The 97075-nt window shown below is 57.4% G+C and carries 90 protein-coding genes; 62 read left to right on the forward strand and 28 right to left on the reverse strand.

All coding sequences use genetic code 11. The annotated features are described in order from the left end of the window. Positions 1–461 precede the first annotated feature (461 nt). Positions 462–1697: a sodium/glutamate symporter gene (gene gltS / locus ACZOF8_RS07680; RefSeq protein ID WP_487426733.1), complete on the reverse strand. Its 1236-nt coding sequence runs from the start codon at positions 1695–1697 to the stop codon at positions 462–464. A gap of 294 nt (positions 1698–1991) precedes the next feature. On the opposite strand from gltS, the gene ACZOF8_RS07685 reads away from it, so the two are divergent. Next, positions 1992–3410 carry an aspartate-alanine antiporter-like transporter gene (locus ACZOF8_RS07685; RefSeq protein WP_288311557.1) on the forward strand — a complete coding sequence of 473 codons (1419 nt, stop codon included), beginning with the start codon at positions 1992–1994 and terminating at the stop codon, positions 3408–3410. A 284-nt stretch (positions 3411–3694) separates the two neighbouring features. Here ACZOF8_RS07685 and glsA read toward each other — a convergent pair whose 3' ends face one another. The 3 genes from glsA to ACZOF8_RS07700 form a co-directional block, all read right to left on the reverse strand. Then, entirely contained in the window at positions 3695–4615 is a 921-nt protein-coding gene (gene glsA, locus ACZOF8_RS07690; RefSeq protein WP_374047539.1) for a glutaminase A, read from the reverse strand. A 48-nt stretch (positions 4616–4663) separates the two neighbouring features. Next, a complete protein-coding gene (locus tag ACZOF8_RS07695) occupies positions 4664–6067 on the reverse strand; it encodes an alanine/glycine:cation symporter family protein (protein ID WP_022487247.1) in 1404 nt (467 codons plus the stop codon). Between the two features lie 103 nt (positions 6068–6170). After that, positions 6171–7121: a LysR family transcriptional regulator gene (locus ACZOF8_RS07700; protein WP_022487246.1), complete on the reverse strand. Its 951-nt coding sequence runs from the start codon at positions 7119–7121 to the stop codon at positions 6171–6173. Between the two features lie 149 nt (positions 7122–7270). On the opposite strand from ACZOF8_RS07700, the gene ACZOF8_RS07705 reads away from it, so the two are divergent. The 14 genes from ACZOF8_RS07705 (at position 7271) to ACZOF8_RS07770 (ending at position 21266) form a co-directional block, all read left to right on the forward strand. Continuing rightward, positions 7271–7900: a formate/nitrite transporter family protein gene (locus tag ACZOF8_RS07705; protein ID WP_022487245.1), complete on the forward strand. Its 630-nt coding sequence runs from the start codon at positions 7271–7273 to the stop codon at positions 7898–7900. Between the two features lie 74 nt (positions 7901–7974). Continuing rightward, positions 7975–9147: an iron-containing alcohol dehydrogenase gene (locus tag ACZOF8_RS07710; RefSeq protein ID WP_441373744.1), complete on the forward strand. Its 1173-nt coding sequence runs from the start codon at positions 7975–7977 to the stop codon at positions 9145–9147. Between the two features lie 101 nt (positions 9148–9248). Continuing rightward, the gene (locus ACZOF8_RS07715; RefSeq protein WP_487426735.1) at positions 9249–10115 is read left to right on the forward strand and encodes a DMT family transporter; all 867 of its coding nucleotides are present in this window, start codon (positions 9249–9251) and stop codon (positions 10113–10115) included. A gap of 333 nt (positions 10116–10448) precedes the next feature. Further along, the gene (locus ACZOF8_RS07720; RefSeq protein WP_154488719.1) at positions 10449–10715 is read left to right on the forward strand and encodes a DUF1653 domain-containing protein; all 267 of its coding nucleotides are present in this window, start codon (positions 10449–10451) and stop codon (positions 10713–10715) included. 139 nt (positions 10716–10854) lie between these two features. Continuing rightward, the gene (locus ACZOF8_RS07725) at positions 10855–11397 is read left to right on the forward strand and encodes a biotin transporter BioY (RefSeq protein ID WP_487426736.1); all 543 of its coding nucleotides are present in this window, start codon (positions 10855–10857) and stop codon (positions 11395–11397) included. A gap of 13 nt (positions 11398–11410) precedes the next feature. Beyond that, entirely contained in the window at positions 11411–12097 is a 687-nt protein-coding gene (gene bioD, locus ACZOF8_RS07730; RefSeq protein ID WP_441368837.1) for a dethiobiotin synthase, read from the forward strand. A 10-nt stretch (positions 12098–12107) separates the two neighbouring features. After that, positions 12108–13445, forward strand: coding sequence for an adenosylmethionine--8-amino-7-oxononanoate transaminase (gene bioA, locus ACZOF8_RS07735; protein WP_441373742.1), 1338 nt, complete (start codon positions 12108–12110; stop codon positions 13443–13445). 236 nt (positions 13446–13681) lie between these two features. Continuing rightward, the gene (locus ACZOF8_RS07740; protein WP_487426737.1) at positions 13682–14917 is read left to right on the forward strand and encodes a M24 family metallopeptidase; all 1236 of its coding nucleotides are present in this window, start codon (positions 13682–13684) and stop codon (positions 14915–14917) included. Positions 14918–15011: 94 nt separating this feature from the next. Continuing rightward, positions 15012–15320 (forward strand): hypothetical protein, encoded by a 309-nt coding sequence (locus ACZOF8_RS07745; RefSeq protein ID WP_279126641.1) that lies wholly within the window; start codon positions 15012–15014, stop codon positions 15318–15320. Continuing rightward, on the forward strand, positions 15317–15898 hold the full coding sequence (locus tag ACZOF8_RS07750) for a manganese efflux pump MntP (RefSeq protein ID WP_303225579.1): 582 nt from the start codon (positions 15317–15319) through the stop codon (positions 15896–15898). Before ACZOF8_RS07745 ends, ACZOF8_RS07750 begins: the two co-directional genes overlap by 4 nt. A gap of 374 nt (positions 15899–16272) precedes the next feature. Beyond that, positions 16273–17454 (forward strand): DNA polymerase IV, encoded by a 1182-nt coding sequence (gene dinB / locus ACZOF8_RS07755; RefSeq protein ID WP_022487235.1) that lies wholly within the window; start codon positions 16273–16275, stop codon positions 17452–17454. Positions 17455–17502: 48 nt separating this feature from the next. After that, on the forward strand, positions 17503–18381 hold the full coding sequence (locus ACZOF8_RS07760) for a DMT family transporter (RefSeq protein WP_022487234.1): 879 nt from the start codon (positions 17503–17505) through the stop codon (positions 18379–18381). Between the two features lie 111 nt (positions 18382–18492). Next, entirely contained in the window at positions 18493–19788 is a 1296-nt protein-coding gene (locus tag ACZOF8_RS07765; RefSeq protein WP_154488433.1) for an O-acetylhomoserine aminocarboxypropyltransferase/cysteine synthase family protein, read from the forward strand. A 137-nt stretch (positions 19789–19925) separates the two neighbouring features. Further along, a complete protein-coding gene (locus ACZOF8_RS07770) occupies positions 19926–21266 on the forward strand; it encodes an MATE family efflux transporter (RefSeq protein ID WP_022486676.1) in 1341 nt (446 codons plus the stop codon). Between the two features lie 46 nt (positions 21267–21312). Here the strand turns inward: ACZOF8_RS07770 and ACZOF8_RS07775 are convergent, their stop codons facing one another. Together ACZOF8_RS07775 and ACZOF8_RS07780 are read right to left on the reverse strand one after the other, a co-directional pair. Further along, the gene (locus ACZOF8_RS07775; protein WP_022486675.1) at positions 21313–22413 is read right to left on the reverse strand and encodes a M20/M25/M40 family metallo-hydrolase; all 1101 of its coding nucleotides are present in this window, start codon (positions 22411–22413) and stop codon (positions 21313–21315) included. Between the two features lie 18 nt (positions 22414–22431). Further along, on the reverse strand, positions 22432–23619 hold the full coding sequence (locus ACZOF8_RS07780) for a hypothetical protein (RefSeq protein ID WP_022486674.1): 1188 nt from the start codon (positions 23617–23619) through the stop codon (positions 22432–22434). A gap of 911 nt (positions 23620–24530) precedes the next feature. On the opposite strand from ACZOF8_RS07780, the gene ACZOF8_RS07785 reads away from it, so the two are divergent. The 3 genes from ACZOF8_RS07785 to ACZOF8_RS07795 all read left to right on the forward strand — a co-directional run bounded on the left by ACZOF8_RS07785 (position 24531) and on the right by ACZOF8_RS07795 (position 27675). Further along, positions 24531–25025, forward strand: a complete 495-nt coding sequence (locus ACZOF8_RS07785; RefSeq protein ID WP_022487862.1) for a nitroreductase family protein — start codon at positions 24531–24533, stop codon at positions 25023–25025. Between the two features lie 15 nt (positions 25026–25040). Next, on the forward strand, positions 25041–26009 hold the full coding sequence (locus tag ACZOF8_RS07790; RefSeq protein ID WP_022487863.1) for a hydroxyacid dehydrogenase: 969 nt from the start codon (positions 25041–25043) through the stop codon (positions 26007–26009). A 103-nt stretch (positions 26010–26112) separates the two neighbouring features. Then, complete coding sequence (locus ACZOF8_RS07795; protein ID WP_022487864.1) at positions 26113–27675, forward strand: hypothetical protein; 1563 nt, start codon at positions 26113–26115, stop codon at positions 27673–27675. A 104-nt stretch (positions 27676–27779) separates the two neighbouring features. Here the strand turns inward: ACZOF8_RS07795 and ACZOF8_RS07800 are convergent, their stop codons facing one another. Further along, entirely contained in the window at positions 27780–28718 is a 939-nt protein-coding gene (locus tag ACZOF8_RS07800; protein WP_487426738.1) for a LysR family transcriptional regulator, read from the reverse strand. Positions 28719–28933: 215 nt separating this feature from the next. Between ACZOF8_RS07800 and ACZOF8_RS07805 the strand changes: the two genes are divergently transcribed. The 13 genes from ACZOF8_RS07805 to ACZOF8_RS07865 all read left to right on the forward strand — a co-directional run bounded on the left by ACZOF8_RS07805 (position 28934) and on the right by ACZOF8_RS07865 (position 43952). Then, entirely contained in the window at positions 28934–30262 is a 1329-nt protein-coding gene (locus tag ACZOF8_RS07805) for an enolase C-terminal domain-like protein (RefSeq protein WP_022487866.1), read from the forward strand. 31 nt (positions 30263–30293) lie between these two features. Continuing rightward, positions 30294–31706, forward strand: a complete 1413-nt coding sequence (locus ACZOF8_RS07810; protein WP_022487867.1) for a GntP family permease — start codon at positions 30294–30296, stop codon at positions 31704–31706. 269 nt (positions 31707–31975) lie between these two features. After that, on the forward strand, positions 31976–32935 hold the full coding sequence (locus tag ACZOF8_RS07815; protein ID WP_022487868.1) for a hydroxyacid dehydrogenase: 960 nt from the start codon (positions 31976–31978) through the stop codon (positions 32933–32935). 45 nt (positions 32936–32980) lie between these two features. Further along, positions 32981–33178: a 4Fe-4S binding protein gene (locus ACZOF8_RS07820; RefSeq protein ID WP_022487869.1), complete on the forward strand. Its 198-nt coding sequence runs from the start codon at positions 32981–32983 to the stop codon at positions 33176–33178. Then, entirely contained in the window at positions 33178–34323 is a 1146-nt protein-coding gene (locus ACZOF8_RS07825) for a 2-oxoacid:acceptor oxidoreductase subunit alpha (RefSeq protein WP_154488441.1), read from the forward strand. Before ACZOF8_RS07820 ends, ACZOF8_RS07825 begins: the two co-directional genes overlap by 1 nt. Beyond that, complete coding sequence (locus ACZOF8_RS07830; protein ID WP_022487871.1) at positions 34323–35138, forward strand: thiamine pyrophosphate-dependent enzyme; 816 nt, start codon at positions 34323–34325, stop codon at positions 35136–35138. Before ACZOF8_RS07825 ends, ACZOF8_RS07830 begins: the two co-directional genes overlap by 1 nt. Positions 35139–35140: 2 nt before the next feature. Continuing rightward, entirely contained in the window at positions 35141–35671 is a 531-nt protein-coding gene (locus ACZOF8_RS07835) for a 2-oxoacid:ferredoxin oxidoreductase subunit gamma family protein (protein ID WP_022487872.1), read from the forward strand. Positions 35672–35704: 33 nt separating this feature from the next. Next, the gene (gene ilvD / locus ACZOF8_RS07840; RefSeq protein WP_308664348.1) at positions 35705–37390 is read left to right on the forward strand and encodes a dihydroxy-acid dehydratase; all 1686 of its coding nucleotides are present in this window, start codon (positions 35705–35707) and stop codon (positions 37388–37390) included. 58 nt (positions 37391–37448) lie between these two features. After that, a complete protein-coding gene (locus ACZOF8_RS07845; RefSeq protein WP_022487874.1) occupies positions 37449–37802 on the forward strand; it encodes a VOC family protein in 354 nt (117 codons plus the stop codon). Between the two features lie 171 nt (positions 37803–37973). Continuing rightward, entirely contained in the window at positions 37974–39293 is a 1320-nt protein-coding gene (locus ACZOF8_RS07850) for an acetyl-CoA hydrolase/transferase family protein (RefSeq protein ID WP_487426739.1), read from the forward strand. A gap of 421 nt (positions 39294–39714) precedes the next feature. Continuing rightward, a complete protein-coding gene (locus ACZOF8_RS07855) occupies positions 39715–41028 on the forward strand; it encodes a nickel pincer cofactor-dependent isomerase, group 22 (protein WP_022487876.1) in 1314 nt (437 codons plus the stop codon). A gap of 16 nt (positions 41029–41044) precedes the next feature. Beyond that, positions 41045–42565 carry a galactarate dehydratase gene (gene garD / locus ACZOF8_RS07860; protein WP_022487877.1) on the forward strand — a complete coding sequence of 507 codons (1521 nt, stop codon included), beginning with the start codon at positions 41045–41047 and terminating at the stop codon, positions 42563–42565. A gap of 130 nt (positions 42566–42695) precedes the next feature. Beyond that, positions 42696–43952, forward strand: a complete 1257-nt coding sequence (locus tag ACZOF8_RS07865) for a Na+/H+ antiporter NhaC family protein (protein ID WP_195839642.1) — start codon at positions 42696–42698, stop codon at positions 43950–43952. A 29-nt stretch (positions 43953–43981) separates the two neighbouring features. Here the strand turns inward: ACZOF8_RS07865 and ACZOF8_RS07870 are convergent, their stop codons facing one another. The 3 genes from ACZOF8_RS07870 to ACZOF8_RS07880 are packed head-to-tail and all read right to left on the reverse strand — an operon-like array spanning position 43982 to position 45900. Beyond that, complete coding sequence (locus ACZOF8_RS07870; protein ID WP_022487879.1) at positions 43982–44428, reverse strand: Fur family transcriptional regulator; 447 nt, start codon at positions 44426–44428, stop codon at positions 43982–43984. Continuing rightward, the gene (locus ACZOF8_RS07875; RefSeq protein WP_022487880.1) at positions 44421–45233 is read right to left on the reverse strand and encodes a metal ABC transporter permease; all 813 of its coding nucleotides are present in this window, start codon (positions 45231–45233) and stop codon (positions 44421–44423) included. Before ACZOF8_RS07875 ends, ACZOF8_RS07870 begins: the two co-directional genes overlap by 8 nt. After that, entirely contained in the window at positions 45226–45900 is a 675-nt protein-coding gene (locus ACZOF8_RS07880) for a metal ABC transporter ATP-binding protein (protein ID WP_022487881.1), read from the reverse strand. Before ACZOF8_RS07880 ends, ACZOF8_RS07875 begins: the two co-directional genes overlap by 8 nt. A 168-nt stretch (positions 45901–46068) precedes the next feature. Here ACZOF8_RS07880 and ACZOF8_RS07885 point away from each other — a divergent pair, with 168 nt between their 5' ends. The 5 genes from ACZOF8_RS07885 (at position 46069) to ACZOF8_RS07905 (ending at position 50039) form a co-directional block, all read left to right on the forward strand. Further along, positions 46069–46971 carry a metal ABC transporter solute-binding protein, Zn/Mn family gene (locus ACZOF8_RS07885; protein WP_022487882.1) on the forward strand — a complete coding sequence of 301 codons (903 nt, stop codon included), beginning with the start codon at positions 46069–46071 and terminating at the stop codon, positions 46969–46971. A 150-nt stretch (positions 46972–47121) separates the two neighbouring features. Then, the gene (locus ACZOF8_RS07890) at positions 47122–47391 is read left to right on the forward strand and encodes a hypothetical protein (protein ID WP_022487883.1); all 270 of its coding nucleotides are present in this window, start codon (positions 47122–47124) and stop codon (positions 47389–47391) included. A 63-nt stretch (positions 47392–47454) separates the two neighbouring features. Next, positions 47455–48171, forward strand: a complete 717-nt coding sequence (locus ACZOF8_RS07895; RefSeq protein ID WP_022487884.1) for a response regulator transcription factor — start codon at positions 47455–47457, stop codon at positions 48169–48171. 4 nt (positions 48172–48175) lie between these two features. Beyond that, positions 48176–49336 (forward strand): sensor histidine kinase, encoded by a 1161-nt coding sequence (locus tag ACZOF8_RS07900; RefSeq protein WP_487426742.1) that lies wholly within the window; start codon positions 48176–48178, stop codon positions 49334–49336. Positions 49337–49535: 199 nt separating this feature from the next. Then, positions 49536–50039, forward strand: a complete 504-nt coding sequence (locus ACZOF8_RS07905; RefSeq protein ID WP_487426743.1) for a DUF6803 family protein — start codon at positions 49536–49538, stop codon at positions 50037–50039. Between the two features lie 227 nt (positions 50040–50266). Here the strand turns inward: ACZOF8_RS07905 and ACZOF8_RS07910 are convergent, their stop codons facing one another. Then, the gene (locus ACZOF8_RS07910; protein ID WP_487426744.1) at positions 50267–51118 is read right to left on the reverse strand and encodes a type 1 glutamine amidotransferase domain-containing protein; all 852 of its coding nucleotides are present in this window, start codon (positions 51116–51118) and stop codon (positions 50267–50269) included. A gap of 102 nt (positions 51119–51220) precedes the next feature. Next, positions 51221–51544 carry a winged helix-turn-helix transcriptional regulator gene (locus ACZOF8_RS07915; RefSeq protein WP_022487888.1) on the reverse strand — a complete coding sequence of 108 codons (324 nt, stop codon included), beginning with the start codon at positions 51542–51544 and terminating at the stop codon, positions 51221–51223. A 127-nt stretch (positions 51545–51671) separates the two neighbouring features. Between ACZOF8_RS07915 and ACZOF8_RS07920 the strand changes: the two genes are divergently transcribed. Then, positions 51672–52232 carry a flavin reductase family protein gene (locus tag ACZOF8_RS07920; protein ID WP_022487889.1) on the forward strand — a complete coding sequence of 187 codons (561 nt, stop codon included), beginning with the start codon at positions 51672–51674 and terminating at the stop codon, positions 52230–52232. A gap of 250 nt (positions 52233–52482) precedes the next feature. Here ACZOF8_RS07920 and ACZOF8_RS07925 read toward each other — a convergent pair whose 3' ends face one another. Continuing rightward, a complete protein-coding gene (locus tag ACZOF8_RS07925; protein WP_022487890.1) occupies positions 52483–53340 on the reverse strand; it encodes a LysR family transcriptional regulator in 858 nt (285 codons plus the stop codon). A 403-nt stretch (positions 53341–53743) separates the two neighbouring features. Between ACZOF8_RS07925 and ACZOF8_RS07930 the strand changes: the two genes are divergently transcribed. From ACZOF8_RS07930 to ACZOF8_RS07955, 6 genes are all read left to right on the forward strand, one after another. Beyond that, complete coding sequence (locus tag ACZOF8_RS07930; protein ID WP_022487891.1) at positions 53744–56032, forward strand: hydratase; 2289 nt, start codon at positions 53744–53746, stop codon at positions 56030–56032. Positions 56033–56111: 79 nt separating this feature from the next. After that, positions 56112–57434, forward strand: coding sequence for a CitMHS family transporter (locus ACZOF8_RS07935; RefSeq protein ID WP_022487892.1), 1323 nt, complete (start codon positions 56112–56114; stop codon positions 57432–57434). An 826-nt stretch (positions 57435–58260) separates the two neighbouring features. Further along, complete coding sequence (locus tag ACZOF8_RS07940; protein WP_022487893.1) at positions 58261–58935, forward strand: response regulator transcription factor; 675 nt, start codon at positions 58261–58263, stop codon at positions 58933–58935. After that, positions 58919–60355: a sensor histidine kinase gene (locus ACZOF8_RS07945; RefSeq protein ID WP_154488446.1), complete on the forward strand. Its 1437-nt coding sequence runs from the start codon at positions 58919–58921 to the stop codon at positions 60353–60355. The genes ACZOF8_RS07940 and ACZOF8_RS07945 overlap by 17 nt, the downstream gene beginning before the upstream one ends. Before the next feature lie 43 nt (positions 60356–60398). Further along, entirely contained in the window at positions 60399–61187 is a 789-nt protein-coding gene (locus tag ACZOF8_RS07950) for a hypothetical protein (protein ID WP_487426745.1), read from the forward strand. 13 nt (positions 61188–61200) lie between these two features. Continuing rightward, positions 61201–61569 carry a hypothetical protein gene (locus ACZOF8_RS07955; protein ID WP_487426746.1) on the forward strand — a complete coding sequence of 123 codons (369 nt, stop codon included), beginning with the start codon at positions 61201–61203 and terminating at the stop codon, positions 61567–61569. A 286-nt stretch (positions 61570–61855) separates the two neighbouring features. Here ACZOF8_RS07955 and amrS read toward each other — a convergent pair whose 3' ends face one another. From amrS to rsxC, 12 genes are all read right to left on the reverse strand, one after another. Further along, a complete protein-coding gene (gene amrS / locus ACZOF8_RS07960) occupies positions 61856–62698 on the reverse strand; it encodes an AmmeMemoRadiSam system radical SAM enzyme (protein WP_487426747.1) in 843 nt (280 codons plus the stop codon). Further along, the gene (amrA, locus tag ACZOF8_RS07965; RefSeq protein WP_022487898.1) at positions 62695–64092 is read right to left on the reverse strand and encodes an AmmeMemoRadiSam system protein A; all 1398 of its coding nucleotides are present in this window, start codon (positions 64090–64092) and stop codon (positions 62695–62697) included. Before amrA ends, amrS begins: the two co-directional genes overlap by 4 nt. Before the next feature lie 62 nt (positions 64093–64154). Then, the gene (locus ACZOF8_RS07970; protein WP_302157392.1) at positions 64155–64802 is read right to left on the reverse strand and encodes a uracil-DNA glycosylase; all 648 of its coding nucleotides are present in this window, start codon (positions 64800–64802) and stop codon (positions 64155–64157) included. 58 nt (positions 64803–64860) lie between these two features. Further along, positions 64861–65388: a Gx transporter family protein gene (locus ACZOF8_RS07975; protein ID WP_022487900.1), complete on the reverse strand. Its 528-nt coding sequence runs from the start codon at positions 65386–65388 to the stop codon at positions 64861–64863. Continuing rightward, a complete protein-coding gene (locus ACZOF8_RS07980; protein ID WP_022487901.1) occupies positions 65369–65746 on the reverse strand; it encodes a NusG domain II-containing protein in 378 nt (125 codons plus the stop codon). Before ACZOF8_RS07980 ends, ACZOF8_RS07975 begins: the two co-directional genes overlap by 20 nt. A gap of 9 nt (positions 65747–65755) precedes the next feature. Continuing rightward, positions 65756–66757, reverse strand: coding sequence for an FAD:protein FMN transferase (locus tag ACZOF8_RS07985; RefSeq protein WP_022487902.1), 1002 nt, complete (start codon positions 66755–66757; stop codon positions 65756–65758). Positions 66758–66771: 14 nt separating this feature from the next. Beyond that, complete coding sequence (locus tag ACZOF8_RS07990; RefSeq protein WP_022487903.1) at positions 66772–67689, reverse strand: RnfABCDGE type electron transport complex subunit B; 918 nt, start codon at positions 67687–67689, stop codon at positions 66772–66774. A 17-nt stretch (positions 67690–67706) separates the two neighbouring features. Beyond that, complete coding sequence (locus ACZOF8_RS07995) at positions 67707–68282, reverse strand: electron transport complex protein RnfA (RefSeq protein WP_012937509.1); 576 nt, start codon at positions 68280–68282, stop codon at positions 67707–67709. Next, positions 68275–68871 carry an RnfABCDGE type electron transport complex subunit E gene (locus ACZOF8_RS08000; RefSeq protein WP_022487904.1) on the reverse strand — a complete coding sequence of 199 codons (597 nt, stop codon included), beginning with the start codon at positions 68869–68871 and terminating at the stop codon, positions 68275–68277. Before ACZOF8_RS08000 ends, ACZOF8_RS07995 begins: the two co-directional genes overlap by 8 nt. 5 nt (positions 68872–68876) lie before the next feature. Further along, positions 68877–69446, reverse strand: a complete 570-nt coding sequence (locus ACZOF8_RS08005; RefSeq protein ID WP_022487905.1) for an RnfABCDGE type electron transport complex subunit G — start codon at positions 69444–69446, stop codon at positions 68877–68879. Then, positions 69443–70477: an RnfABCDGE type electron transport complex subunit D gene (locus ACZOF8_RS08010; protein ID WP_487426748.1), complete on the reverse strand. Its 1035-nt coding sequence runs from the start codon at positions 70475–70477 to the stop codon at positions 69443–69445. The genes ACZOF8_RS08005 and ACZOF8_RS08010 overlap by 4 nt, the downstream gene beginning before the upstream one ends. A 26-nt stretch (positions 70478–70503) precedes the next feature. Next, positions 70504–71847 (reverse strand): electron transport complex subunit RsxC, encoded by a 1344-nt coding sequence (rsxC, locus tag ACZOF8_RS08015; protein ID WP_154488452.1) that lies wholly within the window; start codon positions 71845–71847, stop codon positions 70504–70506. A 323-nt stretch (positions 71848–72170) separates the two neighbouring features. Here rsxC and ACZOF8_RS08020 point away from each other — a divergent pair, with 323 nt between their 5' ends. The 7 genes from ACZOF8_RS08020 to ACZOF8_RS08050 all read left to right on the forward strand — a co-directional run bounded on the left by ACZOF8_RS08020 (position 72171) and on the right by ACZOF8_RS08050 (position 80613). Next, on the forward strand, positions 72171–73079 hold the full coding sequence (locus ACZOF8_RS08020) for a radical SAM protein (protein ID WP_022487908.1): 909 nt from the start codon (positions 72171–72173) through the stop codon (positions 73077–73079). Positions 73080–73140: 61 nt separating this feature from the next. Next, on the forward strand, positions 73141–73839 hold the full coding sequence (locus ACZOF8_RS08025) for a C40 family peptidase (RefSeq protein ID WP_022487909.1): 699 nt from the start codon (positions 73141–73143) through the stop codon (positions 73837–73839). A 21-nt stretch (positions 73840–73860) separates the two neighbouring features. Further along, the gene (locus tag ACZOF8_RS08030; RefSeq protein ID WP_022487910.1) at positions 73861–75768 is read left to right on the forward strand and encodes a sigma-54-dependent Fis family transcriptional regulator; all 1908 of its coding nucleotides are present in this window, start codon (positions 73861–73863) and stop codon (positions 75766–75768) included. 65 nt (positions 75769–75833) lie between these two features. Next, positions 75834–76475 (forward strand): tRNA (guanosine(46)-N7)-methyltransferase TrmB, encoded by a 642-nt coding sequence (gene trmB, locus ACZOF8_RS08035; protein WP_022487911.1) that lies wholly within the window; start codon positions 75834–75836, stop codon positions 76473–76475. 17 nt (positions 76476–76492) lie between these two features. After that, a complete protein-coding gene (locus ACZOF8_RS08040) occupies positions 76493–77689 on the forward strand; it encodes an FtsW/RodA/SpoVE family cell cycle protein (protein ID WP_288310840.1) in 1197 nt (398 codons plus the stop codon). After that, positions 77677–79779: a penicillin-binding transpeptidase domain-containing protein gene (locus tag ACZOF8_RS08045; RefSeq protein WP_487426749.1), complete on the forward strand. Its 2103-nt coding sequence runs from the start codon at positions 77677–77679 to the stop codon at positions 79777–79779. The genes ACZOF8_RS08040 and ACZOF8_RS08045 overlap by 13 nt, the downstream gene beginning before the upstream one ends. A gap of 15 nt (positions 79780–79794) precedes the next feature. Next, entirely contained in the window at positions 79795–80613 is an 819-nt protein-coding gene (locus ACZOF8_RS08050; protein WP_302573903.1) for a bifunctional 5,10-methylenetetrahydrofolate dehydrogenase/5,10-methenyltetrahydrofolate cyclohydrolase, read from the forward strand. Here the strand turns inward: ACZOF8_RS08050 and ACZOF8_RS08055 are convergent, their stop codons facing one another. Beyond that, positions 80614–81009 carry a thioesterase family protein gene (locus tag ACZOF8_RS08055; RefSeq protein WP_022487915.1) on the reverse strand — a complete coding sequence of 132 codons (396 nt, stop codon included), beginning with the start codon at positions 81007–81009 and terminating at the stop codon, positions 80614–80616. Positions 81010–81150: 141 nt separating this feature from the next. Here ACZOF8_RS08055 and ACZOF8_RS08060 point away from each other — a divergent pair, with 141 nt between their 5' ends. From ACZOF8_RS08060 to ACZOF8_RS08070, 3 genes are all read left to right on the forward strand, one after another. Beyond that, the gene (locus tag ACZOF8_RS08060) at positions 81151–81909 is read left to right on the forward strand and encodes a hypothetical protein (RefSeq protein ID WP_154488453.1); all 759 of its coding nucleotides are present in this window, start codon (positions 81151–81153) and stop codon (positions 81907–81909) included. Positions 81910–82035: 126 nt separating this feature from the next. Beyond that, positions 82036–82431, forward strand: coding sequence for a DUF190 domain-containing protein (locus ACZOF8_RS08065; RefSeq protein ID WP_022487917.1), 396 nt, complete (start codon positions 82036–82038; stop codon positions 82429–82431). Between the two features lie 217 nt (positions 82432–82648). Continuing rightward, on the forward strand, positions 82649–83134 hold the full coding sequence (locus ACZOF8_RS08070) for an S-ribosylhomocysteine lyase (RefSeq protein ID WP_487426750.1): 486 nt from the start codon (positions 82649–82651) through the stop codon (positions 83132–83134). A 49-nt stretch (positions 83135–83183) separates the two neighbouring features. Here ACZOF8_RS08070 and ACZOF8_RS08075 read toward each other — a convergent pair whose 3' ends face one another. Both ACZOF8_RS08075 and ACZOF8_RS08080 read right to left on the reverse strand, forming a co-directional pair. Beyond that, entirely contained in the window at positions 83184–84914 is a 1731-nt protein-coding gene (locus ACZOF8_RS08075) for a sensor histidine kinase (RefSeq protein ID WP_487426752.1), read from the reverse strand. A 15-nt stretch (positions 84915–84929) separates the two neighbouring features. Beyond that, positions 84930–85607, reverse strand: coding sequence for a response regulator transcription factor (locus ACZOF8_RS08080; RefSeq protein ID WP_022487925.1), 678 nt, complete (start codon positions 85605–85607; stop codon positions 84930–84932). A gap of 192 nt (positions 85608–85799) precedes the next feature. Here ACZOF8_RS08080 and ACZOF8_RS08085 point away from each other — a divergent pair, with 192 nt between their 5' ends. The 9 genes from ACZOF8_RS08085 to ACZOF8_RS08125 all read left to right on the forward strand — a co-directional run bounded on the left by ACZOF8_RS08085 (position 85800) and on the right by ACZOF8_RS08125 (position 96862). Further along, entirely contained in the window at positions 85800–86096 is a 297-nt protein-coding gene (locus ACZOF8_RS08085; RefSeq protein WP_154488456.1) for a LysM peptidoglycan-binding domain-containing protein, read from the forward strand. Between the two features lie 125 nt (positions 86097–86221). Continuing rightward, complete coding sequence (locus ACZOF8_RS08090) at positions 86222–86779, forward strand: hypothetical protein (protein ID WP_154488457.1); 558 nt, start codon at positions 86222–86224, stop codon at positions 86777–86779. Positions 86780–86897: 118 nt separating this feature from the next. Beyond that, entirely contained in the window at positions 86898–88145 is a 1248-nt protein-coding gene (locus ACZOF8_RS08095; RefSeq protein ID WP_154488458.1) for a hypothetical protein, read from the forward strand. 205 nt (positions 88146–88350) lie between these two features. Continuing rightward, on the forward strand, positions 88351–89790 hold the full coding sequence (locus tag ACZOF8_RS08100) for a carbon starvation CstA family protein (protein ID WP_288310829.1): 1440 nt from the start codon (positions 88351–88353) through the stop codon (positions 89788–89790). 359 nt (positions 89791–90149) lie between these two features. Then, a complete protein-coding gene (locus tag ACZOF8_RS08105) occupies positions 90150–91577 on the forward strand; it encodes an FAD-binding oxidoreductase (RefSeq protein WP_154488459.1) in 1428 nt (475 codons plus the stop codon). Positions 91578–91935: 358 nt separating this feature from the next. Next, the gene (locus ACZOF8_RS08110) at positions 91936–93201 is read left to right on the forward strand and encodes a hypothetical protein (protein ID WP_154488460.1); all 1266 of its coding nucleotides are present in this window, start codon (positions 91936–91938) and stop codon (positions 93199–93201) included. 14 nt (positions 93202–93215) lie between these two features. Beyond that, a complete protein-coding gene (locus ACZOF8_RS08115) occupies positions 93216–93989 on the forward strand; it encodes an NAD-dependent protein deacylase (protein ID WP_154488461.1) in 774 nt (257 codons plus the stop codon). 78 nt (positions 93990–94067) lie between these two features. Then, the gene (serS, locus tag ACZOF8_RS08120; RefSeq protein WP_154488462.1) at positions 94068–95348 is read left to right on the forward strand and encodes a serine--tRNA ligase; all 1281 of its coding nucleotides are present in this window, start codon (positions 94068–94070) and stop codon (positions 95346–95348) included. Positions 95349–95692: 344 nt separating this feature from the next. Next, positions 95693–96862, forward strand: a complete 1170-nt coding sequence (locus ACZOF8_RS08125) for a type III PLP-dependent enzyme (protein WP_022487934.1) — start codon at positions 95693–95695, stop codon at positions 96860–96862. Positions 96863–97075: the final 213 nt, after the last annotated feature.

Below are 97075 nucleotides of genomic sequence, written 5' to 3' on the forward strand. Positions count from 1 at the left end.
GCCCTTATACGCCGAAAGTACTCGACTGGAAACGGTCCGGGAGGATAGGGAGCTGCCGGTTAGGAAAATTCCGCATCTGATGGATGCGGAATTTTTTTTGTGTCAGCAGTCAGCTGTCAACGGTCAGCGGGCGATGGAGGAAACCCGCCAGGGACAGGTTTCTTTGAAGGGAAACGCAGCCTGTGGGCTGCTAACCCACCACCATTGCGCAGGCGCAACGGTCCCCCGCCCTTGAAAAGGGCGGATATACGCTGGGGCTTCAGGCACAAGGGCATTGCCCGCGTGCCTGCTATCCGCCCTTTTCAAGGGCGGGGGTATCCATGCGCAGCATGGGTGGTGGGTTAGCAGCACCGGCTGCGTCCGGAATCGAAGAAACCCGCCATTCGGCGGGTTTCTACCTTCGGCCGCTGTCCGCTGACAGCAAAGAGGGTGCTGCACGCTTTTTGCAGCACCCTCTTTGCTTACTTCGGCATTACGAAGAACTTGATGAAGGCTATGGTCTGGGGCTGGTAGATTACGTCCACCAGGAAGGCCCCTACAATGGGGACAATCATGAAGGCTTTCCGGCTCATGCCGTATTTGTCTTTGACGGCGGTCATGTTCACGATGGCGGAGGGGGTGGCTCCCAGCCCGTGGCCGCAGAGCCCGGCGCACATGACGGCTGCGTCATAATTGCCTCCCAGGACCTTGAAGATCACGAACCGGCAGGCCAGGACCATGAACACCACCTGGGCCGCCACAACCAGCACTACGCCGCCCAGGAGCCCGGACAGTTCCCACAGCCGCAGGGTCATGAGGGCGATGGCCAGGTACAGGTTCAGCATCACATCTCCGATGCCGTCCACCAGGGAGAAATTGAACTGATAGAAATAGTATTTTTCATTCAGGTTCCGGAGGATCACGGCGGTGAACATGGCCCCTACATAGGTGGGGAAGCTCATGTGGATCAGTTTCCCGATCCAGCCGGAGATCATGGAGCCGATGGCCATGCAGCACAGGATGGCGGTGACGTTCTTGATAATGTCCAGGGAGCTGAGTTTTTCCTGGGAAGCGGCGTTGACTTTTTCCACATCCGTGTCGAAGTTTTCCGTGGGATCCGGTTCCAGATGGTACTTTTCAATGAGCATCCGGGCTACCGGGCCCCCTACCAGCACCGCGGAGATGAGACCGAAGGTGGCGGCGGCCATGCCCACTTCCAGTCCGGCAGGATAGCCCATGGACACGAAGGTCTTTCCATAGGCGGCTGCGGCGCCGTGGCCCCCGATCATGGAAATGGCGCTGGCCAGCAGGGCATAGGGGGCTTCAATGCCGAAGATCTTGGAAAAGGCGATGCCGATGCCATTCTGACAGATGGAGACGATGCCGGACACCAGCCAGTAGATGATCAGCAGGGCTCCGCCTTTTTTCAGCAGGGTGATGCTGGCGCCCAGGCCTACGGTGGTGAAGAAGGCCAGCATGAAAGGATCCTGGAAATAGGTGTCGAATTTGAATCCGTAGGCTCCGGTCTGGTGGCCGATGAAGGTGATGAACATGAACAGGAATCCTCCCACCACAGGAGCCGGGATGCAGTATTTCCGGAGGGCGGAACTCTTCCCCTTCACCCAGTATCCCAAAAGCAGCATGACGGCTGCCAGGGCGGCGGTAAAAATGGCATCTGCCTTGAAAGTCAGGACATTTTTCAGCATAATGATGGACATGGAACATCGCTTCCTTTCTGAGTAAAAATGCAGAAATCATATATATTATATATTGTAACGAAATATGGATAGTTTTAAAAGAATTCAGAAAGATTTAGAAGAACGTGATCTGAAAATGTTACAAAAGCAACATTCGAGTTAAAAATACTGGACACAGACCATAAAATATCTTAATATACAAAAAATAAAAATAACTTTTCAGAACTATTGTCTATTTCACCAATCTCCTGTACAATATACGCATATTTATTTTTATTCTTTTTCTTATTCTTTTTTAGAGGGGGACAACTTCATATGCAATTCAATCTGATTGCCTTTATCTTCAATCCCTTGGTTCTGCTGTTTGCCACCATGGCACTGGGGAACCTGTTTGGGGAACTGAAATTCCGGAAGTTTAAATTCGGGATTACCGGGACCCTGTTCATCGGCCTGGGCATCGGGTATTTCCTGACCCAGTATGCCGCCACTTTCGAAAAGGGCAGCAAGTACTACGCTGCCGCTCTGAAGGTGATGCAGGGGAAAGTCATCGACGGCTCCCTGATGAACCTGTCTCTGCTGATCTTCATTGTAGGGACCGGGCTGCTGGCCGCCAAAGACATGAAATATGCCATCAACAAATTCGGAAAACAGTTTGTGGCCCTGGCCATTTTCATTCCTTTTGTAGGGGCTGTAGCTTCCTATGGATTTTCTCAGACCCTCGACAACCTGAGTCCGTACCAGATCACCGGTACCTACACCGGTGCCCTCACCAGTTCGGCCGGTCTGGCTGCCGCTACGGAATCTTCCGACAGCGAATCCAGACGGCTGGCCCAGGATTTTGTCAACCAGCCTGAAAAGGCCCAGAAGAAGATCCTGGCCATTGTGAACGGGGCCAAAACCCGGGATGCCAAACTCCGGGGCACTCCTGTTCCGGAAACCATGACTCTGGAAAACACCCAATCCCTGAGCCCGGAAGATGTGGAAGTCTTCGTGACGGAAGCCAAGGCCGGCGTAGGGGTGGGCCACTCCATCGGGTATCCCTTCGGGGTGCTGTTCCTGATCCTGGGGATCAACGTAATTCCCAAAATCTTCGGGTTTGATGTTGAGGAAGAAAAAAAGAAATATTTCGCCCAAAAGGCCATTGATATCAAGAACAACGAAAAGCTGGCGGCTTCCACCATGCCGGAAGTGCCCATGGATTTCGTCGGGTTCTCCCTGGCGGCGTTCCTGGGGTATGTGCTGGGTTCCATCAAGATTTACATGGGGCCCCTGGGGATGTTCTCTCTGGGTTCCACCGGCGGTGCCATCCTGGTTTCCCTGGGGCTGGGCTCCATTGGGAAAGTGGGTCCTGTGAACTTCCGGATGAACTCCACGGTGCTGGGGAAGATGCGGACCTATTTCCTGTCCGTGTTCCTGGCAGGTACCGGCCTGAACTACGGGTTCCGGGTCGTTGATGCCATTACCGGGGCCGGATACATGATCGTAATCATTTCCTCCCTGGTGGCCATCCTGTCCGTGCTGTTCGGGTTCCTGCTGGGGCGCTATGCCTTCCACATCAACTGGACCCTGCTCAGCGGGGCCATTACCGGGGGCATGACTTCCGCTCCCGGCCTGGGGGCTGCCGTGGATGCCCTGGAATGCGATGAACCGGCGGTGTCCTACGGGGCTACCCAGCCTCTGGCCACCCTGTTCATGGTAATCTTTTCCATTATTATCCATAAATTGCCGATCTGAGTGAAAGGGGGTGTTGCACGCTGCGTGCAACACCCCCTTAGCTGTAGAGCCGCATAGCGGCTCAAGTCTGGAGTCTGAAGTCTGGAGCCGAAGGTGAAATTTGCAAGCAAATTTTTGAACATGCAGAACCTTTGGCCGAAATGATCTCTTAGACTGATTTCGATTCTTGTTCTACAGAATCAAAAGGATCCGCCTAGCCAGGCGGATCCTATCCTGAGGCTTCCGACTCCCGACTCCTGACTTCCGACTAAGGGGCTGTTGCGCAAGCAACAGCCCCTTTTTTTTTAGAATTCCTTCGTATCAAACACATGCAGCCCCAGGGAGTCGGAGAGGACCCGGAGGATCCGTTCGCCGCCCACGCTGTTGCCTTTTTTGTTCAGCATGGGACCGAAGGTGCCGATGCCGATGCCGTGCCGGGCGATGGCGCAGATGCCGCCGCCCACGCCGCTTTTGCTGGGCATGCCGACCTTCACGGCGTATTCTCCGGATTCATCGTACATGCCGCAGAGCATCATCAGGGTGGTGACGATCCGGACGATGGTGGAATCCACCAGCTGTTCCCCGGTGGTGGGATCCACCCCGTGGTTGGACAGGATCATGCCGTAATGGGCCAGGTCCCGGGCGGTGACCATCACCGAGCACATGCGGAAGTATACATCCAGTACTTCTTCCGGTTCCCCGTCCAGCACATTGTCGCTTTTCAGCAGGAAGGCAATGGAACGGTTCCGGGTGCCGGTTTTCTTTTCCGACTGATAGACGGACTGATTCAGGCTGATTTTGGGGTTGCCGCACAGTTTCCGGACCAGGTCCAGGAAGCTCTGGAAGGGATCCGGAGCCTCGATGCAGCTGGCGGTGACGATAGCCCCAGCGTTGATCATGGGGTTGAAGGGACGCCAGTCTTTCAGCTCCAGCTGGAGGATGCTGTCGAACCGGTCGCCTGTGGGCTCCATGCCGATTTTGCTGAAGACCTTGTCATAGCCGGCGGTCTGGAGGGCCAGGATCAGGGAGAAGGTTTTGGAAATGCTCTGCATGGTGAAGGGGATGTCATAATCCCCGGCACAGTATTCCGACCCGTCCTTCCGCATCAGGCAGACTCCCAGGTTCCCGGAGTTGGCTTTGGCCAGTTCCGGGATGTAGCTGGCCACCTTGCCCTCGTACAGCACATTCCGTCCTTCTTCCAGGGCTTTTTCCAGGATCCGCTGGATCTCTTCTTTGTCCATGACCATAATGGCACTCTTCCTTTCTTGTTTTGTTTATTTCCAGAAGTCCAGTTCTTCCGGTTTCAGCCCCAGGGCCGTTCCCTTGAAGTGAGGATCCAGTCCGGCGGCTTTCTGCATTCTGTAATCTTCATAGGCCTTGACCACCACACTCCCCAGGAGCACGCAGGCAGTCAGGTTGATCAGGGTCATGCCCCCCATCATAATGTCCGCCAGATCCCAGGCAGCGGCCATGGGGATGATGGCGCCCACAAAGACGATGAGCACGGCATACAGTTTAAAGGCTTTCATGAACCCGGAACCGGGCATTTTTTTGTGGTTCAGATAGGCCAGGCCGTTTTCACAGTAGTAGATGTTCCCGATCAGGGTGGTGAAGGAGAACAGCAGCATGGCTACGGTAATGAACCAGGGACCGAAGTTCCCCAAGACTTTGTGGAGGGATGTCTGGACCCAGACGGCTCCGGCGTTTTCCGCGTTTCCAGGCACTTCGGACACCAGGCACATAAGGGCGGTGGCGTTGCACAGAATCACCGTATCGATGTAGACGGACAGCATCTGGACCAGGCCCTGTTTCACCGGATGGGTGGTGGAGGCTGCAGCTGCCGCGTTGGGGGCGGATCCTACACCGGCTTCATTGGAATACAGGCCCCGTTTGATGCCCATGACCAGGCAGGAACCGCCGATGCCGCTGAAAATAGCCTTGAAGTTGAAGGCGTCAGCCATGATGGTTTCCAGCACCCGGGGCAGTTCCCCGAAGTTCATCACCAGTACCACAATGGAAACGATTACATAGGCAACCCCCATGAAGGGCACCAGGATGCCAGCAGCCTTTTCGATGCTTTTGGCACCGCCCATGACACAGGCTCCCACCAGAGCCGCCAGGATGGCCCCGATGATGGCCGGAGTCACCGCAGGATCATAGAAGCTGTACACGGAGAAGGTGGACTGGGTGTTGTAGGAGCACAGCAGGTTGAAGCCGCAGGAGTAGGTGAGCAGCAGGAATACGGCAAAGGCCGTGGCCAGGGCCTTGTTGTGGAGGGCATCTTCGATGTAGTAGGCAGGGCCTCCGTAGGCGGAACCGTCCGGACGTTTCCGTTTGAACACCTGGGCCAGGGTGCATTCCGTAAAAGAGGAAGCGGCTCCGATAATGGCCATGACGGTCATCCAGAAAATGGCTCCCGGGCCACCCAGGCAGATGGCGGTGGAAACCCCGATGATATTCCCGGTGCCCACACAGGAAGCGGTGGAGACCATCAGGGCCTGGAAGGGGGACGTGCCTCCGTCCTTGGGCTTTACCATCAGGAGCCGGATGGCTTCCGGCAGCATGCGGACCTGGACGAAGCCCATACGGAAACTGAAGTAGAGACCGGCGGCCCCCATGACCACCAGTAGGATCGGATAGTACAGGATACTGTCTACGGCATCGAGAAATTCCATCATCTTGTTGTTCCTCCCGTTCTGAATTTATAAGCTTTTCTATAAATTCATTATAAGAGAAGAATTAAGTATCGGGGAAATAGATGATGTACATGGGGGCCATTTATCATGCCGATGAAGGATGTTCTCCCTGGAGCCGGGTATACCGTTCCCGGAGCAGCTGGATGAAATCGTTTTCCATCCGGGACAGCATGGCGCCTTCCCGGAGAATCGCTCCGAACCGGAGGTGTTCGCTGCAGTCCAAGAGAGGAACGGAGACCACCTTGTACAGGGAATCCTGTCCCTGGAATTCCATGATCCCCACCGTGAAGAAATTGGTCCGGGAGAGAAGGGCCATCTGTTCCTGCCGGTCGTTGACGTAGATCACTTTCCGGGTATCGTTCAGATCGATGGGGCCTTTTTCCGTGCTGAGGTGGTAGATGAAATCCTCATATTGGCCGATGTACCGGACGAAGCCGTAATCCCGGAGATCCTGAAGGTGGATGCCCTTCCGGCCGAACCGTCGGACCAGCTCATGGTCAGAGGACAGGCACACATAGGGACGGAACGCGGCCAGGGGGATGTAGTGGAGCCCCTGCTGGGAAAAATAGGCCTCCAGATCATCCCGGCGGGTGGCCATGTGGATCACTCCCACGTTGGAATAGCCGTTCTTCACCTGGGAGATCACATCCAAGGTGGCGGCTTCGCAAAGATGGTTGGAAAAGCTTTCCGCATCCTGGTAGCGCCGGCATATTTCGTTGAAACATTCGGCGGTGTGGGAAAAACGGGTCATGCTTACGTTCAGGCAGCCGCAGTCCTGCTTCCGGGCGGAGGAAAGGTGCTGGAGCTGGTCCATTTCCCGGAGGATCACCTTGGAATGGGCCAGGATCCGCTGGCCGTCCAGGGTCAGCCGGGTGCCCTGGCTGGTGCGCCGGAACAGGGTCAGGCCCATTTCCTTTTCCAGCTGTTTGATGATGTGGCTGAGCTGGGGCTGGGATATGTACATGGCTTTGGCCGCCCGGGTAATGGACCCGTACTGGGCCACGGCGGCAAAATAGCGAAGATTGTTGGTGTCCATGGGAACCTCCTGGTGTGATGTCAGCTGTATTATAACATAATTTTAAATTTTCACTGTCTTTTTTTGACGATTTCCCGATAGGGGGTGTGGTATATTTCGGGTACAACCCATCAATGGAATGGAATTCCAATAATTCAAGGAGGAATCTTATGAAGCTGACGAAAATACTGCCTTCTTCCCTTGCGGCAGGGTTCTGTATCGGACTGGGGGGAGCGGTGTTCCTGCTCCAGACGGAGAAGCTGGTGGGAGCGGTGCTGTTCTGCATCGGTCTTTGCACCATCTGCGAAATGCAGTTCCACCTGTTCACCGGCCGGGTGTGCTATGCCCTGGAACAGCCTTTGTGGCGCTGGCTCCAGTTCCCGGTGATCTGGATCGGCAACTGGCTGGGGGCCGGGCTGGCGGCCAACCTGTTGTTTCTGACCCGGATGGGGCCGGCGGCCCGGAAGGCGGCCCAGGCCCTGGTGATGGCCAAAAACGGGGATACCTTCCTGAGCCTGTTCGTGCTGGGGTTCTTCTGCAATCTCTTCGTGTTCATTGCGGTGGAAGGGTACAAAACCTTTCCCCATGTGCTGGGGAAATACCTGGCTATTTTCGTGGGGATCACCGTGTTCATCATGAGTGGCTATGAACACAGTGTGGCGGACATGTTCTATTATTTCATGGCGGGCCAGATGGACCAGGAAACCCTGGTGCGGCTCCTGGTGATCACCGCCGGCAATGTGTGCGGAGGGATCACCGCCTGGGGGGCCCGGCAGGCAGGGCGCCGGGCGGCCCGGTAAAAGGGGGAACGGGACTGGCATCCGGAGGGCTTTTTTGCTATACTCGAAGTATATTCTGCTGAGGGGGCGTTAGGATGAATCCATTTCAAATTGACATACCCACGAAAGTGCTGTTTGGAGCCGGGCAGCTGAACCAGCTCCATGGCCAGGAATTGCCGGGGAAAAAGGCCCTGATCGTGATTTCCTGCGGGAAATCCACCCGGGCCAACGGCTATCTGGACCGGACGGAAAAGGAACTGGCGGCGGCCGGAGTGGCTGCGGCGGTGTTCGACAGGATCCAGGCCAATCCCACCCTGGAAAGTGTGGGACAGGGAGCCCGGGCTGCCCGGGAACTGGGAGCGGACCTGATCGTGGCCCTGGGTGGAGGCTCGGTGATGGATGCCGCCAAGGCCATTGCCCTTATGGCGGTGAACGAGGGGAATTTATGGGACTATGTGGGATCCGGCACCGGCAAAGGACAGAAACATGCCCGCCGGGCCCTGCCGGTGATCGCCATTACCACCACTGCAGGCACCGGTTCGGAAGTGGATGCCACCAGCGTAATCACCAACCAGGAAACCCATGAAAAGATTGGGCTGAAATTCCCGGATCTGTATCCCTTCCTGGCCATTGTGGATCCGGAACTGATGGTGACGGTGCCGCCCCGGCTTACGGCGTTCCAGGGGTTCGATGCCCTGTTCCACAGCCTGGAAACCTATGTGAACCGGAAGGCCAATCTCATGAGCGACATGGTGGCTTCCACTGCCATCCGGAACATCGGGACATTCCTGCCCCAGGCAGTGGCCCAGGGCAGCAGCCTGGAAGCCCGGACCCACATGGCCTTTGCCAACACCCTGTCCGGCTATGCCATGGTCCTGGGAGGCTGCACCAGCGAACATTCCCTGGAACATGCCATGAGTGCCTACCATGAAGCCCTGCCCCATGGTGCCGGGCTGATCATGGTTTCCCTGGCCTATTTCGGCTGGCTGGCAGAGCACCATGTGTGTGATGACCGGCTGACGGATCTGGCCCGGTTCCTGGGCCGGAAGGAGGCCCGGGGGCCGGAGGACTTCCTGGCGGCCCTGGCCGATCTCCAGAAAGCCTGCGGCGTGGACGGATTGAAAATGAGCGATTACGGGATTGCTCCGGATGAATTCCCCAAAATGGCGGAAAATGCCATGACCGCCATGAAAGGCCTGTTTGCCAACGACCGGATGGCCCTGACCCGGGAAGACTGTGTGGCCATTTACCAGAAAGCCTATCGGTAAAACAGGTTGTACAAAGGTGGTACAACTTAGGTTGTCGGGGCTGTTGCTTCGGCAACAGCCCCCTTTTTTCCCAAACTGAAGCAAAGGACGGAAACCATTCCATGAATTTTTCATTTCTCTCTCCCCGGGGGCAGATGCTCCTGTCTTTGGCCATTTTCGGCACCATCGGTCTGGTGCGCCGGTTCATCCCTCTGGGCTCTGTGCCTCTGGCCTTTCTCCGGGCCACCCTGGGGTGTCTGACTCTGCTGGTGCTGATGCAGGGGGGCCATATCCCCTTCCACCGGGACCGGCTGAAGGCCCGTGCCCCGAAGCTGCTGCTCAGCGGCCTTCTCCTGGGGCTGGACCGGGTGTTCTTTTTTGAAGCCTTCAACCATACCACCGTGGCCATTGCCACCCTGTGCTACTACATGGCTCCGGTGTTCATGCTGGCGGCAGCCCCTCTGGTGTTCCATGAGACCATCAGCCGCCGGAAGCTGGTGTGCGCGGCCATTACCATCGGGGGCATGCTGCTGGTATCCGGGGTGCTGGGCTCCAACGGGGACATGGGTGATATTGCCGGAGTCCTGTATGCTCTGGCCGGTGCCCTTTTCTATGCCGGGATCATTGTGCTGAGCAAGACCATCCAGGGCCTGGATTCCTATGAACAGACGGCGGTGCAGCTGGGGACGGCGGCCTTTTTCCTGCTGGCCTACTGCCTGGTCACCGGACAGCTGGATTTCCACACCATGACGGCCGCCGGCTGGGGGCTGACCCTGCTCTTGGGGATCGTCCATACCGGGCTGGCCTACGGGATCTATTTCGGCAGCCTGACCCAGGTGCCGGCCCAGACCACCGCCATCCTCAGCTATGTGGATCCGGTAGTGGCTGTGTGTATTTCCGTATTCGTGCTCCAGGAGCCCATTACGGAGCTCCAGCTGGCCGGGATCTGCCTGGTGCTGGGGGGCATGATCAGCGGAGAGAGGAAGTAGGGCTGCAGGCCGGTCAACGGTCAGCTGTCAACGGTCGAAGGAAGGCCGGCATCCGCCGGCCTTTGAAGGGAAACGCAGCTGGCGCTGCTAACCCACCACCATTGCGCAAGCGCAACGGTCCCCCGCCCTTGCAAAGGGGCGGATATACGCTCGGGCCTCTGGCCCTTGCTTGCGGCACAAGGGCGTAAGCCCGATGTGCCATTTATCCGCCCTTTTCAAGGGCGGGGGACCAGCCGTGAGGCTGGTGGTGGGTTAGCATCCAACGGATGCGTTTATCATTAAAGAAACCCGCCTGCTGCGGGTTCCTTTATTTTAATTACAAGGAGAATGAAAATGGAAAACCGTATTTTTCATCCAGGTGACATTGTCCGGCATTTTAAACGGGAACGGCTGACGGAGGAGGAGAAACGGACCAACCGGTACCTGTACCAGATCATCGGCCCGGCGGTCCATTCGGAAACCCGGGAGCCTTTGATGGTGTACCAGGCCCTCTACGGAGATTTCGGACTCTACGTCCGCCCCTCTGCCATGTTCTACAGCGAAGTGGATCATAAGAAGTATCCGGAAGTGAAGCAGAAGTACCGGTTTGAGAAGGTGTAAGGGCTGTCGGTTGACAGCTGACAAAAAGGTGAGCTGCATTGCAGCTCACCTTTTACGTTAACTATACCAAAATACTAGGTTGACGAAATAGACCATTTCCTGTATGGTGAGGAAGTCTGAAAATTCTGGAGGTGAGGCTGTGCGTTTGCGTGAAATGGTGTTGTGCGGGCTGTTCATTGCCCTGGTGGCAGTGGGGGCTCTGATCCGGATCCCGGTGGGGAGCGATGTGTACACCCTGCAGTTCATGTTCACCCTGCTGGCGGGACTGCTGCTGGGAGCCCGGCTGGGAGCCCTGGCCGTAGGGACCTATGTGGTCATGGGCCTTGTGGGGATCCCGGTGTTTGCTTCGGGAGGAGGGCCTTCTTATGTGCTCCAGCCCACCTTTGGGTATCTGGTGGGGTTTACCATCCAGGCCTGGGTCTGCGGGAAGCTGGCCCGGCAGGGAACTGCTGAGGTGACCCTGTCCCGGCTCCTGGGGATCAACCTGGTGGGGATGGTCATCGTCTATGTGCTGGGGATCAGCTATTTCTGGCTGTCCTCCAACTATCTGGTCCAGGCCCCCATCGGCTTCTGGGCGGCCCTGTGGTACTGCGGGGTACTCCAGGTGGTGTCGGATTTCCTCCTGTGCCTGGGAGCGGCCTTTGTAGGGCTCCGGTGCCGGAAAGCGGGAATCTGGGTGTAAGGAGAGGAATGCAATGGGCAAAGCGATATTCATTACGGGAACGGGTACGGATGTGGGGAAGACCTATGTGACCGGGCTTCTGGTGAAGAAGATCCGGGAAGCGGGGCTGGACGGCAGCTACTACAAGGCCGCCCTCAGCGGGGCGGAACCGGACGGAAACGGGAAACTGGTGCCCGGGGATGCGGCCTGGGTGAAGGAAACCGCCGGGATCCCGGACCCTCTGGAAGATCTGGTGACCTATGTGTACCGGGAAGCGGTGTCCCCTCATCTGGCGGCCCGGATCAACAACCATCCGGTGGACCTGGACAAGATCCGGCAGGCCTTCCGGAAGGCCAAAGACCGGCACCAGTATCTTACCATGGAAGGCAGCGGGGGCATCCTGTGTCCTCTGGGCTGGGAAAAGGCTCACCACCTGCTGCTGGAGGAAATGATCCAGGCTCTGGACCTGGGCTGCCTTCTGGTGGCGGATGGGGGACTGGGGACCATCAACAGTACGGTGCTGACGGTGGAATATCTCCGGCACCGGGCCATTCCTGTCCGGGGAATCCTGTTCAACCGGTGGAAACCGGGAGACCGGATGCAGGAAGACAACCGGATCATGGTGGAGGAACTTACCGGCCTGCCGGTGCTGGCCTGTGTAAAGGAAGGGGACCGGGAACTGGAAGGCCCTCTGGACAGACTGCTGGAAACCTATACCTAAGGAGGCGAAAATGGAACACAAAACGATGGAACAGCGGGACCTGGACCTGATCTGGCATCCCTGTTCACAAATGAAAGATTACGAAACCCTGCCTCCCATGGTCATCGATCATGCCCAGGGAGTCTGGCTCTACGACATCCACGGCAAAGCCTATCTGGACATTGTCAGCTCCTGGTGGGCCAATCTGCTGGGCCACCGGAATCCGGTGCTCAATGGACGGATCAAAGACCAGCTGGACAAACTGGAACATGTGATCTTTGCCAATTTCACCCATGCCCCGGCCATTACCCTGGCGGAACGGCTGAAGGCCCTGGTGCCGGAAGGGCTGTGCCGGTTCCAGTTCCACGACAACGGATCGGCGGCAGTGGAAGCGGCTCTGAAGCTGTGTTTCCAGTACTGGGCCCAGACCGGCCATCCGGAAAAACAGCGGTTCATGTGCCTGACGGAAGGGTATCACGGAGAAACCATCGGGGCTCTGTCCGTGGGGAGCATGGATCTGTTCGCCAAACTGTACAAGCCCATGATGATGGACAACATCCATGTGGAAGCCCCGGACTGTTTCCGCTGCCCCTATGGAAAGGACCGGCACCACTGCCGGTGTGAATGCTTCGCCAAAGCGGAAGAAGCCTTTGCCCTCCACGGCCGGGAAACTGCCGCCATGATCGTGGAGCCCCTGCTCCAGGGCAGCGCCGGCATGCGTGTGTACCCGGTTCTCTATCTCCAAAAGCTCCGGGCGCTGTGCGATGCCTATGAGGTGAAGCTGATCGCCGACGAAATCGCTACGGGCTTCGGCCGGACCGGTACCCTGTTCGCCTGCGGCCAGGCCGGGATCACCCCGGATGTGCTGTGCCTGTCCAAAGGACTGACCGGAGGGTACCTGCCCATGTCCCTGACGGTGACCACCCGGGAGATCTATGAGGCCTTCTACGATGATTACGGCAAGCATAAGGCCTTTCTCCACAGCCACACCTATGCCGGGAATCCCCTGGGGTGTGCGGCGGCCCACGGGGTGCTGGATGTGTTGGAACAGGAACAGATCCTGCCCCGGGCCCGGGAAACCGCCCGGTGGCTCACTGGAGAAATGGAAGCCCGGTTCGGGAACCATCCCCTGGTGGGAGAAATCCGCCACATCGGCCTGATCCACGCCCTGGAACTGGTTGCGGACAAAAAGACCAAACGGCCCTTCCCGGCGGAAAAACGGCTGGGGTATCACTTCTATCAAAAGGCCCTGGAACAGGGACTGGTACTCCGGCCTTTGGGAGATGTGCTGTATTTCAACCCGCCTCTCACCATTACCCGGGCGGAGCTGACCCAGGCCATGGATATCCTGGAACAGGTGCTGGCCTGAGAGCCGGCTACCTGGGAAAAGGTAAACCAAAAATAAAATGAAGTTGACATAAAACAGAACCTGTCCTATAATAAGGACAACGAATTCAACGAGCCTGATTTCGTCCTGGTCCGTCCCTCCGGATCAGCATCATGAGGAACTCCCAGAAGGAGCTGCTGTACCTTTTTCGTGCAGCAGCTCCTTTTTCGTGGTAAGATGGGGACATTCCCAGTAAAACAACAGGAGGAAAACATCCTATGACCATTTTGGAACATGATATCCTGATCAGCGAAGATCTGCGCCGGGTACCCCGGGAGGAACTGGAAAACCGGCTGGCCCGGCTTCGGGAGGCCCTGTCCCGGCAGGATCCGGCCTGGCAGTTGGCGGTGATCACCGACAAGCTGGACATGTATTATTTTACCGGTACCATGCAGGAGGGTGCCTTCCTGGTCCGTCCCCAGGACGCCATTTTGTGGGTGCGCCGGAGCCTGGCCCGGGCTCTCAACGAAAGTCTCCTGCCGGAAGGGTGGATCCGGCGGATGCACAGCTACCGGCAACCGGCGGAGTACTACGGGGACGCCCTGCCCCGGGAAGTGTACCTGGATGAAAAGCACACCTCCCTGGAATGGCTCCGGTTCTTCCGGAAATATTTCCCTTTTGAAGTCCGGAAAAACCTGGATCCGGTGCTCAGCGGCCTCCGGAGCGTGAAAAGCGGCTATGAACTGGCTCTTTTGAGCCGCAGCGGCCGGATACATGCGGACGTGCTGATGCACGAGGCTCCGGTTTTCCTGAAGGTGGGGATCAGCGAAGCGGAACTGGCCATCCAGCTGTACCTGCGGATGGTGCTGAAAGGCAGCCAGGGGGTGGCACGGACCAACCGGCCTACCGGGGAAGATGCCATCGGCCTGGCTTCCTTCGGGAAAAGCGCCCTGGTGCGGACCGCTTTTGACGGCCCCGGGGGCACCAGCGGCACCTGTGTGGCGGTCCAGAGCATCGGGTCGGCCTTCCGGCTGTTGAAGCCGGGCCGGCTGGTGTACCTGGACATTCCCTGCGGAGTGGACGGGTACAATACGGACAAGACGGTGGTGTACTATTTCGGGGACCTGGACCGGGATCCGGCCAAAGAGGAAATCCTCCGGGCCTACAATTACTGTCTGAATCTGGAACAGCAGACCCTGGCTCTTTTGAAACCGGGAGCGGTGCTGGGGGACATTTACGACCAGGTGATGGGGGACTTCGATCCTTATTATGAAAAGATGTTCATGAACGGAGGCCGGTTCCTGGGCCACAGCATCGGCATGTGCATGGATGAGACCCCGGTGATCGCCGGGGGGGTGAAGGACCGGGTAGAGGAAAACATGGTCTTTGCAGTGGAACCCAAGATCGCCCTGCCGGGACTGGGCATGGTGGGCACGGAAAACACCTACCGGATCGGTCCTGACGGGCCGGTGTGCCTGACGGGAGATTCCCAGCCTCTGCGGGTTGTCCGTTGATTTCAGACCGGGGAAAATGATAAAATAACAAGATACAATCAATGGGGCCCTGCCTGCGGAAAGGGCCCGGAAACAAGGGGAGTTAAAAAGAAATATGACAGCAGAAGAAACGGGACTCCTGGACAAACAGGACTTCCTGGAACAGAAAGAAGTCATCAAAAAGCAGATCCTGGGGAACGGGAAGCTGACCGGGGCGGAAAAACGCCAGACCCTTCAGGTGCTGGAAGGATTCGGGAAATCCGTCCTCCAGGGAGGGGTACGCCAGCACGGGATCACCAAGGCCATGCTGAAGACGGCTCTGCCGGTGTTTGGAAAGATGAGCGAAGACAAGCGGCACAATGAAAAGGAACTGCGGGTATTGAAGTTCCTGACCTATTTCGTCCTCCAGGGGATCCGGAAATGAGTGCCCTGACTCTCTTCCTGCTGGCGGTGTCCCTGTCCATGGATGCCTTTGCGGTTTCCGTCTGCGGGGGACTGAAAATGGAAGGTAGGGAACGGTTCAGGGGAGGCCTGATTTTCGGAGCCTGGTTCGGAGTGTTCCAGGCCCTGATGCCGTTTGTCGGCTACGAACTGGGAAGCCATTTCGCCAGGGTGGCGGAAGCCTATTCCCACTGGATTATCTTTGTGATCCTGGCCTACATCGGCTGGAACATGATCAAAGAGGCCGGGGAGGACCAGGAAAAAGAAAAGATCACCGGATTCCGGACCATGCTGGGTCTGGCGGTGGCCACCAGCCTGGATGCCCTGGGGGTGGGCGTGGGATTCGCCTTCCTGGATATCCGGATCCTGCCGGCGGTGCTGGAAATCGGCACCATCACCTTCTGCCTGTCCTTCCTGGGCTGCGCCTGCGGTTCGGTAATCGGCATGTGGGGCAAGGAACGGGCAGAAAAAGCAGGGGGCTTCGTCCTGCTGCTGATCGGCCTGAAGGCTGTCATCGAGCACTACGGGATCCTGGACAACTGGACGCCGTTTTTGTTCTAAGCCAGCGGAGCTGGCATCCTTCGGCCATTGACGGGGGTACTGCATGCTGCGTGTAACACTCCGGTCTCAAGAGCCGCATAGCGGATTGGTCTCGAGTCTCGAGTCCCGAGCCGAATGAGAAATTTGCAGGCAAATTTTTGAACGTGTAAATCGGTACCGTAGGGGCTGCACGCCGGGCAGCCCGCCAAATCATCGATTATCTGTGCATTTTGCGGGGCGCCGGGCCTGCGCCCCCTACGGTTATACACAATAAGAAGAACCTGGCTGAAGGACAGGTTCTATCCAGGGTCTCGAGACTCACGACTCGAGACCCGAGACCTTAAAAAAGGGCTGTTGCACAAGCAACAGCCCTTTTCCAAAAGGAGGACATCAAAATGGTCCGTCAGCGGTACATCATGCATGTGGATATGGATGCGTTCTTTGCTTCGGTGGAGCAGCTGGATCATCCGGAATACCGGGGAAAACCGGTGATTGTGGGAGGGCTTTCCGGCCGGGGAGTGGTGTCCACCTGCTCCTATGAAGCCCGGAAATTCGGGGTCCATTCCGCCATGCCCATGACCACGGCCCGGCGGCTCTGTCCTCAGGCCATCTATGTCCAGGGCCGGTATGACCGGTATACGGAAATCTCCCGGGAGATCCGGGGGATCTTCCGGGAATTTTCTCCGGTGGTGGAGCCCTTGTCCATCGATGAAGCCTTCCTGGACCTTACGGGTATGGAGGCCCTGGCCGGGGATGTGTATGCCCTGGGACCCAGGATCAAACAGGTGATCCGGGAAAAAACCGGCCTTACCGCTTCCGTGGGGCTGGCCCCCAACAAATTCCTGGCCAAACTGGCCAGCGATCTCCGGAAGCCGGACGGGCTGGTGATCATCCGGCCGGAAGAGGCGGCGGCCTTCATCGGGCCCCTGCCGGTGGGACGGATCTTTGGATTGGGGCAGAAATCCGTGGGGGCCCTGAAAAAAATGGGCATCCGGACCATTGGCCAGCTGGCGGGCTGCGATCCCCGGATCCTGCGGCCTCTTTTGGGGAAAAACGCGGAGGAAATCCGGGACCGGGCCCGGGGCCTGGACAGCCGTCCGGTGGTGCCGGACGAACAGCGGAAATCCCTGGGGAAGGAGAACACATTCCCGGTGGATCTGGTGGGGCCGGAAACCTGTCTGGGAGCCCTGTGGGACCTGTGCCAGCAGGTAGGGTGGCGGCTCCGGTGCGCCGGCCTGTCCGGCTGCACGGTAACTCTGAAGGTGAAGACCGCCGGCTTCCAGCTGCTGACCCGGAGCCGGACGGTGGAGGAACCGGTTTGCCAGGATGAGGCCCTGATGGAACAGATCCGTCTCCTGGCCCGGCAGCTGCCCTGGACCCAGCCGGTTCGGCTTTTGGGAGTCAGCGTCAGCCACCTGGTGCCTGGAGGATCCCAGAGCCTGGCTGTGGAAGATGCACGGCAGGAAAAGCGGAACCGGGCCCTGGACGCCCTGAAGCAGCGGTTCGGGGAGGATATTATCCGGAAGGGCTGGAATCAGGGGGAAACCCGTCTGGTCAGAGAACGGGAAAAAAGGTAGAATAGAACTGTCTGAAGGGGGGGCCGGAGGACGGAAAGGAGACGGCTGATGGAACGGAAGAAGAAAATCGGTGTGGGGATGGTCCTACTGGGGGCCACTCTGTGGGGCAGCAGCAGCAACAGTGTGGAATACCTGATGGTGGATCAGCATTTCACCTGGTCCACCATCCTGTTCTGGCGGATGATCTGTACCGGGATCTCCTTCCTGGGAATCTGCCTGTTCCAGAAGCAGGATCTTCTGGCCCCCTTGAAAAACGACTGGAAATGGATGATGAAGTTCATTGTCCTGGGGCTGTATCTCATGCAGGTGACCTTTTTCAAGGCCATCTACTACAGCAATGCGGCCACAGCCACGGTGCTCCAGTACACCATGCCCGCCATCCTGCTGCTCATGTACCTGGTGAAGGACCGGCGGCTGCCCACTCGGCGGGAAGTGCTGGCGGTGGTGCTGGCTCTTCTGGGGACGGCCCTCATTGCCACCAAGGGCCAGGGGGCGTCCCTGGCGGTCTCCCGGGAGGCGCTGGTGTACGGGATCCTGGGGGCCTTCGGTATGGCTTTCTATACGGCCTATGCGGCGGTACTGCTGAAAAAGTACAGCTGCTTCCTGATCCTGGGCTGGAGCAGCCTGGGGAATGCCTTGCTCCTGAAACTGTTCCACCATCCCACTCTGGAGGGGGCCGTCCTGGACATCCACACGGCGGCGGCTTTTGGGATCCTGTTCGTGCTGGGGACCCTGGTGGCCTATTATGTGTACCTGGAGAGCACCAAATACATCCCTCCGGCGGAAACCGGGGCCCTGGCGGCTTTTGAACCTCTCTCCGCCTACTTTTTCTCCGTGGCGGTCATGGGGAACCGGGTGGGGCTGGTGGAACTGCTGGGGGCTCTGTGCATCATCGTCATGGTCTGTGTATTGGCCCGGAATGACTGATGGAAAAAAAGATTGCAAATTCTATTGACAGCCAGGGTTTGAGTCCCTATAATGTAAATCATACTAAAGCGGTAGTAATTAAAGCGGAGATTATTTTGGGAGGCCAAGACAATGAGCGAAGAAAAGAAATACCATTTTGAAACTCTGCAGCTCCATGTGGGGCAGGAACAGGCGGATCCCGCCACTGATTCCCGGGCAGTGCCCATTTACCAGACCACGTCCTATGTGTTCCGGAACAGCCAGCATGCTGCTGACCGGTTCGCCCTGAAGGATGCCGGGAATGTGTACGGCCGTCTCACCAACCCTACGGAAGACGTTTTTGAAAAACGGATCGCCGCCCTGGAAGGCGGGGTGGCAGCTCTGGCTACGGCCAGCGGCGCCGCTGCCGTGACCTACGCCATGCAGGCCCTGGTCCATGCCGGTCAGCACATTGTCTGCGCCACCACCGTATACGGCGGCACCTACAACCTGTTCGAACACACCTTCCCTGATTTCGGCATTGAAACCACTTTCGTGGATCCCACCAAAGGGGTCCAGGTCTTCGAAGAGGCCGTACGGGAAAACACCCAGGCCATTTACATTGAATCCGTGGGCAACCCCAATGCCAACCTGATCGACATCGAGGCCGTGGCCGCCATTGCCCACAAACACAAGATCCCTCTGGTTGTGGACAGCACTTTTGCCACTCCTTACCTGCTGCGGCCCTTTGAACACGGGGCTGATGTGGTAGTCCATTCCGCTACCAAATTCATCGGCGGCCATGGCACCACCCTGGGGGGCATCATCGTGGACAGCGGCAAGTTCGACTGGGTGGCTTCCGGCCGGTTCCCCTGGCTGGTTGACCCCAACCCCAGCTACCATGGGATTAGCTTTGCCAAAGACGTGGGCCCTGCCGCCTATGTAACCTATATCCGGACCCTGATCCTCCGGGATACCGGGGCCACCATTTCTCCCTTCAACGCGTTCCTGCTGCTCCAGGGCACCGAAACCCTGTCCCTGCGGGTGGAACGTCAGGTGGAAAACGCCTTGAAAGTGGTGGACTTCCTGGCCCAGGATTCCCATGTGGCCAAGGTGAACCATCCTTCCCTGCCCAACCATCCGGATCATGAACTGTACAAGAAGTACTTCCCCAACGGCGGGATTTCCATCTTTACCTTTGAAATCAAAGGAGGCGCCGCTGCTGCCCAGAAGTTCATCGACCATCTGAAGATCTTCTCCCTCCTGGCCAATGTGGCGGATGTGAAGAGCCTGGTGATCCATCCGGCTTCCACCACCCATTCCCAGATGAACGAAGAAGAACTGGCAGCTTCCGGGATTACCCCGGCCACCATCCGGCTGTCCATCGGCACGGAACATATCGACGACATCATCGACGATCTGAAGCAGGCCTTCGCGGCTTTGGATTGATAAGAAAAGGGGCTGTTGCATGGGCAACAGCCCCTTTTTTGGGCCCGGGACCGGGGGTGTGAATTTTTTCACACCCTCTTTTTTCTATGTTATAATTAAAGTTACTTATATCAAATCAACGAAAGGCAGGGATCCCCATGGTCCGTACCACAACCAAAGACATGACTTCCGGCAGCATTCCCCGGCTTATCCTGGAATTTGCCCTGCCTCTGATGATCGGGAATATTTTCCAGATGCTGTACAACACGGTGGATTCCATTGTGGTGGGGAATTTTGTGGGGACCCAGGCCCTGGCGGCGGTGAGTTCCACCACCATGATCACCAACATGTCCGTTTTCTTTTTCAACGGATTCTCCATTGGGGCTACGGTGATCATCGGGAAATGCTTCGGAGCCAAGGACCACGGCCTGCTCCACCGGGCGGTGGAAACCACCATGGCGGCCACCTTCTGCCTGTGCGTGCTGTTCACGGTGTTTTTCTTTGCCGGCACGGATTTCATGCTCCAGTTCATGAAGACTCCGGCGGATGTGTTCGACCAGGCGGCCCTCTATCTCCGGATCTATTTTGCCGGGGTCACCGGGCTTCTGGTGTACAATATGGGCAGCGGGGTGCTCCGGGCGGTAGGGGACACCAAGCGGCCCCTGTATTTCCTGATCCTTACCAGCATCCTGAACATTGTCCTGGATCTGCTGTTTGTGCTGGTGTTCCACTGGGGAATCGCCGGGGTGGCCTATGCCACCATCATCGCTCAGTTCATTTCCGCCGGAGCCACCCTGGGGGTGCTGCTCCGGACCCGGGATGTGTACCGGTTCTCCTTCGGGGACCTGTGCCTGGACCGGAACCTGCTGAGTCAGATTTTCCGGGTGGGGCTGCCTACCGCCGTCCAGAGCATCATCACTTCTTTTTCCAACATTTTCGTCCAGTCCTACATCAACTTCTTCGGGGCCACGGTAATGGCCGGATGGGGCTGCTACAACAAGCTGGACCAGTTCGTCATGCTGCCCATCCTGTCCATGGCCATGGCAGCCACCACCTTCGTGGCCCAGAACATCGGGGCCAAAAAGGAAAAACGGGCCAACGACGGGACCGTGTCCTCCATCCTTCTGAGCCTGGTTATTACCGGGGCCATTGCCGCCCTGCTGTTCATTTTTGCTGATTTCTCCCTGCGGCTGTTCACCGGGGACGAAGCGGTGATCCAGTCCGGGGTGGGATTCATACACGTGAACATCTTCTTCCTGCTGTGCAACTGTGTGAACCAGGTGCTGGCCGGTGCCCTCCGGGGCCGGGGAGATTCCATGGGGCCCATGGTGATCATGCTCCTGTCCTTTGTGCTGGTCCGGCAGATCTACCTGTACATCATGACCCGGTACATCAGCAATACCCCCCTCACCGTAGGTTTCGGCTACCCGGTGGGCTGGACCACCTGCTGCGTGCTGGAGGTACTGTATTTCTGGATGTATTGGAAGAATAGAAAATAAGGATTGCTGACCAAAGGGGCTGTTGCTCTTGCAACAGCCCCTTTTTTTATTCCACCATCTCTATCAGCTTCTCCACCAGTTCTCCGCTCCGGGTGAAGCTTTCCAGGTCCAGGTTCTCTTCTTTGGTATGGTTCTTGGTGTAGCCGGTGGCTATGCCCAGGGAAGGGAGGCCTTTGGCGTTGAAAATGTTGGCGTCCATGCCTCCGCCTCCCTGTTCGATCCGGGGCTGGATGCCCATGGCCTTCAGGGCCCGGCAGGCCAGAGCCACTACCGGCTCCTTTTCCTCCAGCCGGAAGGGGGCGAAGGAAATCTCCGCACTGGAAGTGACCTGGGCTCCGGTGCCCTGGACGCTTTCCTCACAGTGCCGGCGGAAATAGGCCATGTAGTCTTCCAGCTTCTTCCGGTCCCGGCTGCGGCTTTCTCCTTTCACCCAGGCCCGGTCGCAGACAATGTTGGTGGCGGTGTTCCCGGTGCCCAGCAGGGGGAAGTTGGAAACCGTCTCTGCATCCAGCCGGCCGTCCTTCAGGGTATCCAGCAGGTGGCACAGGATGTGGGCGGCGTTGATGCCCTTTTCCGGTTCGTTGCCGGCATGGGCGGCTTTGCCCCGGACTTCCGCCTGGAGCTTGGCCAGACCGGGGGCTCCGTTGATCAGCCGGCCCAGGGTGCCCGGGCTGTCCATTACATAACAGAAAGGACTCTGGAACTGGGACAGGTCCAGGGCCCGGCCGCCCCACAGGTTGGCTTCTTCCCCCACGGTAAAGGCGATTTCCAGACGGGGCAGAGGCTTGCGGGAGGCCAGGGCCCGGCGGACCCCGTCCAGGATGGCGCAAAGGCCGCTTACATCATCGGCGGCCAGGATGGTGGTGCCGTCGGACACCAGGTATCCGTCTTTTTCCTGAGGGCGGATGTGGAAGCCGTTGGCCACCCGGTCCATATGGCTGCAGAACAGGATGGAACCGGGCCGGTCCCCTTCCCGGAAGGCCGCCAGGTTCCCGGTATTCCCTCCAAAGGTATCCCCTGCCCGGTCTTCCGTTACCGTAAAGCCCAGGGCCCGGAGTTTTCCGGCAAGGGTGTCCGCAATGGCCCGTTCCTTGCCGGAAGCGGAATCAATCTGTACCAGCTCTTTGAACTCTTCAACAATATCCATAGGTTTCTCCCTTCTTTTTTACAGGATCTTGGCCATAATGGTGGCCACTACAATGGAAAGCACCGTTACGGAAGTGAAGCCGGAAATCACATAGGCAGTGCCAATGCGTTTTTCCAGGTAGTCGATTTCTTCCGGAGTCTTTCCCACGGTTTTGGCGATTTCCTCACTGATCAGCTGGGTGCCGGGATAACCGATCATCTGGCACATGGCGATGCCGATGCACAGGTCCTTGTCTCCCACGATCTTCCACAGAGGCAGGATCTTAAAGGCCAGGACGATGCCGGCTACGGTTACGGCGAACACGGCCACCACGGTGATCCCCAGCTGGCCCAGCATGCTGAAATCCACTTTGGCCAGAGAGGGGACGATGGCGGTAAGGGCCCCGAAAATGAAGAAGCCGCTGGCGTTGGCGTTTTTCTTGATCAGGTTGGCAGGCACCAGCCCCAGGTTCCGGAGCACCAGGCCGATGATCATGCACCACAGGAACATCCCCACCCAGTTGTGGGTCAGTTTGCCGCCGATGGTGCCCAGCCAGGCACTGGCGGCCCCGATGCACAGGCTGATGTAGATGGTGAACCGGCGGGTGTTCCGTTCCGCCCAGCTCTGCCGGGGGCTGTCCTGGGGAATCTCTTCCCGGGTCAGGACGCTGTCCGGATCCGCTGCCTTCTGCTGCCGGTATTCTTCCACATACCGGCGGGCGGCTTTCAGACCGAAGTAGGAGGCGGGCAGGGTGCCCACGAATTTCTGGGTGGCATAGAGGAAGGCGGCCAGGGCGGCGGTCATGGCCAGTCCCTGGTCTGTGGCGGCTTTGACCATGGTGGTGGTGGCGATGATGCCTCCGTTGATCACCGGTGCCGCAGCCAAGGCGTTGGCCCGGCCGATGAAGGGAATCAGCACCAGGCAGGAGGCAATGGCAATGGCCATGGCGATGCAGCTGGCGGCCACGGACCGCCATTCCCGCTTCAGCATGGCCAGGTCAATGGTGGTGCCCATGTTCAGCAGCAGCATCACCATGGAAATGGGCCCCAGGGTGGTGAGACCGGCCTGTTTGATGATGTCTGCCGGAATGATCTTGAAAATGAACAGGACCAGAAAGGTCATCATAATGACGAAAAGAGAAGAAAGCCGGGCCCGGGTCAGCTGGGAAATCAGATCCCCGAAAGCAAAAACGGCCAGGACAATCAGCAGTGCAGTCCACATGGTCATAAAAACATACCCCCCGAAAATAAAATGAGGGCGGTGAAGGAGTTTCCCGCCCCGGATAAAAGAATACGGCAGTTTACCTGAGCAAACTGAAAATATGAATGAAATTTTAACACGTGGCGGCAGGGAAGTCAATAATTTCAGGTACATTTATCCATTGTTTACTGATGGATGTTTACGGTTGCAATAAAAATATAAGTTTGCAAATAGAAACATTACAAAAGTAACGGAGCATGGCCGCCCAGAGGGCAGAAGCGTCTATACTCTTTCAACCGCGAAAGCTCTCCGCCGGGAGGGCAGACCCGTTCGTCCCTGGCGGGAGGCTCACAGCCTATCGCCTTGCCCTGACGGTCAAAGGCAGCGGCTACGGACCAGGAAGCCGGACCCTATCGCCCGCGTGCTCCACCCCAGGAGCGACGACACCCGGCGTTGTCCCGCCGACTCCTCCTGGGCCTGCCCTCCCGGCTCCCGAAGAATCGACGTATACTCGTGCAAAGTGCCAGCAAGGCCGGAGACCAAATCCGTCCTGCAGGAGTGGTCCAGATGTGTCCCCCTGCGACGGATGCGACGAATAGGAGCAACCTAGTCCCGTGGAGCAAGGGGGAAAGGACCCGCGTTAGCGGGTAGAGGGTTCTCCCCAGGCGGGGATACACCTTTCTTATATAGAGAAAGTACAAGGCCTCTGGCCGAATCCCACCACCATGCTCCGCACAGACCCCAGCCGCGGCATAAGCGACCGCCAACGTTGCCGAAGTGTCGGGCGCCTGCTTATACCCTTCCCAGGGCGGGCTTTGGGACCGCCAGGGTGAAAGTATAGTACAGCCGGCGGGCCGCTGGTTGTGCGGCCCCTATTGCAGGAAACCTACTGCTTTGGTATAGTAGGCTTACGAATATGGGAAAAGGAGATCCTGAATATGGAAAATTTGTTTCATCGTATCAGTATAAGGAAATATCTGAACAAACCGGTGGAAAAAGAAAAGATCTTGGAAATCCTCCGGGCGGCCATGGCGGCTCCTTCTGCCTGCAACCAGCGTCCCTGGCGCTTTACCGTGGTGACGGACCGGGAAAAGATCCGGGAACTGGCGGCCGTCAGCCAGTATTCCGTTTTTGCTGCAGCGGCTCCGGTGATTCTGGTTATCAGCTATCGGAAAGACTGCCTGCTGCCGGAGTTTGCTCCGGTGGACACCAGTGCGGCCCTGGAAAATCTCTGGATCGAAACCGATGCCCAGGGACTGGGAGGCGTCTGGATGGGGGTCTATCCCCGGCCTGAAAGGATGGCGGCTGTAGGGAAGATTGCCGGCCTGCCGGCGGAAGAAGAAGCTTTTGCCATGTTCTCCCTGGGGTATCCGGGAGAGGAAACCAGGAAGCATGACCGGTTCCAGGAAGAATGGATCCGGTGGATCGAGTAAACAGGGAGGTGCCTGATGAAATTCGTACTGAGCCTGCCCCTGGCCCCGGCGGGGATGGAAATGATGGAAAAACTGGGGATCCAGTGGGAAGTGGGTCCCGGCTTAAACTGGGAAGAATACCCCGATGCCCTTTTGGAAAGTGCTGATGCTCTCATTGTCCGGCTGGAAAAATGTCCGGAATCCGTGCTCCGCCGGTGCCCCAACCTGAAGGTGCTGGGACGCCCGGGGATGGGCTTTGAAAATGTGCCGGTGGACTACTGCACCAGGCGGGGGATCCCGGTGGTGCTGGCTCCCGGGGCCAATGCCCGGAGCGTGGCGGAACATGCCCTGGCCCTGATCTTTGCCTGTGCCAAGGATCTGAAGGAAATGGACGCCGAGAACCGGAAAGGGAACTGGGGGATCCGGGCCCAGGGAAAACAGATGGAACTGGCCGGGAAAACCGTGGGCATCGTGGGGGTAGGCGGCATCGGCAGCCTGCTGGCCCATCTGTGCCGGGCCCTGGGCATGGACTGCCTGGGCTGGAGCCATTCCCGGAACCGGGCCCGGGTGGAGGACGCGGGCTGCCGGTATGGGGACACCCTGGAGGAAGTGCTCCGGGAAAGCGATTTCGTGTCCCTCCATGTACCTCTGCTGGAAGAGACCCGGCATTTCATCGGAGCCCGGGAACTGGCCATGATGAAACCCACCGCCTTTCTCATCAACACGGCCCGGGGAGCGGTGGTGGATGAACAGGCCCTGGCGGATGCGGTGAACCAGGGCGTCATTGCCGGGGCCGGCGTGGACGTGTATGGGACAGAACCGGCGGATCTGGACAACCCGGTGTTCACGGCGCCCCGGATCCTCTGCACTCCTCACAGCGCCGCTCTGACCCCTGATTCCTGGGCCCGGATGGCCTGCGCCGCCGTGGAAGGCTGTTACGCCGTATGCCAGGGAAAAGAATGGAAGGGCGTGGCCAATCCGGAGGTGTGGGGGAGAAAATCTTGACATACTTCCTGTATTTTAGTACACTAGCGGAGTAAAGCAAAACACAACTGAACGGTCCGGCTGAGGAAGGCGGACCGTTTCGGTTTCTGAGGGGGTCCTGAGGATGACGAAAAAAGTGGCGATACTGGGGAGCAGCGGGGGAAACCTGTACAACCTGGGCGGGAAAGATCCGGCTTCTCTTTTGGGAGAAATGGTCCGGCAGATCAAAGGGGCGGGGATGGAACTGACCGCCATCCAGTTCATCGGGGCGGAAGCCTCCATGGATACGGCCAAACCGGACACCAAAGCGGCACTGTGGACCTGGAACGGGGAAGAACCGAAGGTGGTGTTCCGGGGGACCCTGGAAGAAGTGAACCGGGAAGCAGTGCTGGAAGACGAACGGATCGCCGGGCTCATCGATGAAGACAAGGTGGACGGGCTGATCCTGGCCAGCTGCGACCCCAAAGGCGCCAACCGGGCGGCCCTGAAAGCGGCGGCGGACAAAAAGCTGGCAGCCACCGGTACCGGGGGCACTTCCATGGCTCTGGCCCAGTCCATGGGTCTCAATGTGGTGGCGGTTTCCGGTACCACCGGCACCACCAACCGGACCCGGGCCATTGCCAATGTGTTCGCCCTGGCCAAATTCTGGAAGCTCAGCTACCGGCCGGCCATGAACGGCGGGGTCACCGCCGGGGACGCAGGGGAACAGGGGAGCCTCCTGTCCCGGATCAGCGTCCGGGGGATCCTGATGGCGTCCCTCCCCGGATTCATTGCCATGGCTCTCACCCTGATTCTCAGCAAGGTGCCGGGACTGGAATACTTTGAAAAGATCTTCAACATCATGATCGACGCCCTGCCGGTGATCGTGGCCACGGTGGCCGCCAAACAGGTATCCGGCATGGGGGATGTGGCCATTGTGGCCGGGGTGGTCACCGGGATCCTGTCCGTAAAGGGCGGGCTCATCGGGGGCATCATCGGCGGGATCATCGCCGGGATCCTGGTCCAGTTCCTGCTGCTGAAATGCCTGAAGCTGAACTTCCCTGCCACCACTGCCAATATTGTGGCCGGGGGCGTTGCAGGCCTGGCCGCCGGGCTCCTGATCTACCTGTTCATTGCGCCGCTGGCGGAAGCGGTGGGCAACGGGATCCGCTACGTGATCGACTGGGCTTTCTCCATCCATCCGGTGCTCTGCGGAGGCCTGGCGGGACTCCTGATCTGGCCGGCCATTATGGGGGGCATGTACCATGCGGCCATCCTGCCCATTATCCTGCTGGAAATGGAAAAGACCGGGAACTCCTTTTTGGGAGCCATCGACATGGTGGGCCTGGTAATGGTGTCCGCCGGGATCATGGCCGCCAACATCCTGGCGCCCCGGCGGCAGGACGACCGGGCCCTGGCCATTCCCGGGCTGTTCATCAACATGGCCTTCGGGACCTTTGTGGAAGCGGCCTATCCCTTTATGTTTTCCAATAAAGTGGTGATGGCCGGAGCCATCCTGTCTGCCGGGGTAGGGGGAGTGGCCGTAGGGTACTTCAATGTCCGGGGTACCGCCTATGTGCCCAGCATCGTGGCCCCCACCCTGTCCAACAACGTGCTGGGCTTCGCCTTCTGCATGTTTCTGTCCGCCTTCTGCGCTTTCTGCATCACCGCAGCGGCGAACCGGTTTACGAAGAGTAAAGGGGAATGAAAAAGCAGTGGCACACGTAAAAAACACACGCGTGCCACTGCTTTTTTGTCAATTGACCATTGACGGGGATGTGGCACGCATATTTTTTACGTGCAACATCCCCCTTATTTCTTTGTGATCAACGGGGCCTTTACCTGGAAATATTCGTGGATCAGGTCTTTGTAGTAGAGCATGGCCTTGTTCAGGTAGGCTCCTTTTTTATAGGTAATGCACATTTCCCAGTAAGGGTCTCCGGGGATCCGGTAGTAGGCGATCTTGTCCTGGTATTTGTAGTAGCCGGTGGAGACGATGGTACAGGCCATGTTGTTCTTCACCATGGTGAGAAGGGCCCGGATGCTGGCGCTTTCGAACAGCACATAGGGATGGTAGTCCGCTTCCTTCAGCACCCGGTCGATGATCTGGCGCATGGTGGATTTGGGGAACATGAGTACGAAGGGACTGTCCTTGCACTGGTCCACCGGCAGGTAGGGCAGGTCTTCCAAAGGAGTGCCGGGACGGGCCGGGTCCACTGCCCGGGGACTTTCCCGGGGAATGGCCAGGAGCATGGGTTCCCGACGGATCAGCTCGAATTCCAGGTCCGGGGTCTTCTGTTTCTCCGTTACCGTCACCACCCCCAGGTCCGTATCTCCCCGGCTGAGCCAGTTCAGCTGGTCCACCACGAACATTTCATGGGGCCGGAGGGTGATCCCCGGGAACCGGCGGTGGAACTGGGGATAGGTGGCTACCAGCATGTCGATGCCCCGTTCCCGGGAAAAGGTCAGCCGGAGATCTCCCAGGCTGCTCTGGGCCATGTCGTGGATGATGTTGTAGGCTTCCCGTTTTTCCCGGAGCATGTTCCGGCCATATTCCAGATACACCTGGCCGGCACTGGTGGGGGTCAGGTCATGTTTGTGCCGGACGAACAGTTTGATCCCCAGCTGCTGTTCCAGCTTCAGCAGCTGCTGGTTCAGGGCGGACTGGGTAATGAACAGCTGCTCGGCGGCTTTGGTGATGCTGCCGGTTTCCGCAATCTTCACGATGTATTCGATCTGTTTTAGATCCATCGGGCACACCTCACTTAGAAAAACTTATTTTAGAACTAAAAATAAACAATTTGATTTATGGTAGCATGAAAATTACAATAAAGTCAAACATTGAATCCGGACGCTATTCACAATAGACTGAAAACGCGCAATTTCAGGGAAGCTGTCGGATTGGATCGTCAAGGGCCTGTGACATTGTTGGATACTGTTGGTTATGATCAAGGAGGAGCAAATCAATGACACCCGTAATTACCAAAATGGAAGTTTACCCGGTTGCCGGCAGGGACAGCATGCTGCTGAACCTGAGCGGCGGGCACGCCCCCTATTTCACCCGGAACATTGTAATCCTGACGGATTCTGAAGGAAACACCGGGGTGGGGGAAGTCCCCGGAGGCCCCAAGATCACCAATGCCCTGGAAGAGGTGAAGGACATTGTGGTGGGGACCAAAATTTCTGATTACCGGAACACCCTGCTGGCGGTGAAAGCCCATCTGGACAAGAACGGCGAAGAAGATGTCCGTGGGAACCAGACCTTCGATCTGCGGACCGGGGTCCATGTAATGACCGCCATCGAAGCCCCCTGCCTGGACCTGTTGGGGAAATTCCTGGACATGCCGGTATGCCGGCTGCTGGGCAACGGGCAGCAGCGGGATTTCGTCCGGTTCCTGGGGTACCTGTTCTTTGTAGGGGACCGGAACAAAACGGATCTGCCCTACGACCATGAAGAAGATTCCGACTGTGAATGGTACCGGCTGCGGAACGAAGAAGCCCTGGATGCGGACAGCGTAGTGGCTCTGTGCCGGGCTGCCAAGGAAAAATACGGGTTCAAGGACTTCAAGCTGAAAGGCGGCGTGCTGCCCGGTGACGAAGAAATGAAAGTCATCAAGGCCATGAAGAAAGCCTTCCCGGATGCCCGGATGGACCTGGATCCCAACGGGGCCTGGCTGCTGGAAGATGCAGTGAAGTATGTGTCCGACATGCACGGCATCCTCACCTACTGTGAAGATCCCTGCGGGGCTGAAGGGGTGTATTCCGGCCGTGAAATCATGAGCGAATTCCGCCGGCGTACCGGCTTCCCCACCGCCACCAACATGATCGCCACCGATTGGCGGCAGGTGGGTCACTCCCTGGAAAGCCAGGCAGTGGACATTATCCTGGCTGATCCCCATTTCTGGACCATGAACGGGTCCGTACGGGTGGCGCAGATGTGCCATGAATTCGGCTACACCTGGGGCAGCCATTCCAACAACCACTTTGACATCTCCCTGGCCATGTGCGTCCAGGTGGGGGCTGCGGTGCCGGGCTTCTACAATGCCCTGGATACGCACTGGATCTGGCAGGAAGGCCGGGAACGGCTGACCAAGGAACCCATGCAGATCGTGGACGGCGGCATTAAAGTGCCGGACAAACCGGGTCTGGGTGTGGAAGTGGACCGGGAACAGGTGATGAAGGCTCACGAGCTGTACAAGAAACACTGCCTGGGTGTCCGGAACGATGCCATCACCATGCAGTACCTGATCCCCGGCTGGAAATTCGATGCAAAATCTCCCTGCCTGGTACGGTAAGGACAGGGTTCACGAATCGGAGGAATAGAAAATGGCAGAATCCACACGGATGGTCCTGGGCTTGGGCCTGGGCATCCTGGTCATGATAATCTTAGTCGCTAAAACAAAAGTCCACAGCTTCATCGCCATGCTGATCGCCGCCTTGATCACCGGGATCATCGGAGGCATGCCCATCCTTACCGTGAAGGTGGCGGGCAAAACCACTGTGGGCGTGATCAACGCCATCAGCACCGGCTTCGGCAACACCCTGTCCAGCACCGGCATCATCATCGGCCTGGGGGTCATGATGGGGGCCATCCTGGAAAAATCCGGGGCTGCGGAAAAACTGGCCATCAGCTTTATCAAACTGGTGGGGAAGGGCAATGAAGAATGGGCCCTGGGGGTCACCGGCTGGGTGGTTTCCATCCCGGTGTTCGCTGACTCCGCTGTGGTGATGCTCTGCCCCCTGTGCAAAGCCATCTCCAAGGTAACCGGCAAATCTGTCATCGGCCTGGGGCTGTCCCTGGCCTGCGGGCTCCAGCTGACTCACGTGCTGGTGCCTCCTACCCCCGGCCCTCTGACCGCAGCCGGGATGCTGGGCATCGATGTGGGGCAGATGATCGCCGGGGGTGCCATCCTCAGTATCCCCATGCTGCTGGTGATCGTCCCCTACTGCAAATGGATCGGCAAGAAGATTTACCAGGTGGTCAATACAGATGATGAATACGTCCGTCCTCAGCAGGGCGAACAGGTGAAACTGGCTTCCACGGAACTTCTGGATCAGTTCCTGAACCGGACGGATCTGCCCGGGCTGGCCATTTCCGCGGCGCCCATTGTGGTTCCTCTGATCATGATCCTGACCAAGACGGTGCTGGATCTGATGGGAGCGGACAAGAGTGCCGGGTACTACTACTTTGTGGCTCTCTTTGGCAGCCCCATTGTGGCCCTGATGATCGGGACCCTGATCGCCATTTATGGCCTGGTGCCCAACCGGGATACCAAAGAAGTGCTGAAGATGATGGATGACGGCATCAAAGACACCGGCATCATCATGCTGATCACCGGTGTGGGCGGTTCCCTGGGGTATGTGGTACGGGCTTCCGGCATCGGCAATGTGCTGGGCCAGATGGTTGTGACCTGGCCGGTGCCTGCGGTGCTGATTCCCTTCTGCATCGCCGCTCTCATGCGGATCTGCCTGGGGTCCGCTACGGTGGCCATCGTAACTTCCGCCTCCCTGACCATGCCTTTGATGAGCCAGCTGACCATCAGCCCGCTGCTCATGGCTCTGTCCTGCTGCGTGGGTGCCATTTCCTTCGGGTACTTCACCGACTCCGGGTTCTGGGTCTGGAACGGCATGTTCGGTGTCAGCGACCTGAAAGAACAGCTCCAGTGCAAAACCGCTGTGTCCATGATCATGGCCGGCGTCGGTCTCCTGGAACTGCTGGTGGCCCAGTATTTCATTTGATAAGCGGTTAAGTCTGGAGTCTGGAGCCGCTGGATAAAATTTGCAGGCAAATTTTTCTGAAGCTGGAAAGACTGGAAGGTTTTTATCCTCAGAAGGAACTGGCAGACAGTTCCTTTCCAGGGTCTTCCGACTTCTGACTCCAGACTGCTCAACCGGAGCTGCCAAAGGCAGCTCCTCTGGGAAAGCCAGAGATCCTTCCCTGGTTTTCCCAGAGGAATCTTTCCTGTTGAAATCTCATGACCTTGCAAGAATGTATAGGAGGGGTAAGCATGTATAAAATCCTGGTGCCCAAGGCCCTGAAACCGGTGGCCCGTGAGTTCCTGACCAAAAAAGGGTATGAACTGGTAAGCCCGGAAGCAACGGACGAAGCCACCCTGGCCAAAGCCATTGCCGATGTGGATGGGGTCATCGCCCGGACGGAAAAATACACCAAGACTGTGGTGGATGCCGGGAAGAACCTGAAGATCATCGCCCGGTACGGCATTGGTTACGAAAACATCGATCTGGAGGCCTGTGACGCCAAAAATGTCACGGTGACCCTGGCCCGGGGCTGCAACACCTATTCGGTGGCGGAACATGCCATTTCTCTGATGCTGGCCTGCTTCCGGCAGATCCCCCAGTTCAATACGGAAATCCGGAAGGGCAACTGGAAGAGCCGGGATGCCATCGAGACCCACGAAGCCCGGTACAAGACCTTCGGCAGCATCGGCATTGGGCCCATCGGCCTGGAAGCCGTGAAGATCGCCCATTTCGGATTCCAGATGCGGACCCTGGTGTACGACAAGTTCGTGGACCGGAGCCAGTTCCCGGACTGGGTGGAATTCGTGGATACCCTGGATGAACTGATGGAACAGGCGGATGTGGTTTCTCCCCACCTGCCTCTCAACAAAGGGACCTTTCACATCATCGATGAGGAAGCCATTTCCCACATGAAGCCCACGGCGGTGCTGCTGAACGTATCCCGGGGCGCCATCTGGGATGAAAAAGCCGTGTACAAGGCCCTGAAGGAAGGCCGGATCGCAGCGGCGGGAGCGGATGTGTTCGAAACGGAACCACCTGCTCCGGACATGCCCCTGTTCAGCCTGCCCAACTACATCGGATGCCCCCACACGGCGGCTCTGACGGAAGAGGCGGTGGATGCGGTGGCCATGAACTGCGCCCAGGCCATTGACGACCTGCTGAACGGCCGGGAACCCAAATTTATCATCAACCATCCGAAAAAAGACTGAGTGAGACTGCAGGAAGGCTGCAGCCCGTATATGGGAGGATCGACAATGAGCAAAGAAATCACCATCAACATCAATGACAAACTGTGCAAGCAGTGCGGCATCTGCTCTGCCCTGTGCCCCAAACAGGTGCTGGAACAAAGCTACGGCAGCTATCCCAAGGTGGCTCACCCGGATGCCTGCATCGGCTGCAAGCTGTGCGAACTGCGCTGCCCTGATTTTGCAATTGAAGTGGAGGTCAAATAATGGCTAAGGTAGAAAAGAAATTCATGGAAGGCAATGAAGCAATGACCGCTGGGGCCATTGCCGCCGGCGCCCGTTTCTTCGCGGGCTATCCCATTTCCCCCAGTTCCGAAGTGGCCAAAGCCGCTGCCAAGGAACTGCCCCGTCATGGCGGGATCTACATTCAGATGGAAGATGAACTGAGCTCCATGGCGGCCCTCCTGGGGGCTTCCCTGGCCGGGAAAAAGGCCTTCACCGCCACCAGCGGACCGGGCTTCTCCCTGATGCAGGAAAATCTGGGTCTGGGGATCATGTCCGAACTGCCCTGCGTCCTCTACAATGTGCAGCGCAGCGGCCCCTCCACCGGGGCTGCCACCAAACCGGCCCAGGGAGACCTGATGCAGGCCAAGTACGGCACCCATGGGGACCACAGCATCATTGCCCTCAGCCCCTCTTCCGTACAGGACTGCTATGACCTGTCCATCACCGCTTTCAACCTGGCGGAAAAATACCGGACTCCGGTGATCTTCCTGGCGGATGAAGTGGTGGGACACCTGCGGGAAACCCTGACCATCCGGGAACCGGAACCGGACGAAATCATCAACCGGAAGGCTCCTGCCACCAAGAAACAGTCTGAATTCCGTCCCTATGACTACAGCGGCACGGAAGTGGCTCCCATGGTGGCTGTAGGGGATCGGGACCTGCTCATGCGGACCACCGGCTCCACCCATGACGAAAAAGGAGAATTCTGCCCCTCTCCGGAAAACATCGACCGGGTGACCCATTACCTGGTGGACAAGATCGAAAAACATGTGGACGACATCACCATCACCCGGAAATATCAGATGGACGATGCGGATGTGGTCCTGATCTCCTTCGGCTGCTCCGTCCGCAGCTCCCTCAGCGCCATTGAAATCCTGCGGAAAAAAGGCGTGAAAGCCGGTCTCCTGCAGTTGGTCACCGTATGGCCCATGCCGGAAAAAGAAATCCGGGCTGCTCTCCAGCAGGCCAAAACCGTGATCGTGCCGGAACTGAACCTGGGGCAACTGGCCGGGGAAGTCCGGAAATACAACGACTATGGCTGCAAAGTACTCCAGGCCAACCGGACCGACGGGATCCTGATTACCCCCCAGCAGATCGTGGATGTTTATGAGGAGAGTGAAAAATAATGAAATCTTACAAGGACTATATGCTGTTTGACAAACTGCCTCAAACCTGGTGCGCCGGGTGCAGCCACGGGATCGTACTCCAGTCCATTGCCGCCGTCATGGCGGAACTGGAAGTGGACAAGCATGACATGGCTCTGGTCAGCGGCATCGGCTGCTTCGGCCGGGTGGATGACTATCTGGACATCAACTGCATGCACGTGACCCACGGCCGGGCTCTGGCCGCCGCCACCGGTGTGGCCCTGGGAAATCCGGACCTCCACGTGCTGGTAACCATGGGGGATGGGGACGGCACCACCATCGGGGGCAACCACCTGATCCATGCGGCCCGCCGGAACATCAACGTGACGGCCATCATCTCCAACAACTACAACTATGGCCAGACCGGGGGCCAGTACTCCGGCACCACCCCCACCCACAGCATTACCCAGACCTCTCCTTACGGCCACATTGAACAGAACTTCGATGTATGCAAGCTGGCCATTGCCGCCGGTGCCTCCTATGTGGGCCGGGCCACGGCCTACAACCCGGTGATGCTCCGGAAGCTGATCAAGGAAGGGATGCAGGTGAAAGGGTTCTCCCTGATCGAAGTGATGAGCGCCTGCCCCACCCACTACGGGAAATTCAACAAACTGGGAGCAGCTGCCCACATGATGCAGCTGATGAACGAACAGAGCGTAACTGTGGCCCAGGCAGCCAAAATGAGCGAAGAAGAGCTCAAGGGCAAGATTGTGGTAGGGTGCATGAAGAACGCACCTCGGGAAGACTACTACACCAGTTACAAAAAGATCATCGATGCCAACAGAATTGAGGGATAACCATGAAAAAAGAAATCGTATTGTCTGGGGTCGGCGGCCAGGGCGTAGTTTCCGTTGGGGAAGTCATGGGCCTTGCCTCCCTGAATGAAGAGAACATCAACGCCACCATGAGTGCCTCCTACGGGGCGGAAGCCCGGGGGACCTTCACCAAAACCGACGTGGTCTTAAGCGACGGACTGGTGGGCTATCCCAACGTGGCGGTGCCGGATCTGATCCTGTGCCTGGCCCAGGTGGCCTATGACCGGTATGTGGACAAATTCACCGCTGACACCCTGGTTTTCTATGATTCTGACGAAGTGACCCCCAAGGAAGGGGCCAAAGGCACTGCCATCGGCTATCCCTTCCGGAAACTGGCGGTGGAACTGGGCAGCATCCAGAGTGCCAACTTCATCGCCCTGGGGGCCATGATGAAAAAGACCGGCCTTTTGAAGCCGGAAAGCGTGGAACAGGGCATTGCTAAACGGTTCGCCGGCAAGCAGAAAGTCATCGACAGCAACCGGAAAGCTTTTGAAAAAGGGCTGACCCTGGAATAAGAACGTACCAACCAACGAATTGAGGTAGAATCCATGAGCGGAAATGAACTGAAATACAAGGACAACCGCAGCGGAATCATGGTCAACGGAGTGGGCCGCAGCGGCAACCGGGCCCTTCTGTACAGCATGGGACTGGAAGAAGATGACTTCCGGAAACCCATCATCGGGATCGCCAATTCCTTCAGTGAACTGGTGCCCGGCCATATCCACCTGCGGGAGCTGGCACGGGATGTAAGCGACGGTATCCTGGAAGCCGGCGGCATCCCCCGGGAATTTGACACCATCGCCCTGTGCGACGGTCTGTGCCAGGGCCACAGCGGCATGCGCTATTCCCTGCCCAGCCGGGAAATCATCGCAGACTCTGTAGAGGCTGTGGTGGAAGGGAACCAGCTGGATGCGGTAGTAATGCTGGCCTCCTGCGACAAAATTGTCCCCGGGATGATCCTGGCTGCAGCCCGGATGAAGATCCCCGCCATCATCGTTACCGGCGGCCCCATGCTGGCCGGCAACTGCGACGGGTACACCAACATCTGCCTGAGCAACCTGCGGGAATTCGTGGGCCAGTATCAGGTGGGCAAAATGAGCTATGAAGAACTGCGGAAGATGGAAATGGCTTCCCTGCCTACTGTGGGCTCCTGCTCCATGATGGGCACCGCCAACACCATGAGCTGCCTGGCGGAAGTGCTGGGGCTGACCCTGCCCCGGATGGGCACCTCTCCGGCGGTTTCTTCCGAAAAACGGAGACTGGCCCGGGCCAGCGGCAAACGGATCGTGGCCATGGTGAAGGAAGGCATCACCACCCAGGATATCCTGACCCGTACCGCCCTTTTGGATGCGGTGAAGGCCGTTATGGCCATGGGAGCTTCCACCAACTCGGTGCTCCACCTGATGGCCATTGCCCACGAAGCCCATGTGGACCTGACCCTGGAAGATTTCGACCGGATCAGCCGGGAAGTCCCCTATCTGTGCAACCTGCGGCCTTCCGGCCAGTATGCAGTGGACGTGCTCCATGCCAACGGCGGGGTGCCGGCCGTACTGAAGGCCATCGAAGACAAGCTGGATGACCATATCACTGTCACCGGCCACACCCTGAAGGAAAACATCGCCGCCCAGCCTCTGGTGGAAAATGACGTGATCTTCCCCCGGAGCAAGCCCAAGAACAAAGAAGGGGGCATTGCCATCCTGCGGGGGAACCTGGCTCCTGACGGAGCCGTGGTGAAGGCCAGCGGGGTGAAACCCAACATGCATGTATTCACCGGGATTGCCCGGGTGTTCGACAGCATGGAAGATTCCATGAAAGCCATCGAAGCCGGGGAAATCAAACCGGGTACGGTGATCGTCCTCCGGTATGAAGGGCCCAAAGGGGGTCCGGGCATGCGGGAAATGTTCCTGGTCACCGCCCTCCTGGTGGGCCGGGGCATGGACGAAAGCACGGCTCTTGTGACCGACGGGCGCTTCTCCGGATCCACCCGGGGGCCATGTATCGGCCACGTTTCTCCGGAAGCTGCTGCCGGCGGCCCCATTGGCCTGATCCAGGACGGGGATGTGATCCATATCGACATCCCCAACCGGAGCCTGACCATGGATGTATCCGACGAAGAACTGGCGGAACGGAAGAAACATTTCAAACCGGTGGTGAAGGCCACTTCCCCCATGCTGAAAAAATATGCAGCTTTGGTATCTTCTGCTGACAAAGGGGCTGTCCTTCAGGTAAAATAGAAAGAAAACGGGGGGCGTTCCCATAACAGCGTCTCCCACTTTACAGGAGGCAGAATCCATGGCAGAGAAAATCACCTACAAGCTGAAGCATGTGGGCATCAACTGTGAAAACGAAAAAGAGGCCAAACAGCTGGTATCCCTCTTATGCAGCCTGTTTGACCTGGAGCCGGGCAACGAAAATGACACGCACATCTTCGTTGACGGCATGTTCGAAGTGATGAAGGACAGCACCCGGGGGAAATGCGGGCACATCGCCCTCCAGACTCCCGATGTGGAACTGGCCATGACGGACCTGGCCAGGAAAGGGATTTCCTTCAAGGAGGAAACCATCCGCCGGGATGCTGACGGAAAGGTCATCTTCGTCTATCTGGACGGGGATATCGGAGGCTTTTCCTTCCATCTCACCAAATAAAAAGCGTGAACGACCATCCCTCAATGGTAAGAAACCAACCCCTCTGATGAATGACGCCGGAGCCCCTTTGCCAACGGGGACTCCGGCGTTTCGTGGTATCATTATGAGTGAAGAGTGAAGAGTGAAGAGTGAAGAGTGAAGAGTGAAGAGCGAAGAGCTGGGAGGAAGACTATGCTGGAAAAATATGGGAACAAGGTGATGACGGCGGCGGAAGCGGCCAAGGCGGTAAAAAGCGGGGACTGGGTGGACTTCGGCTTCGGGAACGGGTTCCCGGAACTGATGGATGAAGCCCTGGCTGCCCGGAAGGACGAACTGACGGATGTGAAGATCCGGGGCGGGCTGGTGTACCGTCCCATTATCCACACCATCGACTGCGACCCGGAAATGAAGCATTTCCAGTACTACAGCTGGCATCTGGGAGCCTATGAACGGAAGATGTTCACCGCCCGGCGGCTCCATTTCGTCCCCATGCTGCTGCGGCTGCTGCCGGAAATGTACCGGGACTATCTGAAAGTGGACGTGGCGGTAGTGCCCGTGTCCCGTCCCGATGCCAACGGGTACTGCGGCCTGGGCCTGGCCAGCTACTGCTGGAAGACCATCATGAAGAAGGCCCGGACCGTGATCTTTGAAATCAATGAACACATGCCCACCCTCCAGGGGGTGGACGGGTCCCACCGGGTGTCCCTGGATGATGCGGACATCATTGTGGAAGGGGAACATGCCCCTCTGTGCACTTCCGGCTACCGGACTCCTTCGGAAGCGGATCTCCAGATCGCCCGGAACGTGGTGGCGGAGATCCCCAACGGGGCCACCCTGAGCCTGGGGGTGGGGACCATTCCCTTTACCATTGCCCAGATCCTGGCCCAGTCCGACCGGGAAGACCTGGGGTGCCACACCGGCACCATCAGCGACGCCTTCCTGGCCCTGTACAAGGCCGGGAAGCTGACCAACGCCCGGAAAGAGGAAAAGACCGGCCTGGCCTCCTGGAACCTGGCCAGCGGCTCCCAGGAACTGTATGACTGGCTCCAGGAAAAACCGGAGCTGTTCTATCCGGCGGAAGTGGACTACATCCACAATCCCCGGGTGATGGAGAAGATCTCCAATTACATCAGCATCAACGGCGGGGTCCAGCTGGATCTTATGGGTCAGGAAAATGCGGAATCCATCGGCACCCGGCAGCTGTCCGGGGTAGGAGGCCAGCTGGACTTCCTGGAAGGGGCCTTCCTGTCCCATGGGGGCGCCGGCTACATCTGCATCGAATCCTCCCGGGTGGACAAGAAAGGGGTCCGTCATTCCAACATCGTCCCGGCCATTGCCGCCGGAAGCTCCATTGCCGGTTGCCGGGCCCTGATCCAGAACGTGGCCACGGAATTCGGGGTGGCTCATCTCACCGGCCTCTCCCTGAAAGAACGGGCCCAGGCCATGATCGCCGTAGCCCATCCGGATTTCCGGGAAGAACTCCAGGAGTATGCGGAAAAGACGTTTTGTTAAGGCCGTCGTCCGGCGACCTGTCAATCAGGAGTCAGGAGTCTGAAGTCTGGAGCCCAATGATAAATTTGCAGGCAAATTTTTGAATGTGTAAATCGGACTCGTCGTGGCCGCACAACCGACAGCCCGCCAAATCATCGATTGACTGTGTATTCTGCGGGCCAACCGGTTTGTGCCCCCTACGGCTTTACACAATAAGAAGGACCTGGCCTACCAAGCCAGGTCCTATCCTGAGGCTTCCGACTTCAGACTCCTGACTTCAGACAGAGGCTGCCGCTTTGCGGCAGCCTCTTAATATATTTAATGAATCATCTAAAAACAATGAATTTGATTTATACTTCCCCGGACCGTACAATAAAGGTATCAGAAAAATCTGTGCGGATGGGCTTCGGGCTTTGCCTGAGGTTGAAGGAGGTTGGATGTTATGAAAATCACCACCAGAGGCGGGGTCGTTTCCCAACTGCTGGAAAATGTACCCTTGCCCCGGATGTTCCGGGCCCGGCAGACCTTTCCCCGGCCGGTGCTGACCCCGGAGGAGATTCCCGGGGCGGTCCGGAGTGAAATGAGCCGGGAACCTTTTGTGAGCAAGCTGAAACCGGGGATGTCCGTGGCCATTACTGCCGGGAGCCGGGGCATTGCCAATGTGGCCCTGATCACCCGGTCCATTGTGGAATTCTGCAAAGAACGGGGCACCCGCCCCTTCATCGTCCCGGCCATGGGGAGCCATGGCGGGGCCACGGCGGAAGGCCAGCTGGAAATCCTGGCCGGCTACGGGATCACCGAAGAAGCCATGGGCTGTGAGATCCGCAGCAGCATGGAAACGGTGTACCTGGGCATGAGCGGTTCCGGCCGGCCGGTGTACATGGACAAGAACGCCTATGAGGCGGACGGCATCATCCTCTCCTGCCGGCTGAAGCCGCACAATGCTTTCCGGGGGAAGGTGGAAAGCGGTCCCTGCAAAATGATGGCGGTGGGCCTGGGGAAACAGAAAGGGGCGGAAAACGTTCACGCCGACGGTATGGGAAAGATTGCGGAACACATCCCTTCCATGGCCAAAGTGTTCCTGGAAAAAGCCCCCATCCTGTTTGCCATCCCCTCCATTGAAAACGCCTACGACGAAACCTGCAAAATCGTGGCCATCGATACCCCGCACATGATCGAGGAAGAGGCGGAGTGGCTGAAATTCGCCTTTGCCAACATGCCCTCCCTGCTGGTGAAGGAAGCGGATGTGCTGGTGGTGGATGAAATCGGGAAGAACTATTCCGGCACCGGGGTGGACCCCAACATTGCCGGGACCTTCTCCACCGAATACGCCCACGGAGGCCTGAAGGTCCAGCGGACCTGCTTCCTGGACCTGTCGGAAGCCTCCCACGGGAACGCCCTGGGCATCGGCCTGGCCAACTGCATCACCGCCCGGCTGTTCAACAAGATCGACATGGATGCCATGTATCCCAACATCGTCACCAACACGGTGTTCAAATCCGGGATGATTCCCTTTGTGGTGCCCACGGACAAGGAAGCCATCCAGCTGTGCATCCGTACCACCAACGGGGTGGACCGGGACCCGGCCAAAGTCCGGGTGGTCCGGATCCCCAATACTTCCCACATCGGCACCGTGATGCTCAGCGAAAGCTATTATGAAGCCGTAAAGGCCGGGCAGTACCCTCATCTGGAAGCCCTGGATGAACCGGAAGCCCTGGAATTCGATGCAGCAGGGACCCTGCTGACAAAAATCTGAGAAAGGAAGAAATCCTATGACTGCACCTCTTGTAATCAAGGTCAAGGACAAGGACAATGTGGCCATTGCCGTCCATGACCTGCCGGTGGGCACGGAAGTACTGCCGGGAGTGGTTTCCCTCCAGCCCATTCCCCAGGCCCACAAAATCGCCCTGGAGGATATTCCCAAAGGGGGAGAGATCATCCGCTACGGGGTGGTCCTGGGCTATGCCAAGGACGCCATCCCCAAGGGCAGCTGGATCAACGAACACATGCTGGACCTGCCGGAAAGTCCGGCCCTCCATGATCTGCCCTATGCCACCCACATCGTTCCGCCGGAAGAACTGCCGGATCCGGTCCAGACCACCTGGTGGGGCTACCGGAACAAAAAGGGTCCGGCAGGCACCCGGAACCTGCTGGGGGTGGTGACCACCGTCCAGTGTGCCGCCGGGGTGGTGAATGTGGCAGTGGACCGGATCCGCCGGGAACTGCTGCCCAAGTATCCCCATGTGGATGATGTGGTGGCGGTGAACCATCCCTATGGCTGCGGGGTGGCCATCAACGCTCCCATGGCCAAGATCCCCATCCGAGCGGTCCGGAACCTGATCCGGCACCCCAATTTCGGCGGGGAAATCATGCTCATCGGCCTGGGTTGTGAAAAGCTCACCTATGACCGGCTGCTGGAACCGGAAGAAATCAATCCGGACAACTGCCTGACCCTCCAGGACTGCCACGGCCATGACGCCATGATGCAGGCCATCCTGGACATGGCGGAAAAGAAGCTCCAAAGACTGGAGCAGCGCCGGCGGGAAGAACTGCCTCTCAGTGAATTGGTGGTGGGGCTCCAGTGCGGCGGCTCCGATGCCTTTTCCGGGCTCACCGCCAATCCCAGTGCCGGTTACGCGGCGGACATGCTGGTAAAAGGCGGCGCCACGGTGATGTTCAGTGAAGTGACGGAAGTCCGGGACGGGGTGCCCATGCTGGCGGCCCGGTGCGTGAACCGGGAAGTCCGGGACAAACTGGCGGCGGAAATGAAATGGTACGACGACTACCTGGCTGATGGGGGTGTGGACCGGGATGCCAACCCCACTCCGGGGAACAAAAAGGGCGGCCTGGCCAATATTGTGGAAAAGGCCATGGGGTCCATTGCCAAAAGCGGCACCAGTCCCATTGTGGAAGTGTTGTCCCCGGCGGAAAAACCCACCAAACACGGGCTGATCTATGCAGCCACTCCTGCCAGCGACATTGTGTGCGGCCCCAGCCAGCTGGCTTCGGGGATCGGGCTCCAGGTGTTCATGACCGGACGGGGCACCCCCTACGGCCTGGCCATTGCCCCGGTGATCAAGGTGTGTAGCCGGAACGAAATGAAGGACAACTGGTTCGACATGATCGATATTTCTGCCGGTGGGGTGGCCACCGGGGAAGCCACCATCCCGGAAGTGGGCACGGAGATCTTCCGGTTCATCCTGGATGTGGCCAGCGGAAAGAAGAAGCCCTACAGCGATCAGTACGGCTTCCACAACGATCTGTGCATCTTCAATCCGGCACCGATTACGTGATATAATGAGGGTGTTGCCTTTGGGCAACACCCTTTGTCAATGGCCATTGACCATTGACCGCTGACCATTGACAGTTTTTACGGAGTTATCACAAGTTATGGAAAATCTTATCCTGGGGGCTTTTTGCCTCGTGCTTTTTTTGTTTATTTTTACGGGACTGCCCCTTTTGGGGGCGCTGTTTGTAGGGTTCCTGCTGTTTTTCGGTTATGGACTGTACCGGGGGCACTCTTTCGGGGCCGTGCTGAAAATGGCCTGGGAGGGAGTCCTGTCAGTGAAGACCATTTTCCTGGTGTTCATCCTCATTGGCATGCTGACGGCGGCCTGGCGGGCTTCCGGCACCATCGGCTACATCATTGCCCTGGCGGTCCGGTTCATCCGGCCTTCCGTGTTCCTGCTGCTTACCTTCTGGCTGAACTGCGCCGTATCCTTCCTGCTGGGGACGTCCTTTGGCACGGCGGCCACCATGGGGGTGATTACCCTGTCCATCGGGGAGACCCTGGGGATCTCTCCTTTTTACAGCGGGGGCGCCATTTTGTCCGGCACCTATTTCGGAGACCGGATGTCTCCGGTTTCCACCAGTGCCCTTCTGGTCAGCGTGCTTACAGGAACGGACATCTACAAAAACATCGGGAACATGGCCCGGTTTGCCCTGGTCCCCTTTGCCCTGGCCAGCCTGTTCTATCTGGGGCTGGGCCTGTGGCTGCCGGGTATGGGCCAGGTGGGCGCCATGGTCAGCGGTCTGTATGACATTTACCATTTCACTCCCTGGCTGGTACTGCCGGCGGTGAGCATCCTGGTGCTGAGCTTCTTCCGGGTGTCCGTGAAGAAGAACATGGCCGTAAGCATCTTCCTTGCCCTGCTCCTGTGCCATTTTGTCCAGGGCTGGCCCTGGGCCTATCTGGTCCGGATCCTGGCCACCGGCTATCATCTGTCAGACCCGGAATACGCAGGGATGCTCAGCGGCGGGGGCATCACCTCCATGGTCCGGGTGGCCTCCATTGTGTGTCTGTCCGCTTCTTTCGGAGGCATCTTCAAGGGCACCGGGCTGCTGAAAGGCATCGAGGGACTGTTCCAGCAGCTGAAGGAGAAGGCGGGGACCTATCCGGCCATCATCCTGGCCGCCCTGTTTACCGGCATGGTGTCCTGCAACCAGACCCTGAGCATCGTGCTCACCCACCAGCTGTGCAGTCCCTTTGTGAAGGACCGGGAACAGCTGGCCCTGGACCTGGAGAACACGGCGGTGGTGATTTCTCCTCTGATTCCCTGGTCCATTGCCTGCGCCACCATCCTGGACACCACCGGAGCCCCTCACAGCTCCGTGGTCCTGGGAGTGTATCTGATTCTGCTTCCGGTGTGGGGATTGATAAAAAGCCGTTCTGCCGCTTGAAGGGGCAGAACGGCTTTAAGGGGCGCTGCTCAGTAGCGCCCCTTTTTCCTGCACTCTTCACAATATCCGTACAGCTCCAGATAATGGCCCACGATTTCGAACCGGGTCTTTTGGGCCAGTTCTTCTTCGAAGCCGTGGAGGGGGCAGCCGTCGATGTTCACCACTTTGTGGCAGCCCAGGCAGATCAGGTGGTGGGTGTGGCTGAGGGTGTACAGCAGGAACCCGTATTTCCGGCTTTGGGGCAGCAGGACCTTTTCCGTCAGCTTCTTTTCCGTGAAGCTTTCCAGGATCCGGTACACGGTGGAAAAATTCAGGCTGGCTCCGGCCTGGAGGAGTTTTTCATAAATATCGTCGGCACTGAGGACTTCCCGCTGTTCCAGGAGCAGTTCCAGCACCTGGCACCGGGCTTGGGTGCATTTCAGGCCGGCCCGGCGGATCAGCTGCCGGGCGTCCAGGGGAGATCCGTTCTTATCCATGGCGCACCTGCCGTTTCTGGCGCCGGGTCTGGAAACAGAGGACCAGCAGAAGGAGCAGGACGGACACAATGGCCGTGATTCCCCCTGGGGCGGCTCCGATGTAATAGGAGGCAAAGAGACCGGCCATAACGTCCAGGAAGCTGAAGAGTACCGCCAGGGCCATGGTTCTCTTGAATCCCTGACGGAGCTGGAGGGCGGTGGCCACCGGCAGGGCGATCAGGGAGCTGATCACCAGGATCCCCACGATCCGGATGGACACGGAAATGGTGGCAGCCACCAGAAGGGAGAACACATAGTTGATGGCCCGGGCCTTCACGCCCAGGATCCGGGCGCCGTCCTCATCAAAGGAAAGGAGCACCAGCTGGGGGAACAGGCTGAAAATGGCCAGGAGGGACACCACGGTCAGGATGGCCACGGTGGTCACTTCTCCCTGGGTTACGGTCAGGATGCTGCCGAACAGGAAGGAATCCACATTGGCGTGGACCAGGCCGGAGCTGATGATGGTAATGGCGATGCCCACGGACAGGGACAGGACGATCACCAGGGTCAGTTCTGCATACCGGCGGAATTTTTCCCGGAGCACTTCGATCAGCAGGCCGAAGAAGGAAGTGACACAGAAGGCGCTGATAATGGGGTTGGCATGGAACAGGAGACCGGTGGCCACCCCTGCCAGGGACGCATGACTCAGGGCGTCTCCGATCATGGAGTACCGGCGGAGCACCAGGAAGGTGCCGATCAGGGGACAGATAAGGGAAATCAGCAGGGACACCGCCAGGGCGTTCCGCATAAAGGCGTAATCAAACATGGGCGCAGTCACCTCCGTTTTCTGCCAGGTATTCCCGGATGTATTCCTGGGGGGTGCAGAAATGCCCCTGGCCCCGGACCACATGGAAGAAGCTGGAGGCGTTGTGGGCGGCATACCGCAGGTTGTGCTCTACAGTGATCACCGTGATCCCCCGTTCTTCGTTGAGATGATGGATCAGGGGATACAGGTCATCTTGGCTTTTCAGATCCATGCCGGTGGAAGGTTCATCGAAAATCATCAGATCCGGCTTTCCCAAAAGGGCTTTGGCAATCATCACCTTCTGGTACTGACCGCCGGAGAGGGCACCGATGAGATGATCCTGGAGAGAAGAGATGTGCATCCGGTCCAGGGCCCGGTCCACCGCATTCCGGTCTTTGATCTGGAGGACTTTCCGGGTATAGTCCAGGACTTCCCGGACAGTAATGGGAAACTGCTTGTTGATCATGTCCGTAGGCTGGGGCACATAGGCGGGCCGGCGGAAGGTGCAGGAGATGGTGCCGCTGCTGGGAGACAGGAGCCCCAGGATCAGCTTTACCAGGGTGCTTTTGCCGCTGCCGTTTTCTCCTACAATGGCCACATAGTCCCCGTCATGGATTTCCATGGACAGGTCATGGAGCAGATAGGGTCCCTGCTCATAAGCAAAGGACAGATGGGATATTTGAAGCATGGTACGACCTCTTTCCAGTATAATGGCGCAAATGCAAATCATTTGCGTTTATTGACGGACGATACTCTATATGATATGATATCTTTCGCGAAAATGCAAATGGTTTGCATTTCCCCACGATTTTGCTTTAGCCATTACAGGGATATGCAAAAGGAAAGGAAACAATCAATGAAACGGATTTTATTTTTGCTGCTGGCGGGGGCTTTGGTGCTGCTGGCGGGATGCGGGGGAAAGACGGCCCCGGAAAAGACGAAAGAGGGGAAACTGCCGGTGGTGGCCAGTTTCTATGCCATGAAGGAAATGACGGAAGCCATCGGAGGGGACAAGGTGGCGGTGACCACCCTGATCCCGGAAGGGACGGAGCCCCATGAATTCCAGCCCACCACCAAAAGCATGAAGGACCTGAGCCGGGCCCGGGTCCTGGTGATCCAGGGACTGGGTATGGAACCCTGGGCGGAAGAAATGGTGAAGGCGGCGGAAAACCGGGACCTGGTCCAGGTGGTGGCGGCCCGGGAAGTGACTCCCATTGCCAATGAGGATGCCGAGGAAGCCAGGGAACACGGCCAGTATGATCCCCATGCCTGGCTGAGCCCTGCCTGTGCTCAGGTGGAAGCGGCGGCCATTGTCCGGGGCCTGTCCCAGGCGGATCCGGTCAACGCCGGCTATTACCAGGCAAACGGAGAAAAGTTCATCGGCCGTCTCCGGCAGCTGGAAGCTGCCTACAAAGGGAAATTCCAGGATCTCCCCCGGAAGGAATTCGTCACCGGTCATGCAGCCTTTGCCTATCTGTGCCGGGATTTCGGCCTGGAACAGAACAGCGTGGAAGGCGTCTTTGCCTCCGGAGAACCCAATGCCCGGCAGCTGGCCAGCCTGGTGGAATACTGCAGGGCCCATCAGGTCCGGACCATTTTCACTGAAGCGGCGGTAAGCCCCAAGACCAGTGAATCCCTGGCCCGGGAAGTGGGAGCCAAAGTGGTGCCCATCCACACCCTGGAAGGGGGAGAAGGGGAAGGAGACTATCTGGTCCAGATGGAAGAGAATCTGGCACGGATCTACGAAAGCCTGAAGTAGGGGGCCGCTGACAGAGGGGGCACGTTCCGTGCCTCCCTCTTCATATTTTCTTCATATTTCCCCAACAACTCCTGCACAGGGAACGGGTATAATAAAGACAAAGGAAAAAGAAACCCACCCTCCTGGATGAGAAAGAAAGGATGATCCATCATGACAACCAAATTCAAGACTCTGGCAGTGGCAGCAGCATTCTTTGCAGCAGGAAGCATTGCCGGACCCCGTTTGCTGGCGGTATCTCCGGTTCATGCAGCGGAAGCGGTAACGGAAAATCAGCCGGTTGTACAAACGTTGGACAACCAGGTTGGATGCCCTTACTATCAGCAGAACGGACATCATCGGAGAGCCGGCCGCCGGGGCGGCTGCTGGAACCAGGACCGGCCCCCCTGCTGGGAAGACAACGGCCAGGGGCAGCAGAGCTGAAAAAAGGAGGTGTTGCACAGCAACACCCCCTTTTTATATAATGTCTCCAACAAGGAGGCGCTTATGGACAACTACTCTGTACTGCTGGTGGACGATGATCCCAAGCTGCTGGATCTTCTGGTGAACTATTTCCAAAAAGAACAATTTACGGTGTTTTCCGCCCGGGACGGGGAGGAGGCCCTCCGGGTCTTTGAACAGGAACAGCCCCAGCTGCTGGTGCTGGACCTGATGCTGCCCAAAATTGACGGCCGGGACGTGTGCCGGACCATCCGGCAGAAAAGCACTGTGCCCATTATCATGCTCACGGCCCGGGATGCGGAATTCGACCGGCTCATGGGACTGGAACTGGGGGCGGATGACTATGTGACCAAACCCTTCAGCATGCGGGAACTGGTGGCCCGGGTCCGGGCCCTGCTCCGGCGGACCTACGGAGCCTATGGCCAGCAGAAGCAGGAAAAACCGGAAACAGTGATCCGGGCCGGGAATCTGGAGCTGGATCTGGACCGGCATCTGCTGCTGCGCCAGGAAGGGGACGGCACCTGGAAATCCATCGAACTGACTCCCATTGAGTTCAGCCTGCTGGAAGTCCTTATGAAAAGCCCTGGCCATGTTTACAACCGGCTGCAATTAATGGAAAACAGCCATGGATTTGCCTTTGACGGCTATGAACGGACCATTGATGCCCACATCCGGAACCTGCGGCGGAAAATCGAACCGGATTCCAAAAATCCCCGGTACATCCTGACGGTGTACGGGATCGGCTACAAATTCGGAGGCTGAGGCCATGCGCTTTCACAGTGTACGGAACAAAATGATGGTGAGCACTTTCCTGCTGATCCTGGTCTGTGCCCTGATTGTGATTTCCATCTGCAGCCAGCAGATGGAAACTCACTTTTTCCAGTATCTTCAGGATCCTTCCGCCCTGGCGGGCCAGCAGGGAGCCGGCGGCTATGGCCGGGGCATGGGCCGTGGGATGATGGGGGGCGGCATGGGCATGGGAGGCATGCACCACCGGATGATGCTGGGGGCGGCGGAACGGACTTTTGTGGAATCCTATCACCAGTCACTGTGGTGGATTGGCTTCCTGTTTGCAGGAGTGGGGCTGGTGGTCAGCTATTTCCTGTCCGGGAACATCACCCGGCCTCTCCGGCAGCTGTCCCAGGCGGCGGAAAAGATCCGTCAGGGGGACCTGAAACAGGAAGTCCCGGTGGATACCCAGGATGAAGTGGGCCAGCTGGCGGAAGTGTTCAACCAGATGTCCGCCGAGCTGGCTGCCAATGAAAGCAACCGGCAGGAATTTTTGGCCAATATCGCCCATGAACTGAAAACGCCCCTGGCGGTGCTCCAGGGGCATCTGGAAAGCATGCTGGACGGAGTGGAAGAACCGGAGCCGGAGAAATTGTTTTCCATGCAGGAAGAAGTCATGCGGCTGACCCGGCTGGTGGGGGATCTCCGGGATCTTTCCCTGGCCCAGGTGCATCAATTGGAACTCCATCTCCAGCCGGTGGATTTGGGAGAAAAGGCGGAACGGGCGGCGGAGCTGCTGGAACCGCTGCTGGAAGAAAAGAGGCTCCATTTCGTCAAAAATATGGCACCTTCTCTTCCGGTGCGGCAGCTGGATCCGGATAGGGTGAACCAGATCCTCTACAATTTGATCACCAATGCCATCCGGTATACCCATCCTGGGACGGCCATCCTGCTGCAGACGGAAGCGGCTGGGAAGCGGGTGCGTCTGACCATTGCTGATGAGGGGCCGGGTATCGCGCCAGAAGACCTGGACCATATCTTTGAACAGTTCTACCGGGGAGACAAATCCCGGAACCGGGCTTCTGGAGGCAGCGGTATCGGGCTCTCTCTGGCCAAAAGCTTTGTGGAAGCCCAGGGCGGGACCATCACTGCCCGGAACCGGAAAGAGGGCGGGGCGGAGTTTGTGGTGGAATTGTAGGGCCGGCTGCACAGGCTGCCGGCCTGTTGGCGGTCCATGGTCAGCGGCCGTTGAACGTTGACAGCTGACCGTTGACCGGGCTGTTGCCCAGGCAACAACCCCTTCATATTTTCTTCATATTCTCTTCCCACCATCTGCACATTCTATCCCTATAATACAACTATGATTTTAAGGAACTGCTGAAAAGGAGCGATGTGCAATGGTTATGACGAATTATATGGATCTGCTGGCGGCCAACCAGCCCTGGAACCTGATCCTGTTTATGGTGATCCCGGTGGTGCTGGCGGAATCCCTGGTGGCCACGGAATTCTACACCACCTATTACAACGGCAAAGCGGCGGGCTGGAAGACCTGGAATCACTGGCTGGGAATTGCTGCCGGAGTGTATTTTGCCCTAGTGGTGCTGTATCTTCTGGTGAACGTTGTGCCCGGAATCCACTGGAAGGGCTGGGCGGACCAGCTGGCCATCGTGGCCTATCTGCTGGGAATCGTTCCCCTGGGGGCCATTGCTCTCATGGAACTGGGAATTACAGGGAAGTATCTCACGGGTCAGCAGCGGACCCTGCGCCATTTCGGTCTTTTGATCGGGTTCCTGGTGGTGAGCCACGTGGCCATGGTGTTCGGCATGGTGGATCCCACCATTACCGGTTGGCAGCCTATGCCCGCTCCAATGCATCAGATGGGCGGGATGCAGCATATGTAAAAAAGACTGTGAAGAAATGGAAAAGACATTTCTTCACAGTCTTTTTTTGTCAGCGGCCAACGGTCAGCTGTCAGCGGCCGGTGGAAATCAATTTTTCCAAATTGATTTTGAATTTATAAAGACACTGACCGGCCAAACTCATTTTGCCTAAGTTCAAAGCCAGCGATGCTGGCTTTCTTTGGCTGTTGACCGTTGACAGGGGTGTTACCCAGGCAACACCCCCTTTTTTATTTTTCCAACGCTTTTTCCAGTGCTTTGGCCAGTTCCAGATCAGAGGCCGGGTTCTGGCCGGTGATCAGTTCCCGGTCTTTTACCACATGGCTCTGGCTCATGCCTTGGACCTGGATACGGGCACCGGACAGCTGGAGGGCCTGCTCCAGATGAAAGGGCATTTCCGTCCCTTTGGCTATTTCGCCCGGCCATTCTTCCGCATCAGAAAGAGCGGTCATGGCATAGCCGTCATAGATCCAACCCTTGCCCAGAGAAAGGACGCTTTTTACGTCCCGTTCCACCAGGGCCTTTCGGTAGGCGGCGGGATCCGGCAGGGCTGCCAGAGAAGCGGCGGGTCCATGGCAGATCATGGCAGTGGGCTTTTGTTTGGCGTGGAAATCTTTCAGGATGGTTCCCAGTTCCCGGTTTTCCATCAGACTGCCCATGGGAGCATGGCCCCCAGGGATGAACAGGGCATCATATTGATCCAGTCCGTTTTTCAGTACCTGCTGGAAGGAGATGGGCTGCAGGCTTTGGGCGAAGGCTTCCGCTTTGGCCCGTTCTTTCTCGCTGCCCTGAAAGAACTTTTTGTCATTGGATCCCTGATCCATGGCAGGGGCCTTTCCTTCCGGGGTGGCCAGGACGATCTGCCAGCCTTTTTCCGTAAGATATTCGGCGGGTACGGCCAGTTCATTGAGGAAAAAGCCGGTAGGCATGGCTGTATGGTTGGCCAGTTCCAGCGTATTTTCGCTGGAGGCGATCAGCAGGATCTTTCCTTTGGCAGAGGCTGCCGAAACAGGCTGGGCTGACAGTATACCGAGGGGAAGAACCAGCATAGCGGTGAGACAAAGTTTGACAAAACGGTTCATATGATCCACTCCTTGTTTTTTCCTTTTATTGTAGACAGAAAAGGTTTCGATGGAAAGTATGTACTTTTTTGTATATAAGTTTCCAAAAGGGAACTGCTGGAGTTAAAAGGTCCCGGCCATGTATTCCCGCCCCCAGTCGCAGATGGCGAAAATAACGGGACGGAGGGATTCTCCCCGGGATGTCAGGGTATATTCCGTCTTGGGCGGGACCACCGGATAGACCGTGCGGTGGATCAGTCCATCTCCTTCCAGCTCCCGGAGCTGCTGGGTGAGCATTTTTGCCGTGGCCCGGGGGATATGGCGCTGGATCTGGCTGAAACGCAGGACGTTTTCCGTCAGCAGATAATAGAGGATGATGGCCTTGTATTTGCCTCCCAACTGGCTCAGGGCCGCTTCCACGGGACAGTTGTATTTTTTTTCGTTCATGGGGGTCTCCTTATGGTTTCTTAAAAGATAGTATATCACTTAAAAGTGCATTCTTGTGATTTAGAAAGATTGGGGATAATATTAGCACAGTCAATCACGAAATACAAGAAAACAGGAGGAAAATCATATGCAAAAAGAGATTGGTGCGGTTATGGGGCTGTACCCCACGCCAGTGACTGTAGTGGGAACTGTTGTGGAAGGACGGGTGAACTGGCTGACCATTGCCCATGTAGGGGTCGTGGAACATACCCGTTTCCTGATCAGTGTGGACAAGGCTCATGAATTTTCTGTCCGGGGAATCGAAACCAACGGCACCGTATCGGTGAGTCTGGTGAACCGGGAAATCCTGGCAGCAGCTGATTACTGTGGCATGCATAAAGGAGCTGCTGAAGATAAGTCCCAGGTATTCCCCCATCATTTCGATGAGGTGAAGGGAGCGCCCATCCCGGACAATGCTCCGCTGGTGATGACCTGTCGTGTGATCCGGAAGGTGGAAGTGGGGCAGTTCAACAATTATATCCTGGAACCGGTACACACTTATGTGGAAGAAAAATATTTGAACGAACAGAACAAACCGGATTATGAAAAAATGAAACCCATCCTGTTTGAATTTCGGAATGCCCTGTATCTGGAAACCGGAGCTGTGGCCGGCCGCTGCTGGAATATCGGCTGGAATTTCCAGCGGTAACGCCCTTGTCGGGAGTCAGGAGTCCGAAGTCAGAAGTCTCAGGAAAGGATCCGCCTGGCTGGACGGATCCTTTTGATTCTGTAAAACCAGAATCAAAATCAATTTGAGAGTTTATTTCGTCCAAAGGTTCTACATATTCAAAAATTTGCTTGCAAATTTAACCTTCGGCTCCAGACTTCAGACTCCAGACTTGAGCCGCTATGCGGCTCTACAGCTAAGGAGGTGTTGCACGGAACGTGCGACACCTCCTTTAATACTTCTCCTTCATGAAATCCACAAAGGCCCGGACGCTGGCCAGAAGATGGTAGTTTTTCCGGTAGTACATCCAGGTTTCCCGCATCAGGGGCTGGCCTTCCACAGTGGTGAGCACGGTAGGGTGGACCTGGGGAGTGTCCTGGCCGCAGCTCCGGGAGAGCAGGGTGAATCCCAGTCCTTCCTGGACCATTTTCAGGCAGGTGTCCATGGCATCGGTTTCGATGATGGTGAAGGGGGGCTTCCGGTAGTGGGCGTACCACCATTCGTCCAGCACGTTCTGGAGCATGGGGTCGGTGATGTAATGGATGTAGGGATAGCTGGGCAGCAGATCCATGTTCAGAGGGTCCCGGCTGAAGGCACAGAGAGGATCCTGCCACAGGAGCCGTTTTTCTTCGTTCCAGTTGTGGCCGCCCCGGACAATGCACACATGGTATTTCCCTTCCAGGAAGTCCCGGTACCGGTCATGGCTGAACCCGCTTTTCATGTGGATTTCGATCCGGGGGTAGGTCTGCCGGAACTGGGTCAGGATCCGGGGCATATGGTATTTGGCGAACACGTTGGAACAGGCAATGGACAGGGTGCCGGCCGGGTGGACCCTGGCGTCGGACAGGGTGTCCCGGATCTTCAGGTAGGAGGCTTCAGTTTTCAGGAAGAACCGGTACAGCAGTTCTCCTTCCGAAGTGAACTGAATCCCCCGGGGCTGGCGGAGGAACAGGGTACAGCCGAATTCCGCCTCCAGCCGTTTCAGCCGGTCGGTAAGGGCCGGCTGGGACAGGAACAGCCGCTTGGCGGTGTGGGTGATGTTCTTTTCTTCGTAGAGGGTCTTCAGCAGCAGGATGTCTTTGTTGTCCATAAGGGGGCCTCCTTCAGGGTTTAAAAGGATAAATATATTTTATCGCAAAACCGAATAAAATCCTATTTGTTTTTTAGGTCGGGAACAGGTACACTGAAAGGGAAAGAGGGGACAGCGGGCAGATCTCGAAAGAGAGCGTCGCCTCTTGGAAACCAGCAAACCCAAAAGGGACTGTTGCATGAGCAGCAGTCCCTTTTTGGGGTCTCGAGTCTCAAGCCCATGGAAAGAACCTGTCCCGGTTCTCCCAATTGTGGAAAACCTTGAAACCGCCTGCCGGTAGTTTCAAATTAGCCATAGAATAATTTGATGGCTGATACAAATAAACACGTATTTGTGTTATTTCACAGACAATTCTATGATAAGGCTGTGCACAATTGAATCGGAATTTTGGAGGAGGACAAAAATGGTTGAACTGATCCACGAGAATGTATATTACAGAGATGGACAGCTGCTGACGGAGCAGGAACTGGCTGCCCAGGGGGTTAAAGCCGACCGGGCGGAAGGGGTGAAGAAGACCCTGGCCTATCAGGTGATGGAAGCCCACCAGCAGGGCAGCGGGATGGAAGACCTCCATCTGAAGTTCGATGCTCTCACCAGCCATGACATCACCTATGTGGGGATCATCCAAACGGCCATTGCCAGCGGCCTGGACCATTTCCCCATCCCCTACATCCTGACCAACTGCCACAACAGCCTGGCCGCCGTAGGGGGCACCATCAACGAGGACGACCATGTTTTCGGCCTGTCTGCCGTGAAGCGGTTCGGAGGTCTTTACGTACCGCCCCATATGGCCGTCATCCATGAATACATGCGGGAACGGATGGCCGGCGGCGGGAAGATGATCCTGGGGTCCGACAGCCACACCCGGTACGGGGCCTTCGGCACCATGGCCATCGGGGAAGGAGGTCCGGAACTGGTGAAGCAGCTCCTGGGCCATACTTACGATGTCCAGCGGCCCCAGGTGATCGCCATTTATCTGAAAGGGAAACCCCGCCATGGGGTAGGGCCCCAGGATGTGGCTCTGGCCATTGAAAAAGCCGTTTTCAAAAACGGTTTCGTGAAGAACAAGGTGATGGAATTCATGGGACCGGGGATCGCCGGCCTGTCCATGGACTTCCGGAACGGCATCGACGTGATGACCACGGAAACCACCTGCCTGACCACCATCTGGTCCACGGACACCACCGTAAAGGACTACCTGGAACTCCACCACCGTCCGGAAGCCTACAAGGAAATGAAACCGGGAGATCTGGCCTGCTACGACGGAGCCGTGGTGGTGGATCTGGACAAGGTGGAATCCATGATTGCCATGCCCTTCCATCCCAGTCATGTGTACACCATCAAGGAACTGAACGAAGGGGGCAAAGACCTGCTGGCGGAAATCGAAGAACAGGCAGTGAACATGCTGGACAACAAGGAACTGTCCCTGGGTCTGGCGGACAAATACTATGACGGGAAGATGCACTGCGACCAGGGTCTGATTGCCGGCTGCTCCGGCGGTCTGTACGAAAACCTGGTGGCGGCCGCCCATATCCTGAAAGGAAAGAGCATCGGCAGCGAACGGTTCGCCTTCAGCGTCTATCCCTCCAGCCATCCCATCTATATGGAACTGATGCGCAACGGAGCCCTGGCAGATCTCATGGACGCCGGCGCCGTGGTCCGGTCCGCTTTCTGCGGCCCCTGCTTTGGCGCTGGGGATACTCCCAACAACAAGGGATTCAGCGTCCGGCACACCACCCGGAACTTCCCCAACCGGGAAGGGAGCAAGCCTGGCAAGGGACAGATCGCTTCCGTAGCCCTGATGGATGCCCGGAGCGTGGCAGCCACGGCGGCCAACCATGGGGCCCTGACCCCGGCCACGGAGGTGGACTACGACGACAGCGTGCCGGCTTACCATTACGACAGCCTGCCCTATGACCACAAGGTGTTCGACGGCATCGGCCAGCCGGACAAAAAGGAAGAGCTGGTGTACGGACCTTCCATCAAACCCTGGCCTTCCATTGAAAAGCTCAACAAGAACCTGCTGCTGAAAGTGGCTGCCTGGATCGATGATCCGGTGACCACCACCGACGAACTGATCCCCTCCGGGGAAACCTCTTCCTACCGGAGCGATCCCTATGCCCTCAGCGAATTTGCCCTGAGCCGGAAGGTGCCGGAATATGTGGGACGCGCCAAAGCTGTCCGGACCCTGGAAAAAGCCCGGCAGGACGGGGAAAACTGTGAAGAACTGAACAATCTGTACAGTTCTGTAAAAAATGCTCTGTGTTTGCAGGAATCTGTGGACCAGATGGAGAAAGATACTTCTGTAGGTTCGGTGGTCTATGCCAACAAACCGGGTGATGGGTCCGCCCGGGAACAGGCGGCTTCCTGCCAGCGGGTACTGGGCGGGGCAGCCAACATTGCCTTGGAATATGCCACCAAACGGTACCGCAGCAATGTGATGAACTGGGGAATGCTGCCGTTCCTGACTTCCTATGAAGACTCCCGGAAACTGGCGGTGGGGGATCTGGTCTATGTCCCCAATGTTCGGGAAATCCTCCTGAGTGACAAGGATGAATACAAGGGCTTCCTGATCCGGGACGGAAAGAAGACCGGGGAGATCACCCTGCACTTGGGCAGTGTGGAACCCTCCCAGAAAGACATCCTGGCTGCAGGCTGTCTGATCAACTACTACGCAGGCAGCAAAAAATAAGATCTGCCGTCCAACCTGAAGAGGAGAAGGCGGGCACAGGCCCTTCCTTCTCCTGCTTCCTGGCAGAAAGGAGTACAACATGTTGTTAGGTATTGCTGGTTTCGTCCTGATCGGACTGGTCGTGTACTGTCTGATCTCCTCCAAGATGAATGCCATCCCCATTTTCGTGGCATTCCCCATTATCATTGCCCTGCTCTGCGGTTTTGCCCCTGCAGAAGTATTCGCCTTCATCAAAAAAGGCGTGGGCACCACCATGTCCACCGCCATCCTGTTCCTGTTTTCCATTGTTTACTTTGCTTTGATGAATGATGTGGGCATGTTCGATCCTCTCATGAACTTCCTGGCCAAGAAAGCCGGGAACAACATTGTCCTGGTCACCATCGCCACCGGGATCATCGCCACCATCGCCCACCTGGACGGCACTACTGCCGGGACCTGCCTGATCACCGTCCCTGCCATGCTGCCCCTGTACAAAAAGCTCCACATCCGTCCTGTGGTGCTGTGCTGCATCATTTCCGCCGCCATCAGTATCATGAACCTGACCCCCTGGGGCGGCCCTGTGGCCCGTACTGCCATTATCCTGAAAACCGATGCCAGCATCCTGTGGCATGAACTGCTGCCTCTCCAGGGTGTGGGCCTGATCATTGTGCTGGCCTTTTGCATTTACCTGGGCCTCCTGGAAAAGAAACGGGGCGCCGGCCTGAACCCCACCGGGAAGGCTGCGGAACTCAGTGAAGACCTGAGCATGGCCGGGAACGATGCGCCGGCTGATCCCAGCCTGAAACGGCCCAAACTGGTGTGGATCAACTGGCTGGTGACCCTGGTGGTCATCCTGCTCATGTGCTTCACCAAGATTCCTCTCTACGGCGCCTTCATGATCGGCCTGGCCGCTGCCCTGATCATCAACTTCCGTTCCGCCAAGGAGCAGGCCAACGCGGTGAAACGCCATGCTTCCGCGGCTCTTTTGACTCCCATGATCCTTTTGACCACCGGGATCTTCCTGGGGATCCTGAACGGCACCGGGATGATGAAGAGCATGGCCAATATCCTGATCTACATTATGCCGGATGCCCTGGGGCCCAAACTGGCCACCGTCATGGGTTGCCTGTCCGTGCCTTTCGGCATGATGCTGGGCACCGACTCCTTCTTCTTCGGCTTCATGCCTCTGTGCATCGGGGTGGCGGAGAAGTTCGGGGTGGCCGCTCACGATATTGCCATGAGCATGCTGATCGGGAAAGACTTCTGCATCATGGTGACTCCTCACAACGCCACCACCTGGCTGCTGATCGGCATGGCCGGGGTATCCCTGAAGGAACAGCTGAAATTCTCCGCTCCCTATCTGTGGATCCTCAGCATCATCACCGTATTTGCTGCCGGGATCATGGGTGTGTTCCAGATGTAAAAAAAAGGGGGTGTCGCACGTTCCGTGCAACACCCCCTTAGCTGTAGAGCCGCATAGCGGCTCAAGTCTGGAGTCTGAAGTCTGAAGCCGAATGTTAAATTTGCAGGCAAATTTTTGAATATGTAGAACCTTTAGACGAAATGGTCGCTCAGATTGAATTCGATTCTGGTTTTACATAATCAAAAGGATCCGTCCAGCCAGGCGGATCCTGTCCTGAGGCTTCCGACTTCAGACTCCTGACTTCCGACTAAGGGGCTGTTGCGCATGCAACAGCCCCAACAAAAACAGCGGCAGAGCTGCGCTTCTCTGCCGCTGTTTTTGTTTGAAGGTTGACAATAAAAAAGGGTCGGTTGGGGAGGGCCTGAGGAGTGGCGGTCCCTCCCAGAGAGGGAGTGGAGGCACCGGGGCACACAACCCGGTGTTTCCTTTATGACAATGAGCTGAAGACCATCGGTAGGAAGGTCCTCAAAGACAATAAGCAAGGGGAGTGGCTAATGGTTAGGAAATCATAACCATTAGCCTTGAAAAAAATAAAGACAATGCGGTTAGTCTTTACTTACAGGAGCAATTCTAGCATACATCCACTAGGGATGCAAGCTTTTTTCGAAAAAACTTTTAAAAATTTTTCTGCCATTGTTTCTCCCCTGTAGATATTGTACTCTATTTCTGTTAAAAAACAAGGAAAAATGCGGCTTATAACCTGGTGAAAATATTTTAGGTTACACTAACTATAATCAATAGGAGTTCTTCTGCAGATCCACCCTTCACTGGCTTTTCATTTTCCTCTGCTATCCTGTACAATGTAGAAGTATGGGAGGGATGCTGCATGAAAATCCTTGTGGTGGAAGATGAACCCACGCTGAATAAAATCATCGCCAAACGGCTGAAGATCGAAGCCTACTCCGTGGACTGCGCCTTCAACGGGAAGGAAGCCCTGGAGTATCTGGACGCCGCGGAATACGATCTTTTGATCGTGGATATCATGATGCCGGAAATGGACGGGCTGACCCTGGTGAAGAAGATCCGGGAAAAGGGCAGCCGGGTGCCCGTCCTGTTCCTGACGGCCCTGGACAGCACCCAGGACAAGGTCACCGGCCTGGATGCCGGGGGAGATGACTACCTGGTGAAGCCTTTTGAATTCGATGAGCTGCTGGCCCGGATCCGGAGCCTGCTCCGGCGGAGCAATGCCCAGCAGACAGCCCGGACCCAGCTGATCCTGGCGGATCTCACCCTGGATACCCGGACCCATCAGGTGACCCGGGGAGGCCAGGAGATTTCTCTGACTCCCAAGGAGTTCTCCGTGCTGGATTATCTCCTGCGGAACCAGGGGACGGTCCTGTCCCGGGAACAGATCCTGGAACACGCCTGGGATTTTTCCTATGAAGGGTATTCCAATATGGTGGATGTGTACATCAAGACCCTGCGGAAAAAAATCGACAAAGATTTCGAACCCAAACTGCTCCACACCGTAAGAGGCACCGGCTATGTCCTTAAAGTATAAAACAGCCGTCTGTCACTGGCTGCAAAAAAGGTGGAAGCAGCTGAAGAGTCTCCCGGTTTCCCTCCGGGTCACTTTGTGGTACACCCTGTTCCTGTCCATCATCCTGCTGCTTTTCACCGGGGTGATCCTGAAAATGGGGGCGGATTATGAAAAACGGACCGCCACCCGGAGCCTGACCAAAGCGGTGGAAAAAGCCGGGGACCGGTATATGGAAAAAGGGGGGAAATTCCGGGCCTATGATGACAATGTGTATCTGGCCTTACGGGACGATCGGGGAAATCTGCTTCAGGGGACGGAACCGGAAAACGCGCCTCATCCGAAGGAGCCCGTGTTTGGCCGGGGACCTCAGCCGGTGGTGATCAATGGGGTGCCCTATCATTATCTGGATCTGCCCCTGCGGCCGGATCGGGAGGAATTCCGGAAAGGGACATACCACGGGCCGGGCCGGTTCATCCGGGGCTATCTGGCGGATACGGTGTATGCCCGGTACCATCAGGCCATGCTGCTGGGGGCGCTGATTGCCCTGCCCCTGTTCCTGATCCTGGTGACCCTGGGGGGCTACAAGATCATCAAACGGAGTTTTGCTCCGGTCAGGGCCATCAGCGAGGCGGCCCGGGCCATTGGGGAAACCGGGGACCTGTCCCAGCGGATCCCCCTGGACGACAGCCGGGATGAGATCCACCAGATGGGCCGGACCTTCAACTGGATGCTGGGACAGATCGAAGAACTCCTGGAACGGGAGAAACGGTTCACTTCCGATGTGTCCCACGAACTGCGGACTCCCACGGCGGTGATCATGGCGGAAAGCGAATTCGGCAAGGATTATACGGACAATCTGGAAGAAGCCCGGGAGGAATTCCAGCATATTTTCCAGCAGTCCCGGCGGATGAGCCAGCTGATCAACCAGCTGCTGGAACTGTCCCGGCTGGGGAACCGGAAGAATCTGGAACTGGTGCCGGTGGACCTGAGCCGGCTGGTCCGGGAGACCCTGGAGGATTATCAGAAGCTGCCCCAGGCGGGGAAATTCCAGTGGGAGGCCCGGATCGCTCCGGATCTTCAGGTGCTGGGGGATGAACCGCTGCTGAACCGGATCCTCAGCAACTATCTGGACAATGCCTTGAAGTTCACCCGGACCCGGATCCAGGTGAGACTGGAAGAAGCCGAGGGAGGCGTCCGGCTTTCCATTACCGATGATGGGAACGGCCTGCCCCGGGAGGAACTGGATAAGATCTGGAACCGGCTGTACCAGGCGGATCCTTCCCGGAACAAGAAACAGAACACAGGCCTGGGATTGGGGCTTTCCTTCGTGGCCGCCGCCGCCAAACTGATGAAAGGCAAAGCCGGCGCCGAAAGCCAGGTGGGAAAGGGAAGCACCTTCTGGCTTTTCATTCCTTTTTCATCTTCCTCCCCTATACTGTAACCATCAAAAGGAAAACACAGCATCCATCTGAGGAGGGTTTGTTATGGAAAAGGAAAAAATGGAACAATGCAAAGCACGTTTGGTTGAAGCAGCACAATGGGGCCGGAAACAGATCACCCCTCAGCGGCTGAAGAAAGGCGCCGGGTGCCTTGTGGCCCTGGCCATTGTGGCCGGGGGAGGCAAGTTCGCCATGCACAAGGCCAAGGCGGAAGCCAGGCTCCAGGAAGCCCAGGCCAAGACCCGGATGCTCCAGAACATGGCGGCCCAGCAGAATATTACCCTGGTGTCCACTGATGCGGTGAAGGAAAGCATTGCCAGCACCCTGGGAACGGATCCTTCCTCCATCACTTTCCAGAGCATTACTCTGGATGACCGGAAACCGGGAGAAAAGAAGGAACACCGGAAGGACAGCAGGAAGGAAAAGAAACAGGAGAAAAAAGACGGCAAACGCCAGTCTGAAGACCGGAAAGGAGCCGGACGGCAGGCTGAAAACCGCCAGGGTCAGCCAGGAGAGAATGGCCAGCCCGGTCAGCCTGGCAGCCAGAACGGCCGTCCCGGCCAGGGGGATGTCCAGGGACAGCGTCCGGATGGCCAGTCCGGGCAGAACGGAGAAAGGGAAAACCGGAATGACAGCCGGACCGGAGCCACTTCCCGGCAGCCGGGGATGCCCCGTCCGGAAATGGCCAAGGCGGCCAATGCTTTCCCGGGGGTGTATCTGGCCCGGTGTGAAAAAGACGGCATGGGCTACCAGTTCCTGGTGGATGCCCAAAGCGGACAGGTCCTGCACGGACAGGTCCATAAACTGAATCCCATCCAGCAGCTGCTGGACTGAAGGAGGAACCATTATGACGAAAATCGTGACCTATGCCATGGCCAAACCTTATGAGACCATGAAGAACCGTTTCAAAAAAATCACCAGCGTCTTCCTGCTGGGGGTGACCCTGGTGCTGGGAGCCAGCGCTATGGCAAGCTCCAAAGCCGAAGCCGCCACCCCCTGGGACAACCAGGGCCCCCGGATGGAATGCCGGGACAACGGGAACCAGAAGGCTTTCGAAAAACGTCAGAAGGAAATCCAGAAGAAACGGGATGCGGAAGCCAGAAAGAGACGGGAAGCGGAGATACGGAGAAGAAAAGAGGAAGAACGGAGACACCGTCAGCAGAATCAGGATAAAAAACGTCCGCCCATCCAGCAGAAGGCAGGGTGGGGGAGATAAAGAAGAAGGAGCTGTTGCGCGTTTTGTGCAACAGCTCCCTAGCTATAGAGCCGCATAGCGGCTCAAGTCGGGAGTCTGAAGTCTGGAGCCGAATGATAAATTTGCAGGCAAATTTTTAAATGTGCAAAACCTTTGGACGAAATGATATCCCAGGTCGATTTCGAGTCTGGTTCTATATAATCGAAAGGATCCGTCCAACCAGGCGGATCCTTTCCTGAGGCTTCCGACTCCCGACTCCTGACTTCCGACTAAAAGGGGCTGTTGCCCAGGCAACAGCCTCCTTTTTTCAGCAATTCCCCTCATACACGTACTTCAGCCATTTCCTGGCCAGAGCGGCCAGATGGTACACCGTTTCCACCGGGGTGGGGGGCAGGTCCAGGTGCCAGCGGGGGAAGTACCGGGAAATGTGGAGGGGGAGATCCGGGGACAGGGAGGCCAGCCATCGGGCCTCCTTTTCCATGTCTTCCTCTCCGTCATTTTTCCCCGGGATCACCAGGGTGGTCACTTCCACATGGCAGCCGGCTTCCACTGCCAGCCGGATATTGGTCTTCACTGTTTCCAGATCCCCCTGGAGCCACTGGTAGAACTCCGGGGTGAACCCTTTCAGGTCGATGTTGGCGGCGTCCACCAGGGGAAGCAGGGCTTCCCAGGGCTCCCGGCACAGAAATCCGTTGGTCACCAGGACCGTGGCAAGGCCGTACTCTTTCAGCAGACGGGCACAGTCCCGGACATATTCATAGCCCACCAGGGGCTCGTTGTAGGTAAAGGCCACTCCGATGCTGCCGGCTTTTTCCCGGTATTCCAGGGCCAGGGCCAGCAGCTGCTCCGGATCCAGACGGAGCCGGGCGGTTTCCGGTCCGGCCTGGGCAATGGAGGCGTTCTGACAGAAGGGACACCGGAGACTGCAGCCCCAGCTGCCCAGGGACAGGATCTGGCTGCCGGGATGGAACCGGCGGAGGGGCTTTTTCTCGATGGGGTCCAGGGCCAGGGAAGTGAGGAAGCCGTAATTGTCCGGCAGGATGCGTCCGTCCCGGTTGGAGCGGGCCCGGCAGAAGCCGGTCTGCCCCGGGGCCAGCCGGCAGTGATAGGGACAGAGAGGGCAGGTGAGCAGGGCGTCTGTTTCCGTCATCTGTGTCTCACCACCTGGAACCGGTACAGCTGGACAGGCTCTGTGGCCGCTATATTTCCTTTCTGACGGGCGATGGCAATCTGTTCCTCCGTTGTATCCACTCCGTCCAGATCCGGCAGCAGAAGGCCTCTCCGTTCGTCCCGGGCACTTTTTACAATGACGCCGTACTTCCGGGGATCCAGCCCTTCAGGTCCGGAAACCGGTTCCGGGGTGCTGAGCACATCCACATTGTATTCCAGGAAGGGCAGTTCTTCCGGCCGTACCGGCGGGAACCGGGGATCCCGGGAGGCGGCGGAGATCCCGTTCCGGAGGATTTCTTCCGCCACATTGGCCTGGGTGGGCAGAAAGGTACCGATGCAGCCCCGGAGCTGGTCATGGAGATGGAGGGAGACAAAGGCACCTGCCCGGGTCTGGAGCATCTCCGGGGGGAGATGGGCCGGCAGGGAGGCCATTTCCCGGTGTTTCACCCAGGTTTCCACGGACAGCCGGGCCAGCTTCACATAGGGATCTTCCCGGGCGATCCGGTCCTCCCGCTGCTGCTTCTCCGCCTGGAGCAGCGGAGGAAGGAACTGCCGGGCTGGATCCGGTCCCTGGGGCAGGAAGGAAGCCACTCCGTAGCCCACCCCGAAGGGTCCTTCATAGGACAGGAGACGGGAGGCCACGTCCCGGCCGTCCCAGGCACCAGCCATGATCCAGAAGGAGCGGAGGCCGCATTCCGCCGCCCGGGTGCACAGGGAGTGGTCCAGGGTCAGGAGCCGGAAAAAGTCCCCCTGGCCCAGGGCTTCCGTGCACTGCCGGTCGAAGACGGGACCTTCCGGCACATAGCCGTAGGGACCGTCCTCCTTCAGTTTGTGGGACAGGTCCCCGCTGGCGATGAACACCGCCCGGCGGCCCAGCTTGTCCGCCGCGTCCCGGATGCACCGGCCGAAAAGGTAATGGACATCAGGGCCGAAGCCGGACAGGCCGATCCGGACCACTTTCACCTGGTCCAGGGAGCCGTATTTCCGGTAGAAATACAGGGGAATCATAGTGCCGTGGTCCAGGTCCGGATTCCGTTCCCCTTCAAAACCCGCCGGGATCCCGGCTTTTTCCGCTTCGTCGGCAATCAGGGATGCCAGCTCCTGGTCATAGGCTGCGGAAATCTCCACCTGGGGGGCCCGGAACTGGGCGAAGTTCCCCTGGGCCTTCCGGCCCGGGGCCATGTGGAAGTAGTCCAGGTACATTTCCGCATGGGGACTGGTGATGATCAGGGTATCCGAATGGAGCTCCGCCGCCTGTTTCATGACTGCCTCATAGGCAGCGGTGGTGGCGGCGATTTTTCTCTCCTCCCCCCGGCCCACTTCCGGCAGGATGATGGGGGGATGGGGGACCGCAAAAGAAGCAAGGATTGTCATAGGAAACACCTCTCTTTCCTTTATTTTAGCACAGAAAAGGCTGCCGCATTGCGGCAGCCTTTTCAGCCTCTTTTCCGAAACAATTCAAACAGATGCACCGGGGCACCGGAATTCCAGCCGTAGCCGGGACACTGTTCCTCCACCTTGGCCTTCACCGCTTCCAGGTCGTGGAACACGTCCCATTTGGCGGCGATCTGGGCCTGGCCGGTGAGCCGGAGCAGGTAGGAGGGATGGAAGGTGGCCAGGCAGGGGAGCCCTTCCCCTGTGGTGAACCACTGGCCCCGTTCCCGGGTGATCCGGGCTTCCGGTCCCTTGAAGTACCGGAGAGCCACACTGCCCAGGGCCAGGATCACTTTGGGCCGAAGGAGCCGGATCTCCTGTTCCAGCCAGATCCGGGCGCAGAAGGCTCCTTCTTCCACGGTGGGGGTCCGGTTCCCTTTGGGCCGGCATTTGATCACGTTGGTGGTGTAGACCCGGTCCCGGGTGATCCGGACGGACCAGAGGGCCTTGTCCAGCAGCTGGCCGCTGGGGCCGATGAGAGGACAGCCGTAGTCATCCTCCACTCCGCCCGGGCCTTCGCCCACGATCATGAGAGGGCTTTCCAGGCTGCCGAACCAGCCCACCGGGGCCTGGCAGTCCCGGCGGAGGGGGCAGGAGGCACAGTCCTCCAGCTGTTTTTTCAGTTCCTCAAAGGTAGTGGCAGGTTCCATGGATTTGAATGCTCCTTGTTGTATGGTTGTCAGTGGTCAATGGTCAACGGCCTGCTGCTCAGGCAGCAGACCCCTTCTCCTTCATCCTCTCCAGGAAGAACCCGGCCAAAAAGCCGGTGAACAGGCCGGTGGGGATGCCGATGGCGATCAGCACCGGCAGGTAGGAGAACAGGGCCGGGGTCCGCATAATGGCCACGGCCACCAGAATCTGGCCGCAGTTGTGGAGGAAGGCTCCCAGGAGTCCCACTCCCACTGTGGAGAACCACTGGTGCTTCCGGGCCAGGGCCATGCCTCCAAAGCTCAGGGCGGCACCTCCCAGGCCGATCAGGAACCCGGGGGTCAGAAGGCCGGTGAACAAAAGACCGGTAAGGAGGATCCGGCAGGTCAGGAACAGGGCGGTCTTCCCCGGTCCGTACAGGTACAGCACGATGATGGTCACCGTATTGGCCAGGCCCAGATGGGCCCCGGGGAGGGGCAGCAGCCAGGCCAGGCTGGTTTCCGCCAGACGGAGGGCGATGGCCGCGGCCAGCAGTACTCCCAGCTGGGTGATTTCGTGGATGGACAGTTTATCGGAGGATGGCATCATGATCATTTTCCTTTGCAGCAGTGGTCAGGGTCAGCAGGACTTTTTCCGGTACGCAGGCGATGGTCTGGCCGGACCGGGTGATCTTGCCCTGGCGGACGCAGACCTGGTCCGGGCAGGGAGAGGACACCACCTGGCCCCCTTCCCGGTCGTAGGCCACCACCAGTTCCCCATGGTCCACCGGAATGATCAGTTTGGTTTCCGAGGTGACTTTTTTCAGTTCGATCCGCTGGATCACCTGCTGGTCCTTCCGGACCACCAGGACCTTGTCCCGGTCGGCGGTCCGGGAATGGAACAGGAACCAGCTTCCCAGGGCCAGCACCGCCAGCACCAGGATCAGCCAAAAATCATTCTTGCGCATAGGGTCTCCTCACTTTTCCGGGGTATAGATGTCTTTCAGACCGGAAGACAGGTAGGTGTTCCCGTCCAGGTCCACATAGAGCATTTCCAGATTGGGATTGTTCTCCACCAGGGCCATGGCCTGGTCTTCCGGCAGTACGAACAGCAGGGTGGAATAGTAGTCCGCCCAGAAGGCCGACCGGGTGACCACGGTAACGGACCGGGCATGCCAGGCAGGCCAGCCGGTTCGGGGATCCAGAATATGGTGGTACCGTTTTCCGTCCACCTCATAATACCGCTGGTAGTCCCCGCTGGTGGCAATGGCTGTACCATCCTTCACCGCCAGGGTCCCGATGATCTTTTGGGGATTCCGGGAATCCTGGACCCCGATCTTCCAGGGGCTGCCGTCTTCCTTGGTGCCCAGCACCTTGATGTTGCCGCCGGCGTTGATGAGAGCGGTCTTCACCCTTTTGTCCCGGCTCAACAGGTCCGCGGCCTGTTCCACTGCGTAGCCTTTGGCCACCGCTCCCAGATCCAGCTGGGTGCCGGGAGCCAGGGTCACCGTATTGGCGGCTGTGTCTACAGTATACTTCTCAGGGCCGGTTTTGGCCAGAGCCTGGGCGATTTCTCCCTCACTGGGGACGGTCTTGGTTTCCTTGTGGGCATTCCACACCTGGATCACCGGACCCAGGGTCAGATCCAGATCCCGGTTCCCCATGGGCCGGACCTGGCTCAGGATGTCCATGAGATAGGGGGAGGCCTTGTGGGGGCCCTGGCCGGCACTCTGGTTCACGGCGTACAGGTCTTCCGGCCCCTGTTGCGTATAGGGGTCCGTCTGGTTGGCAATGGTCTGGAACAGATGGAAGGCGTCATTGGTGGCTGCCTTCAGACCGTCGGTGTTGTTCCCGGTGGTGGTGATGGTGACGATGGTGTCCATCATGAACCGGGTGTCTTCCTGTTTTTCGGTTTGAAAAAAGCAGCCTGCACAAGTCAGGCTGCTGAAAACCAGAAGCGATGCTAACAGTTTTTTCATGAAGGCTCCCTGCATTATTCCTGCTTTTGGGCCTGGGCGGAAGGGCACTGAGCGGCCATGGCGCAGCAGGCACAGCCGGTGGGTTCGGCCTTCTTGGGGGCCTCCGGATCGCCTTCTACCGGTACGATGTCAACCAGGCACTTCCGCGGACATTTCTGTACGCAGATGCCGCAGCCATCGCACTTGGTGTAGTCAATGACCGGGATGCTGCCGTTGGGCGTATCTTCCAGGGTAATGCATTTCTGTGGGCAGTTCCGTACGCACATGCCGCAGCTGATGCAGGACACCTTGCAGTCGGTCATGGCGGCTTTGCCTTTTTCCCGGTTGTTGCACTGTACCAGGACTTTTTCGTTGGCCGGGATCATTTCGATCAGCAGCTGAGGGCAGGCCTTGGAGCAGGCACCGCAGCTGACGCATTTGTTGTAGTCGAATTCAGGCAGGCCGTTTTTCCCGATTTTCAGGGCGCCGAAGTTGCAGGCGTCCACACAGGCACCGTCCCCGAAGCAGCCGAAGTTGCACTGGCCGGGGCCGCCGGCGTTGGCAGCCTTCACATAGCAGTTCTTGATGCCTTCCCGGTTGGCCACAGGGGTCCGGTTGGCGGTGCAGCCGTTGCAGTGGAGACGGGGGATGCTGCGGACGGCGTTTTCGTCATCGTTGGATTCCACCCCCATGATGGCGGCAATGGCTTTTTTGTTTTCCGCGCTGCAGACCACGCATTTGGTGGCGTCTTTTTCCTGACCGGAAACAATGGCGTCAGCCATGGCCCCGCAGCCGGCAAACCCGCACCCGCCGCAGTTGGCGCCGGGCAGCAGGTTGGTGATCTCCCCGATCCGGGGATCTTCTTCAACGGCAAATTTCTTGCTGGCCGTAGCCAGTACCAGGCCGAATACGCCGCCCAGCACTGCGACCAGAATCACAGCAGTTGTAATCATAATTTTCAGCTCCTAACTCAATGGATGCCGCTCATCCCCATCATGGAAATGGACATGCAGCTGGCGGTGATCAAGGCAATGGGAAGGTTCTGGAGGCATTTGGGCAGAGCCTTTTCGTCCAGACGTTCACGGATGCAGGAGAACAGCAGGATGGCCATGGTGTAACCGATGGACGTACCGATGGAGTTCACACAGGAATCCAGGAAGCTGTAGTTGCTTTCCACGTTGATCAGCGCAATCCCCAGGATGGCGCAGTTGGTGGTGATCAGAGGCAGGTAGATACCCATGGCCTTGTGCAGGGAGGGCATGGCCTTTTTCATAAACATTTCAACCAGCTGTACCAGGGTGGCGATGGCCAGGATGAAGACCAGGGTCTTCAGGTATTCCAGGTGGTAGGGCACCAGGAGCAGATGATAGCAGGCGTAGGACAGCATGGTGGACAGCAGCATAACGAAGGATACGGCGGCGCTCATGCCCACGGAGTTCTTGAAGTTCTTGGAAACCCCCAGGAAGGAGCACATTCCCAGGAACCGGGACAAAATGATGTTGGAAACGAAAATGGAGCTGAAGAGAATGCCGAAAGTACTATGCATTGTGAGCACCTCTTTCTTTGAAGTAGTTGACTGTGGCGAATACAAAGCCCATGGTCAGGAAGGCTCCGGCCGGCAGGATGAAAATCAGTACCGGCTGATAAGCAGCAGGGAGAACGGCGTGGTCCAGCAGTTTGCCGGAACCGATCAGTTCCCGGAAGAAGGCGATGCAGCTCAGAGCGAAGGTGAAGCCGATGCCCATGCCGATGGCGTCCAGGGCGGATTCGATCACGCCGTGGTCGCAGGCGAAGGCTTCTGCACGGCCCAGAACGATACAGTTAACCACGATCAGAGGAACGAATACGCCCAGGGCTGCGTACAGCGCCGGTACGAAAGCGTTCATCAGCATTTCCAGCACAGTTACCACGGAAGCGATAACCACGATGTAGCAGGGAATATGGATCTGGTCCGGAATCAGTTTCCGGATGGCAGCGATGATCATGTTGGTGAAAACCAGCACGAAGGTAAAGGCACAGCCCATACCGATGGCGTTGGTCATGGAAGTACTGGTGGCCAGCGACGGACATACACCCAGCAGCTGGACGAACAGTGGGTTTTCCTTGATGATACCTTTGGTCAATTCATGCAGCATCTCGATCAGTCCTTTCCATTGGCATGATTCTTCATGTAGTCTTCCCGGGCGGCATTGACGCCGGTGACCACAGCTCTGGAAGTGATGGTTGCCGCAGTGATGGCCTTGATTTCATTGGGCTTGCCAGGTTCCTGTTTGGTGACCGCCAGGGCATCCTTCAGGGGTTTGCCCTTGAACTGGGCCTGCCAGGCAGGTTCCGTGCTCTTGGCGCCCAGGCCAGGGGTTTCACTGTGGTTCATGACTTTGATCCCGGTGATTTTGTCCCCATCTTTGGAGATGCCCACCATCAGGGTCACTTTTCCGCCGTACCCGCTGGGGGTCACGGTGTAGATGTAGCCGTTGGGCTTGCCGTTCTTGGAGGACTGCTGTACATCAGTGATCAGTCCGCCGGGAGCCGGCAGCTTTTTCAGATTGCCCAGATCGGGCAGCACCACCTTGTAGGCGGCCCGGGTATCGGCTTCATGTTTCTTGGCAATGGTATCCTTGGTCCCTTCATGGGCGGCGGCCACAAGACCTACGCTGACGCCGCAGATGATTGCCAGGATGCCGGTATATTTCACAAAGAGGTTGCTCATTTTTTCTGACCTCCTCCGAAGGATACGTTCCGAACGAACCGGTCAATCATGGGAGTGACCATGTTCATCATCAGGATGGAATAGCACACGCCTTCCGTGTAGCTGCCCCGCAGACGGATCAGGGAAGTCAGGACGCCCAGACCGATGGCATAGATGATCTTGCCTTTTTTGGTGATGGGGGAGGTGACCCAGTCAGTGGCCATGAAGAAAGCACCGATCATCAGGCCGCCGGCGAACAGATGGTACAGAGGGAAAGTGGAGGGATAACCCATCACAGCCCCATAGATCCCGGTGATCACAACCACCGTGCCCAGATAGAAGGCAGGGATCCGCCAGTCGATGAGCTTTTTCCAGATCAGGTACAGGCCGCCCAGGACCAGTGCAGGGACGCAGGTTTCACCCAGGGAGCCGCCCACGTTGCCGATGAACAGGTCGGACAGGGAAGGCAGCTGGGAGGCGGCGGCACCGCCGGCCTGCCATACTTCTTCCGTCATCCGCATTACGGCCAGCGGAGTGGCGGCAGTGGTGGCGTCAGCCCCGGCGGTGGTAGCTGTTACGGCAGCCGCTTTGGTGGCGGGGATGACCCAGGTGGTCATCTGCTGGGGGAAAGAAGCCAGCAGGATGGCACGGCCGATATGGGCCGGGTTGAAGATGTTCTTGCCCAAGCCGCCGAAAATGGCTTTGCCGATCACAACAGCGAACATGCCCCCCAGGACAGCCATGTAGCTGGGCAGGGAAGCAGGCAGGCACAGGGCCAGCAGGAGACCGGTCAGAGCAGCAGAGCCGTCTTTGATGGTGTCCTTCTTCACGCCCATAACCTTGTTGGCCAGTTTTTCAAAAATAATGGCAGAAAGCACGCAGCATACGATCACCCGGACCGCATCCACGCGGAAATAATAGACAGAAGCCAGGACAGCCGGTACCAGTGCCAGGATGACTTCCCGCATGGACTTGCTGATGGTGAGCCCACAGTGCATGTGGGGAGACGAGGAAACGAGAACCAGCGGTTTCGGTTCTTTAATAGGTTCCATAATCAATATCCAGTCCTTTCGCGAAATTATTTGTCGAATTTATAGAAGGGGTTGTGACCGCCGTCACCTTTCCCTCTGATAAATTGCTTGCCCATCCGGATGTACTGCACCAGAGGAATGTGGGCAGGGCATACGAAAGCACAGGATCCGCATTCGATGCAGGCATGGCAGAAGAACCGTTCCGCATCATCCCAGTTCTGTTTCTTCACAGCCTGGACGATTTCCGTGGGTTCCAGCTTCATGGGGCAGGCATCCACGCAGCGGGCGCAGTGCACGCAGGGATCCGGTTCATGATATTGGGCAAAAGGAGAGTTGGAATTGAAGATCAGGAGACCGCTGGAACCCTTGGTGATGGGGTAGTCCAGGGAGTTGACGGCAAAGCCCATCATCATCCCGCCGGAAATGATCTTTCCGGGAGCCCCTTCCAGACCGCCGGCGGCTTTTTCCACAGCGTCGCTGTAGAGGGTCCCCAGACGGACGATATAGTTCCCCGGTTTCTTTACGCCGTCACCGCTGATGGTTACGACTCTTTCGTACAGGGGGATGTTGTTCTTGACGGCCCGGCAGGCTGCCACCGCAGTGCCCACGTTGTCCACGATCACCCCTACATCCGCAGGCAGACCCCGGTCAGGGACCGTACGGCCGGTAGCGGCATAGATCAGGTGTTTTTCAGAACCCTGAGGGTACTTTTCCTTGCAGACGCAGACTTCGATGTTGGCTTCCCCGGCCACTTTCTTCTGCATCAGTTCGATGGCGTCAGGCTTGTTGTCTTCGATGCCGATGACGCCTTTGGCAGCGCCGGAGGCCAGCATGAAGTACTTCAGGCCCTGGATGATTTCGTCGGCGTATTCCAGCAGGGTACGGTGGTCAGCCGTGACGAAGGGTTCGCATTCGATCCCGTTCAGCAGGATCGTGTCGATGGGGCAGTGGCCTTCCTTGGGAGGAGCATACTTCACTGCCGTAGGGAAGGTGGCGCCGCCCATGCCGGCGATCCCTTTTTCCCGCAGGACCTGACGGATCAGATCCGGGGTGATTTCTTCCTCGCTGCGGGGTTTGATATCCTCGCACAGGGTGTCCTGGCCATCATTTTTGATGACCACGCACTGGGAAATCATGCCGTTGGGCATATACCGATTCTCCAGTTTCATGACCATGCCGCTGACGCTGGCATGGATGTTGGTGCTGACGAAACCGCCTGCTTCACCAATCACCTGTCCGATCGTGACCTTATCCCCTGGTTTTACCACCGGCTTGGCCGGAGCACCAATGTGCTGGGAAAGCGGAATGTACACCACGTCCGGAGCCGGGCATCTTTCGATGGCCACTTTGTCGGTCAAGGACTTGCTGGGGGGTACTTCTACACCGCCCATGAAACTTGCTTCTTGTGCAGACATTCAGTTCACCTCTAACCTTTCATGTGTCAACTTCAAGTAAAAATTATATATTGTTAAATCGCAAAAAACAAGGGGTGAAAGAGGCCTGTCAAGAGAAGATGAAAAAAATTACGCAAAATTTTTCTTCTCAAAAAGTTTACAAAAACTCATGCAGAAAATTGTAAAATAGTTTATAATAATGAGCGTGGCAGGTGGATTTTTGTACAGCTGAAAGAATTGAAAAAATCTTGTGAAAACACTGTCTATATAGCCATATATATTTTAGGAAGCGATTTTTTAAAACTCTGGAGGAAATACCCATGTTTGGACTTTATTTCGATGATTATGATACGCCGGTGTTCCGTCCCCCCAGCGAAGCCAACAGCTTCATCCTGCGGGTGACCCGGGGCTGCGCCCACAACACCTGCACCTTCTGTGCCATGTACAAGGACGTGCAGTTCACTGTATGCCCGGACGAGGAGATCTCCCGGCAGATCGCCCTGGCGGCCCAGTATGCCCGGAACCAGGTGAAGCGGATCTTCCTGGCGGACGGGGATGCCCTGGTGCTCCCTACGGAAAAGCTGCTGAAGATCCTGGAAGTGCTCTACCGGACCTTCCCCAACCTCCAGCGGGTCACGTCCTACGCCGGTCCCCGGGACATCCTGCGGAAAAGCGATGAGGACATGATCCGGCTCCAGGAAGCGGGCCTGAAGATGCTGTATTTCGGCCTGGAAACCGGGGACACGGAGCTGCTGGCCCGGATCAAAAAAGGGGTTACCGGGGAAGAAGCCGTTGCTGCCGGCCAGAAAGTGGTCCGCTGCGGCATGAAGCTGTCCATGATGGTAATCGCCGGTCTGGGAGGCAAAGACGGCAGCGAACGCCATGCTGTGGAAACCGGCAAAGCCGTCACTGCCATCCAGCCCAACATGCTCAGCGTGCTGACCCTGCGGCTGTACAAGGGAACGGAGATGCTCCGGCAGTTCGAAGCCGGGGAATTCGAACTGCTGTCTCCGGCGGGACTGGCCCGGGAAGTCCATACCATGCTGGAACATGTGGAGATCCGGCCCGGGAACCACACCCTGTTCCGGAGCAACCACATTTCCAACTACGTGCCCCTGGCCGGAACCCTGCCCCAGGACCGGGACCGGCTGCTCCGGGAGCTGGAAGTTTCCATGGAGAAACTTTCAAAATTGACGGATTGGGAAGTTTATACTAATATGGAGTATTGAGAGTGTATCATTTCTGATATTCTGAAGGGATTTTTCCGGTTACAAGAAAAGAGGCACCACTATGAAACTGCATAAGCTCGTTACAGCGCTGGTCCTGGCTGTACTGGCTCTGCCCCTTTCGGCAGGTGCGGCTGCCCATCGGGCGGCTCCTCTGAAGGTGGGGGACAAAGGCTGGAAAGTCAAAACGGTGCAGATCAAACTGAACGCCATCGGCATGAAGACCCCCCAGACGGGGAAATACACCCGGGAACTGGAAACCCAGGTCCGGAACTTCCAGAAGGAACACAAACTGCCGGCCACCGGGAAAGTGGACGACACCACCTATTTTCGGATTCAGGAGGCCGCCTTTGAAAAAGAGGGGATCCACGGGGTGAAGGGAGAGGATGTGGTCCGGACCGCCTCCCGGTACAAGGGGGTTCCCTACAGCTTCGGAGGGACCACTCCACGGGCTTTTGACTGCTCCGGCTATGTCCAGTACGTGTTCCGGCAGCACAAGGCCCAGCTGCCCCGGACGGCGGACCTGCAGTTCGAGAAGGGCCTCTTTGTGACCCAGCGGCAGCTGAAGCCCGGGGACCTGGTGTTCTTCTCCACCTACGAGCCCGGGGCATCCCATGTGGGGATCTATGCCGGGAACGGGTTGTTCTGGAATGCCACCTCCTCCCGGGGGGTACGGCTGTGCAGTCTGTCCGACGATTACTGGAAATCCAGATATTACGGTGCAAAACGGGTCCTGGTCCCGGTGCACAAATCATATCGCTAAAGCGAATCAGGGGGTAAATCGATGATTAGGGAACGACGCAATAAGGAAAAACTGACCAGCTACTACAACAAATTCGTGGAGGAGGGCATTATAGACCCCAACGTCCATCCGTGGGTAGCGGAGTCCTGGCGCCGGTGCGAAGCACGGAAACTGAACCATGAGACCATGCCGTCCAACGGGGTGCGCCTGTCGCCCCAGGAGCTGGAAAAGGCCCTGGAAGTCCATGAGGATGTGGTGAAGTATGTGGACGGGCTCTTTGAACAGAACAAACAGTATTTCAATTCTCACAACCTGAGCATGCTGCTGGTGGATGAGGACGGGTATGTACTGAAGAACTATGCCCTGCCCTTTTTCCAGCGGAGCATCGAGGATATCCAGGGCATGCGGGTCCTGGAGGAGGATGTGGGTACTTCCAGCATCTGTGTGGCCCGGAGCCACAATGTGCCCTTCCTGATGTTCGGCCCGGAAATGTGGATCCGGGAAAGCCATTCCGGGGATGCCTGCTCGGCTCCCATCGATGTGGCCGGCCAGGGCCGGTACATCCTGTCCCTGTTCTCCCTGGACCAGAACGATCTGCCCTATGACATCCTGCTGAGCCTGCTCATGACCATGAAATATTCCGTGGAGAACTTCCTGACCATGCTGGCCTACTGGAAGGTCTGCGGCCTGATCTCCGAAGAGATCCCCGCCTCCGTCTACTGGGTGAACCCGGACGGAACCCTGCGGTATGCCAACAGCAATGGCCGGAAGCGGATGGAAGGGAAGGACCGGCTGGATGAAGTGTTCCTGAACTATGAGCACATCCCCATCCAGAAAGGGCTGTCCGGGAAGAGCACCATCCGGAAGGAAATCACCTGGATCACCCAGGACCGGACCTATGAAGATGTGACCAGCGTACTGCCGGTGAAGACCGGGGGGAAGGTGGACAGTGTGGTGATCATCACCATGGCCATTGAAGACCTGAAGACCACCATCGCCCATGCCACCGGGTACAGCTCCCGGTACAGTCTGTACAGCATGGTGGGGAATTCCAGCGAGTTCCTGGCCCTCCAGCACAAGGCCGCCCGGGTGGCCCGGGGGGACAACAACCTGCTGCTCCAGGGGGAACCGGGTACCGGCAAACAGCGCCTGGCCCACGGGATCCATCAGGCCAGCCCCAGAGCGGCGGCACCGCTCATTACCGTACGGGGCCATGACGGGTCCGAAGCGGAACTGGAAGCGGAATTCTTCGGCAGCGACGACGGAGCCGGCCATGTAACCGCCGGGGCCCTGGAACTGGCCAACGGAGGCACCCTGTTCCTGGACGAAATTGAAAAATTCCCCACCAAACTGGAAGATGCCCTGGCGGACGCCCTGAAGAACGGGGTCCTGAACTGGGAAACCGGCACCCGCCGGAAATACAATGTGCGGGTGATCGCCGCCTGCGATTCCAACCTGAAACGGCTGACCGACAAGGGACTGTTTTCCCGGAACCTGTATGAGCAGGTGATCGGGACGGTGATCCGGGTACCGCCTCTGCGGGAGCGGGTGGAAGACGTGGAAGTGATCGCCAACCACATCCTGACGGAAATGGCCGCCCGGCACAACATGCCTGGCAAGACCCTGTCCAAGGAAGCCCTCCAGCTGCTGAACAGCTGCCAGTGGCCCGGGAACATCAAACAGCTCCAGGGGGTCATCGAACAAGCCTTCTTCCACACCTCCGGAAGCGTCATCGAAGCCTCCCACATCAAACTGCCGGGAGAACACCGGATTGAAAAATCCTGGAAGCACGACAAGGATGCCTTTGTGGCCGCCTGGAAAGCCGCCGGGGGCAATATCAGCAAACTGGCCCTGATGCTGGACGTAAGCCGGGTGACCCTGTACCGGTACCTGAAGAAATTCAACCTGGGACCGGAAGAGAAGAAGAATCGGGGAAAGAAAGAGAAATAAAAAAGGTGGTGTTGCACAGTATGTGCAGCACCACCCTCTTGTTCAGACAATAAGGAGAAAAACAGATGCGTTTACGTAAGAAACCCTGGATCCCTCAGGCTCTGGAAGATTTCCGGGGAAAGGAACTGCTGGAAGACCAGCTGGAACAATACAAGGGGAACTGGTCCCAGGCGGTGCTGGGGGGACGGCCGGTGCAGCTGGAAATCGGCTGCGGCAAAGGCCAGTTCCTCACGGCCATGAGCGGACTCCATCCGGAAATCGGCTACCTGGGCATCGAGACCCAGCGGGAAGTGTGCTATTATGCGGTGAAGAAGCTCCGGGAGGGGGAAATCCCCAACGCCCGGATCGTCCATGCAGACGCTGCCCATCTCCTGGACTGGTTCGCTCCCGGGGAAGTGGACCAGATTTACCTGAATTTCAGCGATCCCTGGCCCAAAGCCCGGCACGCCAAACGGCGGCTCACCTACCGGACCTTCCTGGCCCAGTACAGGGAAATCCTGAAGCCGGGGGGTCATCTCCGGTTCAAGACCGACAATGATGATTTATTTGCCTTTTCTGTAGAGGAGTTCAAAGAATTCGGACTGGAAATCGTGGCACTTACCACGGACCTCCATCATACGGATATCCTCAACGAAGCCCAGACGGAATATGAGCAGAAGTTCAGCGCCCGGGGCAAGAACATCAACTTCTGCGAAGTGGCCTTTTAAGGGATCTGAGGCGGACCATGGGAAAGCGGTTTTTGATTTGGAGCAATCCCCGGGATGCCCTGGTGCATCTCACCTATTTCCTGATGCTCCTGGGGGGTGTGAATATATTCAGCGCCAGTTTCGTGGCGGCCGGGGACATGTTCGGCAACGGCTACCACTATCTGATCCGGTATTTCATCTACGGGGCCGTAGGGCTTGTGCTGATGCACTGGATCGGACGGAAATGGGACTACCACAAGGTCTTCCGGTATAATCAGATTTTCTGCGCCGGCTGCACGGCCCTTCTCATCGCCGTGGATATTTTCGGCAAGGGCATCAAAGGTGCCCAGCGCTGGCTGATCATCGGGCCTTTTTCTTTCCAGCCGTCGGAATTCGTGAAACTGGCGGTGATCCTCCTGGGGGCCGACTGCCTGGGCCGGCTGATGGAACAGGGCATACCGCCCCGCCTCCACAAAAAGGAAACCTGCAAGGCCTTCCTGGAGGCGGCCTTCATGTCCTTCCTGGTGCTGATCCAGCCGGATATGGGGACGGCGGCCATCATCCTGACATTGATGATCGTGCTGTATCTCCTGGCCGGTCTGCCCTGGAAGGATTTCAGCATCCTGCTGGGAGGCCTTCTGGGCGGGGCTGTGGCGGCGGTGATCCAGGCTCCCTACCGGATGAACCGGGTGCGGATCTGGCTGACTCCGGAACTGGATCCTCAGGGAAACGGGTACCAGGCAGTCCAGGCCAAAATGGCCATTGGCAGCGGGGGCCTGTTCTTCGGAGAATCCGCCGGTATGGGGACCAGCAAGTTCTTTTACCTGCCGGAAGCCCATACGGACTTTGCCTTTGCCGTTTTCTGTCAGGAATGGGGCTTTGTGGGAGCCCTGTTCCTGATCCTGGTGTTCCTGCTCATGGGCCTGGCTCTTTACCGGATCGGCCAGAACACCCAGGACCGGAGGGGATTCCTGTTGGTCAGCGGAGTGAACTTCCTGGTGGTGGGCCAGGCCATTGCCAACATGGCCATGGTCTGCGGCATCCTGCCGGTCATCGGGGTGCCCCTGTCCTTCATCAGTTACGGGGGCACTTCCCTGATCATCACCCTGGTGGGAATCGGCCTGGTGCTGTCCGTGTACCGGATGGAAACGGAAGGAAAAAGGCAGCCGGCGCCTGCTGCCGGTAAGCCGGTCTCCCGGCCGGTCCGGAAGGAAACAGGGAGGTGGTCCCGGTGAAGCGGCCGTCCTTTTTCAGCCAAAAAAAGAAAAACACACCGCAGGCTCCCAGGGAACCGGTGCTGAAGCTGGATCCCACCCATCAGGCTGTCCTTCACGAAGGGAAGCTCCGGGCGGTGATCCTGGGGAAAGTCCTGGGGGTGGCGGTGCTGGCAATCATCCTGCGGCTGTTCTGGCTCCAGGTGATCCAGGGCAGTACCCTGGCCCAGGAGGCCAACGACCAGATCACCGGGGAACATACGGAAATCGCTCCCCGGGGCAGCATCGTGGACCGGAACGGGGAGGAACTGGCGGTCAGCGTGGTGAGCAAGTCTCTCTATGTGGATCCCCAGGAACTGGTGGACAATCCGGAACGGTGGCCGGCCGGGAAAATGCCCAGCCGGGATCCCAAACGGGTGGCCGCTGATGCCCTGGCTCCGGTGCTGGATCTGAAAGCGGACCAGCTGTATAAGGAATTCTGCGAGCCGGACCGGCGGTTCATCTGGGTGAAGCGGACCCTGGATCCCCATGAGGCGGACCAGGTGGAAGCCATCCTGAAGGATCAGAAACTCAGCGGCTTCCACTTCAAGGAAGAAAGCAAACGGTTCTATACGAAAAACGACCTGGCCGCTCAGGTGCTGGGTTTTGTAGGCACTGACGACCAGGGCCTGGAAGGCATGGAAGCCTCCATGGATGAAGAACTGAAGGGCCGGAAACAGAAAAAACGGAGCTTCTTCGATGCCAAGGGGAAACTGGTGGGCCGCAGCGCCCTGAACCAGGTCCAGGTCCGGCGGATGAACACGGTCCAGCTGACCATCGATGCCCGGATGCAGTTCATCCTGGAAAAGAGCCTGGATGAGGCCATCAAAAAGACCCATGCAGCCAGTGCCGCCGCCATCCTCATGGACCCCAACACCGGGGAGATCCTGGGCATGGCCAGCCGGCCCACCTTCGATCCCAACCATTTCGGGAATGCTCCCAAAGGGGCCTACATGAACCGGGGAGTAGGGATCGTCTACGAACCAGGATCCGTGTTCAAACCCATTATGGGGTCGGCGGGGCTCATGGAAGGGGTCATCACCCCCAATACCCCCTTCAACGACCAGGGGTCCATTGACGTGGGAGGCCGGCGGATCCGGAACTGGGACGGGAAGGGCATGGGCCACGTGACCTTCACCGACGTGATCAAGTTCTCCCTGAACACCGGCATGGCCGACCTGGGCCTGAAGCTGGGCGGGGAACGGGAAACCCAGTATGCCAAGGCCTTTGGCTTCGGCAGTGTCACCGGCAGCGATGTGCCCGGGGAAGAAGCGGGGATCCTGTACAATCCCAAGGATATGGTGCCTTCCGACGTGGCCACCATGGCCATCGGCCAGGGCATCGCGGTGACGCCTCTCCAGATGCTCCGGGCCATCTGCGCCATTGCCAACGGAGGGAACCTGGTGAAGCCCTATATCGTAAAGAAAGTCACCAGTCCTGACGGCCAGGTGCTGAAGGAAGGAAAGACGGAAGTGGTCCGGACGGTGATCACCCCGGAAGTGGCGGAAGAAATGCGGACCATGATGGAAAAAGTGGTTTCCGAAGGGGGCGGCAAGACCGCCCAGATCAAAGGGTACAAGATCGCCGGGAAAACCGGTACTGCTGAAAAACTGTCCCCCAAAGGGGGATACATCCCCGGGGTGTACATTGCCTCCTTTGTGGGCTTTGTGCCCAGCGATGCTCCCCGGTATGCCATGATCATCATGCTGGATTCCCCCAAAGGGGCTTTCTACGGTTCCCAGGTGTCCGCACCTATTTTCCGGGATACCCTCCAGCAGATCCTGGTGGCGGAAGGGGTCCAGCCCAGCAACTGGGACGGACTTCCCACGGTGGAATCCCTTCTGGCCAAAACCGCCAAGGAGGCGGCGCCTCTGGTGACCCTGGAAGCGGACGGGAACGGAGCGGTGAAGCTGTCCAACCTGGCCGGCCATTCCATCCGGGAAGTGGCCGGAGCCCTGGGCGGCGCCGGCCTGTCCCTGATCCCGGTGGGTAGCGGCACCAGCTGGAAGCAGAACCCGGCACCGGGGACCGTCCTCCACAGCGGGGATACGGTGACCGTGTATTTTCGGTAAGGAAAGGATGGGAGTATGGAACAGATCATCATGGCCGGGAAACCGGTCGCAGAAGAAATCCGCCGGAAGCTCCGGGACCGGTTCGCCGGAAAGACCCTGACCCTGGCCACCTTCCTGGTGGGAAACAATGAAGCGGCCCATGTGTACAAACGGAGCCTGCTGAAAACCGCTGCCAGCCTGGGCATCCATACCCGGGATGTGGAACTTCCGGAAAATGCCACCCAGGAAGAGGCGGACCTGGCACTTCGGAACCTGAGCCTGGATCCCCAGGTGGACGGGATCCTGCCCCTGGTGCCCTTTCCCCGGCACATCAGCCGGATGCAGCTGATCAGCCAGCTGGACCCGGAAAAGGACATGGACTGCATCCATCCCATCAACGGGGGCAAGCTGTACCTGGGGATAACCCCCTGGGGCCCCTGTACACCCCGGGCCTGCATGGCTCTCCTGGATTACTACAGGATCCCTTTGGAAGGCCAGAATGTGGCCATGGTGGGGTATGGAGAAGTGGTGGGCCGGCCCCTTACCCTGATGCTTATGGGCCGGTATGCCACTGTCACCGTCTGCCGTTCCCGCACAAAAAATCTGCCTGCCATTGTGCGGCAGGCAGATGTGGTCATCAGCGCAGTGGGAAAACCCAACCTGATCACTGAAGACATGCTCCGGGAAGGAGCTGTGGTGGTGGATGTGGGCATCAATTCCCAGAACGGGAAACTGGTGGGGGATGTTCCGGAAGCCGCCAAACAGGCCAGGGCTTCCGCCTATACCCCGGTTCCCGGCGGAGTGGGAGTGGTCAGCAACCTGATGGTCATGGAGACCCTCACCCGCCGGCTGTGATCATTTCTGATCCTTGGCCGCCAGTTTGCCCAGGAATTTGGCCTTGTTCACCAGGAACCGTTCATGGGTGCCCTGGCCGATGGTGCCGTAGTTGTCGGACACGGTGATCTTGAAGGTCAGTTTCCGGCCATCCACGCCCACCAGCACGGCTTTGGCGGTTACGGTCTTGCCTACGGCGGTGGCGGCGTCATGAGACAGGTTCACCCCGATCCCCACGCTGGTGGTGTCTTCGTCCAGGCAGGGATTCACAATATTGCAGGCGGCCTTTTCCATCAGGGCCAGCATGGCCGGGGTGGCATAGACATCCAGGGAGCCGCTGCCCATGGCGGCGGCGGTGTTGGTGTGGAGGACGGTGTCCGTGGCTTCGCCTACGGCGCCGATACGGAATTCTTTCATGATATCCACTTCTCTCTTTTAGAATTTTGACAATTCAATCTTACTCGTTTTTCCCGGGAAAGGCAAGGAGTCAGTGCCGGTTCCTCAGGATGGAACCGGAAGGGAAGCGAGGGGAAGATACAAGACAGCCGGGAGGGCGTTATGAAAAAGATCATGCTCCTTGGGTGCCTGCTGCTGAGCCTTTTGTTCAGCGGCTGCGCCAAAGGCCACATTACCATGGAAATCACCCGTCTGGGGGCGGCGGACCTGACCTGCAAACTGGTGACAGCACCGGTGCTGAAACCCACCGTGGATGCCTTTGAGGAGGATTTCCGAAAGGACGGATACGGGGTCCGGCCTGCCAAGGAAGGGCAGTATGAAGGGTTTGTGGCCACCAAACACTACAACCAGGTAAAGGACATCAAGGATTCCAAGGTGCTGAAGACCTTCGATATCCGGACCTGGGAACAGGCAGCCCAGGATGCTGCCGGGCCCCAGAACGGGGAAAAGGCCAAACCGGCCCAGGTGTCCCGGGAAAAGAAGGAGCCGGTGGTCCGGCTCCAGGGAGGGCTGCTGTTCGATACCATCAGCGTCCATACCGGGATCAACATGGCCCCCAAAGAGGAACTGAAGAACCGGGATGCCCAGGCCGTGCTCCAGACCCTTCTGAAACAGTTCGACCTCCGGTTCACCCTGGTGCTGCCTACGGCGGTGGATGATACCAACGCCACCCAGGTCAGCGACGACAAACGGACCCTGACCTGGAAGCTGCCCCTGGGAGAAGAGACCCCCATGGATGCCACCGTCACCTACCTGAACCCGGTGAAAGCCGCCGGCTGGCTCATGGTGCTGCTGGTGGTGGGCGGCGTGGGGAACGCCTATTACCGGAAGCGGAAAAGGATGAAGGGGACTGGAGCGTGAGCCCCAGTTTGTCAGCGGGTCTGTTGCCCATGCAACAGATCCCTTTTTAACTATTACGAAAACAATTAATTTATGTTACAATAAAATTGAAAAAAGACCAACTCATCCGAAATGGAGGGAAGACGTATGGCTGAATTTCTGAAATTGACCAAACTGACCATCTATGTAGGAGAGGATTTCTTCTACAAGGACAAACCTTTCTACAAGGCCATCTTCGACATTGCCGGGAAATACAAGATTGCCGGCTGCACGGTGATGCGGGGGACCCAGGGCTATGGGAGCCGGGTGCGGGGGAAGGAACGGAGACTGTTCATCAGTGTTTCCGAAGCCATCAACCTGCCGGTGATCATTACCATGATTGACAAAAAGGAACAGATCGAACTGCTGTATCCGTTCCTGGAGGAAAACCTGCGCCATGGGGTAGCTACAGTGGAAGAAATCGATATGCTGGCCACCAACTTCGTGAAGGAAGAGTACCAGAAAAAAATTGCCAACCGGGACAACCCGGCCATGCAGAAGTAAGGGCTGCGGAGCAGCCCAGTCACTAGTCACTAGTCACTAGCCGAAGGAAAGGACCTGTCCTTCGGCCAGGTCCTTTTGATTGTGTAAAACGTAAAAAATATAAAAGCAGCGGTTTGCATAATCAAAAGAACTCGGCTGTATGGACGGGTTCTTTTGATTGGCTGCAGACTAATGACTGAGGGTGCTGTTTGGCAGCACCCTCATACAATTTGGAGGTATGCAAATGGAAAAAGTCATTATCGAAAGTTTCACCCTGGACCATACCAAGGTCAAGGCTCCTTATGTGCGGCTGATTTCCCAGGAGACCGGGGAACATGGGGACATTGTTTCCAACTATGACATCCGGCTGTGCCAGCCCAACAAACAGGAAATCCCCACCGGGGGGATGCACACCCTGGAACATCTCCTGGCCCTTTACCTGCGGCCCCGGATCAAGGGATATCTGGACTGCTCTCCCTTCGGCTGCCGCACCGGGTTCCATCTCCTGTGCTGGGGGGTCCATGATCCCAAAGACGTGGCCAAAGCCCTGAAGGAAGCCCTGGAACTGGTGGTGAAGACCACCTGGGACCAGGTGCCCGGAACGAAAGAAAAGGAATGCGGGAACTACAAGGATCATTCCCTGTTCTGTGCCCAGGAATGGGCCAAGGAGATCCTGGCCAAAGGGATCAGCAGCGATCCGTACGAACGGAAAATCGTGGAGTAAAAAAGTGGCTGTGAAAAAATGAAGAATCATTTTTTCACAGCCACTTTTTTCATGCCCCCGGCAGCCGGATCACGAAGGTGGTGCCTTCGTTCAGGCGGCTGGTGAGGGTGATGGTCCCTTTGTGCTGCTCAACAATGTGTTTTACGATGGACAGCCCCAGGCCGCTGCCGCCGCTTTGCTTGCTCCGGCTGCCGTCCACCCGGTAGAACCGTTCGAACACCCGTTCCTGGACGTCTTCCGGGATGCCGATGCCGGTGTCCTTCACAGTAAGGATCACCTGGTCTTCCTCTTTTTTCATGGTTACGTACACATGGCCTCCCGGCCGGTTGTACTTCACTCCGTTGTCGATGAGGTTCATGGCCATTTCCCGGAGCATGCTGCTGCTGCCCCGGACCTTGTCTTCCGTAAGCTGGCAGTGGAGGGTCACCTGCTTGTCCTTGCAGAAGGGATCCATGAATTCCACCACCGACTGGATCAGCCCTCCCAGAGGAACGGCTTCCTGCATGGCCTCCGCCGGCATTTCCTCGATCCGGGACAGGAAGATGATGCTGTTGATCATTTCCAGCAGCCGGGCGGCTTCTTTCCGGATCAGCTGGCCAAAATGGGCGATGTCCTCTTTCTTCTGGTACATGCCGGCGGCCATCAGTTCCGCAAAGCCGCTGATGGAGGTAAGGGGGGTCTTCAGTTCATGGGTCACATTGGCGGTAAAGTCCCTCCGCAGCTGTTCTCGTTCCCGGGCTTCCGTAATGTCCTGGATGATCAGCATCCGGGTGGCCCGGCCCTGGGGGGGATCCAGCATCTGGAGGGCCAGCTGGTACTGGCGGCTCCGGTATTTTACCGTCTGTTTCCAGGGCTGGCTGCCCCGGAGCCGGCCCAGGGAGATCCGGGCTTCCGGAGGCAGGAAGGACATGAGGAATTTTCCCAGGAGCCGGGGCCGGCCGGCAGTGGGTTTCTCTTCCTGCTGGAGCAGCTGGAATCCCCAGGCATTGATCCACTTGATCCGCATCTGGTCGTCCAGGAGGATCACGCCCTCCTTCAGGCTGTCGGTAATTCGCTTCATGGTGTTCCGTTCCTGTTCCAGGTTCCGCAGACTCTGGTCCAGCTGTTTTCCCTGCCGGTCAATGGTGGCCAGGAAAGGAAGCAGCTCCGGATAGGAGGTGTGGAACAGCTGCCGTTCTTCTTCCGTGGTGTCTCCCTGGCCGATCTGGGACAGATACCGAGTGGCCTGGTCCAGGGGATCCAGGAGCCCCTGGGTGAGCCGGCGGACGGTGAACTGGCAGATCAGGATCAGGAGAAGCAGGGAAATGATCCACCAGGGCAGGAGCTCTTCCAGAGACCGGAGCAGTTCCGTCTGGGTCCGGGCCACCCGGAGCACGGAGCCGTCGGACAGCCGCTGGGCCGCATAAAGGGTCACTTCCTGGAGGGTGGAGGAGTGCCGGGCATCGCTGCCCTGGCCTTCGCCCAGGGCCTGGGCGATTTCCGGCCGTTCCCGGTGGTTGGGCAGGCTGCCGGCTTCTTCATAGGAATCGTAGAGCACGGTGCCGTGGCTGTCCACCCAGGTGAACCGCAGGTCCGGGGACGCCTGGCTGGAGCGCTGGAGAAACACATAGGAATCGCTGTGGTGGTTCAGTTCCGTACTCATCACCTGGGACACCTGCTGAAGATCTGCCAGGGTCTGGCGCTTGGCGGTCTGCCAGGAGGCGAAGGCACATACCAGGGCGGTGATCAGGATACAGGCCAGTCCCACCAGGAACAGATGGAGATAGATCTGTTTTTTCATAGGCGGCGTGCTCCTTTACTGGATCCGGTACCCTATACCCCGGACAGTCTGGATGATCCGGCCGGCTTCTCCCAGTTTCTGCCGGAGGCTCCGGATGTGCATGTCGATGGTGCGGCTTTCTCCGGCATAGGAGAAGGACCATACCGCTTCCATGATCTGGTCCCGGCTCAGGACGATGCCGGCGTTGGCCATCAGGTAATGGAGCAGGTCGAATTCCTTTACGGTCAGTTCGCAGGGCTGGCCCTGGGTGGTCACCTGGTGCTTCTTCAGGTCCAGGGTAATGTCCCCGCACACCAAAAGGTCCCGGTCCTGGGGTTTCTGCTGGGTACCCCGGCGGAGAACCGCTTTCACCCGGCTCAGCAGTTCCATGATCCCGAAAGGTTTGGAAATGTAGTCGTCCGCTCCGGCGTCCAGGCCGGTGACCACATCGTATTCACTGGTCCGGGCAGTGAGCATGATTACCGGGAGGCTGCTGGTGGCCGGCTGGTCCCGGAGCTTCTTCAGGATCTCCAGGCCGCTTTCCCCCGGGAGCATAATGTCCAGGAGCACCAGATCCGGCTTCTTTTCCTCCAGGGCCTTCCAGAAGGAGGCTCCGTCGGGAAAGGCCTCCGCCTGGAATTTCTGGCTGCACAGGGCATAACGGACCAGTTCCCGGATGTTTTCATCATCTTCCACACAATATATCAGCGCCATTCCATCGCACCTTCCCTTGCCGTTTTTTTTCATTATAACGTAATTCAGGAGATTCCAACAGAGGGGGAACGGTTATAACCATTCCCCGTTGGATAAGAAAAAACGAACATAGTTTCATAAACTTATTGAAAAAGCGAACAGAACGTGATATCATACACATAACAAACAAAAGTTCGAGTGGAGGGAAGAAAAATGAAGAAACTTTTACTGGGGTTGGTGCTGGTCCTGTTGGGGGTTTCTTCCCGCGGAGTGTTGGAGATGGAAGCGGTTCCCACCAGTTATCATACGGAACAGGTGGTGGTGATGCGGGGGGACAGCCTGTGGGGCATTGCCCGGAAGTACACCCATCCGGAAGAGGATGTGCGGGAAGTGATCGACCGGATCGCCAAAGCCAACCATCTGGATCTGCGCCAGGCCATCCAGCCGGGACAGAAGCTGGTGGTGCCGGTGAAACAGGACAAAAGGGAAAAGATGGTGGCCAGCCGCTGAAGGGTGATCAGGGCCTGTGAAAATATTTTCACAGGCCCTCTTTTGTTGTACAATGGAACCAAACTGACAGCAGGGGGAAGGACAATGGCTGAGGGGAAAGCACCGGAGACGCCCTCATCGGAAAGATGCACCAGGAACAAAAGGAATACCAGACCCTGATCCTGACGGAAGTGCCGGATATCAGCGAAGACAACGGGGAAGCCCAGCGGCTGCTGGACCTGACCCGGAGCGAGATCCTGTCCTCCTTCCAAAATGTAGTGCCTCTTTCCCAGACCAGCCCGGAAAAAATCAATCAGATCCGGAACTGGGGGAAAGAAAGGGCGGTACCCGCTTCCGGACGGCCTATCGGAGAAGAACAACTGCCGGCCAGGACCGGGAAGCTGGACCCCCGGTTCCTGGAAAAGGTACTGGAAACCATCCGGAAGGATTTTCCGGAAATCCGGTGCCTGGGACAGTTCCTGGGGATCCTGGCAGTTTGCCGGATCGATGATTCCTATGATGTGCACATACTGGACTTCCAGGGACAGGTGATCCGCCATTTCCACAAGGGGGAACCGCTGCCGGAAGGGTTGGAGAAGGGACGGAACCTGGCCCTGTACGGAGGTTACGCCTTTGTGGAAGTGTACACCGACTGCTGCCGGGGGGTGTTCGGCGACGGCCAGGTGGCGGTGATCCCGGACTGAGGGGAATGTGTGACACTTTTCAGACACCGGGCCCTGGAGACTGACGGGCCCGGGGAAATATGCTATACTAAAGGCAGAAAACCGGTTTGTTGTGAAGACAATGACAGGAGGGATTACTATGACAGAAGAAATGGATAAACGGGACGAAATGGAAAAGGAAGAAGATGCGGTAGAAGCGGAAACCCGTCCCATGGATGAAGAAGTGGACGAGGAAGAGGCCCTGGGTCCGGAAGACATTGCCCGGGAATCGGAACGGATTATCCGTTGGGGGGCTGCCCGGGCCAGTGTCATTGTCATGACGCCTTTCCTGGGGAGCCTGGCTCTCATGGCCAACGAGGTGTACATGATCACCCGGCTCTGTGACCTGCGGGGAGTGGAACTGGAAACCGGGGCCATTGCCGGGCTGGTAGGGTCCCTGGGGGCTTCCTTCGTGGGGCAGACCGTGTTCACGGTAATCCCCTTCCCGCCGCTCCAGGTTCCCATGGCCGTAGGCATCACCTACGCCGTGGGGAAAGCGGCCAACGCCTGGCTGGATGCCGGCCGGCCTGATGACCTGAGCCAGTTCAAAGATCTCTATGAACAGGCCCGGAAGGAAGGCATGGAGAAATTCCGGGAATTTAACAAGGACAAGAACAGGAACATCCCTCTGGGGGATGAACGGCGGAAAGTGGCGGAAAAGGCCAAACCCCTTTTCGACAAACTGAAGAGCCGGGCGGATGAAGCTGCGGACCGGCTCAGCGAAGTGGCCGGGAACATGGGCACCTATGTGGAAGACCTTAACGAACTGGTGGCTCCCTTCAAGGAAGGGGTGAGCCGGTGGGTGAACGCCCAGACCTTCGAACAGCTGCGCCGGGGCGAAGTGGCAGTCCCCTATACGGACCTGGCCAAGGGCCTGGGAGAAGCCATGAAGGACAGCGAATTCCAGTTCCGGGAATGCCGGTACAAGGGGGACCATCAGCTGGAAGTCACTGTGGAACATGAAAAATACGGGACCCTTACTGCGGATGTGGAAATCGAGGCTCTGGCCCTTAACAACACCGCCTCCTATGCCCGGTTCCGGATCCACGATTTCGCCATTGCGGACAACAAGCTGGGCGAACTGCTGGTACGGCTCCTGGGTACCCGGATCATCATGAGCCTGGTGAACGCCATTTTCAACATGACGGTGGTGAACCGGGACGACCTGATCTGCACTTTCAGCGATCAGAGCCTGACGGTGGACTTCACCGACGTGATCAAGAAGAGCAAACTGGCCCAGCTGAAAGTGAAGGGCTTCAACCTGTTCGACCTGGTGCGGCTCACCGGACTGGTGCCGGAAGCAGACGGGCTCCACATCTACAGCCAGTGGGGTCTGAAAAGGAAGTAACTTCTTGGCAATTGTCTACAACCAAAATCACATGTGTTTTCAACAAGAGGGAAGGTGATACACCTTCCCTCTTCATTTAACGCAATATAGTAAATATACACAGAATTACCACAATTCCTGTGGATTTTTTGTGAAAGAAGGCTTATAATGAACTCGACAGTAAAACTTGCGAATTGAAGGGGTTCGCAGAAGGGGGTTTTATTCAATGATTAGCTTCTTTGTGTGTCTTGCTATTTTAATTGGTGGTTATTTCATCTATGGCGGATACGTAGAAAGCTGCTTCCGTCCTCCTATCGATGACAGAAAGACTCCTGCCTATCGTCTGGAAGATGGCGTTGACTACGTACCTATGGAAAACTGGCGGGTTTTCCTGATTCAGCTGCTGAATATTGCTGGCCTGGGTCCTATTTTCGGTGCTCTGGCTGGGGCCATGTGGGGCCCGGCTGTATTCCTTTGGATCACTTTCGGCACGGTGTTTGCCGGCGGTGTCCATGACTTCATCTCCGGCGTACTGTCCGAACGGAACGATGGGGCCTCTATTTCCGAACTGTGCGGCAAATATCTGGGCGCGACCATGAGACACATTATGCGTGGGTTCTCCGTTGTGCTGCTGATCCTGGTAGGCGTTGCCTTCACTACTGGCCCTGCCGGCCTGCTGACCAAGATTACCCCGCTCAGCTACAACTTCTGGCTGGTTATCTTACTGATCTATTATTTCTGTGCTACCTTCCTGCCGGTGGATAAACTGATCGGGAAACTGTATCCGTTCTTCGGATTCTGCCTGATCTTCATGGCTGTGGGCGTTGGGACCATGCTCTTTGCTGAAGGGTACCATGTTCCTGAAATCACCCTCACCAACATGCATCCGAAAGGAACCCCGATCTGGCCGATCATGTTCATCACCGTGGCCTGCGGCGCCATCTCCGGTTTCCATTCCACCCAGTCTCCTATTATGGCCCGCTGCATCAAGAGTGAACGTGACTGCCACAAGATTTTCTACGGAGCCATGGTCTGCGAAGGGATCATTGCTCTGATCTGGGCTGCTGCCGGTGTTTCCTTCTATGGCAACACTGCCGGCCTGAGCGACGCTTTCGTGAAATACCATGGCGCCGGCGGCGTTGTATATGACATCTGCTCCGGCCTGATGGGCTATCTGGGCACCGTCATCGCCATGATCGGTGTTATTGCCTGCCCTGTATCCTCCGCTGATACGGCCTTCCGTTCCGCCCGGTACACCATCGTTGACTGGTTCAAGATTGACCAGCACACCCTGGCTTCCCGTCTGAAACTGGCTTTGCCCATCATCGCTGTAGGCGGCATCCTGACCCAGGTAGACGTAACCATCCTGTGGAGATACTTCTCCTGGACCAACCAGACCCTGGCCATGCTGGTACTGTGGTCCGGTGCCATGTACCTGTACGCCAACAAGGGCAATGCCTGGATCGCTATTATCCCTGCTACCTTCATGAGCGCCGTATCCTGCACCTACATCCTGGTTGCCAAGGAAGGGCTGCAGCTGAGCACTTCCATTGCCTACCCTGTAGGCGTTGTGTTCGCCATCGTTGCCTTCTGCCTGTTCTGGAAACGGGCCAAGAAAGTGGACAGTGGGGAACTGGATATTGCAGACAAACCTGTCCAAGGCTGATCCCTTGTAAAAAATCGATTCCCTTCAGGAAAACCCGGGAGCTTGTCTCCCGGGTTTTCTTTTGCTTCCGGACTGTCTCCGGAGGCAGAACGGATGTGAGGGAGGCAAGGAATGAAAAAATGTAAATAAAAATAATTCATATGATGAATATGCGCTGAAATCCCATTTCTCTATAAAAAACGTTACAGTTTTCCGTAGAAAATGTATAAATTAAATAAAAAATATGTATATATAACATAAAGAAAAGAAAAAAGCCCTTTACTTGTATACAGAATATGGTATACTAGGGAACATCATCGTCAGTGAGAGAAAGACGAAAAAACGTATGGATTACAATATACAGGGAAGAGGGTATAAAAATGGAACACAAGTATAACCCGGTTACGCCGGAACTAGTGGAAGAACTGAAAAAAGTGGTAGGGGACCGGTATGTAAAGACCGATGAAGAGTATCTGGAACAGTACCAGACCGATGAAGAAGGGAACCCCCATTTCTTCAAGAAGCCGGAAGTGGTGGTATTCCCCGGCACCACCGAAGAAGTGGCAGAAGTGGTGAAACTGGCCAACAAGTATCTGGTACCCATCACCCCCCGGTCCGCCGGCACCGGTGTGGCCTGCGGCGCCATCCCCATCTATCATGGCATGGTGGTGGAACTCCAGCGGATGAACAAGATCCTGAAACTGGATGCGGACAATTTCTATGCCGTTTGTCAGACCGGGGTATTCACCGGTCAGCTCCAGGCAGAAGCCAAGAAGGCCGGTGTCATGTACGCCGGGGATCCGTCCAGTGCGGAATCCTGCCAGATCGGCGGCAACGTGGCCAACAATGCCGGGGGCAACCGGGCCGTCCGGTACGGCACCACCCGGGATCAGATCTATGCCCTGAAAGTGGTCACTCCCACCGGGGATATTGTGGATGTGGGCGCCCGGCTGAAGAAATGCTCCACCGGCCTGTGTCTGGAACAGCTTTTTGCCGGCAGTGAAGGGACCCTGGGGATCATCACGGAAGTCACCGTAAAGCTCCGTCCTCTGCCTCCCTATTCCTTCAACATGGTCTGCGTGTTCAATACGGACAAGGAAGCCTTTGCCCTGCCCAACAAGATCCTGAAGGCCGGCATCGATCCCACTTCCATTGAATATATGGGCAACTCCGCCATCGACATGACCTGCAAATACCTGGACAACATGGAAATGCCCCATGTGAAGGAAGGGTGCTGCTACGTGATCGTTACGGTGGAAAGCTTCGACCAGGATGAATCTGACCGGAAAATGGAAAAACTCTGCGACCTGGCGGAAGCCAATGGCTCCATCGATGAATTCGAAGCGGATCAGCGGATCTGGACCCTGCGGAAACAGTTTGCTGAAGCTGCCCGGGACATTGACAAAATGTTCCAGACCGAAGACTTCGTGGTACCTCTGGACAAAATCGCGGAAATGACCGCCCAGATCCCTGAACTGGAAAAGAAATACAATCTGTACACCGTGACCGTGGCCCATATCGGGGACGGGAACATCCATGTACTGCCTCTGAACAAATACGGCCTGTCTCCGGAAGACTGGTTCAAGACCATCAAAGCCTTCCATGCAGACCTGTTCCCCCGGGTCTATGCCCTGGGCGGAAAAATGAGCGGGGAACACGGCATCGGCTACAAGAAGCTGGAAGAATTTGCCCGCTGCACCCCTGAAGGGGAAGTAAAACTGATCAAAGCCATCAAACAAGCCCTGGATCCCAACAATATCATGAATCCCGGGAAACTGGTGGATGTGAACGGAGATTTTGTGGCGTAAAAAAAGGGGGTGTTGCACGTTGCGTGTAACACCCCCTAGCTGTAGAGCCGCATAGCGGCTCAAGTCTGGAGTCTGAAGTCTGGAGCCGAATGTTAAATTTGCATGCAAATTTTTGAATGTGTAGAACCTTTAGACGAAATGATTGCTCAGATTGATTTCGATTCTGGTTGTACGTAATCAAAAGGATCCGTCTAGCCAGACGGATCCTGTCCTGAGGCTTCCGACTTCAGACGCCTGACTTCCGACTAAGGGGCTGTTGCGCATGCAACAGCCCCTTTTTTCCTTTCCCCGTATGGATTATAATAAGAACTGTAACGATCCATCCAACAGAAGGGGCCTTGGGCCTACAGGAGTCCATATGAAACCATCCATGAAGGGGCTGCTCCTGGCGCTGGTGCTGTGGGGAAGCCTGCTGCCGGCCGCCTGGGCCGCCGGCGGAAACACAACTGAACAAGGAGCGGCTGCCCAGGAACCCGCGGAGGGGGCCGGAGGCCATCTGGAAATCAGCCAGCCTCTGGCGGAGTCCGGTATTTCCCGGCAGAAGGATCTGAAGGCGGAACTGCTGGCCAGATACGGCACCCGGGAAAAGGCCCGGGAGAAATTCAAGGATCCCCGGAACGATGTACAGTTTTCCCTGCCGGAGGGCTTTGCCCTCCAGGGCCTTTACGGCCGGGGCAAACACCAGGAAGACATCCTGATGCGGGCTTCCCGGGGAGATACGATGCTGGTGTACATGGCCAACGGGGCCATGATGAAAACCGACGGTGAGAAGGAAGCCAAACCTTTCCAGTCGGAAAAGATCATGCTGGAACTGACCCTGCGGACCTATGAAGAAGAGGCCAAAGCCAAGGACATCCCGGTCCAGGCTGCGGAAATGGGCGAATTTGCCGGCCGGGAGGGGCTCCACATCCGGCAGCTGGAAAACGGGAAGGTGTCGGACCGGTACTTTTTCGGGGACCGGAAGAATCTGTACAGCCTCAGCTTCCTGATTCCTGAAAAAGAGGCCGGGACCCTGGAACCGGCCGTCCGGCAGGTGCTGGATTCGCTGGAAATCGGCGGGGCCTATGAACGGATCACCCTGCCCCACAGCGGGGTTTCCTACGAAATCCCCTTTGGGAGCGTGGACATCCAGAAGGCAGCGGATCCCGGGGATCCCCACCAGCTGTCCCGGCTCCATCTGGACAACCAGCTGGTCACCGGGGTGATCTTCCAGTCTCTCCAGGAAAACATGGACTATGCTTTCCTGCCGGACAGCCTGGAAGATCTGTGTGACCAGGACCGGGAAAATCTCTGCCGGCTTATGACGGAGAACCGCCGGGCCAAGTGGGAGAAGAGCCACCCGGGCCTGTCCCTGAAGGAAAACCGGACCTATTTCTCCAAAGCGGCAGGGCGGACCTGTATTGTGGAGGAAGAAGTGACCCCGGGAGGCAAAAGCCTGGGATACGTGTTCCTCCGGAAGGGCACCCTTCTTTCCCTGGATTATTTCCAGCTGGGAGCCCGGGACCAGCAGAAGGTCATCGACCATTCGGTAAACAGCCTCCAGTGGAAGGATCCGGAGCCCCCTGTCCGGGCGGGTAAAAAGGTCCCGGCACCGGCACCGAAACCCAAATATGGAGGAGAATAAAGGAGCTGACAGCCATGGAACAGAAAGAATTTGAGCAGGATGTGGACACCCTGGATCAATGGATCCGGGAATCTCAGAAAATCGTGTTCTTTGGAGGGGCCGGGGTTTCCACCGCCAGCGGCATCCCGGATTTCCGCAGCAAGGATGGACTGTACAACCAGCACGATGTGCGGTTCGACCAGTACCGGCCGGAATACCTTCTCAGCCACAGCTGCCTGGTGAATGAACCAAAAGTCTATTTCGAATTCCACCGGCAGAAAATGGATACCCGGAAGATCCAGCCCAACAAGGCCCACAAATATCTGGCGGCCCTGGAAAAGACCGGGAAGCTGCTGGGCATCGTGACCCAGAACATCGACGGGCTCCACCAGAAGGCCGGCAGCCGGAAGGTGTTCGAAATCCACGGCAGTGCCCTGCGGAACTACTGCATGAGCTGCGGGAAGACCTATCCTGCGGACTACATCTTCGAATCCAAAGAACCGGTGCCTCACTGCTCCTGCAGGGGCGTGATCCGTCCGGACATTACCCTGTATGAAGAGATGCTCCCGGATGAAGCGGTGGAAAATGCTGTACGGGCCATTTCGGAAGCAGACATGATGATCATTGCCGGCACCTCCCTGACCGTGTACCCGGCCGCCTCCTTCATCAACTATTTCCATGGGAAACGGCTGGTGATCCTGAACCGGGATCCTCTGTCCGTCCATATGAAGGCGGACACCCTGGTGATTACGGAAAACATGGACAAGGTGTTCGGGGCCCTGGCGGCCAAAGAAGGAATTGCCCTGTAGGCAGGAAAGGATGCTTTTTCCGGGGCTTTTGTGCTATAATGACAGAAGTATTGCATAGAATTTTTGGGGGTTATAGTTATGTTGGATCTGAAATTTGTCCGGGACAACACGGAAAAGGTTGCCCAGGCTCTGAAAAACCGTCATGCGAAAGTGGATCTGGAAGAATTCAAGGCTTTGGACCAGGAACGCCGGTCCCTGCTCCAGGAAGTGGAAGGAGACAAAAGCCAGCGGAATACGGTAAGCGCTGAAATCAGCCAGATGAAGCGGAACGGGGAAGACGCAACGGAAAAAATCACCGCCATGCGGGCCCTGGGGGACAAAATCGCGGAAGCGGACAAAAAGGTGAAGGATGTGGAAGCACGGCTCCAGGCTGTGATGCTCACCATCCCCAACATGCCGGCGGCAGATGTGCCGGTGGGCAAGGATGATACGGAAAATCCGGAAGTGCGGAAATGGGGGGAACCCACCCATTTTGACTTCGAACCAAAAGCCCATTGGGAAATCGGGGAAAAACTGGGGATCCTGGATGCAGAACGGGCTGCCAAAGTGTCCGGTGCCCGGTTCTACTACTACAAAGGGGCTGGTGCCCGTCTGGAACGTGCCGTCTACAACTTCATGCTGGACCAGCACACCCGGAAGGACGGCTATACGGAAGTGATCCCGCCTTATATTGTGAACACCGCTTCCATGACCGGTACCGGGCAACTGCCCAAATTCCACGAAGACATGTACAAAGTGGAAGGCCAGGACATGTACCTGATCCCCACGGCTGAAGTGCCTCTGACCAACTACTACCGGGGTGAAATCCTGAACGGGGACGACCTGCCCATCTATCTTACCGCCATGACCCCTTGCTTCCGGGCTGAAGCCGGCAGCGCCGGCCGGGATACCCGGGGGCTGATCCGGCAGCACCAGTTCCACAAGGTGGAAATGGTGAAGTTCTGCAAACCGGAAACCAGCTATGACGAACTGGAAAAACTGGTGGGCAATGCGGAAGACATCCTGAAGGCCTTGAAGCTGCCCTACCATGTGGTGTGCCTGTGCACCGGGGATCTGGGCTTCTCCGCTGCCAAATGCTACGATGTGGAAGTCTGGTTCCCGGAACAGAACAAATACCGGGAAATCTCTTCCTGCTCCAACACGGAAGACTTCCAGGCCCGCCGGGCCAATATCCGGTTCCGCCGGGATGCCAAGTCCAAACCGGAATACGTCCATACCCTCAACGGCTCCGGACTGGCTGTAGGCCGTACGGTGGCCGCCATCCTGGAAAACTACCAGCAGGCCGATGGGTCCGTGGTGGTGCCGGAAGTGCTCCGTCCCTACATGGGCTGCGATGTGATTACGGGAGTCAATTCCTGATAGTGTGCAGATATTCACTACAATTGAATATTTATCCAACACCCGCCTTTTCCGGCGGGTGTTTCTTTTGTTTCACAATGGACCGGACGGGCTCATACGGGCTCATACTCCCTGATTCGTCCAAAATTGAGCAAAACAGAATTATTCATTGTTATGCTGAACAAAAGTGATTGGTGAATATTTTTCTTTAAACTCCTTAAAACTCCTTCCATCTCCTCGATTTTCCTTTATTTTCCTCTTGCACTTTCAGTTCATCGTAGTATAATGAACTACGAATTTAAGGAAGGCCGCGTCTGTCCCGGCAAAAGCCGGAACGCAGCTGCAGGCCCAAAGGGGGATGGATAATGAACGAACAAAGCTTTTTCCAATTGACCCAAGATGCTGTCACCAGCCTGGCTGAAAGGTATGGAACTCCTCTTCTGGTACTGTCTCTGGAACAGGTTGAGAAAAACTATGATATCCTGCGGGAGCATATCCCGCAATTGAAAATACATTATGCCATGAAAGCCAATCCGGACCTCCATATCCTGGATCTGCTGATCAACAAGGGAGCCTGCTTCGACGTGGCCAGCGACGGAGAAATCCGTACCCTGAGCCAGCTGGGCGTTTCCGGGGACCGGATGATCTACGCCAACCCCATCAAGCTGGATGCCGGGTTCCAGGCCTGCCGGGATGCCGGGGTGTACCGGATGACCTATGACAGCGAAAGCGAGATCAAAAAGATCGCGGAACACTGCCCGGGCGCCACGGTGCTGCTGCGGCTGCGGATCGACAATGCCAAGGCCCATGTGGACCTGAACAAGAAGTTTGGCTGCCCCCGGGAAAAAGCCCTGGACCTGATGCTGAAGGCCAAAGAAGCCGGACTGGATGTGGCCGGCATTGCCTTCCATGTAGGCAGCCAGACGGTGGCGGCGGATCCCTATTTCCACGCCATGGACATTACCAAGGAACTGATGGCCGAAGCCCGGGCCAAGGGACTGACCATGCGGGTACTGGACATCGGCGGGGGCTTCCCCATTCCGGAAACCGGAGTCCATTACAATCTGACGGCTCTCCTGGACCAGGTGTCTGCCCGGCTCCAGGAAGACTTCTCCGACCTGGAGATCTGGGCAGAACCGGGCCGGTACATGTGCGGCACCGCCGTGAACCTGATCACCCGGGTAATCGGGGAAAACGAACGGAACGGCCAGCACTGGTATTTCCTGGATGACGGGATCTACGGGACTTTCTCCGGGGTGATCTTCGACCAGTGGGATTTCAAGCTGATCAGCTTCAAGGAAGGGAAAAAGATCCCGGCCACTTTCGCCGGGCCCAGCTGCGATTCCCTGGACATTATGTTCCGGGGGAAGATGACCGAGCCTCTGGAAGTGGGAGACCTGCTGCTGGTCCCTGTCTGCGGGGCCTACACCTCCGCTTCCGCCACCACCTTCAACGGGTTTAAAAAGGCCCGGACGGTGATCTGGGAGGAAGTGCGGGAAGAACTGGGCATGGACGCCATGAGTGTGGCGGTGTAAGAAAAAGGGGCTGTTGCGTGAGCAACAGCCCCTTTTTGGGGTCTCGAGCTATGGGTCTCGAGTCTCGGGCCTTTGGATAGAACCTGTCCTTCTTATTGTGTATAACCGTAGGGGGCGCAGGCCCGGCGCCCCGCAAAATGCACAGATAATCGATGATTTGGCGGGCTACCCGGCGTGCAGCCCCTACGGTACCGGTTTACCCGTTCAAAAATT

Source organism: Acidaminococcus sp., assembly GCF_057597765.1.

Bases quoted from the DNA above. Each gene is read 5' to 3' on its own strand.
- ACZOF8_RS07715 (WP_487426735.1), top strand. From the start codon at position 9,249: ATGAATTTTTCATTTCTCTCTCCCCGGGGGCAGATGCTCCTGTCTTTG.
- ACZOF8_RS07835 (WP_022487872.1), top strand. From the start codon at position 35,141: ATGAAAAAAGAAATCGTATTGTCTGGGGTCGGCGGCCAGGGCGTAGTT.
- ACZOF8_RS07805 (WP_022487866.1), top strand. From the start codon at position 28,934: ATGACACCCGTAATTACCAAAATGGAAGTTTACCCGGTTGCCGGCAGG.
- ACZOF8_RS08040 (WP_288310840.1), top strand. From the start codon at position 76,493: ATGGGAAAGCGGTTTTTGATTTGGAGCAATCCCCGGGATGCCCTGGTG.
- garD (WP_022487877.1), top strand. From the start codon at position 41,045: ATGACTGCACCTCTTGTAATCAAGGTCAAGGACAAGGACAATGTGGCC.
- ACZOF8_RS07970 (WP_302157392.1), bottom strand. From the start codon at position 64,802: ATGGAACCTGCCACTACCTTTGAGGAACTGAAAAAACAGCTGGAGGAC.
- ACZOF8_RS07990 (WP_022487903.1), bottom strand. From the start codon at position 67,689: ATGATTACAACTGCTGTGATTCTGGTCGCAGTGCTGGGCGGCGTATTC.
- ACZOF8_RS07745 (WP_279126641.1), top strand. From the start codon at position 15,012: ATGACAGCAGAAGAAACGGGACTCCTGGACAAACAGGACTTCCTGGAA.
- ACZOF8_RS08025 (WP_022487909.1), top strand. From the start codon at position 73,141: ATGAAACTGCATAAGCTCGTTACAGCGCTGGTCCTGGCTGTACTGGCT.
- ACZOF8_RS07875 (WP_022487880.1), bottom strand. From the start codon at position 45,233: ATGTTTGATTACGCCTTTATGCGGAACGCCCTGGCGGTGTCCCTGCTG.
- ACZOF8_RS07920 (WP_022487889.1), top strand. From the start codon at position 51,672: ATGCAAAAAGAGATTGGTGCGGTTATGGGGCTGTACCCCACGCCAGTG.
- ACZOF8_RS07695 (WP_022487247.1), bottom strand. From the start codon at position 6,067: ATGATGGAATTTCTCGATGCCGTAGACAGTATCCTGTACTATCCGATC.
- ACZOF8_RS07850 (WP_487426739.1), top strand. From the start codon at position 37,974: ATGCTGGAAAAATATGGGAACAAGGTGATGACGGCGGCGGAAGCGGCC.
- ACZOF8_RS07720 (WP_154488719.1), top strand. From the start codon at position 10,449: ATGGAAAACCGTATTTTTCATCCAGGTGACATTGTCCGGCATTTTAAA.
- ACZOF8_RS07855 (WP_022487876.1), top strand. From the start codon at position 39,715: ATGAAAATCACCACCAGAGGCGGGGTCGTTTCCCAACTGCTGGAAAAT.
- ACZOF8_RS07925 (WP_022487890.1), bottom strand. From the start codon at position 53,340: ATGGACAACAAAGACATCCTGCTGCTGAAGACCCTCTACGAAGAAAAG.
- ACZOF8_RS07795 (WP_022487864.1), top strand. From the start codon at position 26,113: ATGACGAAAAAAGTGGCGATACTGGGGAGCAGCGGGGGAAACCTGTAC.
- ACZOF8_RS07890 (WP_022487883.1), top strand. From the start codon at position 47,122: ATGACAACCAAATTCAAGACTCTGGCAGTGGCAGCAGCATTCTTTGCA.
- ACZOF8_RS07740 (WP_487426737.1), top strand. From the start codon at position 13,682: ATGACCATTTTGGAACATGATATCCTGATCAGCGAAGATCTGCGCCGG.
- ACZOF8_RS07955 (WP_487426746.1), top strand. From the start codon at position 61,201: ATGACGAAAATCGTGACCTATGCCATGGCCAAACCTTATGAGACCATG.
- bioD (WP_441368837.1), top strand. From the start codon at position 11,411: ATGGGCAAAGCGATATTCATTACGGGAACGGGTACGGATGTGGGGAAG.
- ACZOF8_RS08085 (WP_154488456.1), top strand. From the start codon at position 85,800: ATGAAGAAACTTTTACTGGGGTTGGTGCTGGTCCTGTTGGGGGTTTCT.
- ACZOF8_RS08000 (WP_022487904.1), bottom strand. From the start codon at position 68,871: ATGCTGCATGAATTGACCAAAGGTATCATCAAGGAAAACCCACTGTTC.
- ACZOF8_RS07930 (WP_022487891.1), top strand. From the start codon at position 53,744: ATGGTTGAACTGATCCACGAGAATGTATATTACAGAGATGGACAGCTG.
- ACZOF8_RS07915 (WP_022487888.1), bottom strand. From the start codon at position 51,544: ATGAACGAAAAAAAATACAACTGTCCCGTGGAAGCGGCCCTGAGCCAG.
- ACZOF8_RS07995 (WP_012937509.1), bottom strand. From the start codon at position 68,282: ATGCATAGTACTTTCGGCATTCTCTTCAGCTCCATTTTCGTTTCCAAC.
- ACZOF8_RS08030 (WP_022487910.1), top strand. From the start codon at position 73,861: ATGATTAGGGAACGACGCAATAAGGAAAAACTGACCAGCTACTACAAC.
- ACZOF8_RS08065 (WP_022487917.1), top strand. From the start codon at position 82,036: ATGGCTGAATTTCTGAAATTGACCAAACTGACCATCTATGTAGGAGAG.
- ilvD (WP_308664348.1), top strand. From the start codon at position 35,705: ATGAGCGGAAATGAACTGAAATACAAGGACAACCGCAGCGGAATCATG.
- ACZOF8_RS08095 (WP_154488458.1), top strand. From the start codon at position 86,898: ATGACAGAAGAAATGGATAAACGGGACGAAATGGAAAAGGAAGAAGAT.
- ACZOF8_RS07935 (WP_022487892.1), top strand. From the start codon at position 56,112: ATGTTGTTAGGTATTGCTGGTTTCGTCCTGATCGGACTGGTCGTGTAC.
- ACZOF8_RS07810 (WP_022487867.1), top strand. From the start codon at position 30,294: ATGGCAGAATCCACACGGATGGTCCTGGGCTTGGGCCTGGGCATCCTG.
- ACZOF8_RS08105 (WP_154488459.1), top strand. From the start codon at position 90,150: ATGGAACACAAGTATAACCCGGTTACGCCGGAACTAGTGGAAGAACTG.
- bioA (WP_441373742.1), top strand. From the start codon at position 12,108: ATGGAACACAAAACGATGGAACAGCGGGACCTGGACCTGATCTGGCAT.
- amrA (WP_022487898.1), bottom strand. From the start codon at position 64,092: ATGACAATCCTTGCTTCTTTTGCGGTCCCCCATCCCCCCATCATCCTG.
- ACZOF8_RS07775 (WP_022486675.1), bottom strand. From the start codon at position 22,413: ATGGATATTGTTGAAGAGTTCAAAGAGCTGGTACAGATTGATTCCGCT.
- rsxC (WP_154488452.1), bottom strand. From the start codon at position 71,847: ATGGGCGGTGTAGAAGTACCCCCCAGCAAGTCCTTGACCGACAAAGTG.
- ACZOF8_RS07905 (WP_487426743.1), top strand. From the start codon at position 49,536: ATGGTTATGACGAATTATATGGATCTGCTGGCGGCCAACCAGCCCTGG.
- ACZOF8_RS07940 (WP_022487893.1), top strand. From the start codon at position 58,261: ATGAAAATCCTTGTGGTGGAAGATGAACCCACGCTGAATAAAATCATC.
- ACZOF8_RS07770 (WP_022486676.1), top strand. From the start codon at position 19,926: ATGGTCCGTACCACAACCAAAGACATGACTTCCGGCAGCATTCCCCGG.
- ACZOF8_RS08005 (WP_022487905.1), bottom strand. From the start codon at position 69,446: ATGAGCAACCTCTTTGTGAAATATACCGGCATCCTGGCAATCATCTGC.
- ACZOF8_RS07780 (WP_022486674.1), bottom strand. From the start codon at position 23,619: ATGACCATGTGGACTGCACTGCTGATTGTCCTGGCCGTTTTTGCTTTC.
- ACZOF8_RS07765 (WP_154488433.1), top strand. From the start codon at position 18,493: ATGAGCGAAGAAAAGAAATACCATTTTGAAACTCTGCAGCTCCATGTG.
- ACZOF8_RS08090 (WP_154488457.1), top strand. From the start codon at position 86,222: ATGCACCAGGAACAAAAGGAATACCAGACCCTGATCCTGACGGAAGTG.
- ACZOF8_RS07870 (WP_022487879.1), bottom strand. From the start codon at position 44,428: ATGGATAAGAACGGATCTCCCCTGGACGCCCGGCAGCTGATCCGCCGG.
- ACZOF8_RS07785 (WP_022487862.1), top strand. From the start codon at position 24,531: ATGGAAAATTTGTTTCATCGTATCAGTATAAGGAAATATCTGAACAAA.
- ACZOF8_RS07895 (WP_022487884.1), top strand. From the start codon at position 47,455: ATGGACAACTACTCTGTACTGCTGGTGGACGATGATCCCAAGCTGCTG.
- ACZOF8_RS07845 (WP_022487874.1), top strand. From the start codon at position 37,449: ATGGCAGAGAAAATCACCTACAAGCTGAAGCATGTGGGCATCAACTGT.
- ACZOF8_RS07985 (WP_022487902.1), bottom strand. From the start codon at position 66,757: ATGAAAAAACTGTTAGCATCGCTTCTGGTTTTCAGCAGCCTGACTTGT.
- ACZOF8_RS08055 (WP_022487915.1), bottom strand. From the start codon at position 81,009: ATGAAAGAATTCCGTATCGGCGCCGTAGGCGAAGCCACGGACACCGTC.
- trmB (WP_022487911.1), top strand. From the start codon at position 75,834: ATGCGTTTACGTAAGAAACCCTGGATCCCTCAGGCTCTGGAAGATTTC.
- ACZOF8_RS08060 (WP_154488453.1), top strand. From the start codon at position 81,151: ATGAAAAAGATCATGCTCCTTGGGTGCCTGCTGCTGAGCCTTTTGTTC.
- ACZOF8_RS08100 (WP_288310829.1), top strand. From the start codon at position 88,351: ATGATTAGCTTCTTTGTGTGTCTTGCTATTTTAATTGGTGGTTATTTC.
- ACZOF8_RS08070 (WP_487426750.1), top strand. From the start codon at position 82,649: ATGCAAATGGAAAAAGTCATTATCGAAAGTTTCACCCTGGACCATACC.
- gltS (WP_487426733.1), bottom strand. From the start codon at position 1,697: ATGTCCATCATTATGCTGAAAAATGTCCTGACTTTCAAGGCAGATGCC.
- ACZOF8_RS08050 (WP_302573903.1), top strand. From the start codon at position 79,795: ATGGAACAGATCATCATGGCCGGGAAACCGGTCGCAGAAGAAATCCGC.
- ACZOF8_RS07750 (WP_303225579.1), top strand. From the start codon at position 15,317: ATGAGTGCCCTGACTCTCTTCCTGCTGGCGGTGTCCCTGTCCATGGAT.
- ACZOF8_RS07685 (WP_288311557.1), top strand. From the start codon at position 1,992: ATGCAATTCAATCTGATTGCCTTTATCTTCAATCCCTTGGTTCTGCTG.
- ACZOF8_RS08075 (WP_487426752.1), bottom strand. From the start codon at position 84,914: ATGAAAAAACAGATCTATCTCCATCTGTTCCTGGTGGGACTGGCCTGT.
- ACZOF8_RS07825 (WP_154488441.1), top strand. From the start codon at position 33,178: ATGGCTAAGGTAGAAAAGAAATTCATGGAAGGCAATGAAGCAATGACC.
- ACZOF8_RS07760 (WP_022487234.1), top strand. From the start codon at position 17,503: ATGGAACGGAAGAAGAAAATCGGTGTGGGGATGGTCCTACTGGGGGCC.
- ACZOF8_RS07830 (WP_022487871.1), top strand. From the start codon at position 34,323: ATGAAATCTTACAAGGACTATATGCTGTTTGACAAACTGCCTCAAACC.
- ACZOF8_RS07700 (WP_022487246.1), bottom strand. From the start codon at position 7,121: ATGGACACCAACAATCTTCGCTATTTTGCCGCCGTGGCCCAGTACGGG.
- ACZOF8_RS07885 (WP_022487882.1), top strand. From the start codon at position 46,069: ATGAAACGGATTTTATTTTTGCTGCTGGCGGGGGCTTTGGTGCTGCTG.
- ACZOF8_RS07820 (WP_022487869.1), top strand. From the start codon at position 32,981: ATGAGCAAAGAAATCACCATCAACATCAATGACAAACTGTGCAAGCAG.
- ACZOF8_RS07945 (WP_154488446.1), top strand. From the start codon at position 58,919: ATGTCCTTAAAGTATAAAACAGCCGTCTGTCACTGGCTGCAAAAAAGG.
- ACZOF8_RS08115 (WP_154488461.1), top strand. From the start codon at position 93,216: ATGGAACAGAAAGAATTTGAGCAGGATGTGGACACCCTGGATCAATGG.
- ACZOF8_RS07880 (WP_022487881.1), bottom strand. From the start codon at position 45,900: ATGCTTCAAATATCCCATCTGTCCTTTGCTTATGAGCAGGGACCCTAT.
- ACZOF8_RS08110 (WP_154488460.1), top strand. From the start codon at position 91,936: ATGAAACCATCCATGAAGGGGCTGCTCCTGGCGCTGGTGCTGTGGGGA.
- ACZOF8_RS07710 (WP_441373744.1), top strand. From the start codon at position 7,975: ATGAATCCATTTCAAATTGACATACCCACGAAAGTGCTGTTTGGAGCC.
- ACZOF8_RS08125 (WP_022487934.1), top strand. From the start codon at position 95,693: ATGAACGAACAAAGCTTTTTCCAATTGACCCAAGATGCTGTCACCAGC.
- ACZOF8_RS08010 (WP_487426748.1), bottom strand. From the start codon at position 70,477: ATGGAACCTATTAAAGAACCGAAACCGCTGGTTCTCGTTTCCTCGTCT.
- ACZOF8_RS07800 (WP_487426738.1), bottom strand. From the start codon at position 28,718: ATGGATCTAAAACAGATCGAATACATCGTGAAGATTGCGGAAACCGGC.
- ACZOF8_RS07950 (WP_487426745.1), top strand. From the start codon at position 60,399: ATGGAAAAGGAAAAAATGGAACAATGCAAAGCACGTTTGGTTGAAGCA.
- ACZOF8_RS07910 (WP_487426744.1), bottom strand. From the start codon at position 51,118: ATGAACCGTTTTGTCAAACTTTGTCTCACCGCTATGCTGGTTCTTCCC.
- ACZOF8_RS07980 (WP_022487901.1), bottom strand. From the start codon at position 65,746: ATGCGCAAGAATGATTTTTGGCTGATCCTGGTGCTGGCGGTGCTGGCC.
- serS (WP_154488462.1), top strand. From the start codon at position 94,068: ATGTTGGATCTGAAATTTGTCCGGGACAACACGGAAAAGGTTGCCCAG.
- ACZOF8_RS07790 (WP_022487863.1), top strand. From the start codon at position 25,041: ATGAAATTCGTACTGAGCCTGCCCCTGGCCCCGGCGGGGATGGAAATG.
- ACZOF8_RS08080 (WP_022487925.1), bottom strand. From the start codon at position 85,607: ATGGCGCTGATATATTGTGTGGAAGATGATGAAAACATCCGGGAACTG.
- ACZOF8_RS08020 (WP_022487908.1), top strand. From the start codon at position 72,171: ATGTTTGGACTTTATTTCGATGATTATGATACGCCGGTGTTCCGTCCC.
- ACZOF8_RS07815 (WP_022487868.1), top strand. From the start codon at position 31,976: ATGTATAAAATCCTGGTGCCCAAGGCCCTGAAACCGGTGGCCCGTGAG.
- ACZOF8_RS07900 (WP_487426742.1), top strand. From the start codon at position 48,176: ATGCGCTTTCACAGTGTACGGAACAAAATGATGGTGAGCACTTTCCTG.
- ACZOF8_RS07705 (WP_022487245.1), top strand. From the start codon at position 7,271: ATGAAGCTGACGAAAATACTGCCTTCTTCCCTTGCGGCAGGGTTCTGT.
- ACZOF8_RS07975 (WP_022487900.1), bottom strand. From the start codon at position 65,388: ATGATGCCATCCTCCGATAAACTGTCCATCCACGAAATCACCCAGCTG.
- amrS (WP_487426747.1), bottom strand. From the start codon at position 62,698: ATGACGGAAACAGACGCCCTGCTCACCTGCCCTCTCTGTCCCTATCAC.
- dinB (WP_022487235.1), top strand. From the start codon at position 16,273: ATGGTCCGTCAGCGGTACATCATGCATGTGGATATGGATGCGTTCTTT.